This window comes from Rhodococcus sp. NPDC127593 (assembly GCF_042671975.1).
Lineage (GTDB): Bacteria > Actinomycetota > Actinomycetes > Mycobacteriales > Mycobacteriaceae > Rhodococcus_F.
In genome coordinates this window covers 1-102859 of the sequence record NZ_JBHXWI010000040.1, presented here as the reverse complement: position 1 = coordinate 102859, position 102859 = coordinate 1, and the positions used below count along the sequence as shown (strand labels likewise).

Sequence of the window (102859 nt, the reverse complement as noted above, 5' to 3'; positions counted from 1 at the left end):
GCGGAGGGGCCCAGCAGCACACGTTCCGCTGGGCCCCTCCGCGCCTCGACCTGACCGACAAATCCAATTCCGACACTCGACTTGACTAATGAACACTGCGCTCGGTGGGGATCCAGGGCAGCTTCGTCAACCGGGGCACCAACCCACGCTGATGCCCGCCACCGCATCGGCCGGGCGTGAAACGCCCCGGCCACCGGGATTGGACTCGCGCAACCCCTCCTCCATGAGGTGGTCGTAAAACAGCCGCACCGGCACCAACCGCTGCGCAATCGTGGCATTCGCGAGATCGGAGCCGGAATCGAGCGCCACCACGTTCGCGCCACGGCGGCTGGGCCGTTCGGTCAACTCCCGCACATAGACGCCGACATGCGCCCGGCTCGCCGTGAGCGGGTCGACACCCTCCCGCTCGCACATCTGAAAGGTACTCGGCAAGCCCCCGGGAGTAGGCGTCGACCGTCCGAGGCGCCCTCCCCAGATCGGTCCACACCCGCAGCCACCCGGCCGCCTGCACATGCCGGCCCAGCACCGGCCACTTCTCCTCCAACACCACCGTGCCGCTCAAGCCATCTCCTCAGTTCGTGGTCAACACCGAGGAGACATGATCATCCCCACGGCCAGATTCCACGTAACTTATAAAATGCTCAAACGACAAATGTATGGACGAGCCAACCTCGACCTTCTCCGCAAGCGGGTGATTAACGCCGTATAACCAAGCCCCACAACAGAATCACGGAGAGTTCGCCAGATCCAGAAACCAATGTCCCTTGACAGACTCCGCGCGGACCTCCAGAACAAGACGCCGGTCAGAGCACTTCTGGGCCCTGGCAACCGAACTACCTACCCTTTGGACGACGGCAGCATTGTTCGGACACCCCGACGCAGCCCTACTGCTTGTGGAGTCGGCGTGGGGAGGGGCGGGGCAAGCATGTGGTGACGGTGGAGTTCGAGCGATACCAGCGGGCCGGAGCTGACACCGCAACCTGCACGATGGCGGCGCCGTCGGATCCACGATCGCCGGAGCTAGGCGGGATCTCGGCGACTCGCCTGTCGCCCTACGGGGCCACGGCCAGGGCTCTGTCGGTGCGACTAGAGCAGCTCTAGCAGGATCGAAGCACTACGCCGCCACCGCACCAAACAGTTCGGTTTGACTAAGGGGGCGGCCCCGCGTATGGTCAAAACCCATCGGTTCGGTGGGGGCGCCGCTCGGGCTGAGTACCAATACCGCAGAGGCCTTCGGCGTCGCTGCGCCCCTACTGACCGACCGTCGACGCGGAGCCTCCGCGGGCAGCGTTTCATCGCTGCGCCGACCGAGAACAACACTGCAAGGAGAAATCGATGAGCGATACCGTCGTGTACGCCCTGTTCCATTACCGCGTAAAGCCCGGCATGGAAGACCGCTTCCAGAACTACCTGGCCAAGGTCCTCCCGGTCACCGAGGCCCAGGAGCCGTACGTCCTGGGCTACGAGATCTTCCAGGCGCCCGATGGGTCGTACTTCCAGCACGAGCACTACGAGAACGAGGAAGCCGTCTGGAAGCACATGGAGCTCACCGCCGACGGCCAGAAGGACTGGGCCGAGGCCACCGAGATGATCCAGCTCACGATGGTCGGCAATCTCACCCAGAAGTTCCGCGACACGTTCCTCGGCGGCGGGGGCACCGACTTCAAGGCCTTCCGCAGCGTCAGCCGCTGATACCCGGGCCGCCGCCCATCGCCACGAACCCGCCGCAGAACCGGTCCGAAAGGGCCGTCCGCGCCGGGTTCGTGGCCGTTCTGCGTTCCGGATCGCCCGCCCCCCCGGAGAGAAGATCTGACGGCAGGTACGGCGAACCGAACGGTTTGGCCCAGTATCCTGTCTCTATGCCTCGCTCCACCGTCGCCCGCCAGACCTCGAACTCCGCTACAGCCGACACCCGAGAGCGGATCCTCGCAGCGGCGAGGGATGAGTTTGCCCGGTACGGCATCGCCGGCGCCCGAGTGGACCGCCTCGCCAGGCAGGCCCGGACCAGTAAGGAACGCGTCTACGCCTACTTCAGCAGCAAAGAGGCCCTCTATCAGCACATCGCCGAGCACGAAACGGCCGCGCTCGTCGAGGCCACCAGCTTGGACCCGGCGGACCTGCCCGGTTACGCCGGCATCCTCTTCGACCACTTCACGGCCCACCCGGAGCACTATCGACTCATCACCTGGGGCCGTCTCGAGCTCGGCGACGGCGAAGCCGACAGTGACACAGTTGACCCCGCGCTGAACACTATCAACAGCAAGGTTGAACAGCTCCGCGACGCACAATGCGCTGGCTTGATCGATCCCGCCTGGGATCCGGTCGATGTGCTCGCCCTGATCAACCAGATCGCCACGACCTGGGCAAGTCAGCCGGAAATCGGTGCCGCCGCGGCCACGCTGGCCGCAGACACCTCTGTCGGCGCACGGCGCGCGGCCCTGATCACCGCCGTTGAGCGTCTGTTCCCCCACGCAGGCTGAGATCGCTGCGCGGCCCGGCAGCGCGCGTCGCAGCGACCGGAGCCGGCGGCGTTGTCAGGTCGCGTGTGTCTCGATCAACCGCTGACCGCGGGTGTCGCCTGCGCTGCTCTCGATCTTGCGGTGCTTGACGCGTTCGGTGAGGTGGTCACCGACAGGACGCTGTTGTCGTAGGCCGCAGCGATGCGTTCGGTGTCGACACCGTCCCCAAGCGAAACTTGTCGGCGATAGGTGCCGGCGCAGTCGATGCAGACCGGCTCGGCTTTGGCATTGAGTCCGGGAAGGAGTCTGTTTCGGCAAGGCGCAGTCGGGGCAGGTGCCGCGGCAGCGGGTGGCGTGTTGGTAGCAGCGGTGACAGACGAAGCCCTCGGGCCCCGAACTTCACGTGTCAGCGGTCACGTTATTCCCCAGCTCTGAGGGGTTGTCCGTCACGTAATTCCTCACCCGCCGTCACGTTATTCCCCACCCCTTGGGGCGTGTCCGAGCGGGGTTCGAGTGCTGCTGAGGTTCGCTCCATTCAGGTGCCCCACGCGGGGTCCGTGGAAGGGGCCCAAGGTGGCGAGGAGAACGTTCACAGTGACCGACTTCGTGGAAATGTTCCGGCACTGGTGTGCCGGCCGATCTCAAGTGCAGATCTACGACGCACTGAACATCGATCGAAAAACGATCCGCAAATATCTCATCCCAGCGTTGGCGGAGGGACTCGAACCCACTCCCGGTGAGGTGTTCGACGAGGAACTCTGGCGGGAACGGCTGCGCCGGTGGTTCCCCGAGCTCGGCGACCCCGCGGCGCGAGCACTGACATGGGAGCACATCGCTGTGCACCATGCGTGGATCGCTCAGCAGTTGGCGGTGCCGGTGACGGTGGCGACCATTGCGCAGCGCCTGCGCGACGACCACAACGTCGAGGTCTCCGAATCGACCGTACGACGGTATATCGCAGCAACATTCACCGAGCAACGCACCGAGGGCCAGGTCACGATTCCGCGTGGTCTCGTCGAACCCGGCAGTGAAGCGCAGATCGACTACGGCAAACTCGGCATGTGGCTCGATCCCACCTCGGGGCGCCGAGTCGCGGTGTGGGTGTTCGCGATGATCCTCACCTGCTCACGACGCCTGTTCGTCCAGCCGGTGTTCAAGATGGATCAAGCATCGTGGAATGCCTCGCACGTCGCGGCGTTCGAGTTTTTCGGCGGGGTCCCCGAACGGCTGGTGTGCGACAACCTCAAAACCGGGGTCGACCGCCCCGACCTCTACGACCCGCAGATCAACCGTGCCTACGCCGAACTTGCCTCGTATTATGGCACTCTCGTCGACCCCGCTCGGGCCCGGAAACCGAAAGATAAACCTAGGATCGAACGCCCGATGCCGTATATCCGGGATTCGTACTGGGCGGGCCGCGAATTCACATCCCTCGAGCACATGCAAACAGAGGCATTGCGTTGGGTCACAGAAGTATACGATCTGCACACACACCGCGGACTCGACGGAGCCACCCCGATCTCGGTGTTCGAGGCGATCGAGGACGGAACGTTGAACGCGTTGCCGCCGCGCCCGTTCGAGTCGGTCCTCTACACCGTCGGCAAGGTCGGCTCGGACTGCCACGTCAAATCCGGGAAGGCGTTCTACTCGGTGCCGTGGCGACTGCTCGGCCGGCAGGTCGGTGTCCGCACCGCCGGTGACATGGTGCAAGTCTTCCACGACGACACCGCCGTCGCGACCCACGTACTGCATCTGTCGGGACGCTCGACGAACCTCGAACATTATCCGCCGCACAAGATCGCGCACACTCTGCGCAGCGTCACCTGGTGCCGCACCCAGGCCGAGCAGATCGGGCCGGGTGCGGTCGCGATCGTCGCGGAGTTGTCCGAGGTCAACGCACTTCACCGATTGCGTGCGATCCAGGGGATCATCCGACTGCGCGAGAAGTACGGTGACACCCGCCTCGACGCGGCATGCGCCCGCGCCCTCACCGTCGGTGATCCGCGCTACCGGACCGTCAAAGGGATCCTCGTCGCCGGCACCGAACACGGCGACACCCCGACCGGGACGGATACCGCCCCGACCCCGCCCGCGTTGCTGCGCGGACCGGACGCATTCGACACCGAACGCTCGGCCTGACACAAGTGATCCTGTTCTGCTCCCAACCACATCACATGTCAAAGGAGACACTGTCATGACCATTCACGACCCCAGTTTGAGGATCGCACTCAAGACCCTCAAACTCACCGGCATGCTCGATACCCTCGACGCGCGACTCGCCCAGACCCGCGACGGAAGACTCGGACACCTCGAGTTCCTCCAGGTGCTCTGCGAAGACGAAATCGCCCGCCGCGAGTCCGCTGCCCTCGCACGCCGAGTGCGGCGTGCCCGTTTCGAGCAACAGAGCACCTTCGAGGACTTCGACTTCACCGTCAGCCCGAAACTTCCCGCCGCGATGCTCCGCGATCTCTCCGCTCTGCGCTGGCTCGACCCCGGCGAATCGGTGATCCTCTACGGACCCGTCGGGGTAGGGAAAACCCATGTGGCACAAGCACTCGGCCATCAAGTTGCTCGGCGGGGCGGGGACGTCAGATTCGTCAAATGCTCACGCATGCTCGCCGACCTCGCCGGCGGTCACGCAGACCGCACCATCGGTCAACGGATGCGTGAATACACCCGCCCGCTGGTATTGATCGTCGATGACTTCGCGATGCGTGAGCACACCACGACGCAGAGCGATGATCTCTACGATCTGGTGTCCGATCGGGCCATCGCCGGCAAGCCGCTGATTCTGACGAGTAACCGAGCGCCGAAAGACTGGTATCCGCTGTTTCCGAACCCGGTCGTCGCCGAATCTCTGCTGGATCGATTGATCAACACCAGCTACCAAGTGCTGATGGACGGCCCGTCCTACCGGCCACGGAAACGACCCGGAACCGCGACCACCTGACAGCGACCCACACCCGCAGCTACCCTCATCTGAGCAGCTCCGAACGTGAGGAATTACGTGACGGCTACCCCTGGGGAATAACGCGACGGTCGACACTTCACGGTGCTGGCCTGTTCCGCCGCACCGGGCGCAAAGATAGTGCGGTGCAGCGGAGTTGGTCGTGGTGTTCATGGTGCGGTCCCTTCCGCGTGGGTGCGATTTTTACTGATGTGGTCCGGGTCGGTGGATGCGGGCGCGTTTGGGACGCACCGCCTGATCGGGGACCGCGGCCATTGCCGGATCTCGTGCGCCGCTGGCTGTGCGGCGCGACGGGGTGGCGTCGACGCGGAAGTCGCAGAGGTTCGGTGGTGCAGTCGAGGACGTGACACAGTGCACCGAGCAGCGCCAATGGCAGCCTGTCCGGGGTGTTTGCCCAGGAGACGGTAGAGCTCTCAACCACAACCTGCGCTTCGCGGCCATCCGATGGACTGGGCCGGCCGGGCCTCTGGATCACGAGGAACGCTGGCACCAGGCCAAACGACTGCGGCGCCCGATCATCGCGCTGGGTGGTGATCGTGTGGTGTTTGCCGCGGACGGCTCCGGTGATGCCGGTGATTGCCATCAGGCGGGCCATTTGATCGCGCCCAACGTCGTGACCAGCGCGTTTTATCGCCCGCCAGAGTTTGCGGGCGCCGTAGACACGCTTGTTTGCGACGAATAGCCGTGTGGACGGCGTTTGCGGCGTATGCGTCGGCCAGCCAGTTCGGTGGATAAGATGCGTCCGCGCTGCTTGGCCTTGTAGGTGGACGGGGCGATGCTGATGCCGTGCTCGGTGAGCACGGCACAGATCGGGTCGACCCCGAAACGGGAGCGGTGAGCGTCGATGTAGTCGACGATCACCGCAGTCGGCGTGGGGGCACCTCCCGCTTGCGGGGGACGACCTCCGCCGCCGCGAAAAACGCACTCGCGGTCTTCAATATTTCGTTGGCCCTGCGTAATTCGGCGACTTCTCGGCGAAGCCGGGCGACCTCGTCCGGCACGTCAGGTGTTGCAGCCGGTGTTCCGGGGGCCAGGCGGGTCTCCTCCCGTTCGATCCAGTTCCGCAGCGTCGCCGGCGCGATATCGAGCAGCTCCCCGACATGGCGGCGGGCTACGACCTTCGAGGCGCCGTGCTGGATCTGGTCCCGATACATCCGTACGGCACGATCCTGGGTCTCGGCGTCGTACTACTTCGGTGCAGGCATGATCAACATTCTCCTAGATCAGGAGCCTCCACCTCGCCCAGGACGGTTCAAAGATCCAACTCAACGAACTCATATTTGATCCTTGTCTTGATGTTGCTGGCGAGCGGTTCGGCCTTGCCATAGGAGGCAGGAAGCTGACCAGAGGGTGCGGGCGGTGTGCTCCTCCTGGCGGTGCGCCGACCCGGGAAGGTCGAATTGCAGGGTGCTCTTGCCGGGGTGCGGCGAGAATGATCCGACCCCTAGCAAGCGTTACACGTCAGCTGACCGAGCTGGTCCGGTACTGGCTGGCAGGATGCCGATCGTTGATTCTGGGCCCACTCGCGCTGGGGGTTCCAGCGAAGAACTTTTCACGGAGGTTCCAGGCGCGTATTCCTTCTGCATAAGTCCACGATCTTGCAGAACTGGCGTCACCTGCTCGAGGAACAGGTACACGTCGTCGGTGCCGGTCATGTGCGTGACGTTGATCCCGTTCACGCCGACATCGCGCCACTTCTCCAACTCATCGGCCACCTGGTCAGGAGTGCCGACGAATCGCTTGTTCGCGAAGAGCATCACGACATCGCGGAATGTCCACGTCTTATCCGGTGCCGCATCCGCAAGAGCCCGGAACTGTCCCTGAAGCGCTTCGGTCTTGAAGTCGCCGACGGGGGCATCGAGCTCGATGGTTCCCAGGTCGGTACCCATCGTCGAACTGAAGAATGCCAGCGCCGTTTCCGAGCTGAGGCGTTCCTGCATTTCGGCGTCTTTACGCCGGGCTTCTTCCTCTGGACCCGATCACAAATGCCATGTGCTCGAAGAACAACACGTCGGACGGCTTGCGCCCGTTCGCGGTGAGCCGCTGGGTCATGTCGTCGACCAGTGCTCGCGCCCCGCGCATGTTGTGGTTGGACATAAAGATCGCTTCGGCGTTGCGGGCGGCGAACGCACGGCCGTCGCCGGATGACACGCGTTGCCGCGTACCTTCGCGAGGGTGGCATCACGCGCGGCGATCGCGTGGCCACAGTGATGGGAAAGAGTGCGGACCTGTTCAGCGTGATTCTGTGAGGACGCCCTGCTCTGCCTGCGTGGGCTGACTCAGGCAGGCCGCTTGAGGTCAGGCGGCTCAGGGCCGTGTGGACGGTGTGGCGGGCCACCTGATAGCCGCGGTCGAGCGCGGGCTCTCGAATGCGGTCTCCTGGTGTGAGCTCGGCCGACAACACCCTTTCCGAAAGTTTCGAGGCGAGGGCTCCACTGCCGAGACGGTCTCGAGCTGGGCCGGAATCCCGGACGCCGAGGCGCCGTCTCTGCCCGTGGTCTCAACTCCGTGATCGGTGCCGCGCGGAATAGCAACCAGATAGCTTGGAGGAACTGTTCCACAATTTTCGTTGACAACGCTGAAGGATCGTGTAATTGTGGAACAATCGCGGCGGTGAATATTCCGCCGCGCCGCTCGATGGCGAGGAGTTGCACATTATGAGACAGACCATGGCGGCAAAGATCTTGGCGAGGGCCTCTGGCCACGGTAGTGCTCGCGCCGGTGACATCTTGGTCCCCAAGATCGACTTGATGACGTGTCTCGACGGGACGACGTTCATCGATGAGTTCAACCGGAACGATCTGCGGGTGTGGGACCCGTCCCGTGTCATCTTTTGCTTCGACCATGGCTTCCAGCCCGACTGGATGCCGGTGGCCGCGTTGACCGAACATCCCAAGATCAGGAACTTCGCCCGCAGCCAGGGCATTCCGGCGGAGAACGTCTACGACTACGGCCGGAACGGTCTGTCGCACCACATCCCGGTTGAGCAGGGCTGGGCGCTCCCCGGGACGGTGTGCATCGGCACCGACACCCAGAGTTCGACCATGGGTGCGGTGAACTGCTTCGCCATGCCGTGCATGTACGGTGCCGATCCAATCTTGCTCACCGGGGACGTCTGGATGCAGGTCCCTGAGTGCATTCAGGTCAACCTCACCGGCGCGCTCCCGCATAGTGTGAACGGCAAGGACGTCGCATACCGCCTCATCCGGGATCTTGGCGACGTGGTCAACGGCCGGGTCATCGAGTTCTCGGGACCGGGCGTGAGCTCTCTTAGCGTCGACATGCGGATGGCGATCGCCAACGGAGCGGTGCAGGTCGGCTCACTGACGATGATCTTCCCCGCGGACGACGTGCTCCACGAGTACCTGGAGGGGCGCGCTCGACACGAGTACGAAGAGGCTGTCGCCGACCCGGACGCCGAGTACGTCGCCCGCTTCGACTACGACCTGTCCACCTTCGAGAACCTGGTGGCCGGGCCGCACGACATCACGTTGGTCCGACCGCTGACGGAGGTCACCGGACTAGAGGTCAACGCCGCCAACATCGGGTCCTGCGCGAGCGGGCGGTTCTCCGACCTCGCCCTCGCCGCCGAGGTGCTCAACGGTCGCAAGGTGCACCCCGGGGTCCGACTATTCGTGACACCGATCTCGGCGGACACCGCCCGCCATGCCGAAGAGGCCGGCCTGCTGAAGATCCTCCTCAACGCCGGCGCAACGATCACCCAGCCGGGCTGCGGGGGCTGCTACAGCGCCAACCTCTCCCCGCTCAAGCTCGGCGACGGTGAACGATGCATCTCGACCTCGGTCGAGACGTTGCGTGGCCGGATGGGCAGCCGAGAGGCGGAAATCCTGCTCGCCAACGCGGCGGTCACCGCGGCGTCCGCGATCGAGGGTCGCGTCGCCGATCCGAATCAGTACCTCGGTCGTCCCGTGGAGGCAGCACGATGATCCTCAGCGGCAGGGTGTGGAAGTACGGCGACGGCATCGGCGCCACGGATCTAGTCTCGGCCCGCTACGACAAGGAGGGCATGAGAAGGCAGTGGGACGAGTGCGCCAAGCATGTCTTGGAGGACATCGACCCGGCGTTCGCCACGAAGGTCCAGGAGGGTGATCTCCTCGTTGCAGGCTCCGACCTCGGTGCGGGCCATGCCCACTACTACGAGGCGGCAATCATGGGGTCTGCCGCGACCGGGCTCCGTGCCCTCCTCGCCGAGAGCGTCAACGCGCTGTTCTTCCGCGCGGCGATCGACGCAGGTGTCACCACCTGGGCGTATCCAGGGCTCTCGGAGCTGGTCGAGACCGGACACCTGCTCGAGATCGACATGACGAGCGGGGCCGCGAAGAACCTCACGACGGGAGCAACGGCCCAGCTGGAGCCGGTCAGCCCGATCGTATTGGACATCCTCGACGCGGGCGGCTCCAAAAACTGGGCCCTGCGCCGTGTGGGCGCCGGGCAACCGGTCACTGACGATCCTTCGTTCCACCCGAGTACACAGGGAGGTCCCCGATAATGCGCATGAGCACCAGGCTTCGCGAGCTCCTCGCCCAGGGCCTCGTCGTCGCTCCGGGTTGCTTCGACCCGTTCTCCGCGCGGCTCGCTGAGCTCGCAGGCTTCGACGCCATCCACCTCACCGGCCTCGGAGTCGAGGCCACCCAGCTGGGGGCGCCCGATCTCGGGCTGATGACCGTCAACGAGCTCGCGACTCATGCGGCGCGGGTCGCCTCGGCCGTCGACATTCCGATCCTCGCAGACATCGACACAGGGTTCGGTGGAGTTCTCAACATCCGCCGCACGATCCGGGAGATGGAGCGGGCAGGAGTCGCGGGGGTGCACCTGGAGGACCAGCGAATGCCAAAGCACTGCCCGTTACTCGCCGGGCGAACGGTGGTCGACCGGGCCGAGGCGGTGACTCGCATCCGGGCTGCTGTCGAGGCACGCACCGACCCGGACTTCGTCATCGTTGCTCGCACGGACGCCGACACCGTCTCGGTGCAGGAGGTGATCGAGCGAGCCAACCTCTACTTGGAGGCAGGCGCAGACATGATCATGCCGATCGTGCTCGACGTGGACGGACGACCCTACGGCAGCCTCACTCCCGACGAGCAGATGGACCTGCTTCGGCGGATAACGAGGGAGATCGACGGCCCGGTCATGGGGATGGGCGACGCACCGCCCGCCGGATACACCACCGATGACCTGGCCAAGGCGGGCTACTCGTTCATGATGTTTGCCGCCGCGGCGCTCTCCGCGGGCGCCAATGCCATGGCCGAGGTGTTCCACGAGATCAGAACGACAGGTACCGATGCGAACTATCTGGCCGCCCACCCAGGCCGCTACAACGACCCGCTCGAGCTGATGCGGGCTGCGCACCTCGACGACTACACCTCCTTCGAGCAGAAGGTGACAACCGACCCGGCCCTTTGATGGGATCCCCGTCCACGTTCTTCCAATCAGCGACGACCTCAAGGACGCACGATGTCGACCTTTCCCCCGCCCCTCCTCCAGCTCGGCGAGCTCCGTATCGATCGGGTAGAGGAGTTCTGCGCGCCCGTTCTGCCAGCACACGATTTTCTGACCGACTTGCCCGCCGACGCTATCGACAGGCAGCGTGAGTGGCTCACTCCGCGGTTCTTCGACGACGACACGGGCCTCCTGGTCATATCGGACCACACCTGGGTCGTCCGGACCCCACGCGCGACCATCCTCATCGACACATGTTGGGGCAATGACAAGCCTCGCCCCGGATTCGGCGGCAACCTCGACACCCCGTGGCTCGGGCTGCTTGCGGAGCTCGGAGTGGCACCGGAGGATGTTGACGTCGTCGTGTGTACCCATCTTCACTCCGATCATGTCGGTTGGAACACGCGCCTGGTCGACGGTCAGTGGGTCCCGACCTTTCCTCGGGCACGCTACGTCCTCCCTCGCGCCGAGTTCGAGTACTGGCAGGGAGCCGAGAACAGCGACTTCGGCCACGACGCAGCCTTTGCGGACAGCGTCCTGCCCTGCGTCGAGGCAGGACTCGTCGAACTGGTCGAGCCCGGACACACGATCGACGGTTGCCTGACCCTCGAAGCTGCACCAGGACACACCACAGGGCAGGTGATCGTGCGCGCGGAGAGCCAAGGCGAGCGTGCCGTCTTTGCCGCAGACGTACTCCATGTCCCCCTTCAGCTCGCCTACCCGGACTCCAACTCGATAGCCTGCGACGACCCGGAACTTGCTCGCCAGACCCGCAGACGCCTGCTTGAAAAGTGCGCACAAAGCGGTGATCTTTTGATCTCCAACCATTTCCCCGCCCCTTTCTTCGGGTTCATCGAGCGCGCAGGCGACGCCTTCGCGCTGACTGACACGGCGCAGAAGCCGCTCCGATGAGCATCCGAGTGGGCGCCGCCGTGGTGGACGTCGTCTCGGAGATGTCTTTCCCGGAAGGGCCGCCACACGAGCTGCTCGCAGGTCTGCCGGAAGGCGCAGTCACCCGCAACCTCGAATGGCTCGCTCCCGACTACTACGAGCGCGCGTCCGGGTTCATGATCTCGAGCATCCACACCTGGGTGATCCGGTTGTCGGGGAAGGTCATCTTGGTCGACACCTGCGTGGGCAACGACAAGCAGCGGCCTGCGTTCGAGTTCGTCCACGAGCTCTCGCTGCCCTACCTGGAGCGACTGGCCGCGGTCGGAGTGACACCGGAGGACGTCGACTACGTGCTGTGCACGCATCTTCATCTCGACCACGTCGGCTGGAACACCCGGCTGGTGGACAACCGCTGGGTGCCCACCTTTCCGCAGGCCGAATACATCTTCAGCCGCGATGATTACGCCCACTGGGAGCCGGCGAGCGGTGCCGGTCGCGACGACCCGATCAACCAGAACGTCTTCACCGACAGTATTGCCCCGGTCACCGCATCCGGCCAAATGCGGCTGGTTGACAGCGGATACTCGCCTGTGGAGGGACTGACACTGGTCTCCGCGCCCGGCCATACACCCGGCCACGCCGTTGTGCGACTTACCAGCAAGGAAAAGTCAGCCGTGTTCTTCGGCGACCTGATGCACTCCCCGCTCCAGGTCGCCTACCCGGATGTCAACAGCATCTTCTGCCTCGATCAGCCCCGCGCCGCTGCAACCCGCCGCAAGATCCTGGAGCGGGCGGCCCACGAGGACGACATCCTCTTCTCGGCGCATTTCCCGGCCCCGCACCTCGGTCGAGTCTCGGTGGACGGCGACGGCTTTGTCTTCCACCCGGGCACCTGAGATGGGCGAACACCTTCGCGTCGCCGTCCTCGACGACTATCAGTCGGCCGCGGCGGCGGCCGCCGACTGGTCGCTACTCGGGCACGACACGGACATCGACTTCCTCCACGAGCGGTTCTCGGACCCCGATGCGCTGGTGAGCCGACTCCGGGGCCACCAGGTCGTGGTCGTCAACCGTGAGCGGACCCCTTTTCCCGCGTCGGTCCTCGAGCGCCTACCGGATCTGCGTCTGCTGGTCACCACCGGACCCTCGAACCCAGCCGTGGATCTCCACCGGGCAGCCGAGCTCGGGATCACCGTCTCGGGCACCGGCGGGATGTCGGCCCTGTACGGCACTGTCGAGCACACCTGGGCACTGATCCTGGCGGCGGCCCGCCACATCACCGCCGAGGACCGCGCGACCCGGGCCGGCAGCTGGCAGACCACCGTCGGGCTGGATCTGCACGGCCGCAGACTGGGACTACTCGGGCTCGGCAACGTGGGATCCCGGGTCGCCCGCCTCGGCGCAGCCTTCGGGATGGACGTCATGGCGTGGAGTCCGAATATGACGGCCGAGCGCGCGGCACGACACGGCGCGCGGGCACTGCCGCTGGACGAGCTCCTTGCGAGTGCCGACGTTGTGTCGGTACACCTGAAGTTGGGGCAGCGCTCGCACGGGGTGATCGGAGCGCACGAACTGGCCCTGATGAGACCGACGAGCATCCTCGTGAACACCGCACGTGGCCTTATCGTCGACGAGACCGCACTGGCGGATGCGCTCCACGCTGGCACCATCGGCGCGGCGGCGGTCGACGTCTACTCCACCGAGCCGGCGCCCAGCGACAATCCGCTGCGTACCGCTCCGCGGTGCACGTTGTCCCCCCACCTGGCATTCGTCACCCAAACCACCTACCGTGAGTTCTTCGGCAACGCGGTCGAGGACATCCTGGCGTGGCGACGGGGCGAGCCGATTCGAGTGCTCCACGCCTGAGGGCATGAACTGGCAGCCCGAGCGAACGAACCAAGGAATGAAGAGGTTCGGCGAGCAAACCGACCACCCGGGCGAATTGGAGGTGTCCGGTCGTTGCGAATCGGGGCAGTGGTAGCGCTAGCGCTACCACGGGGGTTAGCGGTGATCCGGCGGCCTTCGCGGCGCGGATGCCAGCCTCGATGCGTTCCGGGTCGTCGCCGCAGGCCGGGCTGGCTAGGTTGCGGCGGAGCGGGCTGGCTAGGTTGCGGCGGAGCGGGCTGGCTAGGTTGCGGCGGAGCGGGCTGGCTAGGTCGCGGCCGGAGCGGGGTGGATTCGGAGCGCGGGGAAGTCGGTGACGTAGAGCGTGCGGCCGTTGTCGGTGATGTCGATGGCGAGCGGGGACGCGGGCGTGGGAATTCTGCCGGTCAATGTGGCGGTGGCGAGGTCGACGACGGCGATTGCGTTGCCGGCGCTGTCGGTGACGTATGCGGTGCGTCCGTCGGGGGGAGACCGAGGAACATGGTCGTTCTCCCAGCGTGAGCGTGGTGCTCACGGTGTTGGTGGCTGCGTCGATGATGGTGAGGTGGCCGTCGCATTGGCTTTCGATAACTCACATCTTTGCCATTCACTCCACCTCGTAGTGCCGTGAGCACCACACGAATACTCTCCGGCACCTGCATCCAAACCTAGCCGGTGACTAGCAACCGAGTTCGCGCCATACATCGCGGGCATCCAAAACAGTTGACGGCGCCCATCGTGGAGGACTGCGTGTTGGTTCCCATGCACACCGTTCCCGGCAGTGCCCAGCCGTCCTCCACCCGGGATTTGATGCGATATTCCATTGCGGCCGAAATTGTAGATGTTCGCTGAAGTTTCCCCTGAGTCTGCGCAAACCTGCGGATCTTCGGTCAGAGCCGCCACCTGCATCCAGTCAGGCTGAAAGCTGTGGTCGAAGCAAAATCTACACCGTGAGATCCTGCTAATTGAACGCGTCGATGAACATCGTTCCGTCGAGACAGATAAATATCTCGATCTGAGGCAAAACGACGTCGCCCACACCAGCCTCATCCACCCCCGCCGCTGGCCAGGATCTTAGCTGCCATTGTCTGTGCCAATGTGTTGCACCTTTCCACAGACCGCCTTTCGGCTTTAGTGTGGAACACTTCCATGCTTCCACAGCGCCGTCAATAGCAATATGCTCGAACGGCACCCGACCATTGAGAGGACCGAACCCGTGACAGAGCTGGCAGGGCAATCCTGGGGAGAAATTTCGCCGGTTTCGACCGTTGAGGCTCTTGCGAAGGAGCTGACTCTTCAGATTTTGTCTCCGAAGGGAACGGGCGAGTTGAAGCTGCGCGAGTCAGTCGTAGCTCAGCATTACGGCGTCGCGCGGCACACCGTGCGGGCCGCTATGGGCCAACTCACGGCGCGCGGCATCCTGACGCATACGGCGAACAAGGGCTGGAGAGTGCCGCAGTTCACAGACCAGGACTTTCAGGACATCATGTTTCTTCGCACAGCGCTTGAGGTTCAGGCGCTCCGTGAGGTGGCAAGGCGGAACGCCGGCATAGGCGCCACCGCGAGTCGCGCACTGGAACGCATCCGCTTGTGCACCACAAAGACGACCTGGGCAGAACGGATGGAAAACGACATGACGTTTCACCGCGGACTTGTCGACGAAGCCGACAGTCCACGCCTCAGCCGGGCCTACCGCGATTTGCAAGATGTTTTACACCTGGCGCTCATCCAGAGGGAGAGCTGGCTTGAACCCGAAACTTTAGAGACATGGCAGGAATTACACGTTCGGATGGCAACCACGATCGAGCACGGCGATCCCTGCGAGGTGGAGGCTATGCTCCGGCAGACGTTCGACTACCCACTTCACCCCGGAGCATCGGCGGACGCTCTAGACGTGCTCTAGACGAGCTCTAGACGAGGAAGTCACCGAGGCGTCTGCCTTGCCATTGGCATCGCATCGGTTTCCATCTTCACGTTAGCCGCTGGGCCACGTCATATTGCCTTGAAGTGAAGGACCCGACGCATACACGCTCCGCCGTGACCGTCCGAAGTCGGCGGGCCGAAACGGTTCGCAGCGTGCAAATCCCCAGCTAGAGGTGAGCGGCGATGTTACAACGGCATCATCAACAACCCTCTCAACCTGGTCTGAGACACAATCGGTGTCCGTAATCAGTGAGGTTCGAGGGCGAGTTCGGAGTAGGAAGCATTGAGTAGCGAAGAGGCCGCGGACCGGGTGGATCCGGTCGGCGTGCGGCCCAGTGAGGTACCAGATCCGCAGGTTGCCGAGAAGGCAGTGCGGCGGACGTTCACCGCGAAGTACAAGCTCGCCGTCGTCGAGGAATACGAGCGTGCCGAGCACGGCGAGCGGGGGCGATCCTGCGGCGGGAGAACCTGCACTCATCGTTGCTCACCGAGTGGCGTCGTCAACGCGACCGGGGTGCGCTCGCCGGTTTGTCGGTGCCGCGCGGACCCAAGCCGACGCCCGCTGCGTCGGACCGCGGTTTGACCGCGGAGAACGCCCGGCTGACCGCGGAACTCGAGCATGCCCGGGAAGTGATCCGCATCCAGGGGGAACTGTCCGCGCTCTTGGAGAAGCTCTCATCGAGCAGCGTGGAGACGCCCGGGAGCAGGCGTTGACGATGATCGATCACGCGATCGCCGAGTTGACACCGCTGATCGGGGTGCGCCACGCGTGCGCCGCGACGGGTCGTGCGCCCGCCAGCTACGAACCAGACCGGGGACCGCCGCCGCCAGGCCTACCGGCCGGACCTTCCCGGGCGGTTCGACAGCATCGAGGCCGCCCGGCTGCACGGCAAGGAATGCTTCGATTGGTACAACTTCGAGCATCGCCATTCCGGGATTGGCCTACATACCGCTGCCGACGTGCACTACGGGCGAGCGACGGAGGTGCGACGCCGGCGTGGCATCGTCCTCGATACCGCCTACGCGGCGCACCCGGAACGATTCGTCCGCAACCCACCGGAGCCGCCCGCATTGCCCATCACCAGCTGGATCAACAAACCACCCGCAGAGGAGGAGAACTCGACAACTGTCGAAACACTGTCTCAGAAAGGTTGACAGCTTCCGTAATGCCGATCGTCACATCCACGTCATCGAACGAGACCGGCGCCAGGCCAGGCCCGAGACCCCTCCCGCCGCTTTCCGATCATCGCCCTCTCTCAAGGGTCAAGGTTATTGAACAGCGCGTTCCCTCCGTCTCGTTTTGTCGCCTACCCGCACCTGCCGCGTGAGCAGTGTCGAACATGAGGGATGGCTCTGTCGGTAACTAACCGAGCATCAGGGTGTTCCCCTATCGAGGTAATTGAGCTACTGTTCCACACATCACGAATACTCAAGTGAGGACGGTCACATGCGGGCAGTTGGTGTTTCCCGCCTCGGTACGGGCGTGGGCGCGGGTGCTGCAATGAGCACCACCAAGGTCGTCCGGCCCGCCAATTCGATGGCGGGCTAATGTCGCAGGTGGAGTCCCAGCTGCCGCAATCCACGAAGCTCGTGTCGCAAATTCGACGGTGACAACCATTGCCGACGCGCTCGGATCGAAAAGTAACGTCGCCCGGCCGCCCGAGTCCACCTACGCAGCCAGCGAGAGCGGCCCGGAATGCAGCAAACACCTTTGAGGAAACAATCCACCTAGCGCTATTGGCTTCGACGGCATCGATACAGCTTCACCGACAGCTCAAGCGGGTGGGAACAACCGCTATGTCATCACGAGTATGGATCGCTAGCTACTCGGACTGGATCCGCACTGACCGGAGCCGCCAAACCGTTTCGAAGCTCCAGACAATAATTGAAAATGGCAATTTTCAAAAATATCGAGGACTACAGTCGGAATGCGGCAAGAGTTACGACTCATTATCGGTCAGTGGACTAGCTCGGACTCACTCTAGTCGGTAGTGCTTCCCAAACATCCAGTTAAAAATCTGGTAGGGCACCAAACGTTACCTATAGACGGCATTCCTTTCCCGCAAAGAAAGTCTCAGACAACAGGCTGGGACGCCGGAGAGCTGATCTCGCTAATCTTGATCCTGCCAGCGGTGATTTCGATGCATCGCAACCGCCGCGAAAAGGGATTCGTCAGTGGCCTAGGAGCAGGTTCACCTCCTCCGACCGAACTAATACGAAAATAATCTGATATCAGAGGAAAATCCTTAACTTCCATCGACACCGCTACGGATTCAATTTATCCAAAACGGTTCGCCACGATGGGCTCTTTCAAGCCCGACGTCATGCCTCGAGAGGAATTTAAATGAACAACGGTCCTGCTTCGGAAAAGCAGTTCACAAAGATAGTATCTCAAGCCCATAGACGCATTGCCTGGCGACTGCTTCCGTTCTTAATGCTGCTATATTTCGTAGCATACTTCGATCGGGTCAGCCTTTCGTATGCTGGCCCAGGCGGGATGAATGCGGAACTTGCTTTAACGGCAAACGGTTTCGGATTCGCAGCTGGACTGTTCTTTATCGGGTATACGTTTCTTGAGCTGCCGAGCAATATTGCCCTCCACCGATTCGGTGCCCGCGCTTGGCTGGCGCGAATTATTGTCACATGGGGTATTATTCAGACCGCTATCGCGTTCGTACCGAATGCTGAGACGCTTTATGTCTTGCGATTCACCCTTGGGGTTGCCGAAGCTGGATTTGTACCCGGGGTACTTTACTACTTCACATTGTGGTTCAACCACAGCCAGCGGGCGCGGGCAACAGCCTGGTTCTTATTCGCGTCGGTACTCGCAACCACAGTTGGAGCGCCTCTGGCCGCGACTCTAATCGACCTCGGTGATCGCCTCGACTTATTCGGAATGTCCGGGTGGCGCTTCTTGATTTTCGCCAGCGGTCTCCCTGCCGTGGTTCTAGGAGTCACCGCCTACTTCTACCTCAGCGACAGTCCAAGCCAAGCTAAGTGGCTAAGCGCCGAAGAGAGAACAGCTGTTATCGAAAGCATCGCCTCGGACGCCCGAGCCGTCAATGTGCCGCGGACCTCGGTTCGACAGACGCTCGCAAGTCCATGGGTTTGGGTTGTCGGACTCTCGTATATGAGCATTGTGTATGGCTCATACGCCCTTACATTTTTTCTACCGACATTTATCGAGGGTTTACAGCAGCAGTACGGTTTGATCCTTACACCCCTTCAGCGGTCCCTGATCGTCGCGGTGCCGTTCGCAGTGGGAGGCGCCTCGCAGCTCACCATAGGCCGTCTAGGCGACAAATATGGCCACGCGGGCTACCTCTCAGCGATGTGTACGACAATTGGTGCCGTCGGTGCTCTGGTGGCGGCATTTGCGGACTCGCCGCTGGGCATGCTGTTCGGTCTCTGTCTGTTCGCGATCGGAGCTTTCGGTGGACCGGTCCTCCTGTTCCCATTGGCTACAAAGCTATATGTGGGGATCGGGGCGGCGACGGCGTTGGCCGTGGTGACCATGCACGGCGGCGTAGGGGGCTTTGTTGGCCCATACGTCACAGGCGCTCTGATTGATGTAAGTGGCAGCGTCGAGATTGCGATGTTGGTTATCGCCGCACTCCTCCTGCTGGGCGGCTTCCTGGCAATTACTGCGGATCGTGCTGTCTCGCGTCGAGTGCTCAAGTACCGTTCGTCGATACCAGCCGCTGATCCGACTTCGGGGCCGATCGCAGAAGGTGCCGACAAGAACAAAGTTACTGCACAAGATCTCAACAAAGTACAAACCAGAGGTCGTCCCTAAGCCTGGAAGCACCGATTGGGATGAGCGCCTGAGAGTGTCATAAAGGCGAAATGTCCTGTCGTAGTGGAAGAATAAGACTTCTCTAGGGTCAGATTCAGCCACGCAGAAGGACATCTCGCGGATGCAACTATCTCACACCCGGCCCGTCGCTGCGGCGAGGTTCGACGACCCGAATCTCGTGTCGACCGCGGGACTGATCCCGGTGATGGCATTGGCCCAGGCCAGCGGCCTGCGCACCCTCGCCGATCAGCACCTGAGCGTGCCGACGGACAAGGGTGCCAATGCCGGCCGCAAGCTCGGATCCCTCGTCGGTGGGATGGTCGGCGGCGCCGACAGCATCGCCGACCTGGCGATGTTGCGGCACGGGGCGATGGGGACCGTCTTCGACCGCCCCTATGCCCCGTCGACGCTGGGATCGTTTCTCCGCGAATTCACCTTCGGGCACGTCCTGCAGCTCGACGCTGTCGCCTCCCGCTTCCTGCTCGGGCTCGCCGCTCGCACCCCGGTGGTGGCGGGAATCGGCGGACGGGTACTGGTCGATATCGACTTTTGCGCGCAACTCCATCAGGGCCCGGAACGGAGAGCTAACGATGTACACAAGACTTGCTGATCAAGTGTGCTGGGTCTCCGGCGGCGGCAATGGAACCGAAAGGGCGATCGCGGCGGCTTTGGTCGCAAACTACGCGAAAAAGGTGATTGCCGACCTCCATGAGACCGCCGGAAAGCAGACCGTCACCGACATGGCCGCCGCGGGCGGTGAAGTCGATTACGTGCAGACAAACGTTCTGGACACCGGCTCGGTCACCGCGTCGATCGCGACGACGGAAGCGCGATTTGGACGTTTGGATGTGGTGGTGAACTCCGCCGGTGCCACCTCGAGCGGACGGCCAGATGACTTTGAACGCAATGTGGACATGTTCCTGCTCGGCGTCTGGCGCGGGATGAACGCTGGAATAGACGCGTTGTTGCGTCATGGTGGTGGCAGTGTCATAAACATCGCGTCAATCGCCGGAATCACGGGCTCCATCGGCCCCACCGGCTACGGGCCGCCAAACACGGCGTGATCGGCGCGACCAAAGACGCTGCGCTGAAGTACGCCAAAGATGGCATCCGGTCCAACGTCGTCTGCCCGGGTTATGTGCGTACCCAGATGACCGCTGCACACTGGGCAACGGACGACGACAGCGATGCCGATATCAAGGGCAAGCTGCGGGTACCGATGGGGCGGTGGGGGAACATCGGAAGAGATCGCAGCTGTGGTGGCCTCGAGATATTGTCAATTCCTGTGGATGGGCGAGGTTTCAGGCGACCTCGGATCCAGCGTTGGCGGGTTCGACAGCGTCGGTGCCCGGCGTGATGTCGGTGGGGCGTTCGAGCAGTCTGCCCTTGTGGAACACCGCTCCGGCTCGGACGAGCGCGACCAGATGTGGTGCGTCGACCGCACGCCAGCGCGCTTGTGCGGCGTCGATCAGCTTGTAGGCCATGGCAAGTCCAGCTGCGCGGGATCCGGGACCCTTGGTGACCTTCGTCCGGAGCCGCACCGTCGCGAAGGTAGATTCGATGGGATTCGTGGTGCGTAGATGCACCCAATGCTCGGCCGGGTACTTGTAGAACTCGAGCAGCACATCCATGTCGTCGGTGATCTTCGCGACCGCTTTCGGGTATTTCGCTTGGTCGTCGAGTTCGAAGGCTTTGATCGCCAGTTGCGTTTTGTCGATGTCCTCGGCGTTGTAGATTTCCTTCATCGCCGCGAGCGCACCTTGCTGCGCCGACTTCGGCAGCGCAGCAGGCACATTGGCCTGCTTGTGGAACCAGCATCGCTGCTCCCGGGTTTCCGGGAACACCTCCCGCAGCGCCCGCCAGAACCCCAGGGCGCCGTCACCGACCGCGAGGACGGGGGCGGTCATGCCGCGGCGTCGGCAGCCGCGCAGCAGGTCCGCCCACGATTCGGTGGACTCGCGGTACCCGTCGGTGAGGGTGACGAGTTCCTTCCGGCCGTCCGCGCGGACGCCGATCATCACCAGCAGGCACAGTTTTTCCTGCTCGAGCCTCACCTTGAGGTGGATACCGTCGACCCAGAGATAGACGAAGTCGTGCCGGAGAGGTCCCGATCCTGGAAGGTCTTGGCCTCGTCCTGCCACTGCCTGGTCAACCGGGTGATCGAGGCCGCCGACAGCCCGGCACCCGATCCGAGGAACTGCTCGAGCGCAGGCCCGAAGTCGCTGGTGGAGAGCCCGTGCAGATACAACAGCGGCAGCACCTCGTTCATCTGCGGGGACTTGCGCACTAACGCCGGCAGGATCGCGGACGAAAACCGCTGCCGCTCCCCGGTGTCCGGGTCGACGCGCTTGTCGTTCACTCTGGGAGCCTTCACGTTGACCGCACCCGCGGCGGTCAGCACGTCGCGTTCGTGGTGGTAGCCGTTACGCACCACCAGGCGGCGACCGTTCTCGTCGACCTGATCAGCGAACTGCTCGATATAGGCGGCGACCTCCGCCTGCAGCGCGGCCGCGAGCATCTGCCGGGCACCGTCACGGACGATCTCGTCGAGCAACGACCGGCCACAGGTCGGGTTGTCGTCGTTGGACTGGTCGTCATCGTGTACTACCGTGAGCACAGGCGTACCTTCCCAACCAGCGTTGGCGCGCTGGTCTTGATCGAATACCGGATTCTTTGCAGATCATCATCCGGGAAGGTATGCCCTCCCCGATCCACAGGTATCGATCATTGCTCTGGTGGCCTTCCTGGCCTCCGACCAAGCGTCGTTCATCACCGGTCAGACAATTGTCGTCGATGGGGGACTGACAGCTCGCTAGTAGTACTTTGTTGCGCGACCAGGGAATGGAGGTGACCTTGTGTAGGTGACCTGTGTTCGTAAGCTCGTCGTCGCTTGCCGGTGTGAGTCCGGTCCGGGTAACTGTCAGGGGGCCCGGTAGCAGACTGGCGGCTTCGTGGGGAAACCTGCGGGGTCGAAGCCCAGTGTCGAGAGCCCTTCAAGGGGGAGCAACCGATCGGTCCGTAGCATGAAGCGAAGCCTGCGGCGTCGTTAACTACCCGCCTTCGGGTGGGCAAAGGGAGTGCCGAGCCGCCAGCATCACGGTGAAGGCCATGGAAGACGCTGAAGACCTGAATGTGCAGGCGTCGAAGAACTCCCCGGCGTATGGGGTGCGGAACGTTCGGATAGTGACGGCGGGAACTGGTGAGGCCCTCCCCGGCCCGGCGACCTGCGGAAATATGTCGCTGGAGGGTGGTGCCCTATAACCGATGACCTCGGGAAATGGGTGGCCTGTCGGGAGGGAGTCGGAGGCGGTCGTAGTACCGATCGAGCCGAGCGGACAACAGAACCGTCGGTGAGGGAAGGGCCGCTGCTTCGTCGATGTGTCGTGTTCGTTGAGAGGGGCCTGGTGAGTGCCGGTGATGGCTAGTTCCGCCACGGTGGGGTCCGGGTTGGACCCGGTTCGAGATCTTCAGCATGCGCTTTACCGGGCGGCCAAGGCCGATCCCCGGCGACGGTTCCATTCGTTACGGGACAAGGTCTTCCGCAGAGACGTTCTGTGGCGGGCGTGGGTCGCGGTGCGTGCCAACAACGGCGCACCGGGTGTCGACAAGACCACTCTGGCCGAGGTCGAGCAGTACGGGCTCGAGCGGCTGCTCGACGAGTTGGCCGCGCAGTTGCGGGAAGGAGCGTATCGGCCGTTGCCGTTGCGTCGGGTGTGGATTCCCAAGCCCGGCTCGAAGGAACAGCGTCCGTTGTCGATTCCCGCTGTGCGGGATCGGATTGTGCAGGCGGCGTGCAAGATCGTGCTTGAGCCGATCTTCGAAGCCGATTTCCTGCCGTGTTCGTTCGGGTTCCGTCCGAAACGCGGTCAGCACGACGCGCTGCAAGTCCTCGTCGATGAGGCGTGGCGCGGTCGCAGGTGGGTGGTCGAAACGGATATCGCCAACTGTTTTTCGGCGATTCCGCAGGAGAAGTTGATACGAGCGGTCGAGGAACGCGTCAGTGACCAGGCTGTGCTCAAGCTGCTGCGTGCGATGTTGCGCGCGGGGGTGATGAGCGACGGTGTGGTGCGGCGTGAGGTGACCGGAACTCCACAGGGTGGTGTGATTTCACCGCTGATGTGTAACGTGTTCCTGCATCGGATCGATCGGGTGTGGGATGTGCGTGAGCATGGGGTGCTGGTCCGTTTCGCCGACGACGCCGTCGTGATGTGTCGGACTCGTGAGCAGGCCGAAGCCGCGTTGATGCGGTTGCGGGAACTGCTGGCCGAACTCGGGCTGGAACCGAAGGAGGCCAAGACGAGGATCGTGCGCCTGAAACTGGGTGGTGAGGGCCTGGATTTCCTGGGGTTCCATCATCGGTGGGTGCGCGCGCAAGGACGCACCGGCGGCAAGGGTGTGGAATTCCTCGCTCGTTGGCCCTCGGACAAGGCGATGCAGCACGCACGGGACCGTATCCGTGGTCTCACGGGAAGTAACCGGACGTTGCTGTCGGTGGACGTGATCGTGGGGGAGCTCAACAGCTTCCTGCGCGGGTGGGCTGGGTATTTCCGATACGGGAGCTCCTCGGCTCGGTTCACCAAGATCCGGCACTACGCGCTGACGCGGGTGGTGGGCATGCTCGCCAAGAAGCACAGGCGTAGCCGCAGGTTCGGGATGTGGGTGGTCTCCCAGTCCTCGGATAACCAGCTCGGATTGATCAGTCTTGATGGGATCGTGGTCGCACCCAGGCCCTTTCGGGCTTGGCGGGTGACGCCGAATGCCGGCGGTGAACGGCGTCGGTAAGCCGTGTGCGGGAGAACCGCATGCACGGATTGACGGGCGGGAGCTGGAAACGGAACCAGATCGGCCACGGTCGAGGAGAAGAACGACCAACGGGAAACCGTATGGGTCACAAGCGGCTTCGCGACCTACCGCCGATCACGGTCTCCGCGCCAGCTCTCGACCCTCCAGGTCGGGAAGGTGTGGTGGCACAGTGGGCAGGTACCGATCCAACGAGCAAGTGCGCGTTGGAGTTCGCGCACGATGCCGTAGAGGGTCAGTCCTGCCCAGTCGCTTTTGGGTCGGCCAGCCGGAGGGTGGTGAGGAACAGGTGCGCGGCGGAGACCAGGGTGGCGTGGTGGTGCCAGCCCAGCCAGGAACGGCCCTCGAAATGGTCCAGTCCGAGACCGGTTTTCAGCTCCCGGTAGTCGTGCTCGATGCGCCAGCGGAGCTTGGCGAGGCGGACGAGTTCTTTCAGGGGCGTGTCCGCCGGGAGGGTGGAGAGCCAGTAGTCGGTGGGCTCGTCGGCGCCGGCGGGCCACTCGGCGAGCAACCACACCTCCGGCAGAGTGTCGTCGTCGGCGCGGGGGATGTCCCGGTTCGCCGGCCGGATCCGCATGGCGGCGAAACGCGAGCTCATCGCCGCGGTGGGGTTGTCGGGGTCGGCCTTGGTCCCGCGCCGCCAGGTCACGGTCTGAAGGGCCTTACGCCCGGCGGCGAGAACGAGGTCCTTGCAGGTCGAATGCGGCCCGTAGCGGGGTGTCGGCGGGCGCCCGCGGCCGCTGTAGGCCGCGGTCTGCGGGATGGCGTCGCCGGGATGGGCGCTGGTGACGCCCTTGACGGCGACGACGTAGTCGATGCCGCGCTCGGTCAACGCGAGCCGGAAGGCGGTGGCGTCGCCGTACCCGGCCTCCGCGACCGCCGCCGGCGGGATGCGCCCCCACTCGATCAGCTCGTCGATCATCTCGATCGCCATCTGCCACTTGGGGCGGTGATGCTCGGTGTCGGGGATCGCGGACCGCTGCCGGCGGGCGGTGATCGCCGCGACCGCGTCGGGGTCGGTGGTGGAGCGATCGTCCCAGCTCTCGGGCAGGAACAGCCGCCAATCCAACGGTGCCGACGCGGCATCGGAGGCGGCGTGCACACTGACCGCGATCTGGCAGTTGCCGACCTTGCCGAGGGTGCCCGAATACTGCCGGGCCACGCCCGGCGAGGCGGGTCCGTCCTTGACGAAACCGGTGTCATCGATGACCCACGCATCCGGAGCGATCAGATCGCACGCTCTGCGCGACAGCGTTTTCCGCACCGGCACCACATCCCACGGTGAGGTGGTCACGAACTGCTGCAACCGTTGGTGATCGACCTGCAACCGCTGCGCCATCGGCTGCATCGACTTCCGCCGGCCGTCGAGCATCAACCCCCGCGCATACAGTCCCGCCTTCTCCCGTTGATCCTTACGCGCCAGCGACGAGAACACCTCACCGACAAACGTATCCAACTGTTCCCCGACACGGGCGAGAGCGGCTGTATCCATGCCCGCATACTCTCGAGAAAGCCACGAGAACTCGAGCCGACACGCCGAGGTAACAAAGTACTACTAGTGGTGTGTCTCTGATTTAGCTGATCTTTTCCAGTGCGACGCGGCCGCGCGCAACCTTGGCGAGGATGGATTCGGCGGTCGCGGTCCATTCGTACGGTCGGGGGCTTTCATTGTGGGCATCGAGGTATTCCTCAATGGAGGCGATGAGGTGCGGTACGGAGTGAAAGACCCCGCGCCGCAGAGCTTTATCAGTCAGCTCTCGGAACCAACGTTCGACGAGATTAAGCCACGAGGAGGAGGTGGGAGTGAAGTGCAGGTGGAACCGTGGATGCTTATCGAGCCAAGCCCGGACCTTCTCGTGCTTGTGGGTGGCGTAGTTGTCCAGGATCAGATGGATCTCCAAGTCCTTGGGCACCTCACGGTCGATGGTGCGCAGAAATCTCAAGAACTCCTGGTGACGGTGGCGCGGCAGGCACTGGCCGATCACCTTGCCGGTAAGGACGTCGAGCGCGGCAAACAAGGTGGTGGTGCCGTGACGCTTGTAGTCGTGGGTCATCGTCTCGCCGCGGCCCTTGATCATCGGGAGCGAGGCCTGGGTCCGGTCGAGGGCTTGCACCGACGACTTCTCGTCCGCGCACAACACGATCGCCCGCTCGGGCGGGTTCAGGTACAGACCGACGACGTCGACGAGCTTGTCCTCGAATCGCGGATCGTTCGACAGTTTGAACGTCTCGACCCGGTGCGGCTTGAGTCCGCGAGCGGACCACACGCGCTGGACGGTGTCCTTGGAGACCCCGACATACTCTGCCATCGTCCGGCAACTCCAATGAGTCTCGCCTTTCGGGCGGTAGTTCTGCGTCAGATCCACAATCTTCTCGATCTTCTCCTGCGGGATCGAGGGCTTGCGACCACGACCCTTGCGCACCTCACCCAACCGCGCCATCCCGTACTCGGCGAACCGTGCCCTCCAGTTCGCCACCGATCCCGGCGATACCGACAACGCCTGCGCGATAGCAGTGTTAGCCATGCCCTCGGCCGCCATCAACAACGCCTTGGCCCGCACCACCTCCCGATGCGCACCCGACTGCGAGCGCGCCAACGACTCGAGCACAACGCGCTGCCCATCGGAAATCTCCAAAGCGGGTACCGGGTTCCTCATGTACGGATTCTATCGAATCGATCAAGAATTATTTGCGAGACACACCACTAGCGCCACAGATGGCGCGTTCGCGATACCTGAACGTCTCTAGATGTTGTTCTGCAGGGTGATTAGCGTCACGGCCGGAGGCAGGCAATCCACATCAGCAGTTACCACTTCGAAGAACGGATAATCAGACGTGACTGGTCGTGTTCAGGGCAAGGTTGCTCTCGTCACCGGAGCTGCAAGTGGCATGGGAGTGGCGGATATTCGACTTCTCGCCGAAGAGGGCGCATCCGTCATCGCCGGCGATATCAACAAGCAGGTCCTTGATGAGGTGGTCGCTGAACTGATCAACGAGGGACTGGCCGTAACTGCGGTCGAATTGGACGTCGCTGACGCTGAAGCCTGGGATTCTGCAGTGCGGACCGCGGAAGAGGTGTATGGAGCGATCTCCATCTTGGTCAACAATGCAGGCATCTACGTCGACAAAGGGCTCGAGGATACCGACCAGCAGGTGTGGGATCGTGTCATCGGAATCAATCAAACGGGCGTGTTCTACGGTATGCGCGCGGTCATCCCGTCGATGAGGCGTGCCGACGGCGGGTCAATCGTAAATATTGCCTCGATTCACGGGATCGTCGGCACCGAGGTCGGCACGGCCTATCACGCGAGCAAGGGTGCGGTCCGGTCGCTGACCAAGCAAGCGGCATGCCAGTATGGGCCCGAGAACATCCGGGTCAACTCCATCGACCCCGGCATCATCGAGACGGCCATAGTCGCCAAGCTCCGCGAGGAGTTCGATTTCGACGCACTGGCACAGTTCATCCCGTTGAAGCGTTTCGGCTCTACACGGGAAATCGCCAAAGGTGTCCTGTACTTGGCCTCCGAGGATTCGTCGTTTGTCACCGGTACGGATCTGGTGATCGACGGTGGCATGATTTCTATCCAGTAACGCCGACTCATCGAACGATTGGTATCTCGTTTCGAGCTCAATGAAACACCGGAGTGGCGATGACCGTCCGGAGTTGTAATTCATCTCGATAGTCATACCGTGAGACAAGACGAACGACTCATGAGAACGCCTTGATCATTGTTTTTCTGAAAGGAATTCACACGCATGACTCAGGAATGGGACATCACTACCGACTTGCTCGTCGCCGGCACCGGGGCTGCGGCCCTGGCGGCAGCGATCGCCGCCGCCGACGACGGCAAACAGGTGCTCGTCGTCGAGAGCACCGACAAATGGGGCGGCACCACGTTCATCTCGGGTGGCGGCGTCTGGTTGCCCGACAATCCGGTCATGCAGCGGGAAGGAGTGCGTGACTCGAAGGAGGAGGCCCTCAAATACCTGGAATCCGTAGTGCACGACGTCGGTCCCGCTTCGTCCCGCGTTCGGAAAGTGGCCTTCCTAAACGGCGTGGCTGACTCGGTCTCCACGCTGGAGAAGCACGGCGTCGAATTCATCCGCAGCAAGGTTTATCCCGACTACTTTTCGCACAAGCCGGGCGGCAGCAGAGGTCGCTCACTGGACGTCAAGGCGTTCGACATCAAGAAACTTGGTGATTATTACGCCAGTACCCGTCACGACGAGGTCATTCCGCTGCCGCTCCAGCTCGACGATTTCGCCGAACTGGCGCTCGGCGTCACCAGTCCGAGGTGCATCAAGCGCGCGCTACGAGTCGGCGGGCGCATCGCGCACGGCGTGCTGACCCGCCGCAAACTGCGCGGCATGGGCGTCGCATTGTCTTGCGCGCTGATGCACGTGGTGCGCCAACAGGGCACGCCGGTGTGGCTCAATGCGCCGATCACCAGGCTGATCATCGAGGATGGCGCCGCAGTCGGCGCTATCGTCAACCGTGATGGCAATGAGATCAGGGTCCGAGCCACCAGTGGCGTTTTCCTCGGCACCGGCGGTTTCGGCCGCAATGCGGAGTGGCGCAAGAAGTACCACGGCCATCCCGGCTGGTCCACAGCTGCCGAGGGCGATGTGGGTACCGGAATCCAGGTTGGCATCGAGGCTGGGGCGGACACCGCCCTGATGGAGTTGGCCTGGGGCACGCCAGCGATTCCGTTCCCCGGCGACAATTCGCGTGGCGTGCTGTTGATCTGGGAACGCTCAATGCCGCACAGCATCACCATCGACCAGCATGGCAAGCGCTACATCAACGAGGCACTGCCCTACGCTGAGTTCGTCCAGGGTGTTCTCGACCACAATGCCGAAGTGCCCTGCGTCCCCTCGTGGATCGTGACCGATCGCCGTCACACGAAGAAGTACGTCAACCTCGCCTCGACGGTCGGCATCGGCAAGCTCAAGCAGGCTGGCACCATCGTCGATGCGCCGACCCTGCGCGAACTCGCGCAAAGCATCGGCGTACCCCCCGACGATCTCGAGGCCACGGTCGCACGCTTCAACGAACTCGTGCGGAAAGGCGTCGACGAAGATTTTCATCGCGGCGAAAACGAATACGAGAACTACTACGGGGATCCCACCTATCCGAACCCCAATCTCGGCGAGCTCAGTGTGGGCCCGTTCCGTGCACTCAAGATGATGCCCGGCGATCTCGGCACCAAGGGGGGTCTGCTCACCGACGAGCACGCGCGCGTGCTCGACACGAGCGGCCAGCCAATCGCTGGTCTGTATGCCAGTGGCAACGCCACGGCGTCGGTGATGGGGCAGTCCTACCCCGGTGCCGGGGGAACCCTCGGACCGGCCCTGGTGTTCGGCTTCATCGGTGGCCGCCATGCCTCTAGGCGTGCGGCGTGACGTCCGAGGAGTAGCAATGTCTGAGGAGCACGAACTCGATCTCGTGGTGACAAGCCATCGGGAAATCGCTGACCAAGTGGCGCAACTGGTCTTGCAGCGACCGGACGGCAGTGAGCTGCCGGAGTGGACGCCCGGGGCACACCTCGATCTGATCATTGAGCCGGGACTGGTGCGACAGTATTCACTTTGTGGCGAACCAACCGATCTGACGCGGTACAAGATCGCCGTGCTCCGCGAGCCGAACAGCCGCGGTGGCTCCCGATACGTCCATGACCACCTAAGCGATGGGGCGGTCGTGCATATGCGAGGACCACGCAACCACTTCGAGTTGGATCCGTCCCCCCGATACCTGTTCATCGGCGGCGGCATCGGGATCACCCCTCTCGTACCGATGGTTGCTCGGGCGGTGGCCGACGGCGCTGACGTGCGTATCGAATATGGCGGACGCAGCCGGGGATCGATGGCCTACCTGCACGAGCTCGAGTCCGAATATCCCGACCGCCTGACAGTTCATCCGCAGGATGAGGTCGGAATGATCGACCTGGACTCGGTGCTGAAGGTTCCGCAGCCGGACACGCTCATTTACTGCTGTGGGCCGGAAGCACTTCTGCAGGCGGTCGAAGAGCGCTCCTCGGCGTGGCCGGAAGGAGCCTTGCACCTCGAGCGCTTCTCTCCCAAAGAGTTCGGCGATCCGGTCCGCACCGAATCTTTCGACGTCGTACTCGAACGGACGGGGAAGACGGTGACCGTCCCACCGGACAAGTCAGTGCTCGAGATGCTCGATGAGGCCGGCGTGTTCACGGTGTCCTCATGCCAGGAGGGCACGTGCGGCACTTGTGAGGCGGTTGTCCTCGAAGGCGAGGTCGACCACCGCGACAGTCTGCTCAGTCCTGCCGAACAGGCAGCAAATGACGTCATGTACCCATGTGTCTCACGCGCAAAGAGCGCCAGATTGGTCCTCGATCTCTAGCGTTTTGCCTCGTGTACCGGGTCGAATCGGGATGAGCTTAGAAGGCGAGGCGGATATGGAGCACGATCCGCTTCTGCCATCCCGGCTGCGATCGCAGATCTTCGAGACACGGTCTCATCGATCGCGACAACTTCAGCTGCGCTTGAGCATGCTAAAAGCGTGTCTCATGTGGGGAGCTTCTTGAAGCAGGTGAGTGCGGCGGCGAGGTGAAGGAAGCCGGCGAAGTGTTCGCCGTGGCGCTCGTAGCGGATGGTCATGCGCCGGTAACCAGTGAGCCAGGCAATGGTGCGTTCGATCTTCCACCGGTGCCGGCCGAGGCGATCGTTTCGCTCGATGCCCCGGCGGGCGATCCGCGGGACGATGCCTCGTTCGCGCAACCACCGTCGGTGAATGTCATAGTCGTAGCGCTTTGTCAGCGCTGACCTTTCGCGGTTTGCGTCGGCGTGGTCCGCGCCTGGACTTCGTTGCCGGAATCGCTGCCACCAATGGTTGCAGCATCGTGCTGTCGTGGGTGTTCGCCCCGGTCACGCCCACGACCAGTGGGATTCCATTTGTTTCGGACAGGACGTGGATCTTCGATCCCTTCTTGCCGCGGTCGACCGGGCTGGGACCGGTCAGTGAGCCCCCCTTTTTTGCCCGGACGCTTGCCGCGTCCAGGATTGCTGCCGTCCAGTCGAGTTCGCCCGCGCTACCGAGCCGGTCGAGCACCTCGCAATGGAGTTTCTCGAACACCCCATCCCGCACCCAGGCACTGAACCGTCGATGCGCGGTCGGCACGGTTACCCCGAAGGAGGGCGGCAGGTGCCGCCACGCACATCCGCTGGTGAGCACGTACACGATCGCGGTGAACACCGCCCGGTCATCGGCCGGCGCACTTCCACCACCCTGCGGCCGGGCGGCAAAGCGCGGAATCAACGGTTCGACGATCTCCCACAACGCATCCGGAACCAACCTCAGTGACAACCCATCTACCACACGTCACATTATGTCCCACACGTCACTTCATCCACATGAGACACGCTCTAAGTCACCTCCGGCAACTTCGTCAGGGGGTTTTCTTGCAACGGCCGCACTCGATCGTCGTGCAAAAGTCACTGTGGCGCAGGTGCCGATCGTCAACGGTCGGGAATGGATGTCGTGGCTGCGGACCCCTGAGCAGGGGGAAGCCTTGCAGGACGCACTGGATGAGGACCGCCGTCGCCGTTTCACGGGCCAACCCAGCGCCCGGGTACCGGTCGCCGGGCTGTTCTCCTCCAACGAAGTCTGCGGCGTGCCGACCGACGCAGAGGTGCGGGGGTTCATGGCGAGTCTGGATGAGTTGTCCCGAACCTGGTGTCAGGACATCGCACTTGAATCGGTTGATCGGGTCTTGGCGTTCAATCCTTCGGCAACGATCGACCAGATCGCGCCTCGGCCCCTGCTCGTCATCGCGCTGTCGGGCTACGAGGTACTGCACCCGCTGCAGCTCGATCCTAACGGCCTACGCTCACGCCGGTGAGCCGAAGAAGTTGGCGCTCCTACCTTACGACCAGCTCGGACTCTATGGCGGGGAAGGTACGATCCACGGCTTGACGGCGGCAGGTGAGTTCTTCGCCGAACATCTGCCGGTGGTCGCTGGTGGGGTCAGCGTCGGATACGACAGGCCGATACCTGAGCTCCTCGAGTTCGTCGCACAGGTGCGCGCCCACAGATGCGGGTCCTCGGACAGCCGGCAGGTCACGTAGTCGACGAACGGGGCGAATGGATCCGGTTCGCGGCGTTTACGCACTCCGGGGGTGCGTTCGCCGTTCAGGTAGGCCCGGACGGTTTTGCGGTCCCGGCCGGTGTGCCGGGCGATCGCCGAGATCGACCAACCTCGTTTGCGTAGGGCATGTACTTCTACATCGTCCTCCCATGTCAGCATGAGATGCGAAGGTCCGCGTTGACTCATCCAAAATGCCCGCGTAATCCCTTCGTTGCCTCACGTGAGAATGCCCGTGTAGCGGCGGCGTGTCGATCACATCGGTGCGGTGGTCGAGGGTAGGGCCGGATGATGGGACTGACCATGGCTGAACGCAGAGCCCGGACCGGCTCACCGACGACGAACGCGCTCAGCTTGACGCGCTCCTGGGACGCAGTCCTGCCCTGACCACCACCCGAGAGCTGGTGCATGACTTCGCCGAGATCATGACCGACCGCCGCGGCGTCGACCTCGCCGCCTGGATGACCGCTGTCGACGCTGACGGGGAACCGGCGCTGCGGTCCTTCGTCCGGGGTCTGCGCCGAGACCTCGACGCCGTCACCGCGGGACTGACCCTGTCGCACAGCTCCGGTCCCGTCGAAGGCCACGTCAACCGCATCAAGATGCTCAAACGCCAAATGTACGGACGCGCCAACCTCGACCTTCTCCGCAAACGCGTGATCCACGCCGTATAGCCCAGCCCCGCAACAGAATCACGGAGAGTGCGCCAGATCCAATTTCAGCGAGCGCCATCACTTCGTTCAACATACCCGAACGATCCTCGGTAGGTGCATCGGCGCGGCCTAACATGAAGCCCAACGCACTTGGCGATCTACGCGACTCAGCCCGCAACAAGAGATTGGACTATCGATGACATCGACCTCCACTAATGGTGCTTATGTCAACCGGAAAGCTTTCTTCTCACCTGAGGTCTTCGCTGAGGAGCGCGAGCGAATCTTCCGGCACACATGGCAGTTCGTTGCCCATGAGACCGAGATCCCGAGTCCCGGGGACTATGTGCAGAGGAAGCTCGGCACTGACACCGTTATCGTGACTCGGTCCGAGAAGGGCGAGTTTAAAGTCATGCTGAACAGCTGCAGCCATCGCGGCGCCCAGCTGTGTACTGCAGACATGGGCAACACGTCGCACTTTCGGTGCAGCTACCACGGATGGACCTATAACAATTCCGGCGACCTCCGTGGCGTTCCGCAGATGCCCGCACTGTACGGGAAGATGGACCGCAGCTCCCGCGGCTTGGTGCAGGCCCGGGTCGCGACGTTCTACGGTCTGATCTTCGCCAATTGGGATCACTCGGGGCCATCACTCGACGACTATCTCGGTGACATGAAGTGGCACATGAAGTTGATGTTCGATCGCGACTTCGAAGTGCTTGGTCCGCCGACGCGCTTACTGGGGCACCACAATTGGAAGTCCGGTGCCGAGAATTGGCTCGCCGACGGCTACCACGGCGAAATGACACACAAAGTCATCATCGACATGGGAGTCGTTCTTCAACCCGGTGTCCTCATGCCGTACCTGGCAAGTCAGGGAGCGGGGATGCCGACGCCAGACGAGTCTATGGGCGATCTCAACGACTTTTACGTCACCACAGACCAGGGACATTCGAGCATGGCATACCGGCTGCCATTGAAGTTCGAACGCTCGCCGGTAATCGGCTACGAGACTCACCTCTGGGATGATTTCGCTTCTCGGATGGACTCGGAAGAACTGGAATGCGCACGTAATCGGGTCGCCACGGTCGCCACCATTTTCCCCAACTTCTCCTATGCCGACCTCACCATGGGCACATTGGGCGACGACACACCACCGATCAGCCTGTTCATTGCGCGTGTCTGGATTCCTGTGGCCGCCGACCGGACCGAGCTGTTCAATCTGGTTCTGGTCCCCAAGGGGGCGTCCGAGGAATGGAAGCGTCAGGCGGAGATCGCGTTCGCTCGGAACCTCGGCTCGGGCGGCGTCTTTGAGGTCGACGACTTGCAGAATTGGACCGGGATGGCCGACGCGAACGCCGGCGCGGTCGCGCAGTCGATCTCCCATGATTACACTGCGCTGCCAGATGTCACCCCAGTAGACAAGCCAGAGTGGCCGGGCAACATCTACGCAGGCCCCGTTCACGACGTACAGTTCCGCAACTACTACAACGCGTGGTCGCGATGGATGACGGACTCTTCCGATGTGGTGACCGGCATCGACGAGGAAGCTATTGCCGTCCCGGACAGTCAGACCACAGTCTGATGGCGGGGCTGGAAGCCGCAGCTGGCTCGCTCTCTGCTCCGGAAGCGTTCACCGTCATGAATGAGTTCGGAGCCGTGCGCATTCGCAAAATCCGCACGCGTAACGGGGAACGTCTCGAGATCAGCAGTCCTCGCTTGGGCTATTCAGTTCAACTGGACGCCCTCAAACTAGAGGCCTTGTCATGGCAAACCGAGGAGTTCTTCTCGGCATTACTGGAGACCCCACTCGGTCCCGAAAGTGAGATAAATCATGAGTTCTGAGCAAGGTACGAGGCCCGGCCGCCTGACCGGCAAGGTTGTGCTTGTCACTGGCGCCGGCAATGGGATTGGTAGAGCGGTAGCTGAGCTTGCCTACTCCGAGGGCGCGCAGGTAGCTCTGCTCGATTACGACGGCGAGGCCGCGTTGGCCGCTGTTGAGGCGATTGGGGGCGACCACGATCTCATGTCGATCCAAGCCGATATCAGCAACCCGCCGGACATCGACTCGGCAGTCACTGCCGTACTCGAAACGTTCGGGCGCGTTGACGTTCTGTTCAATGTCGCGGGCGTCTTCGACATGATGACGCCGACCGAGGAGTTGACCGTCGAGCGCTGGAACAAAGTTTTCGACGTCAACGTGCGCGGAACGATGCTTCTCACTCAACGAGTACTTCGGGAGATGCTGCCGCGCGGGTCGGGAGCCATCGTCAACACTGCTTCGACAGCGAGCCTGATCGCTGGTGGGGGCGGCACAGCCTACATTGCGTCCAAGGGTGCCATCGCCAGCATGACGCGGCAGGTTGCGTGGGAAGTGGCGGAGCGAGGTGTACGGGTGAACGCCGTGGCTCCCGGCGCGACGGAAACGAACTTTCCGAACCGCGCGGCTGCGATACTCGGCTCGGATGAGCAGGGTCCGGCGGCGGCGAGAATGCTGGCTAGAGCAATGGAAAGCGCCACCCACGGCGCGATCCCGATGGGACGGCTCGGCAGCCCTATGGAGATGGCCAAGGCCGCAGTGTTCCTCGGTTCTGATGATGCCAGTTACATCACCGGTGCTCTGCTGGTCGTCGACGGCGGTTTGACGATCCAATGACACACGCCCTGCACCCTGTGCCCCGCGGTGGAACACGTTCGAAGAAGGGACAATCAAGATGACCACGCTTGAAACCACGGTTGATCCGGCCACGCGGCAACGCATCGCCGACTTCCATCTGTTCGAGACCGCTCTGCTCGATGACCGGCGGCTCAACGACTGGATCGAGCTACTCACCGAAGACTTCAGCTACGAGATTCCTACGCCGTACACACCGGACAACCCCAACTTGCCCCCGTGGTCGGACGGGACATACATCATCCACGAGAACAAGCCATCACTCAAGGTGCTGTGGGCCGATCGGTTCTCACCTCATAACTTTGAGTTCGCCTGGGGCGAGAACCCCGTTCAGCGCGTCCGTCGGTTCGTCACCAACATTCAGGTTCATGCCGGTGAGAAGTCAGGCGAGTACGTCGTGCGCTCCAACATCATGCTCAGCTTTGCCCGCCAGTCGGACCCAGTCGCGCTCGTTCCGGCAGGGCGGGTGGATCTTGTTCGTGAGGTCGACGGTGAACTGAAGTTGGCTCAGCGCATTGTGCACCTAGATCAGACGCTGATGACGATCACACACATGAGGCTGATCTTCTGACCACCCCGCCCAGTGACGTAGGGCGCATGAGCGCGTGGATTGACGCGAAATAACGGAGTAGAGATGAAGATTGAAGTACGGCGCGATGTGTGTGTGGGTTACGCGTCATGCATGGTAATTGCGTCCGATGTTTTCGACGTTGACGACGACAACTTGGTCGTGGTGCTCGACGATGACCCTGATCGGGAGCGGCTCGTGGTAGTTCAGCAGGCAGCGCGAAGCTGTCCGAAATCAGCGATAACCGTCACCGATGACTGACGCACCGATCGTCATCGTCGGAGCGTCTATTGCAGGAATCACCGCGGCGGAGACGTTGCGCTCACTGGGTGACATTCCGGTAGTAGTTTTAGACGGAGATCACGGGGCCCCCTACGATCGCACCGCATTGTCGAAAGCCGTTCTAACAGAGAATAAATCGCCAGATATAGCGCTTCGTACTCGCGCTGAGTTGCTGGCCATGGGCATACAGTTGCGAACCGGCGCCTATGCTGTCGGCCTGAACCTTGCCGACAAGATTGTATCGTTGAGCGACGGTTCGCAGGTCGGCTACAGCAAGCTACTCATCGCGACCGGCACTAAGCCAACAGTGCCATTCACCGTAGCGGATGATGCGAACATCCACGTCCTGCGGACACACGCAGATGCTGAAGGTCTGAGGTCCAGGCTGCGGTCGACGAAGCATCTGACCGTGATCGGTGGCGGGCTGATCGGTGGCGAAGTCGCCAGCGCAGGTCGAGAACTCGGCGTTACCACCACGTTGATCAGCGTCGAGCCGGGCCCCTTCGCATCTGTGCTGGGTGCAGATATGTCTGCCTATCTGGCTGATTTGCAACAGAATTCAGGAGTTGCCACGCGTTTCAACGCAATGGTGCGGTCGGTGACAGCATCGGACGCTGGCCTGGTCGTGGAACTTGCCAGCGGCGTTGTTGTCGAAGCCGACACCGTTGTGGCGGGTACAGGTGTGCAGCCAGCGGTCGACTGGCTAGCTGGATCGGGGCTCGAACTGTCGGGCGGCATTCTGTGCAGCGCAGCATTTCAATCGAGCGATTCCGATGTCTATGCCGCAGGGGATGTCGCTCGGTGGCCCGGTGGTCCTGCAGGTGAGATGGTGCGTCTTGAACAGTGGACTTGCGCGGCTGACCAGGGGGCGGCTGCTGCGCGTGCCTTGTGGTTTGGCTCAGCTGCGTACTTACCCGAAGCGCTGCCCCCGCCGTACTTCATGACTCAGTTGCACGGGCGCCGGTTCCAAGGGGTTGGCCATCTGGCGCTGTCCGAGGAATCACGATTGCTATCGTCGGCTGGCAGCGCGAAACCCGTTGCCTTGTATAGGTCTGGTGATCGACTGGTGGGTTCGGTGGCGGTAGACAATCCGAGGATAGTAGCGAAGTGCGGTGCATTCTTACGCACCGGCATGTCCTGGGATGAGGCCGTCGACCGCACACTCACTTTAGTGTGATGCATAGAAACTTGACTTGATAGCTGTGCAAACCCGAAATCATGGATAGGAGTAGATATGTCGCGAGCAAGCAAAGGGGATCTGCTGCGAACATTGTTTCGCAACGAGCAAACTGAGCTTGTCCCGTTCGGTGTCCTGCCGATCCACGCGCAGATGGCTCAACGCGCTGGATTCAAGGCATTCCACATCTCTGGGGCGATGGCATCATGGTGGCTCACCGGTTCGCCCGATGTCGGCATGATGACACGCACCGAAGTGATTGATAACGCGAGACGGGTCGCGCGATGCGTGGATATCCCCGTCTACTGCGACGCCGACACGGGTTTCGGTGGCGTGCAGAACGTTCGCCGGACAGTCGAAGAGTTCATCGAGGCCGGGATCGCGGGGATCCATATCGAGGATCAACTCGACCCCAAAAAGGCTGGGGGACAAGCTGGCATCGAGTTGGTGTCGGACGGCGAAGCGGTCGGACGGTTGAACGCAGCGATTGAGGTACGTGACGCTCTCGACAAAGAGTTTGTGATTACCGCCCGCACCGACGGATACGGGACCAGTGGTGGTGGTCTGGACGAGGCTATCCGGCGTGGCCGACTGTACCGCGAACATACCTCGGCTGACGTGATTTTCTTCGAGGGCATACGTACGTGGGACGAGATCGGTACCGCGCTTGCGTCGGTCGACGGGCCGACGTATGCGATTGCCAGCAGACACGCCGGCCCCGCGCCGTCGCTCCCAGAGATGACCCGGATGGGCCAGAGCATCGCGATCGTGCCGTTCATCATTCCCGGAGTTCAAGAAGCGTGGAAGCTGTTACTGCGGGTAAGAGATGCTGGCGACGTAGGCCCGTTTGACAAGTATCTGTCCGAAGCCTTCGCGCTGGAGGGCTGCGAGGAATTCGTAGGCTACGGTGACGCATTCGTCGATCCCACCTACAAAGAGGTCCGAGAGTTCGAAGAGCGATTTCTGCCCCCGGAGCGGCAGCGTGATTACGACACGATTCATGACTGACACCCATCGCACCTGCCGATCGTGGCGGCGAAACCAGAGGAGAAAATAAATGGTGGAACATAAGAGTCGCGTCGGTACTGCACTTATGGTCATGCACGTGCAGCCGCCGCTCACAGACATGGTCGAGGACGACTCGTGGATTGAGCGGATTGCTGACGCCATCGGCGCCGCCCGCGCCGCGGATGTGCTGGTGATCTACGTGGTGGTTGGGTACCGCGCCGGTTATCCGGAATTCCCGGCCAATGACGTTCGGTTACAACAGTTGGAACCCGGACAGCTATTCATCCGGGGATCTTCCGACGCTGTCCACGAGAAGGTCGCGACGAGAGTCGGAGACATTGTCGTTACCACTGTGCGAGTCAGCGCGTTCAGCGGTACGGATCTCGAGCATATTCTGAAGTCTCAGAATATCGATGAGCTCGTCCTCACTGGCATCTCGACGGGCGGGGTTGTGCTCGGAACGTTGGTCGGAGCGTTGGATCGCGACTTCAGAGTCACCGTGTTGAGTGACGCGTGTGCTGACGCCAACCCCAGCACACATCAGGCGCTACTCGATCACTTCGCCGCAGGAGCGCCCTGGTCAGCATCAGTGATACCGACCCAGTCATGGATTCAGCAGCTCGCTTAACGCCGTGAACAGCACGGCGCCGATAGGCACGCGCGTACGTGCCGCCGTCCGCCGCGTGCTCCTTCGCTGCGATCACCGCACGGAGCTCGTCCATACTCACGTCGGAAACATAGCGGCGGGTGACCTGCCACTCGTCGTGCTGCTCGATGACCACCGCGGTCGCCAGACGCAGGAACGCCGCCGGGTTCGGGAAGATCTCGACGACATCGGGGCGACGCTTGATTTCTCTATTCAACCGCACAATTGGATTATTGGACCACACCTTCTGGCAATGAGCCTTCGGGAACGCAGTGAACGCGAACACATCATGCTTGGCCGACTCCATCAACGCCGCGGCCTTCGGGAACGAGCCGGCGAAGGTGTCGGTGACCTGGTTCTACTGCGCGGCCACCTCGACCGGATCGGTATGCGCAAAACGTCTTGACCGCTGCCATCACCGGCGGCACATGCTTGGTCCCCACCGTCGCCCGGATGTTACGCATGAATGTGACTGTGAAATAATAAAGTGTTGGTTTGTGATCGGGGTCTGGTCGGTGCGGTAGGGCGATCGTGTGCGAGGCCGACCGGCGGTTACGGGAGCGGTTCGAGGTCTTGTTGCCGCATCTGAACGAGCGGCAGCGGCGGTTGGCGTTGGCGGCGGAGGCCCGGTCGCTTGGGCATGGCGGGGTGCGGGCGGTCGGTGTCAGTGAGACCACTGTTCGCAGGGGCGTATTCGAGTTGGAGGCCGGCGAGCAGCCGGCGCCGACGGGTCGGGTCTGCCGTCGGGGTGGGGGCCGCAAGGGTGCGGACGCGCTGAATCCGCAGCTGGTGCCTGCGTTGTTGGCGCTGGTCGAGCCGGATGAGCGTGGGGATCCGGAGTCTCCGTTGCGGTGGACGACCAAGTCGCTGCGACACCTGGCCGAGGAGCTGACCCGGCAGGGCCATCCGGTGTCCGCACCAACGGTGGGACGATTGTTGCGGGACAACGGATTCAGTTTGCAGGCCAACGCCAAGACGTTGGAAGGCGAGCAGCACCCGGACCGGGACGTGCAGTTCCGTTACATCAACGAGCAGGTCAAGGCGCACCAGGACGCGGGCGAGCCGGTGATCAGCGTCGATTCGAAGAATAACTCGGCCAGCTGCCCACCCCGGGACGCGAGTGGCGCCCGCACGGCGATCGGGTGCGGGTGGTCGATCACAGCTTCTTCACCGGACCGAATGCGGACCGGGCCATCCCGTACGGCGTCTACGACTTGACCACCGACGCAGGTTGGGTCAATGTCGGCGTCGACCACGACACCGCCGCGTTCGCGGTCGCCTCCATCCGCCGCTGGTGGCAGGCCCGCGGCGCCGCCGACTACCCGCACGCACGCCGGCTGTTGATCACCGCCGACACCGGCGGCTCCAACAGCTACCGGTACCGGTTGTGGAAGGCGGAATTGGCGCACAATGCACCCGGCGCCATGCCATGCTGAACCAGTGAACTGCTGTGCCACAGCCGCGTTCAGCCCGCTGTGCGCGTCGGAGATCACCAGATGCACCCCGGACAGACCCCGACTGCGCAGCCCGATCAGGAACTCCCGCCAGAACTCATACGATTCACTGTCCCCGACCGCGGTGCCCAGCACCTCGTGGGTGCCATCGATCGACACCCCGGTCGCCACCACAAGCGCCTGGGACACCACGTGCGCACCGACACGGACCTTGCAGTAGGTCGGGTCGAGGAACACGTACGGGAAGCTCGTGTGCGTCAAGGTGCGTTCACGGAACCGGGCGATCTCGGCATCGAGGCCCGCGCAGATCCGCGACACCTCCGATCGAGATGCCGGCCTCGACACCGAGCGCACCAACCAGGTCGTCGACGCTGCGGGTGGACACGCCGTGCACGTACGCCTCCATGACTACCGCGTACAGGGCCTTGTCGATCCGGCGGCGGCGCTCCAGCAGGGACGGGAAGAACGAACCGGACCGCAGCTTGGGGAAGGTATGGGCGTCGGCCGTGGGAGAGAATGACTGTCGCCGGAAGCTGAGGGAGCTCGCACGGGGCGCAATCCTGGAAGGGCTTTTGCGACTAGTCTAGAGCGTGTCTGCTTAATGTTTCGGGGATTGATGCGTGATGCTGGGTGAGTGTTGCGCGCCGATGAGATCTCCGATGACCTGTGGGCTGTGATCGAGCCCGTCCTCCCTGTACTGGCTGGCCGGAGGGGACGTCCGTGGAATGACCATCGGTTGACGCTCGACGGGATCGCTTGGCGGTTCCGAACCGGGTCACCGTGGCGCGATCTGCCCGAATACTTCGGCCCGTGGCAGTCGATCTGGGAGCGTCATCGTCGCTGGTCGGACGACGGCACCTATGTGCGGATGTTCGCCGCTGTGCGGGCGGCAGCCCCGGAGCGAGACGGACAGCTCGAACGTCTGCTGTCGATCGATTCGACCATTGTCCGCGCCCATCAGCATTCGGCCGGTGCCCTGACCGATGCGCACACAGGGGGCCCGGTCGAATGACAAGAATCTGATCAACGAACCTGCCGACCACGCACTCGGCCGCTCCCGCGGCGGTTTGAGCACGAAGATCCACGCTCTCACCGACACGTTCTGCTGCCCGTTGACGCTGCTGCTCTCGCCGGGACAGGCAGGCGACAACCCCTACCTGGGCGCCGCTGCTCGACGCGCATCGCGCTCACGACACCGAAGCGTTCCGGCTGCTGGCCGACAAGGCGTACTCGCATCCGAGCACTCGAAAGCACCTGCGGGAACGCCGAATCTCGCACACCATCCCCGAACGCAGTGACCAGATTCGACGTCGCAAGGCGAAAGGATCGGACGGGGGTCGGCCGCCGGCGTTCGACAAGGACCGCTACCGCGAACGCAACACCGTCGGGCGTGGTTTCGGGCGTCTCAAGCAGTGGCGTGGAATCGCCACGCGCTACGACAAGTACGCCACCACCTTTCTCGGTGGCGTACTCTTCGCTGCGCTCGTCATCCATCACCGCGTCCGCAAATAGCAGACACGCTCTAGTGGGCACGCACGGATGGAATGCAATCGAGATGAGCTATTCCACTCGAGCTCACCTACGTGGTTTCGTGAGTGTGGACGAGGGTGTTTCCGGTTCCGATGGATAGTGCCTCTTGTGGTGAGGATGTTGTGAGCGCAACAGCTTCGGTGGCCGTCTTTCTTTCTCGGTAGCGAGTCGCTTCCCACAGAGTTGGTGCAGGTCCGCGGCGAGGGCAGGGTCCAACCCAGTCTGACCGTGCAGAATTCGGAGCACGCGGGTGAAGAACTCCTTCGAAGTGATGCCGAACATTACAAAGATGTCCTCGCTCGTACCACCGCCAAAGTGCCGCCACCGCAACGCAAAATCGAGCATCCTCGTGCTGTCGCTGACTGCTTGAATCCTTTTGGCTTCAACCATTTCTATTCCTCGTGTGAGCGGTTCCGCAGCCACGGTTCATGTGGGCGCGGCGGCGGTACTCGACGACGATCCGAAGTCGTCGCCGAGTACCGCTTCAGTGATTTGTCGCCGCGCCTCTTCGTCAGGACGAACGTTTCGCGACGGCCGTACATCAATGGTTGTGATGATGCCGAACGGGATACTTGCGTGACTGTCGGATCATGCAACCAGCGGAGCTCCGGTAGCCGAAACAGGTCGGAGCAGTGGGGTGTCGTTCGGTGCCGAGTCGCCTCAGGCGTTGGCGGCGACGGGGGCGTGGGCATCGAGCGGCAGGTGCTCGAGCACGGTCATACCGCTGAAGAGCTCCTTACTGCAGGTCAGTTTGTAGCTGAACTCCCCGGACACACCGAGGACCGGCATCTCGTTCAGGGGGTCGAGTTCGTCGTTGCCGAAAGTGATACTTCCCTTGTCCGCCGTCCATGCCTGGGTGATGGTGTTGTTGTTATCGGTGCTCGCGATGCAGACGGATCGTTCGACGAACCCGGAGAAGTCGACATCGGGGATTTCGCGGACAGTGAGCGTCCTCGGCCACTGGGAACTTGCGGCGTTGATTAGTTCGACCTCGTTTTCAGGCACCTCGGCGCCCGTGCGGATGGTCATGGTCACCAGTCGGACACCGCGCCGGGTAACGGAAATTTCGAACTCGTTGCCCCCGATCGGTGTGAAGTGGATGTCGGCCATCTTTTTCAGCATTCCGAAGTACACGCCCCACGGTCCCATGATGTCCATCTGGGTCTTGTCCCCGTGGACACCGTCCACGTACTCCCAGCCGGCGCGTCCGGTGGTGTCTCCGTGGCGGACATGGGCCATGAACATGAAACCCTGGTACGGGGTGATACGCCCGTCGTATGCCCGGCATTCGGGATTGACGAAGTATTGGACCTCGACTTCGGGGGGAAGATCGCGATTGACCTTCAGACCCGGGGGCACGATTAGCTTTTCGATGGCATCGTGGGTGCTGGTGTATGTCAGCGCGAACCAGATTCCGTTCGGCATGGCCGGGCCGTCGTACTTGTAGGCGTTTCCCGGGCGGGTGCCGACCAGGTTGAGATTTCCGCCTGTATATCCGGGACTTACGCTGTTGCCCGTCATCAGATCTCCTTACGGTGTCGATAAGGGTTGATATTGTGATGCTTGCCTGTGGGCGATGTACTCGCCTGTCACTCTATGAGGCGTGAACCACTGCCACGTATCGCCGTTCGGACTATCCGAACGGACTTGTAGGGACTCGGCCGGGTACGGGTACGATGAGGTCAATGGGCGCGAAGCGATCTAGCCTTGCAAGTGGTGCGACCGACCCGAGAGAGAGCGTCGCGGATTAGCCGATGGCTGCTTTCTCGGCCCTATTGTTGCTCGGCAACCCATACAGCGATTTGGCTACGCGAGGTAAAACCGAGCTTGATGAGGATATTTTCGACATGCCCCTGTGCCGTGCGGGGGGCGATTACCAGATCCTCGGCGATAGCTCTATTCGTGAATCCTTCGGCGACCAGCGCGGCAACTTCTTGTTCCCGCTTCGTCAACTTGGTCAGTTCACTGACCGAGGCGGGCTTAGCCGAAGGATGCTCCTCGAGGGCGAAAGCAATAGCTTCCTCGCGACGCATACCGGCCCCACGTTCGCGCGCCGACTCGAACTTCCTGGTTCCCAGTGCGCGGCGTGCCCGCTGCTCACATCGATCCTGGAAGGTTCGCATGTCGGGGAAGGCGACGGTATTCCCGCCCAATTGGTGCGACAACGTTGCGGCAGCGCCAATCAACGTGGCGGCCCGTCGCTCGAGATTGTTGTCCGCGGCGATCCAGGCGAGGATTTCCAGGCACCAGGCGAGGGCAAGCGGATCGTCGACGCGCCGAATCCGCTCCAGTCCGCGGCGCAGCGCATCCGCTGCCTGTTCGGAATCACCCTGCAACCAGAGTGAGATGCCCAGGGCCCATAGTGGATACACTTGGAGCGCCGGCAACTCGCCGATCGCGGTAAGTGCAAGGGCCTGATCGAGGCTGTTGATCGCTCCTTCCACGTTTCCTGCAGCGAGTCTCGCCAAGCCGAGGCCCAGAAGCGACCCGAACTGCAGAAAAGTATTCGAGTCTGCTTCGAACATCTCAGTGGCGGTCTGCAGATGAACGGAAGCTCGATCGGGTTCACCTCGATACAACGCCAGGAGTCCAGTGGCGTGCTGCGCGAGGGCGCCGGTCGATGCGTTCGCGTGGACGTCGGTGATCGCCCTCGCATGGTCGATCAGTGCGCCTGCCGTTTGCGTGTCACCCTGCAGACCTGCCAAGACACTGTCGAGAAGTATCGCGTCCGCCCGGCTACGAGGTTCAGCGGAGAGTGCGTCGGCGGCCCGGTCGAGCCATCGACGTCCCTCACTGAAGTGCCCGCTGATGAGCCAGAAGGGATACAGAGTCGTCGCGAGCGATACTCCTGCTTGTTCGTCGCGGGCCTCTTCGAAGCAGTACTCCATCGCTTCACGGAGGTTGGCCTGTTCTCGTCCGAGCCGTGCGGCCCAAGCGCTGTGGCGTGCGCTGACCCACTCATTCGCGGCGCGGCTCGCCAACTGGCCATACCAGTCGCGATGCCGTCGACGAATTCCGTCGTACTCCCCGTTCGCAACCAATTGCTTCCGGCCGTACTCGCGCAACGTGTCCAGCATGCGGTACCGGACATTCGAGCCGGGTTCGTCCCTGATCAAGATCGACTTGTCGACGAGGGAACCGACGAGGTCGAGCATGTCGGTGGTCTGTCCTTCCGCGCAAATACCCTCGATCGCGTCCAGCTCGGCACCACCGGCGAACAGAGACAGGCGTGCCCAAAGTCGTTGTTCGTCCGGACCGCACAGGTTGTAGCTCCAATCGACCGAAGACCGCAGGGTTTGTTGCCGCGAGGGCGCGCCTCGGCGGCCGGCGGTCAGCAGTTGGTAACGATCGGTGAGGTGTTCCAGGATTTGGGAGGTGGACAGGGTGTGTAGCCGGGCGGCTGCGAGTTCGATCGGCAACGGCAGTCCGTCAAGGCGTTGGCAGATGCGAATGACGTCATTCCTGTTCGCCGCGGTGAGCCGAAACCCCGGCACATGTGATCTCGCCCGCTCGGCGAACAAGATGACTGCGTCGGACACGGTCGAGCTATCGGCGGGGGGCTCGGAGGTCGCGGCGGGGATAGTCAGCGGTGGGACGCCGACTACCGACTCGCCGTCGATATTGAGTCGTTCCCGGCTGGTGGCGAGTATCCGGAGTTCTGGCCCCGCTTTGAGTAGAGACTGGGCGAACTCGGCGGTCGCGTCGAGTAGGTGTTCGCAGTTGTCGAGGATCAGCAGTAACTGTCGAGTCGCGAGATACTCGAACAGTGCCTGCCGGATCGGGCGGTTGGTGCGGTGAACTAGACCCAGGCTGCTTGCCACCGTGTCGGCCAGCAGCGAAGGGTCGCGCAACTCGCCGACTTCGATCAACCAAACGGAATCCTTGAAGGCCCGGTGGACAGCAGCGGCGGCTTTGAGCGCAAGACGTGTCTTCCCGACCCCGCCAGTCCCGGTCAACGTTACGAGCCGGGACATCTGCAACTGCTGCTTGACCTCGGCTAGTTCACGTCTGCGTCCGACAAAGCTGGTCAACTCCGACGGCAGACGCCCGACCTTGCTGTGTTCCATCTCACTCACGCCACCGATGTTGCCACTTCGCACGACTCGAAATCGACCCAATGCGTATTCGAACAGTTGTTCTAACTCAAACGGCGATCCCCGCCTTCTCACGGCGTCGAACGCACGGGTGCGACCTCGGGCCGCTGGAACTAGGTACAAATACCCGCACTATGACCGGTATGGGGTTTCGGCACGCACAGCATGCTCGGGTCACTACAACTTGCAGTGTCCGTTCTGTTCGACAAAACAGCGGCGGGTGGAGGATGGAGGAGCAATGCTCGGAACCGTAGCCAAGGCCGGACGGGTGCTTGACCTTTTCACCAGCACAAATCCGGAGTGGGGTGTGTGTGAGGTGGCCGATCGGCTCGAGATTCCCAAGTCCAGCGCCCACGCGCTGCTCTCTACTCTGTGTGAGATAGGTTTGACGCGCAGGTCCGTCGGGGGTCGATACCGACTCGGGTGGCGAATCGCCGAGCTGAACCGGACGCTGGTTGGCACCACAGGATTGCTCGCCAGCGCGCGCCCTGTGCTACATCAGCTGGCTGATCAACTGCATGCGACGGTCGAGCTGGCCGCACTTCGGCACCTCAAGGTTTCTATTCTGGACTCCGTGGACGGCGCCGCGGCCAGGAACTCTCGCACTGTCGGCCCGGCCCGACCCAGCAGCCCTCATGGCACTGCGTTGGGCAAGGTTCTGCTCGCCCATTCTGAGGTAAGAGTGATCGACGCCTTCATCGGGGACGATCGACTCATGCAACATACGCCCCATACGATCACGTGCCCGACGAGATTCCGTGCCGAGCTGAAGGCCATCCGTCTACGGGGAGTCGGGTGTGACGTAGAGGAAGCCCACATCGGTCTGTGTTCGGTCGCAGCGCCGATCCGTGATGCTGGGGGCGCGGTCCATGCGGCAATCAGCCTCACGGTGCCGGCTCTGTCGTTTCGACGAGATCGGGAAGTGCTGTGTCGGTCCGTGCAGCGTGTGGCCGGACGGATCTCTACTCATGCGCTGTCGGTCGACCGGGAGATCGGCGTCGGCGCCCGATGAGGCTCCATCCTAAGCGCCATGGTTCCGATGAGTGCGTGGGCTCTCGCCGCCGGTAGGCTTACCCGCTGAGGTCCGCCTATTCCCGTAAGTCGACATTATCGTCACGAAACAGACTGCGGACTCACCCTTACGTGGTGACGGGCATCCCCCCGCGCGACCGAAGCTGGAGCGCGATATCGATGATCATGTCCTCCTGCCCGCCGACAAGCTGAAGCTCGCCACATCGCTGGAGGATTTCGTGGGCCGGAACACCGTACCTTTCGGCGGCGCGTTCGGCGTGGCGTAGGAAGCTGGAATAGACGCCGGCCCATCCCTGCACGATCGCATTACGGTCCATCTTCGGCCAGCGAGGAAGGTAGGGATGGACAACATCCTCGGCTGCGTCGAGTACCGCAAGCACATCGAGACCGGTCTTGATACCAAGCCGGTCGAAGACAGCCGCCAGTACCTCGGTCGGAGAGTTTCCGGCTCCGGCGCCGAGCGCACAGAGAGACCCGTCGATGTACCTGACGCCCGCTTGATACGCGAGGATGGAGTTGGCGACTCCCAGTGAGATGTTCTGGTGGCCGTGGTATCCGACCCAGGCCTGGTCACCGACCTCGCTGATCAATGCTTCGAACCGTGCTGTTGCGTCATCCATCAGCAGTGCGCCTGCGGAGTCGGTCACGTACACCGTCTGGCAACCTGCGTCGACCATGATCCGTGCCTGCCTCGCCAGAGCCCCCGGCGAGGTGCGATGTGCCATCATGAGGAAACCGGCTGTTTCCATACCGAGGTCGACGGCTACCCCGAAGTGCTGTGGTGAGACGTCGGCTTCGGTGCAGTGAGTGGCGACTCGCACCATGCTCGCGCCCGCGTCATGAGCGCGGCGTACATCGTCTGCAGTGCCGATCCCCGGCACCAACAGAACAGCGATCTTCGCGTTGGTCACCTCTTCGCGCGCCGCCGCAATGAGGTCGAGTTCATCGGTGCGGGAGAACCCGTAGTTGAACGACGATCCGCCGAGACCGTCGCCATGTGTTACTTCGATAATCTCGACCCCAGCGGATTCGAGAGCTCGAACCGTGTCCCGCACCTGCTGTTCGGTGAACTGGTGTGCCATCGCGTGGCTGCCGTCGCGCAATGTGGTATCGACGATGCGGATGTCGTGAGTCAGGGGTGGTCGAGTCATGCTGGCGCTCCTGTCATTGCCTGTGCCATCAGGTCGCCCACTCGTGCAGCGGCGGCTGTCATGATGTCAAGGTTTCCGGCGTACTCGGGGAGGTAGTCGCCGTTGCCTTTGACTTCGAGGAAGATTGCGACGCGAGCGTTTCCGCCCCAATCGTCCCGGGGGTCGTCGAACTGCGGTTCGGCTTTGAGGGTATAACCCGGAACGTACTGCTGGACTTCGGTCGCCATCGACTGGACTGACCGGATGATCGCGTCGTGGTCGGCGTCGGGGGAGATCGCGCAGAACACTGTGTCGCGCATGATCATCGGTGGTTCAACCGGATTCAAGATGATGATCGCCTTGCCCCGTTCGGCGCCGCCCACTTCGGCGACGGCGCGTGAGGTGGTATCGGTGAACTCGTCGATGTTCGCCCGGGTTCCGGGGCCGGCGCCGCGCGATGCGACCGAGGCGACGATTTCCGCGTACGGCACCCGGGTGACGCGGGACACCGCGTGCACCATCGGAATAGTGGCCTGGCCGCCGCACGTGATCATGCTGACATTCGGCGCATCGATATGTTGACGGAGGTTGACCGGGGGACACACCATGGGTCCGACGTGTGCTGGAGTCAGATCGACCGCCTGGATGCCGGCCTCGGCGTACTTCGGTGCATGGGCTTTGTGTGCTCCTGCTGAGGTCGCATCGAAGACGATCTGGGGAAGCGGATCCTGACGCAATAGCCAGTCCACACCCTCGGCGGAGGCCGTGATGCCATGAGAGCGCGCACGAGCAAGGCCGTCGGATTCGACGACGCCCACCATGTATGCGACCTGGATCGAATCGAGACGTGACAACTTCGCCAGGAGATCGGTGCCGATGTTTCCCGGGCCGACGATCGCGGCGGTTACGGATTTTGTTGTACTGCTCATTTTTTCACTTTCGCAACTAAGGTGATCCACGCGTGGTCGAGACCGGATCAGCGGAGGCTATCGAGCATCGTCAGTCGGTCACCGTGACCTCGATCGCGCCGAGATGATCGAATTCGGCGCGGAAGGTGTCTCCGGCTTGCAGCGGCACCGCCGCGTGGAGTGCCCCCGTGAGTATCAGGTGGCCGGGCTCGAGGGCGACACCGTTGCTACCCAATACATTCGCGAGCCAGATGAGAACGGTGATCGGATCGCCGAGGGCATCGGCGCCGATGCCCGCCGCCACGACTTTCCCGTTCTTCGTGAGGGACATCCTGATTGCTCGTGGTTCGCTCGTGTCCAGCGGTACGGCAGCGTCGGAGACGACGAGTGCGCCATTGGAGGCGAGATCGGCGACGGTGTCGGCGAGTTTGATACGCCAATCCTCGATGCGTGAGTCGACGATTTCCATCGACGCCGACATCCCTGCAATCGACTGGCGCGCTTGTTCGTATGTCACGCCGGGGCCTACCAGTCGATCGCCTAGGACGAAGGCGATCTCGGCCTCGATCTTGGGAGCAATGAAATCGCCGAGCGAGATCGAATCGCCATGTCGATACATTGTTGATTCCAGGACCGGTCCGTAGTCGGGCGAGTCGATGCCGATCAGCTGCTGCATTGCCGCTGAGGTGGCACCGACCTTGTGTCCAATTACCCGATCACCCCGCGCTATAAGGAGTTTAACGAGTTCTTGCTGAATCTCGTAGCCGTCGTCCATCCCGAGGGAGGCGTCTGAATCCGTGAACGGTGAGATCGGCATCCTATCTCGGCGCGCAAGGTACAAGTCGTGGGCTCTCGATGCGGCGCTCACGATCGTCATCCGGGTGCACTCCTTACGGGGATCCTTGTGCCAGGCGTGGGGCACGCGATAAGTCATGGTCCCGCAGACCTGCGAGGATTCTGACCGAGTCTGATGCCGCTGACGTTAGCCATGCGTAAGGGCAGTCCGAAACCGTCGTTCGGGATAGCTGAACATGACTCCGCGATTCGGGGTGAAGTGATTAGCGTCATATGCGTCGGCGGTACGACCTGCGCGAGGCCACCGACGACCGATACGGTGCCACCCCTCGTCTGACGCGAAGCGGATGGCCAGTGCTCAATCACTCGAAGGTGGGACTTCATGACCAGTCAAATTTCTAACGAATACGATCCGAGTGCATACGACCCGTGCTCGCCGGACGCGAAGCCCGCGGTAGAGGAACATTTCGCGGAGCTCCGTCAGAAATGCCCGGTGCACCACCACCGATTCTCTGAGGACCAGCTGAAGCAACTCAACGACAACCCGTTCGTATCCGGACAGGTCGACGAGATGTACTCCCTCACGCGCTACACAGACATCGAAAAGTGTCTGATGAATCCCGATCTGTTCCTCAGTGCGGAGGGTTCCGGACCCGAACGGATCCGACCACCAGAAGGTGGCGGAACCCTGGCATGGTCCGACGGTGACGCGCACAAGAGATCTCGTCGCATCGCGCAGCCGTCCGTCTCGCCGAAGGTGATCGCGCCGCTCGTTCCCATGCTCCAGGATCGGATCGACGACCTCATCGACGGTTTGGCCGCCGCCGGACGCGCCGACATCATGAAGGACTTCGCACTCCCGCTGACCAGCGGAATGCTCACCTACCTGCTGGGGATGCCCCTCGAGAAGGCCGAAGACGTACAGGAGTGGGCAATGGCCATCCTGTCCATCTGGGGCGGCGACGACGAAGCTGCGAAGCGCGGCGGCAACGCGATGGAGGCGATCAGCGAGTGCGTCGCGACGTGGGGTCAGGAGCAGGTGGCCGCCGTCGAGCGTGGAGAAACGGAACCCAACGCCCTCACGATGCTCATCACCACCCCAGACGATAAGGGTGCCCACTTCAGTCATGGCGAGGTGGTGCAGGCGTTCGCCCAGATGATCGCCGGTGGATTCGAGTCGAGCGCTACCGCGATCGCCAACGGTGTCTACCTCTTCTGCACAAATCCCGACGAGCGAGGCAAATTGCAGGAGCGCCCCGAGCTGATCAACACCGCAGTCGAAGAAGTACTGCGGTACATGGCCCCCATCGAGGGACTGGTGCGAACTACCTCCAGCGAGGTGTCCGTCGGCGGTGTGACGATGGAGGAAGGGACGAAGGTACGCGCTGTCTTCGCGTCGGCGAACATGGATGAGGACGTCTTCACCGAGCCCCGCCGGTTCAAGATCGACCGCGACCGTTCCGAGCTGCAGAAGCACATGTCCTTCGGCAAAGGTGTCCACACCTGCATCGGGAACACCCTGGCGCGTCAGGAGATGAAGCTCGCTTTCACCGCATTGTTCAACCGTATCCCTACTCTCGACCTCGACCCCGACCATCAACCGACTCGCAACAAGGTCATGGTCATCCACGGCTTCGATTACCTGCCTGTGAAGTGGGATCCAGCGACCGTGCTGCCCCGGGAAAGCGCATCCGCACCGGCCGGCGCCGAGAGGGGCTGACCATGCCGAAGATCCATTTCGTCGATCCAAGTGGGACGGAGTTCATAGCTGACGCAGCCGTTGGTCAATCGCTGATGGAGGTCGCAGTCAATAGCGACGTCCCCGGAATCGACGCCGAATGCGGCGGCGAAATGTCATGCGGGACCTGCCACGTCTATGTCAACGAGGAATGGCGCAGTCAAATTTCGGGTCAGAGCGCAGACGAGGAAGAGGCAATCACTTGCCTCGTTGTAGGAGAGGTACGCGAAAACAGCAGGTTGGCGTGCCAGATCGACCTGGAAACGGGGGTGGACGGACTATCCGTGACCATCCCACCAGCATAGGGAACCGAATGAACCACCAATACGATGTCGTCATCGTCGGCGCCGGCCACGCAGGGGTCAACCTGGCCGCGAACCTGACGAAGGGCAACTTCGGCGGGTCTGTTGCACTGCTGAGCGGTGAGACCTCTCTGCCATACAAGCGGCCTCCCTTGTCGAAGGGATACCTGCTCGGAACCGAGAGCGTCGACAATCTTCCGCTCCGATCTGCCTGCTACTGGGCCGACTCCGCGGTCGAGCTGATGTATGACGGCAAGGTCTGCCACGTGGATCCCAATCGCCGGGTCGTCCGCACCGAGGCCGGCAGGGAAATCACCTATGACCAACTGGTGTGGGCCACAGGCGGCAGCGCACGATCGCTCCCCACACCGGGTGCAGACCGTCAGGGAGTCCACCAGATTCGCACGAAGCAGGATGCCGATCGGCTCAAGGCCGAGGTATCTCAGGCCCGTCGGTCGGTCATTGTCGGCGGTGGCTATATCGGCTTGGAGACTGCCGCGGCCTTTCGTGGGCTCGGTCTGGACGTCACCGTGGTCGAGGCCGGAGCGCGCGTTCTCGAGAGGGTCACCTCGAGCGTCGTGTCCGACTACTTCCTCAGGGTGCACCGCGACGCCGGTGTGGATCTCAGGCTGGGCACCACGGTGGCGGAGTTTCGTGGCCGCGGCACACGACTGGAATCGGTTGTTCTGAGTGACGGGACAGAGATTGCCGCGGAACTTGCTGTCATCGGGGTCGGTATGCAGCCGAACATCGAGGTGTTGGCCGCTGCCGGCGCCGCGTGTAGCAACGGTGTCGACATCGACCAGTGGTGTCGGACCAGTATCGACGGTGTATCCGCGATCGGTGACTGCACAAGTCAGTTGCACCCGTACAGCAGGGGACGGAGAGTCCGGTTGGAGTCGGTGCACAATGCGAGCGAACAGGCAAAGGTCGTTGCCTCCGACCTGACCGGTAAACCCGCGCCGAACGTAGAAGTGCCCTGGTTCTGGTCGGATCAATACAGTGTGAAGTTGAAGTCGGCGGGAATCAGCACTGGTTACGACACGCTGATCACACGCGGCGATTCCGACGGAGATTCGTTCACCGTTCTGTACTTGGCGGACGGTGAGCTCATCGCGATCGACTGCGTCAACAGGCCGACCGACTTCGCTCACGGAAGAGCCCTGATCAAGAACAACGCGCGAATCCATCACCGGGATTCCGCAGATCCGGAATGTCCGCTGCAGCTTGCGGTGTGCTGAACCGCTCCGCAACACCTGCCGCGCAATAAGTATTCACAACACCAAGAAGGTTGCGTTCGTGAGTTCAGATATTGATCGATTCGATACAACCGTCGATGTCGTGGTTGTCGGCTCCGGGGCGGGCGGGATGACTGCTGCGCTGACGGCAAAGGCGGCCGGCTTGGACGTGCTGCTGGTGGAGAAGGCGGACGTTTTCGGTGGCACTACCGCGCTGTCCGGGGGCGGAATCTGGGCTCCAGGCGCGCAGGCGCTGATACGTGACGGCTACCGCGGAACTCAGGAGGAGGTTCGCACCTATCTGTCCGAGATCACCCAGGGGCTTGTCTCCGACGAGCGCATCGCCGCGTACGCCGAACACACTCCTGGCATGCTCGACTTCCTTGAGGACCTCAGCGATGAGCTGGAGTTCGTTTGGAAACCCGGGTATCCGGACTATTATCCGGGACTTCCCGGCGGTTCGCCGCTCGGGCGGACAGTCAACGTACCCCCGATCGACCTGCGCCGCCTCGGCGCCTACATGGACAAGCTGATCAAACCGCTGGCGTTGGCGCCGAAGGGTATCTGGTTAGGTCCCAAGGAACTGCACGACTTCTATCAGATCCGCCAGTCATGGAAGGGTAAGGCAGTTCTCCTGCGCCTGGCATGGCGAATGCTCCGGGCCCGCCTTACCGGTGAGAACATCGTCGCGATTGGTCAATCGCTCTCGGCGAGGCTGTTTCTTGCGCTCCGCGAAAACGATACGGATCTGTGGTTGAGCTCACCGATGACGGCTCTGATCGCCGATGACGACGGCATCGTTTCGGGCATCGAGATCGAACGACAGGGTCGAACCGAGCGCGTTCGCGCGCGCGGCGGAGTGATCCTCGCCACTGGGGGCTTCGACCACGACCTGCCGATGCGCATGCTGTACGAGCCGGTCATCGACCGAGACTGGAGTCTGGGCAATCCGGCAGCGACCGGTGACGGAATCAAGGTCGGACAGAAGATCGGCGCTGCTGTCGATCTGATGGACGAAGCGTGGTGGTTCCCGGCTATCGAGTGGCCCGACGGTCGTATTCAGTTCATGCTCAACGAGCGCATGATTCCCGGGCAGTTCGTGGTAAATGGTGAAGGTAAGCGGTTCGTGAACGAAGCCGCCCCCTATACGGACTTTGGGCACGCCGTGATCGCTGGGCAACGCAGCGGTGTGACGCACATTCCCTCATGGTTGATCATCGACTCGCGGTCCTGGCGGCGATACGTGTTCGCAGGGCACCTGCCGTTGCCGAAGATTCCGGGCGCTCCGGTACCGACCGGACGGAAAGTCCCCACGGCATGGCTTGAATCGGGCGTGGTCAAGGCCGCCGCCAACTGGTCCGACCTCGCCCGGCAGATCGATGTTCCCGCGGACGAACTAGAGCGCACCGCGAAACGTTTCAACTCGTTCGCACGCAACCACCGTGATCTCGATTTCCATCGCGGGGAAAGCGAATACGACAACTACTATGGCGATCCGACCTTCCACAACCCCAATCTTGCCGTGGTGGACAAACCGCCCTTCTACGCGTTCCGGATCGTCCCCAGCGATCTCGGTACGAACGGTGGGCTAGTCACCGACGAACGTGCCCGGGTACTCCGCGAAGACGGCACCGTCATTGACGGCTTGTACGCCACCGGCAACACCGTCGCCAGTGTGATGGGCCGCAGCTACGCGGGTGCCGGCGCCACCATCGGTCCGTCGATGACCTTCGGATATATCGCTGCCCGGCATATCGCCGCCGCGACCCGCGATCGCAGCGTTGCTACCGCCCTGCGCGCAGGCGATGGCGGCGACCGCGGTGAGTAGGACCACGGCAGACCTGGACGGCATGCGGCGCACGATCGACATCGATGGAATCGAAACGCAATACGTCGAAGTCGGCCGGGGTGAACCACTGGTACTCCTGCACGGCGGGGAGTTCGGTGCCTGCGCCGAACTGTGCTGGGAGAACAACGTCACCGAGCTGTCACAGCACTTTCGTGTGATCGCTCCGGACTGGCTAGGGTTCGGTGGAACCGCGAAGGTTCACGACTTCGTGGATGGGAAGGCGCGCCGGCTCCGGCACATGTCCCGCTTCTGCAACGAGGTCGGGATCGATCAGGGCGTGTTCGTGGGAAACTCGATGGGCGGCGCGATGCTACTCCACGACGCTGCCTCCGAATCGCCGCTTTTACCGGTTCGGAAACTAGTCAGCGTTTGCGGTGGCGGCCCGCTCGAGACGAACGACTCCGTCGATGCCCTCTTCGAGTACGACGGCTCCGTACACGGAATGCGTCTCCTGCTCGAGGCCTTGTTCCACGGCGAATATTGGCGAACCGACATGGACTACCTCCACCGCCGCTATGCCTCAAGCATCGCACCCGGCGCATGGGAGGCGGTCGCGGCCGCACGGTTCAAACGTCCCACCGCAACCTCGGAACCCAAGCCGAAGGGGAACCCGAGCTACGACTCGATTGCCGTTCCGGTCCTCATCGTCGAGGGCGGGGAGGACAAGCTCAAACCGAAAGGCTGGGCAGAGGAATTGGCCGAGGAGATACCCGGAGCCGCCTCGGCAGTCATCGAGGGCGTGGGGCACTGTCCGCAGATCGAGGAACCTGACGGTTTCCACCAACTGCTACTGAGCTTCACGAAGAACTAACCATTGCGGGGGACGCCCACCCGAGAAGGTCGGGCGAACCCGCACTACAGAGGAAAGAGGACAAAGCATGACCAAGGAAATTCGGCTCGGCGCCGAGCGCTGGCTCCTCGACTTCGAGACTGCCCTGGCGACACAGGATCGAGAAAAGCTCGCGGAACTTTTCCGCGAGGAGTCGTATTTGCGGGACAACGGCGCGTTGACCTGGGATTACCACCAGTACCACGGACGTGAGGCGGTCGAAGAACTCCTCTTCTCCATCACCGGTGAGGTTAGGCCGACCAATCTGCGGCTTGCCGAGGAGTGGCCGGACCCCCACGTGATGGGTGAAGGCGACTCGGCCGTCGTCGAAGTCTTCTTCTCCTTCGAGACTGCGTCAGGTCTGGGATTGGGTCTGCTACACGGTATTCCGGACGATTCTTCGCCATACGGTTTCCTCGGCCGGGCGCTGTTCACGCGACTGGAGGGCCTGACCGGCATCGAGAGCGCCGAGGTCCACCCCCGAGGGTACGGGTTCACACCCGAGCAGCCGGGTGAGAACTGGTTGCAGAACCGAGATCGGCAGCGCGCGTTCGTCGATTCCGAGCCCGAGGTCCTCATCGTGGGGGCCGGCCAGGCCGGTCTCATCACGGCCGCGCACCTCAAGCGGCTGGGCGTCACGTCGTTGATCATCGACAAGCACGAGCGCGTCGGCGACAACTGGCGTAAGCGGTACCACTCGCTGAACCTGCACAACCCCGTCGAGATGAACCACTTCCCGTTCCTCCCGTTTCCGGACGACTACCCGGAGTATCTGCCGAAGGACGTGCTGGCGAACTGGCTCGAGATCTACTCCGAGTACCTTGACCTGAACATCTGGTCGTCGTCGGAATTCGTGGGCGCCGACTACGACGAGCAGGACCACCGGTGGTCTGCCACGGTCACCAAGGCGGACGGTTCGACCCGGGTGCTGCGCCCACAGCACATCGTGTTGGCGACCGGCGGTATCGGCGGCAAGCCGAGGATTCCTGATCTCGCTGGCTTGTCATCGTTCGCTGGTATGACGGTGCACTCCTCGGCCTTCACCGGCGGAGGTGAGTACGCGGGCAAGAAGGCGCTCGTGGTCGGTGTCGGCTCGAGCGGACATGACATCGCGCTCGACCTGTACAAGAACGGCTGCGAAGTCACTATGGTGCAGCGTAATCCCGTTGTCGTGAACAATGTAGAAACTGCAAATCTTGCATACGCGAGCTACTTCGACGGCACCCCGGCTCATCTTGTCGATGTCCGCTACGGCGTCGGCCTGATCAACCCACTCCGGACGGCGGGGTCGAAGACCTATCACCAGTTCGCCAAGGATCGCGACGCCGAACTCCTGGCCGGTCTCACGGCCGCGGGCATGCGCCTGGGCGATGGGCACGACGGTGCAGGCTGGCTGGATCTGTTCCTGAGGACGGGAGGTGGGTACTACCTCAACGTCGGAGCGTCGAACGTGATCGCGGACGGCGGAATTTCTATCCTCCAGGCCGATCGGATCGACACGTTCGTAGAGAACGGAGTTGCACTTGCTGACGGCACCGTGATCGAGGCGGACCTCGTCGTGCTCGCGACCGGATACCAGAACCGGAAGGTCGAGGTAGCCGAGCAGTTCGGTGAGGATGTCGCCGAACGAGTCGGTGATATTGCGAGGTTGGACGATGAGGGCGAGTGGGCCAACATGTGGCGGCAGACGGCCCAGCGCGGCCTGTGGTTCAACGGCGGCGGTATCAACCAGGTGCGCCCGGGTTCGCGGACACTGGCCTTGCTCATCAAGGCCGACTTGGAAGATCTCATTCCGGAATCCCTCCGACGGGCCAAGGAATCGAGCCCGGCAGCTTTGTGAGCCGTCGCGGCAGCGCGGGCCGATGACACCGCATCGTCGGCGGGCCGAAGCCTCAGACTTCGACCCGCCGACCGGTCGGGCACCTGGTATCGAGCCCCCTTCCGCGGACGCTGTCCAAACAAACGTCGCATCAGGAGCAAAGAATGCAGATTGGTGATATCCGAATCGATGGGCTCATCGATGGCGAGGCAGTGCTCGACAAAGAGGGACTGTTCATCGGTGACAACGCCCCGACCGAGGACGATTGGGGGCCATACGCGCGGTTCCTCGACCAGTGCACCGGCCAGCAGATCAATACCATCGGGTCGTATCTGATTCGCTATGACGACAAGGTGATCCTGCACGATGCGGGAATGGGTCCGGATCCGGCGTTGCCGCCGTTTACCGGCGGAGGGTTGCGGTCGGCGCTCTGGGCGCTCGACGTCAGCCCTCTCGACATCACCGATGTCATCTACTCCCACCTCCACATCGATCACATCGGGTGGACCTCGATCAACGGGAAACCCTACTTCCCCAACGCGACCATCCGCATCGACAGGCGCGATTGGGACCACTACTCGCGTCCCGATTATCAGCTCGAGGACTGGGAGATTCCAGTCACGCACGTCGAACGTGATCTCGTCTCGGTGCGCTTCGCGCCTGTACTCGACCGCATCGAACTTTTCGAAGGCGACACCGAGCTGTTGCCCGGCATCGTCGCGATGGACGCCAGCGGGCACACACCCGGGAGCACCGTCATCGAACTGCGCTCCGATGGTGAGAAAGGGTTGCTGATCGGTGATCTCGTCCATACCCACGGCGAGCTGGTCGAGGGATGGGAATTTGTCATCAACCACGATCACGCTAAAGCTGGCGAAGCGATCGAACGATTTCGCAAGTACATCTACGACAACAAAGTCCCTTTCGCGGCGGCTCATTTCCCAGGATTGAAGTGGGGACGCCTGACCAAGGGGGCCAACGGGGCGGGACTCGCGTACGAGGTTATCTAGGTTCGCATTCGGTACATCAACCGCAGGTCGCCAGCAGTACCCGAATCGGCGATGTGCGGTCATCGAAGGAGAAGGAAATGTATCCCAGTCTTAACGACCAAGTTTGCTGGATTTCAGGTGGTGCGAATGGGATCGGACGGGCAATCGCACTTGCACTCGCGGACAGCGGTGCCCATGTCATGGTCGCCGACCTCGACGAGATCGCGGGGAAAGAGGTCGTTTCTGCCATCTCCGACAAGGGATGCGACGCCGAATTCGTCCGCGCGAATGTTCTGAGCGCAGACGACATCTCGGCGTCTATCCGTGCCACCGAAGCCCGCTTCGGGCGTATCGATGTTGTCGTCAACTCAGCAGGTATGACATCAGATGGACGGGCGGACGACTTCGAACGCAATGTCGACATGTTTCTGCTGGGGGTGTGGCGCGGTATGAGCGCGGGGATCGAGGCTTTGCAGCGCCACGGTGGTGGGACCGTCATCAACATCGCATCGATCGCTGGCATTACCGGATCCATCGGCCCGACCGGCTACGGTCCGTCAAAACACGGAGTAGTCGGCGCAACGAAGGATGCCGCCCTGCGTTATGCCAAGGAAGGGATCCGCGTCAATGCGGTGTGCCCCGGATACGTGCAGACACAAATGACGGCCGCGAACTGGGCGTCTGACGAAGAGAGTGACTTCGTCGTCAACCAGAAGTTGCGCGTACCCATGGGGCGATGGGGTCGACCCGAGGAGATCGGTGCGGTCGCGGCCTTCCTTGCGTCCGATCAAGCGTCCTTCATCACCGGGCAGGCAATTGTCGTGGATGGCGGGCTCACTGCTCGCTGACACAATCAATCGACGATCAATCGTCCGCGCTCACGCTGCACGAAGGCCGAGGGGCGTCACTCGATCAACGTCGCTCCGAGGCTGCAAAGCGCAGTCTCGATCAGATGCATCACACCCGAGAAGGATGTAGCGACATGACGAAGACGCCGACCGAGGATGTGATGACCGCGGAAGCGGTCGTCCGCGAAATCTATTCAGCATTCCAATCGGCCGATCCAGCCGAAGTACTTCGACGTAGACGTGGTCGTTCGTGAAGCGGAGTCCCTGCCATGGGGCGGCGTATACGAAGGCCGCACGACGGTTGCTGCAATGACCGTGGGAATCGCGTCGCCGGAATCACCGATCCACGCGGCAAAGCTCGAGTTCGAGCAGATCATTGCCAACGACGCGGACGCTACGGGTACGGCCCATGTGGTCGCGGTCGTCTCTTCCCGTGGCGAGGAGCAAAGACCATCCCGATGCGGGCGCTGGAATGGTTTACGGTACGAGCCGGCAAGGTCACCGAGATTCAAGTTTTTCTCCGCTGCGGCAATCACGGCCCTGGGCAACCCGCGCGTTTGATCGGACGGGACTGGGCGACGGACATGCAACCGGCTTCTTCCGAACTGCAGAGTCCGGTGCGCCAGCGAGTGGTGGCCACGCACGACGGGCGGACGGGCAGCGGCCTCGAACAATGTGCTGAATGGTCGCCATGGCGTTGCCGGTGGATCTCCGCGCCGGCGACGTCGGCGTGACTTGATCGTCCGATCCGACTCGGACCGAGTGACGCGCACCTAATGGGCCGAGCTCTCATCCGTCGTTTCTGCCAGTTTCCTTTCGGACGCCATTCGAACGCGGTCCGCAGTCTGTGCAGCTCAGGTGTGCTCACCTCACCCATAATTTCGAACCTCTCCCGATCCGGTGAGGCCGTCGGCGACTATAGGACCGTCCACGCAGCTTCGATCCGAATCGACACGGGCCCACGCGAATGCCCGGCCCGGCCCTCCCCGGTGTGGCGTTAGCGTCAGGTCCGACCACGGGTGTGCAGATCCTCGCCCGATCGCGACGCAGCAGTGCGAAGATCCGGGGCCGCCGTGTCCACCCGCACGATCCAGGGCGCTCGCAGCGTCGAACCCATCTGACACCGTTCTGATGGCGGCGCCACATGGCAACTGAGGATCAACCGGCCACGCCGACACCAATGTGCCTAACCGACCCTGTTGAGGAAGCCTGACGGGAAATGCTGGCCGCGGCGGCCTGGATGTTCCTTAGCAGTAGGTCTCGGCGGGTGCCGAAAAGCTGGCGGGGTATCGAGGCGCTGATGGCGGCCTGCACCGTCCCGGTGTGGTCGCGGATGGGGGCGGCGACACAGCAGACGCGATTGGCGGCTTCCTCGAGGTCATACCCCCATCCCCGCCTCCTCGTCGCCACGAGTTCCTCACGTAAGCGTGTCGAGGAGGTGATCGTGCGCGGGGTGTGCCCGCTCAGACCGTGGCGGTCGATAAGTGCATCTGCAGTCTTGGTGTCGAGGGCAGCAAGCAGCACCTTCCCCAGTGCGGTGCAATGGACGGGAGCCGCAAGTCCGACGCCCGATGATGCGAAGTCGGTGGTACCGCCGCCGATGACCTTGTCGAGGTAGATGATGTCGTGCTCACGCAGCGCCGCGACGTGAATCGTGGCGTGGAGCTGGTCCGCTAGCTGCTGGGTTCGAGCACGTGCTGTTACGAGGAAATCGGTGCTGCCCACCAGCGTGCGATTGAGGTCGGGGATTCGCCAGCCGAGGCGGTAGCGGCCGTCGGGTACACGCCGGAGTAGTCCGATATCGGTGAGCGTGGCGAGTAAAGCATGGGCACTGGACTTGGGGACCCGTATCTCCGCGGCGACCTCGCTGACCCCCCATTCGGGAGTTGTGAAGGTGAAGAGGTCGAGAACTCTGCCAGCCTTGTTGATGGTGCCGAGCATTATTGGTCCTGGGTGCGAGTAGGCTCCGATACCGAGTCGCCCCGCACCACCGAATCAGGCTGTGGGACCGCCGTTGTGATTGCGAATCCGGCGATGAGTTCGGGGGTGGGTCGGTAGTACTGGTATTGCAGCGAGTAGCTCCCAGCCGCAGCGAGTGCAGCATAGGCCGCAACCCAGGTGCGTACTTCGTGCGCGGAACCGCCGGCTTGCTCCTCGATCCAGCTATTGCTCCAGGAGTCGACTGCCGTGAGATCGCCTTTGGTGAGAAGGTCGAGCAATGCGCGGTCCCACGCGGGATTCAATGGCTTCAAATTCTCTGCTCCGGACGCGAAATCGGCGGCGGCTGTGATGACCCGCTCGGTGCGGGCTTGTCGTTGCGCCTGCGTCATCGCTCGCCCGGAGATGATCCGCTCGGCGGTGTGGCTTGTCGCTGTTGCGAGAGTCGGCACCGGCGGGTCATGGGAGAGACCACCGGATCCGATGATGAGGATTCGCTCGCTTCGTGTGGCGAGGTACTCGCCGACGGATCGACCGAGAAGGCGTGCCCGCTTGATCGGTCCCAGGGGAGTTGCTACCGAGTTGATGAAGATCGGAACCACGGGTTTGGTTCGGATCCCACCGAGAAGCTTCTCGAGGGGTTGCACTGCGCCATGGTCGACCTCCATGCTCAGGGAGACGGCGAGATCGATGCCGGCGTCGAGGGCGCTTCGTGCGCACCCTTCAGCGATGTCTCGTGGAACATCGAGGGGTCCGGCGGCGGTACCGTAGTCGCCTACTCCGGAAGCCTCGTATCCGAGGCAGAATGGGGGCATCAGCTTGTAGAAGAAGCCGTTGTAGTGATCCGGGGTGAACAGGACGACGGCATCGGGGTTGTAATCGGTCACGAAGTCCCGGGCGGCTGCGAGCGCCGCGCTTAGGTCTGCGTCGAGTTCAGGGTCGTGAGTGCAGAGGTCGAGCAGAGGGCTGTGCGACATGCAGCAGAGCGCGAGTGGCATGGTCATCTCCGGGGGTCATCGAGAGCGTGTGTGTAAGCGTCCGTGCAATGGGCGAAGCGCTTTGGGCAGTGCAGGCGCCGGCCACGACTCGGTCAGGTCGGATGAACAGCACCGATTCCTGATGTGTGTCGAACCAGGCTTTGAGGTCCCCGTTTCGGTCGCCGACCACCTCGACGTCCGGGTGATCATCGTCAGGCCAATGCATCTGAGTTAGCGGACGAAGCGAGAAGAACTTGGCTCCCAGGCTCTTCCATTCTCTGAAGGACTTCTCGTCGAGCACTGCCGCGGGGCTGTTGTTCCAGCAGACGATGGCGAACCATGATCCCAGTACCTCGTCGAGCATTACGTTCTGCTTAGAGCGTGTGTCGACACGCGGCTGAATGAACAGTCGGCCAACAGGGGAGTTCGCGGGATCGGAGCCGGGATTGTGCAGAACCGCGCCGCGTTTGTATCGAGGCATCGGTTTGAATCGCATCTCGACGATGTAGCGCTTCAGGCTCGGCAAGCGGGAGAGATTGATCAGCAGCACGTCACGAACTGCGGCAAGGCTCCTATTGGTGGGGGAGATGACCTTGCCCACCAGTGTTGAGAGCTGGATCATGGCGGTCGCGTGTTCGCGACGCTCGGCATCGTACGTGTCGAGTAGGGCGTCGGTGGCTGAGCCATTGACCACCGCCGCCAGTTTCCAGCCGAGGTTGACGGCGTCACGGATGCCGCTGTTGTAACCCTGGCCCTGCCACACTGGCATTAGGTGAGCGGCATCTCCTGCGAGGAGGACTCGGCCACGTCGGAATTCTCCCGCGATGCGTGAGTGATGGGTGTAGACCCGCCGGCGGATGATGTCGAGTGAGGCGGGATCGTCAACGAACGGTGCCAGCAGCGAGGCGACGAAGGTCGGATCTTCGGCCTGCGTGTCGGTTTCCTCCGGCTTGATCATGAACTCGAAGCGGCGGATACCGTGCGCGATGGACACCGACACGTAGGGGCGTTGGGGATCTGCACCTACATAGATGTTGGGGGTGCCCAGCGGGTCGTTGTGAATATCCACTACCAACCAACGGGTCGATGCCGTGGTGCCGTCGAAGGAGGTCCCCATCACGCGTCGGGTGGTACTGCGGCCGCCGTCGCTTCCCACGATATAGCGAGTGCTGATGGTGGAGCGCTCACCGTCTGCCTTCTCGATCGTTGCTGTCACGCGGTCGGGCGTCTCTGCGTATGAGACCAGGGTTCTCGACCATAGGACACTGGTGTGGGCGAACCGGTCCAGTCCGGACAACAGTTCCGCGTCCACCAGAGGCTGGACGAAGCCGTTTCGTCGAGGCCAGCCGAATGGGGTTTCGCTGGGCGCGATTTCGGCGAGCAACTGATTGTTGCCATTGACGAAACGCATGATCTGGTTCGGCACCGTATGCGGCAGTACTGCATCGACGAGATCGAGCGTCTGGAATCCACGCAACGATTCGTCGTCGAGCCCGACTCCGCGTGGGTAGTCGATGAGGGTGTCCCGCGAGTCGATGACCAGTGTGCTGATGCCGTACATCCCCAGGAAGTTGGCGGTGGTCAGTCCGACCGGCCCGGCTCCCACGATGAGGACATCGGCGTCGAGGGTTTCCACCGCTGCAGGCCGGGGCTGATCCGTCGTGGTCACTGGTTCACATTTCGCAGGAAGTCGACGTGGATGCGATCGAACGTGTCGGCATCCTCGTACTGGGGCCAGTGGCCGCACCCATCCATCACGACGAAGGCAGCCCCGTGAATCATGGACGCGATGCGCTTGCCTTCCGTGACATCGGCGGTGGGATCGTCGCTGGTCCATAGCACCATGGTGGGGGCGACGATGCGGCCGTAGTCGTCGGCGGTCAGAAGGTTCCGCTCGCGGATCTGCGGATCCTGCAGGGCCATCGTGTCACTCATCGCGTTCGCGTAGTCCGGTTGCGTGTACACCGCTAGGCGGCTCGCGACGATGTCGTCGTAGGTCTTCGACTTGTCCGCCATCAGCCATACGATCCGGTCCTGCACCTTTTCCCAGGTCGGGTCGGTTGCGGCGGCCATCGACAAGGTCTTGATTCGGTTCATTACGACGGGATCGGCCTGTGACCCGCCGGCCGTGTTGAGAACCAGGCGGTCTACCCGGTGCGGGAAGTCGATGGCGGCTCGGGCCACGACCCATCCGCCGAGCGATTCACCGCTCAGATGCGCGCGTTCGACCCCGATGGTGTCGAGAAAGGACATCAAGTGGGCGACGTAGTGCTCGATCTCGAGCGGGTGGCCCGGCTTGTCGGTATAGCCATGCCCGACCATGTCGATCGACCAGGTCGAGAAATGTTCGCCGTGGGCACGAAGGTTGCGAACGTAGGCCTCGGCGTGGCCACCGGATCCGTGCAACAGGATCAGTGTGGGCTTGTCTCGCTCGCCGGCATGCAGGTATCGCGTCCTGACACCGGCGGTGGTTGTCAGGTAGCCCTGTTCGAACGGCACGCCCTGCAGGTCGCTCCAGATGCTTTCGTACACGGATTCGTCTCCATCGATGTGTAAATAACGCACTATGAGGTGCGATATGTAATGCGGTATGGATATGATGTTGCGCGCATCACGTTCTGTCAAGAAGGGGAACCACTCGGTGCCCACGCCGAAGGAACGGGGAAGGCTTGTACTGTGACGGATATGGCTGAGGACGTCGCTGCAGAACGAGGGGTGGTGTCCGCGCCCGGAACGCAGACACTCGCGCGCGGCCTCACGGCCCTCCAGTTGGTTGCCGACTCGGACGGCCTGACGGTTCAGGAGATTGCAGATCGGGTCGGTGTCCACCGCACCGTCGCGTACCGGCTGCTGTCCACGCTCGCCTCGTTCCGATACATCATCCGTGGCGAAGACGGCCGTTACCGACCCGCAGCAGCGCTGGTCGCGCTCGGCAACTCCTTCGACCGCAGTGTTCGGCAGAAGTGCATGCCGATTCTGCAACGACTGGTCGCCGACCAACGGGCCACGGTCGCACTGCTCGTTGCCGAAGGTGATGAGGCCGTATCGGTCGCTGTCATCGTCCCGCGGGATGTCAACTATCACCTGTCTTTCCGGGAAGGAAGTAGGCACCCTCTCGATCGAGGCGCCGCCGGTGTCGCATTACGTGCTGCGCTACCGCCGCGTCCGGACGACGCTCAAGCGGTGATGGACGCCAGAGAAAAGGGATGGGTAATCACCTACGGCGAGATCGAGCCGAGCACCTATGGTCTCGCCGTTCCAGTGCGCCGTCCGACGCCGGGGCCGCCGATATGCATCAATCTGATTACACACCGAGCCGATCTCGCGGAAGCCAGCACGCAGGCAGTCATCCGGGCGGCAAGCGATATCGAGCAGGCGCTCAGGTAGCGAACACGTCCGGCGAGGGAGCAACGACCCCGACTGCTGAAATTGACCACCCGGGCAGCGTGTTTCGAGTGATATCGCCCCGGGGAAGTCTTCAGATCTCCCCGGAAGCTGTCAGTCGACGGTCACTGCGGCGAACCCGGAGGCCGACCGAGCGTTGGCGCCCTCGGACGATCTGCGGACCCGCCTGGTGTCACTCGGTAGCGTGCGCCACGCCGCGTGGCTGAAGGTGCCTCGTGCCAGGCGCTGCGCCTCGACACCACTTGCTCGGCTACCGCCGCTCGTGGGGCCATGCGGCACCCGGACGCTCCACGGCGGGGACGGAGCTGCTCCACGCCCCACCGCTGTGACCGGCAGACGAGCCGGTCGAGGTGGTCACAAAGGCACGATCATCGACTTCTGCCACCCGTCCAAAGTCAATTCCATTGAGTCAGAGGTAGTTACATATGAATTCTCCAGCTGAGCAGCAGCGTCCAGCAGGCCCCGGCCTGACCAGGTTGGCTGCGGCGACCAGTATCGGAACGGCGATCGAATACTACGATTTCATCGCTTACGCGATCGCGACCGGAGTCGTCTTCAACAAGGTGTTCTTTCCCGAGGTGGACGCCCTGGTCGGCACGCTCCTGGCCTTCGTCGTATTCTTCACAGGGTTTCTCGCTCGACCACTCGGTGGAATTATCGCAGGTCACTTCGGTGATCGAGTCGGGCGGAAGAAGATGCTCATCACCACGGTACTGACCATGGGTATTGCCACCGTGCTGATCGGAGCGCTGCCGACATATGAACAGATCGGAGTGGCTGCACCGATAGCTCTCTTGGTGTTGCGGCTGTTCCAAGGCCTCGCTGCAGGTGGCGAATGGGGCGGGTCCGCTCTCGTGGCGGTCGAGCACGCACCCCCTGGTAAACGGGGACTATATGGAAGCTGGTCGATGGTGGGTATCTCCGCCGGAGGCCTGCTGTCCACGACCGCATTCGCGGCGCTGGGTGGCTTGAGCGAGCAGGAATTCCTCAGCTGGGGATGGCGAGTTCCGTTTCTTGCGAGCGCCGTGCTCGTATTTGTCGGGTTCTGGGTCCGATCGAGTATCAGTGAGCCTGAGACTTTTCGCACCGTCCAACACCAGGACTCGGTCGTCCGCCTGCCTGTGGTCACGCTGCTCCGGTCGAGTTGGCGTACCGTTCTGCTCGGCACCGGTATCAGCATCGGATACAACGCATTTGTCTATCTCGTCTTTACATTCGCGCTCGCATTCGGTACCCAGCAGCTCCATCTTCCGCGTCAACTCATTCTCGATGCCACGATAGTCGGTCTACTGCTTCAGCTTCCGGCGATCGTGACAGCCGCAATGTTGTCGGACCGCCTGGGACGCGGACGGGTCATGGTCGCAGGTGGGCTGTTCATGGCGGTTGATTCCTTCCTCTTCGTCGCGCTCTTGGAGACTCGTCATCCTGCGGCCGTGTACGCGACGATTGGAATCGCCTATGTCGGAGCGGCTTTGATGTATGGACCGTTGGCTGCATATTTCGCTGAGGCCTTCGAAGTGCGCGTTCGGTATAGCGGGGTCTCCCTCTGCTACCAACTCGGAGCAAGTCTCGGTGGCGGTCTCACGCCCATGATCCTGACGCTTCTCGTCCTGGGCACCGGTAGCACGACTTGGGTGTCGGTGTATGTAGGTTCGCTGGCAGTGGTGGCGGTGCTGTGTCTGTTCGGAATGTCCAGAGTCAGTGCCGCACGGCATGCAGGAGCTGACAACGCAGTGGAGTCCGCGCAACCCGCGGCGCGTCGCGCGACCGTCGTCTCCGGCGGAGACAGCTGACGCAGAATGTGGGACGGGTTCGCGGGCTCGGCGGAGCCGGTCCGGTCCTCGAGCAGGTTCGCGACGGTCTCGTTCGCGTCGCCCTTGGTGTGGCCGATCAGGCCGACCGGGCCGCGCTTGATCCTCGTCAGGCGGCAGTTCACCGGCCAGCAGCCCGACCGGTTGTGGTTGACCGACATTACCGAGCACTGGACCGATGAGGGCAAGCTCTACCTCTGCGCGATCAAGGACTGTTTCTCCACCCGGATCGTCGGTTACTCGATCGCCGACTGGATGACCGCGGACCTGGCGTGTTCGGCGCTGCGAAACGCTATCGCGCTCCGCGGACCGGACGGCACCGTGGTTCACTCCGATCGCGGCAGCCAAGGCGGATTCAATCGGTCGTCGCAACACCTGGCTGTTGCAGTGAGCATAGCTGCTCGGCGAAGACCTCGGCCGGGGTTCGCCAGTCGTGGATCTTGCGGGGCCGGTTGTTGATCGCCAGGGCGACGGCTTCGAGGTCCTCGGCGGACCACCTGGACAGATCGGTGCCCTTCGGGAAGTACTGGCGCAGTGTGCCGTTCGTGTTCTCGTTCGTCGGTCGTTGCCAGGGCGAGTGCGGGTCGGCGAAGAACACTCTCGTGCCGGTAGCGAGGGCGAACTGGGCATGACCGGAGAGCTCCTTCCCGCGGTCCCAGGTGAGGGTCTTGCGGAGCTGCTCGGGGAGCATGGTCATCGATGTCGTCAGCGCGGCGTTCATCGCGACGGCGCCGTAGCCGCCGAGGGACGGACCGTTCTTCACGGGTGGCTTCTCGCCCCAGCCCTCCAGTCGAGGCAGGTGCACGAGGATCGTGGATCTGCTGCTGCGCTCGACGAGCGTGCCGATCGCGGATCGGCCGGTCCCGATGATCAGATCCCCTCCCTGTGCCCCGGGACGGCGCGATCGGCGGCTTCGGCGGGGCGTTCGCTGAACACGACGTCCTCGGTGACATGCCCTTGCGGCTTGTTCTGCGACCGCGCTCGGGGAACCCGCAGCGCCCGCCCGGTGCGCAGGCACGCGACCAGCTCCCGTTTGAGCGCGCCACGGCCCTCGATGAACAACGATTGGTAGATCGCCTCGTGGCTGATGCGCATGGACTCATCATCGGGGAAGTCGATCCTGAGCCGGTGCGAGATCTGCTCCGGGCTCCACGCCGTCGCCCATGGCCTGTCCTGCCGATGCGGCTTGTTCAGCCCCTTCCACGCAGGCGTCTCAGGCCCACGGACGATCGTGCCGTCGGGTCGGCGGACTCTGCCGGAGAGACGCTCCTGCACGTACTTTCGCAACCTGTCGTTGCCCACCAGCTTCGCCGCCTTCGGGCGTTTGGCGGCCTGTTGCGCTTTCCAATGCGCCACCAAGGCCCGGTAGACCCGCTTGCCGCCCCGGGTCGCTGCGTTGCGGCGCAGTTCGCGTGAGATCGTTCCCGGGTCACGTCCGATCCTGCGAGCGATTTCGCGCACGCCAACATCCTGGGCGCGTAACAGCGCGATCTCCTCACGCTCGGCGAACGACAGGTAGCGGCCCGTGGGCTCGTCCAGGCTGATTGGCGGCATGCCACCAGCGTGGCGGAACCAACGGCACCCGACCGGCCATGACACGCCGACGGCCTCCGCGGCCTCGACCGTCGTCACTCCCGATGCGATCCGCCGCCAGAAGTCCCGCTGCACCGCACGAGAGGGCTCCGGCCGGCCCGGTGAACGCATCGGAGGTCGCAATGCCCCTGTCCGCCGCCCACTGCCGCCTGGCACCCGCCGGCGCCTCACGCATCTGCTTGCTGCTGCATCCCATCGCACACCTCCGTGATCGAGGTGTTGCATCGACCGATTGAGCCCGCCCAATTTCGTTCCGGAATGCTCGTAGAACTGCTGGACTGCAATGGTTTACAAGGTTCTATGGGGAAGGTTGGGGCATGTGTTGACAATGCCGCGATGGAATCGTTCTTCGCGTTGCTGCAGCGCAATGTTCTCGACCGTCGCCGCTGGAGCAGCCGTGAGGAACTACGGTTGGCGATCGTCGAGTGGATCGAGACGACCTACCACCGGCGGCGCCGGCAACGCGGTCTCGGTCGACTGACACCCGTCGAATATGAGACGCTCCATCAGACCGCACCCGCGGCCTGACACTGCACACCCCGAGTGTCAACCGGGGTGGGGGCAGTCCCGGGAGCAACCAGCGGGGTCTCGACACCATCTACCTGAAACCGGGCACAGCCAGACATAGAGAACAAGAGGAGTCGCCGAAATGGCCCAGATCGAGTCGTGTGATGTGTTGGTCATAGGTGCAGGGGCTGGTGGCCTGGCAGCAGCAATTGCGGCCGCACACTCAGGGGCGAATGTGATCGTCGCCGAGGGCGCTGACAAGATTGGTGGTGCTGCAGCCTATTCCGGGGGGCAGGTGTGGGTCGGCCTCAGCGACCCGGCAGCAGAAGCTGGGATCGCGGATTCGCGGGCGGACGTCGAGAGTTACCTTGAGTGGCTGTCTGAGGGTGGTGCGGACCCAGCGTTGCGACAGGTGTACATCGACCGTGGCCCGGAAGCGATCAGATTCCTCCGGGAGCGGGGCGTGCCGCTGACTGTTGCGCGCCATTCGCCCGACTACTATTACCCGGTCGCGCCCGGCTCCAAGCCGGAGGGCCGCATCCACGAGATCGAACCATGGGATCAGCGCCAACTCGGTGCCCTAATCGATCGTGTGGCGACCTCACCCTATGGGGCAGGGTGGCTGAGCACTCAGGATCGCGTGGAGTGTGGTGGGCAAGCGCCGACGCCGGAATTGGAGGTCCGCAGGCTGCGGCATATGAAGAGAGGTGAGCGTTGTGGCGGACCGGGGCTGGCCGCCGCGCTCGCAAAGTCTGCAGCCGATCATGGTGCAACGTTCTTCACCTCGACCCGCGCGGTCCGATTGCTGTCCGGCAGCGGTCGTGTGACAGGAGCGATTGTTCGCGACGCGAGTGGGGAGCGGGAGATTCAAGCGCGATTCGGTGTGATTATCGCGACGGGGGGATACGACTGGAACGCAGAAAAGCAGTGGGAGCTGGACAAGATCTCCGGCCTGAAAAGCATGGCCCCGATTACAACCCGCGGTGACCACTTCAAGCTCACGCGCGAGTTCAGTGCGGCCGTCGCCGTTGTGCGGCAGCCGCACACCAGCGGAGCTGTCTTCGGCACCCACACACCAGGCGAGTATCGCGACGGCGAGCCAGTATTCCGATACTTCACCCCCGGACTACCGCACAGCATCGTCGTGAACGCGGCCGGGCGTCGGTTCGCGGATGACGCGTTCCACATGTCGCTCGTCGAGGGTGTCTCGGGCGGGCGTGCGAACGGCAGACACAATTGGCCGGCGTGGGTAATCGTCGATCAGGCATACCTGGACAAGTACCCGGTGGGCGCCATCGCACCGGGCGGCCCGATCCCCGCCGGGATGGCGATCTTCGGCGACACCATCGAGGAGATGGCACGGGCTGCCGGGATCGACGGCGACGGCCTCGCGGCGGAACTTCGGCGGTTCAACGAGTTCGCTGCCACCGGCGTGGATCGGGACTTCGGGCGGGGCACCTTGCCGTACACACGAGCTCTGCACGGCGATCCGCGAATGCCGAATCCGAATCTGGGTGCGCTCGCTGAGCCGCCGTTCGCTGCCTTTCCACTGACGCGGGTCGGTGTGAATTGTCCTGCGGCAGGCCTCGTCACCGGGATCAACGGCGAGGTCCGAGACGAGGCAGGACGCCTGATCCCTGGCCTGTACGCGGCGGGGAACTGCTCGGCTCAGCTCGATATCGGTGTCGGCTACAACAGCGGCATGGGCAATCAGCGTGGCCTGCTTTACGGATATCTCGCGGCAACCGCGATCTCTAAATCGGCATAATGATCGACCGATACGTCATCTCAAGTCCTAGTTACAAATACAGAAGTGCAGTTCAAGTCGGACTAGCGAGGTCCAAGGAAAGGACCGAACAAAGTTGACGACCCGAGCACGGACCGCCGAGGCATCGGCACCGCTCACGCCAACGAATCTTCATGGCATCGTGATTGGCTCCGCCGCGGCGCCGAGAGCGCCAATACAGTGCACGACCGGGGCAGCGAGGTGCCCGTCCTCGAGGCCAACGCGCACATCGGAAGCGCGACGGCCATCTTCGGCGGACAGCCACCAATGGTCCGAACCCATCCGGTCGGCCGATCGTGCGTGCGCATCGAGGCCGACGCTCTGTATGACGACGGGGGCCTCCCGTCGTGTGCCGCGGAGACCGCGCGCGTGCCTCTCATGGTAGAAGACCGGAAAAGGCACTCCCGCTGGGTAATTCACGAACCGCGGTGATCGCGGTCTCGACCTGAAACCCCTCAGAACAAACGGCCGTTCCGTACCGTTTTGTTCTGAGGGGAAGCAGTGCTAGCGTTGCCTCATTCTGCGCTTGATGAGGCGCCGGCTATTTGTCGAACCTGCTGGCCCACGGCGCCGCCTCCTGCATTGCGGTGGTGTCGGCGTCCGGGTGTGCCTCAAAATGGTCGGCCAGGGTGGTTCGAGTTTCGGTGATCTGTCGGTTCATCTCGGCGCTGAGGCCGACCGCGGCGCGGGTGGTGGCGGCGAACCGCGGCGACCGGCGCCGGTGCGGTCAGCTGCTCGGCGCGCAACCGCCCCGGGTGCCGCGTGCTTGGGTGTCGAGATTGCGTTGCCGTCCAGCCGTTTTGAGGTCGGAGCGGATCGCCGACAGGGTGAGGTGCGTGGCTTCGGCGGGAGTCGGGACGCGTCCGAGTACGGCCAGGGCGTCGCGGTCGTGCAGGTCGTCGAACACCTCGAGCGCGGCCGGATAGTACTCGCGTAGCGCACGCTGAGCGCAGTGCATTGGTCTGCCGGGTGCGAGCTCAGACCCGATTTTGATGTCCGCGGGCGAGGGACTGGCAGCTGCCGCGATGGCAGTCGCCCGCCGTGGCTGTCCATCAGGTGCACGTTGTGATGGCCTTCGGCCCCAATCATTTCCGACGTAGATCATCGATCGCTCCTTCGGCTCTGTCGGTTTGGATGCAACCTGTTCGAGCCCAGTACCCGGGTGTCAACCTACTGGTGCAGCGCTCACGGCACGACACCCCATCAGCGCTATAAGCAAACTGTGTGGGATTCGACGCTGACTCCGGGAGTGAACAGTGCTCATCGGTCGGTCGGCGGCTCAGTGATCAGCTTTCCCCGCATGACCAATTACCTGTCGAAGGCTGGCTGATCGACTCCCATTAGGTGACTGCGACTGGGTTCGGTTTTGCATCCGGGCTCTTCTTCGTTGGATACGTGCTGCTGGAGGTCCCGAGCAATGTGGCCCCACCTGTTCCCGGCTCGCCGCCTGGCTTGCACGAATCATCTTCGCGCGGGGGAGCGACTATACAGCAACGGTATTCGGCTCGAACGAGCAGTGGCTATATGCGCTGCGCCACCTGCTCAACATGGCTGAGGGGGTCGCCCCAGACGTGCTGATCTGCTGTCAACGTGCCCCTGATCGATCTGCGCCGTCTCGGAACCGACATGGACAAACTCATCAAGCAAATGGGGTTGGCGTCAAGAGGAATTTGTCGTCAAATGACGAAGAATCGTCACCGCTAATCCGAAAATGAGGTGACCTTGTCGCTGATGTCGGCACGTGCCATCTCCCGGCGGAACGCAGCGGAGCCGGGAAGGTCGTGAGGTGTTGTGCGGGTCAGGCGGCCGGGGTCAGGGCTTCGAGTTGACGGATGTGATCGCGTTTCTTCGTGTCCGGGTTGAGGTGACGGGTGAAGTGGTCGGCACCGAGATCGTGGAAACGGGTATTCGGGTTCTGGAGCAGGTGCCAGACGATGACCAGGATGGACCGGCCGATGGCGACGATGGCCCGTTTCTTGCCGCGCCGTCTGGCGATCCGCCGGTACCGGGCGCCGAGGAACGTGTCGGTCCTGCCGGCCACGACGGCGGCCTCGCCGAGCGCGCGGGCGAGGTAGCGGTTGCCGTGCCCGGTGGAGCCGTTGCCCTTGGCCTTGCCGGCCGAGGAGTTGATCCCGGGGGAAAATTTCGCCCACGAACACAGGTGCCCGGGGGTGGGGAACCGGGACATGTCCACCCCTACCTCGGCGAGAATGGCGGCGGCGGCGATGGGTCCGATACCGGGGATCTCATCCAGGCGCACCGCCGCCGACGCGAAAGGGGCCAGCTGCGCCTCGATCTGGTCGTCGACCGCGGCGATGTCGGCGTCGATCGCGTCGATCCGGCCCAGCATCCGGGCCAGCAGGAACCGGTGGTGCTCGTCGAAGTGCCCGTTGAAGGCCTCCTCGAGTTGTCCGATCTTCGCCCGCATCCTCGACCGCGCCATCTGCGCGAGCACCTTCGGGTCCCGCTCGCCGGCGATCAACGCGTCCATCATCGCGCGCCCGGAGACCCCGAAGATGTCCGAGGCCACGACCGACAGCTTGATGCAGGCACTCTCGAGGAGTTTTTCGACGCGGTTCTTCTCCGCCGTGCGCGCCCCGACCAGATCGGTGCGGTAGCGGGTCAGGTCCCGCAGCCGGCGGATCGGCCAGGGTGGCACGAAGCTGGGTCGTAGCATCTGCCGTTCGGCGACCTTGCACAACCAGACCGCGTCGAGGACATCGGTTTTGGGCCTACCGGGCAGGTGTTTGACGTCGCGGGCATTGACCAGCCACGGATCGAGCCCGTGCGCCTCCAAAAGATAGAACACCGGTTTCCAGTAATCGGAGGTCGCCTCCATCACCACCCGTGTGACACCGAGGTCGACCAGGTGATTGGCGAGTTCGGTCAGCGACCGGGTCATCGTCGTATGCGTGGACACCTCCTGCAGCCGCTTCTTGCGTCCAGGCTCTGCCGGGATCCGGACACAGCACACCACCTCCGCCTTGCCGATATCGAGGGCGGCGACCCGGGCGATGATCTGTTCCTCGTCGTAAAACTCGACCAGCATCGTGTCCTCCTCACTGACTCACACCGATTGATCAGGGTGGTCGCCCGCGGGGTCGCAGGGGAAAGCAGAATCTGATCCTCGTGCTCGACAACAACGACACTCACGAAGATGGCGTCGAATGTGCGTCGTTCGGGCAAAGGCAGCGACCACTGAGTGTTTCAACATCCATGCCACGTCATGTAGGTGTCGATGTGCGTTCGTGATTCATGAACGCGTATTGGACATCTCGGCGAGAGTGATTAGTTTCACTGTCTGTACTGCGAAAGCAGGATTCGAGTGAACGACAACACCAACGAATGGATAGGCCATGACAGGTCGTGTGCAGGGCAAAGTTGCTCTTGTCAGCGGAGCGGCAAGCGGGATGGGTGCTGCAGACATTCGGCTGCTCGCCGAGGAAGGCGCGTCGGTTATCGCAGGCGACATCGACAAGGCGAAGCTTGATGCATTGGTAACCGAGCTGACCAATGAGGGGCTCGCGGCAACCGCGGTCAATCTGGATGTAGCCAATCCTGAAGATTGGGTCTCTGCGGTTCGCACTGCGGAGGAAACCTACGGTCCGATCTCGATCTTGGTGAACAATGCCGGGATCTATCTTACGCCCGGCGTCGAGGATACGGATCAGCAAGTGTGGGATCGCGTAATCGGGATCAACCAGGGCGGCGTTTTCTACGGAATGAAGGCGGCGATCCCCTCAATCCGGCGCGCCGGTGGCGGATCGATCGTCAACATCGCTTCTATCCACGGCATCGTCGGCACTGAAGTTGCCACCGCGTACCACGCCAGTAAGGGCGCTGTCCGCTCGCTCACAAAGCAAGCGGCATGTCAGTACGGCGTCGAGAACATCCGCGTAAACTCGATCGACCCCGGAATCATCGAAACCCCGATCGTGTCCAGCCTGCGTGGTGATTTCGATATCGACGCGCTGGCACAGTTCATTCCTATGAAGAGGTTTGGTTCTGCCCGCGAGATCGCGAAGGGAGTGTTGTTCCTCGCTTCTGACGATTCATCGTTTGTTACAGGGACCGATCTGGTGATCGACGGTGGCATGATCGCGATTCAGTAGCAGGTTCGCTGGAACCTGACAGTATGTGTTCTTCGGGCCGGGCGACTTCTCGGTAGACGTGGGCGCCAGTCTGGACCAGCGAGGTCACAGAAGGCTAGGCGGCCGTGAAAGCGGCGGCCGCCGCTCACAAGAAGCAGGTCCCGACCACCACGAGGGCCGTGGCCAGGGGCGAGGCGGACGTACTGGTGCACGGAATTGATCTGCTGGTCGTCCATTCCTTCTTCTCCGACGCGCTCAAGTCGGCAGACGACCTTGAGGGCTTACTGACGTGGCCCTGGACTACAACGAGTGAGGAGGGCCAGGTCGGCAGTGCCTGGCTCGGCCACAACCACACAGCCGTCGGGGACATCGACGGAGAGAATAATCCAATGGAGCACTAATGACTGCGATCGTAGAGCGTCCCATCGAATTACGAACACTGACCGACGGCGACATGGTCGCGCGCTACGGGTGTGATCGGTTCACCTCGACCATCCTTTCGACTGAGTGCCTGCGATGACCACTGGGCGGGTACTCGAGACCACTGGGCGGGTACTCGAGGCGGTCGGCGGGTTCTTCGAGATGTGCGCCGAGACGTTTCGTGCCTTCTTTCGACCTCCCTTTCAATGGGGAGAGTTCGTGCTACAGGCATGGTTCATCGTCCGAGTGTCGCTGGCGCCAACCTTGCTCGTTGCTCTCCCGTTCACTGTCCTTGTCGTCTTCACACTGAATATCCTTCTGGTGGAGTTCGGGGCTGCAGATCTGTCGGGTGCCGGTGCAGGCCTGGGCGCCGTGACGCAAATCGGCCCGCTCGTCACCGTTCTGATCGTTGCGGGGGCCGGCGCGACCGCCATCTGCGCCGATCTCGGGTCGCGCACTATTCGCGAGGAGATCGACGCGATGCGGGTTCTCGGAATCGATCCGATGCAAAGGCTCGTCGCACCGCGTGTTCTCGCCTCAACCGTGGTCGCTGTACTCCTGAATGGGCTGGTCATCACGATCGGACTGATCGGGGGATTCATCTTTTCGGTCTTCTTTCAGAACGTGACGCCCGGCGCGTACGTCTCGTCGCTGACCTTCGTCACCGGACTCCCCGAGGTGGTGATCTCCGAGGTCAAGGCGTGTCTCTTCGGACTAATCGCGGGTCTGGTGGCCTGTCATAAGGGACTGACCGTCAAGGGCGGTCCGAAGAGTGTCGGCGATGCCGTGAACGAGACGGTTGTCTATGCATTCATGGCGCTGTTCGCGGTGAACGTTGTCGTCACTGCGATAGGTGTCAAGTTCGGAACGGGGAACTGATGGCCAAGGTAACGAACGCTCGATACCCCGTGTTGACTCGACTACTGACCAAGCCCAGACGGCTGCTCGAGTCAATAGGTGAGCAGGCCCTGTTCTTCTGGAGGGCCTTTCGCTACGTCCCGCACGCAGTCTCTGCTTACAGCAAGGAGACTCTGCGCTTGATCGCCGAGATTGGTATGGGCTCCGGTGCTCTCGCCATCATCGGCGGCACCGTGGTCATTGTCGGGTTCATGACACTGTCCGGCGGGACTCTGCTCGCGATCCAGGGATTCAGCTCGCTCGGGAACATCGGAGTCGCAGCACTAACAGGATTCTTCGCGGCGTTCATCAACGTCCGAATCGTTGCCCCGGTGATATCAGGTATCGCGCTCGCGGCAACGATCGGTGCCGGCGCTACCGCCCAGCTCGGTGCGATGAGAATCAGTGAAGAGATCGACGCGCTCGAGGTCATGGGTATCCGAGCGATGTCCTACCTCGTATCAACCAGGGTCATCGGCGGGATGATCGCGATCATCCCGCTGTACTCGATGGCTGTGATCATGTCCTTTGTTGCCTCGCAATTCACGACCACAGTGGTGTACGGCCAGTCGTCGGGAGTGTATGACCACTACTTCACCACTTTTCTGCGTCCGACTGACCTGTTCTGGTCGTTCCTTCAGGCCATCATCATGGCGGTCATCGTGATGCTCATTCACTGCTTTTATGGATACAACGCATCAGGTGGACCGGCAGGTGTGGGAGAGGCAGTCGGTCGGGGCGTTCGAACGTCGCTGATCGCAGTTGTAATGGTGACACTTGTTGCTTCACTCGCGATCTACGGCGCATCCAGCAACTTCAACCTAGCCGGATAGGTGCCGACAGGTATGAAAACCAAAACCGGGAAGAGCTCGCGTTTCCAGCGACCGCCGAAGAAGGCTGCCGGGGCACTGCTCCTGCTTTCACTCGCGGCCGTTCTCTTCCTCTGTACACAATTCTTCATCGGAGCCTTCAAGGACACGATCCCGATTTCGGTGGTGTCGGATCGATCGGGTCTGGTAATGGAACCCGGGGCGAAGGTGCAGCTCAACGGCGTCGAGATAGGCAGGATCACCAACATAGCGCAGGCCGACGGATCGGCTCGCCTAGAGGCGGAGATTGACGCACAGTGGTTTCACCTTCTGAACGCCGACACGACCGCGGAGATCAAGGCAACGACTGCATTCGGATCGAAGTATGTTGCGCTCGAAGTCCCCTCGGGGACATCGGCTGTGCCGTTGGCGGAGGGAGCCACCGTGAGATCACGCAACGTGACTACAGAAGTGAACACTGTCTTCGAGAATCTGACCTCAGTCATGCAGCACGTCGACGCAGCCAAGCTGAACTCGACGTTGGGTGCCGTTTCGACAGCACTGCGCGGACGAGGCGCTCAGATGGGCGAAACGCTCGTCGATACCAACACGCTGCTCACCAAGCTGGACCCAGTCATGCCCACCCTCCACCAGGACCTTCGCGACGGCGCCACAGTGGCAAATACCTATGCTGACGTCGCACCGGACTTCATGGACTTGCTCGCGGACGCGTCTGCAACGTCGGACACCGTCGTCGAGAAGGAGGGCGACGTCGACAGAACGCTCACCGCAGCGGCCTCCTTCGGAGATTCGGGGGGCGCGCTGGCGAATTCGAGTAAGGACGCTTTCATCGAATCCATGCGGCTGTTGGTTCCGACAACCGACCTGCTTGCCGAGTACAGCCCCGAGTACGCCTGCGTATTGCAGCAGGCCAAGAATGCCTTGGATATCGAGACGGGGTTCGGTGGCCGAAACACGGGTTACTCACTCGATATGGACGTCGGACTGCTCGCCGGCGACAACCCCTACCGCTACCCGGACCATCTGCCGAAAGTGCAAGCTCGAGGCGGGCCCGGAGGCGCCCCCGGTTGCTATCCCGAGATCACCCAGGATATGTATCCCACCCCGCACCTCGTGATGGACACCGGAAGCAGCCTTGCAGACTCGACTAGTCTGCGCGTCGGCTCCCCCTACTTTATGGATTTCCTTTTCGGGAATGTTCTGGGAGGTCCTGCGCCGCGATGAAAATAACCAAGACACTCATCCAGTTGTCAATCTTCGCTGTCGTCATGCTGGTATTCACGGCGTTCGTCGTAATCGTCTTCGGCCAGATGCGATTCGGCAGCTCACATACGTACAAGGCTCACTTCACCGACGTCTCCGGCCTGCAGTCCTCGGAGTTCGTACGTGTCGCGGGCGTCGAGGTGGGCAAAGTCAAGTCGGTCGAGACGGTCGACGACACCTCGGCACTTGTCGAGTTCACCTTGACCAAGAACGTTCCGCTGACAGTCTCGACCAGGGCTGCAGTTCGGTTCGAGAACCTCATCGGGGACCACTACCTGGAGTTGATCGAAGGGTCTGGAGCAACAATCCCTCTCGCCGAGGGCGAAACGATACCGATGGAGAACACGTCCCCGGCGCTCGACTTGGATGCTCTGATCAACGGGTTCCGCCCGTTGTTCAAAGCGCTCGATCCCGATCAGGTGAACAAGTTGTCGACCTCGCTAGTCGATGTCTTTCAGGGGCAGGGCGGTACCATCTCCGGGTTCTTGGAACAGGCAGCGCAGCTCACGAGCGCACTCGCTGACCGCGATCAGCTGATCGGCTCGGTGATCGACAATCTCAACGTCGTCCTGGGAACGGTCGACGAGAAGAACGCCGAGTTCGACCAAGGTATAGATCAACTACAGCAGCTGATCAGCGGCTTATCGGCAAACGCTGATCCCATCGGCGATGCGCTGACACATGTGAACAACGCATCACAGTCCGTCTCGGATCTTCTGACGAACTCCCGTCCAGACATCAAGGCCGACATCACGCAGGCCGGACGAGTCGCCACCTTGGTCAACTCGGACAAGGACTACGTCAACTGGGCCTTGAATGCACTTCCCGAGAGCTACAACAGACTCGCCCGTCTTGGCCTCTACGGGGACTTCTTTACCTTCTACCTCTGCGATGTGACCTTGAAAGTGAACGGACCCGATGGAAATCCGGTGTACGTACCCATCATTGGACAGCGAGCAGGAAGGTGCACCCCCCCGTGAGTAACACCAGCCGATCAAACACAAAACGCACAGGGCTCATCGGCCTGGTACTGACCGCCGCTGTCGTTGTCGCCGCCCAAAACTTTGACAAGCTACCGATCCTTAACTCGTCAACCACGTATTCGGCCTACTTCGCCGACTCCGGTGGACTTGTCGAAGGCGACAAAGTGATGGTTGCCGGCGTTCAGGTGGGAGAGGTTCAAGACATCGATCTGGAGGGCGATCGGGTGAAGATCGAATTCACCGGTGATGGAAATGGGCTCGGGACAGCCACCGAGGCCGCGATCAAGACACGCACCGTACTGGGAAACAAGTTCTTGCAGGTAACTCCGCGTGGTGACGAGAAACTCGCCGACGGGCAGGCCATACCGCTCGAACAAACGACATCTCCCTACCTGCTCACTGATGCGCTCGGAGATCTCACCACAACGATCAGCGGACTCGACACCGACCAAGTGACGAACGCCCTGGGCACGATCAGTGAGACATTGAATGCAACGGCACCGAACCTGAGCGCAGCCCTCGATGGCGTGTCGCGATTCTCCGAATCAATCGGCAGCCGCGACGAACTGCTACAACAACTCTTCCAGAACACGGAATCGCTCTCCGGAGTGCTCGGGCAACGCAGCCAACAGATCAACTCGCTACTGCTGGATGGCAACACATTGTTCACTGCGCTGAATCAACGCCGGCAGGCGATCGACACCCTCCTAGGAAATCTGGAAGCTGTCAGCGCGCAAGTCACAGCACTCGTCGATGACAACGAAGCCCAACTCCGTCCGGTACTGGACGAACTCAACTCCACCACGGCGCTGTTGAATCAGCAGAAGGAAAACATCGGCAGATCAATCCTCCCTTTAGGTCAATACACGACTTCCCTCGGCGAATCCGTCGCATCAGGGCCCTTTTTCAAGGCGTATGTAATGAATCTTCTCCCCGGTCAATTTCTGCAGCCCTTCATCGACGCGGCGTTCAAGGAAGAAGGCATTGATCCGGGAACACTGAACGGGCAACACACCTTCCCCGTTACCTGCGGGGAGAATGGACTTCCTGGAACCATCCCACCGGGTTCGGCAGGACCGCTGCCGAATCCGAGTGACTGTCCGATCGTCCCCGGATCGATTCCGGGGTCGGCCGGTACCCCCGCGGCGACAGTACCTGCGCCCGCGCCTGCTAGTCCGGGACTTCCGGGACTTCCGGGACTTCCGGGACTACCGAGCATTCCGGGGCTTCCACCGCTACCAGGTCTGGGAGGTTGAGAATGTCCGCCACATCAATCGGACGAGTGCTTCCGAGCAGAACACTGGTGGTCGCCGTAGTGGCCGTCACCGTGGCGGTCGTCGTGGTCGTTTTCGGTTGGCGCGCATATGAGAAGTGGTCAACAACTTCCCTGAGCGCCTACTTCGAGAATTCCAACGGCATCTACGTCGGTGACAATGTCAAGCTACTCGGTGTCGACGTGGGCAAGATCGACGCCATCGAGCCAGAAGGTGATCGGACTCGAGTCGATTTCCATGTCGACTCGCAGTACAAGCTCCCGGCCGACGCCCGCGCAGTCATCCTGTCGCCCAGTCTCGTCTCCTCGCGATCGGTGCAACTGACCCCTGCGTACACGGGAGGCGACGCCCTGGAAGATGGTGATTCCATCCCGATCGAACACACCGCAGTACCCGTCGAATGGGACGACTTCAGGAAACAACTGCAGAACCTGTCCGAATCCTTCGGCCCGACGGAGACAAATGCCGACGGTGCAATCGGCGAGTTCATCCACTCCGCCGCACAGACGCTGAACGGCAAGGGCGACCAGATCAATACAACACTGACGAAACTGTCCGATGCGATGACCGCGCTCTCGGACGGCCGTCACGACCTGTTTGCCACCATCCGCAACCTCCAGGAGTTCGTGACAGCACTTTCCGCCAGCGAACAGCAAATTGTGGCCTTGAACACCAATCTTGCGTCGGTCAGCGGAGCACTTACCGACTCCGACCAAGAACTCGGCAACGCCCTCGGACAGGTCGACACCGTGACAGCCAGGATCGGGAAGTTTGTCAACGAGAACCGCGACGGACTCAGCAGAACGGTCGAAGACCTCTCCGCCGTGACCACCACACTGAACGAGAACCGACCGGCGCTCGAACAGCTACTGCACGCCGCTCCGACTGCATTCCAGAACCTCTACAACATCTACCAACCTGCCCAGGGATCATTGACAGGCGCACTTGCGGTCACACAGTTCCAGAACCCGGTGCAATTCATCTGTGGTGCAATCCAGGCCGCAAGTCAGCTCGGAGCCGAGGAATCAGCGAAACTCTGTGTGCAACATCTCGCCCCGGTCTTACAGCTACTCCAGTTCAACTACCCGCCGGTGGGCGTAAATCCCGCGGCAGGCGTACAGGTCCGCCCCGAGCAGATCGACTACAGCGAACCCGGGTTGCGAGGAACGGTCCCCACCCCCGAGAACACCCGAACAGTGAACTCGGCTAACGGCCTGAGCGGTCTCCTCGGACTGCCGACACCAAACGGTCAGGAAGAGAGCGGGCGATGAGGGTTTCAGCGAAGTCGATACCTCTGGCGGCCACGCTATGCCTGACGGGAATGGTCACGGCTGGCTGCGACTGGCAAGGAGCGAACTCCTTACCGCTTCCCGGCACCGAAGGTTCCGGCGAGGGCGCCTACTCGGTCGCCATCGAGATGCCGAACGTGACCTCGATTCAGCGAAACAGCCGTGTACGAGTCAACGATGTCACAGTCGGAAACGTCACCGATATCCGATTGGACGGTTGGCATGCGGTCGTGACCGTGTCCCTCAATCCCGGGGTCTCTCTGCCGCGCAACGCCACTGCGAAGATCGGCCAAACAAGCTTACTCGGATCGTTGCATGTGGAGCTTACACCGCCGCTCAACGAGCAGGCCGAGGGCCGACTGCAGCCGGGCGACACGATCTCACTCGATCACGCAAGTCAGTACCCGACGACCGAACAGACTCTGGCATCTGTCTCCACCGTACTGACCGGCGGGGGGCTCGGGCAGATCCAAGAGATAGACAAGGAACTCAATGCCGCGCTCAACGGGCATGAAGGTGACGTGCGAAGCTTCCTTACTCGGCTCGATACCTTCACCGCGGACCTGAACAACCAGAAGAGCGACATCATCGCAGCCCTCGAAGGCCTGGATCGGCTCGCCGCTACGGTCGGGGAGCAGAACGAGGTCCTGACCACTGCGCTGACGCGGATACCACCCGCAATCGAAGTCCTCAATCAGCAGAAAGAGAAGCTGTCCACGGCATTGGTGTCAATAGGCAATTTCGCCGATGTCACGAATACCGTCACCACCACTAGTGCAGCGGACATCGAGTCCAACCTTCGTGACCTCGAATCAACCATTAGGGCACTAGGCGATGCGGGGCCCTCGTTGACCGGGGCTCTGGGGATTCTCCCGACATTCCCTTGGCCGCTCGAAGGGGTGCATAAATTCGTTCGCGGCGACGCGGTGAATCTCTCGGCCGCCGTCGACCTGACCCTCGGGCGCCTCGACCGCAACTTCCTCCAAGGCACACCGCTGGAGGGTTCGCTCCACAACGCAGAGACAGCCCTCGGTCGAACCCTCGGTCGAATTCCGCCGCCGTCGACGAAGAATCCTCTGACGGCTCCGCTCGACACGGTCGCGATTCGAGGTACTCGATGATTCTCACCAGATTTGTACGCGTTCAACTCACGATCTTTTCGGTACTGACGATGATCGCACTCGTGGTGATGGGCATGCACTACATGCGGCTGCCCGCGCTCGCAGGTGTCGGGCGCTACACGGTGACTGTGCAACTTCCCACCAGCGGCGGCCTGTACGGCACATCCAACGTCTCCTATCGAGGCGCCACGATAGGAATCGTCACGCAAGTTGTTCCGACCACAGAGGGTGCAGAAGCAACTCTCAGCCTCGACAGTGCGGTAAAAGTCCCCCGAAATGCGAAGGCGGACGTCCACAGTCGTTCCGCGATCGGCGAACAGTACGTCGATCTGGTGCCTGAGACGGCCAGCGGCCCGTTCCTCGAGGACGGGGACGTTATCTCTCCGGCGAGCACGTCTGTACCGCAGGACATCGCTCCACTGATGGACACCGTCAACCGCAACCTCGCCTCGATCCCGCAAGAAGACCTGACCACCGTCATCGACGAGCTGTATGCGGCATTCAACGGCACCGGACCCGAAATTCAGCGGCTGCTCGATTCGTCGAACGCATTGCTGACCGACGGACTGGACAATTCCGACGCGATCACCACCCTGATCAATGACGCCTCGCCTTTCCTGAACTCTCAGCTTCACAGTAGTGAGTCGCTGAAGGTATGGGTCGGCCATCTTCACGACTTGACCGAGCAGGCAGCGGGACGTGACCTCGAGGTTCGGAACATCCTGGACAACGCGCCAACCGCGACCGGCGAATTGACCGCACTCTTCAACGAGTTGCAGCCGACCCTGCCAATTCTGATGGCAAACCTCACCAGCCTCGGACAAGTCGGGGTGACGTACAACAGATCCTTGGAGCAGCTCCTCGTGCTGCTTCCGCCATCGGTCAGTATGGTGAAGACGGTCCTGGTCCCGGACGCTGACACGACGAAGCAAGCCATGCTCGACTTCAACCTCAACCTCAATGCGCCGGCGCCCTGCACGACAGGGTTCCTGCCCGCATCGGAGCGGCGCGATGGCGCAGCGCTCGACTCACCTACCAGAACAGCAGATGCGATCTACTGCGCACTCCCACAGGATTCGCCGGAAGTCGTCCGTGGAGCGCGAAATCTGCCATGTATGGACAAGCCGGGTAAACGCGCTCCCACCGTCGAAATTTGCAAAAGCGATGAGGAATACGTGCCAAAGGGAACGAATCCGTGGATCGGTAATCCCACACCGACGACGGACAATCCTCTCGCCGCCGAAGGCAACGCGGTGGCACAAGTGCCGCCCGCACCCGCGGCCAGACCGGGCGTTGGGGTCGTGCGCTACAACCCCAACAGCGGCGAGTACACGGCCTCCGATGGAACGACCTATAAGCAGAGCGATCTGGACATACCTGCCGGTGAGGACCGGGCGGTCACAGTGGAGTCGCTCTTGACGGAGGGACGATGATGTCCAAGATCGACAAGAGGGCTGATTCCGAGGTTGGCATTGCGGAAGCGGTCGCGGCTGCCAGACGTGCCGCACGTGAAGCTGAGGGCATTGCGCGTGCAGCCGAGCTGGCGGTGCAGGAGGCGGAGGAAGCGACCACCGTCTCCAGCAGCGGAATGGAACGTCGTCGACGGACCCGCGACGCGTTCGACCGGTTGCGTCTCGGTGGGACTGCCCTGGTGGTGGTGTTCGGCATTATTGGCGCCGCAGTTCTGGGCTCGACTGGCCTTGCGCTTGCAGTCCATCATCACAGCGTGGTGGCAGCGGAGCAGCGTGACTTCGAGCTGCTGCAGGGAGCACGCCAGGCGGTCATCAATCTCATCTCACCGAGCGCCGACGATGCCGCTGGCAGCGCGCAACGGGTGATCGACACCGCAACCGGCGACTGGTTGAACGAGTTCGGCACGATGAGAGCAGATTTCACCGCCGCTATCACCGAATCATCGACAAAGTCCACCGGCGAAATCCTCGGGGCCGGCATCGAAGGAACGAATGACGACGGAACGACAACCGTTCTGGTCGCGGCAGTGTCCAAGGTGACGAACTCCGCGGGGGCCGTGGACGAGCCGAGAACCTGGCGCCTGCGCGTGCGTGTCACGGAGGACGCCGGAATGTACAAGCTGTCGAAGGTAGAGGTAGTCCCGTGACCGTCGACGAACTGACCCGAAGCGAACCCTCCGACGACAAGGTCGAAAGCAGACCTACACAATGTCGCGCTGCACGCATCAAGGCCGTTGCCCGCATCGGAGTCGCAGTACTAGCGGCCGGTGTCACCAGTGTGACGGGGTGGTGGTCGGGAGCTCCCCTGTGGGCAGCGCTATCAATCGCCATTGGGTGTCTCGCCGCAATCGGAGGTTACGTGGCATTCGAAGTACGGCACTCGAGCCATTCAGGGAGAATCGGTCGAGGACGCACAGTCGCTGTGCTCGCGGCATTGACGACGTCGCTGCTCCTGTACTCCGCGGTTACGTATTTCGTCCGGTACTCCGACGAACGTGATAGTGCTGCCATCGCCGAGGATGCCGCCGCTACTGCCGGCGACCTCAGCGCGGCGGCGCTGAGCTACACCGCGGACTCTGTCGAAGCCGACGTCAACGCCGCGAAATCGCACCTCACCGGCGAGTTTCTCGCAAGCTACAGCGAACTCGCGGCAAATAGCATCATCCCTCAGGCGACGCGGGACGGGATCATAACGAAATGGGAAGTCAGCGGAACTTCTCTGATATCGGCACACCTCGGATCGGCAGAGGCGCTCGTCTTTCTGCGGGGAACCGTATCCAGCCAGGTCAACCCCGAACCTCAATTCATGACGAGCAGCGTCCGTGTCCGGCTCGAACACGGCAATGATCAGTGGCTCATCGCGCAACTGGAGCCGATCTGACCGGCCGTATACCAGCCGAGTCCAAGGAGAGTGAAATGACCACGAAATCCGATGCGCCACACAATTCGCTAGCCGCTGCTGCGTCGCGCAGAGTCGATGTCCTGCGCGCGGCGGCAGTACAGGCGAGGCGTGCAGCTGACGAAGCCGCTGTGGCGGCTGCGCGTGCGTCCGACCTTGCGGCAGATTGTGCTGCTGCCGATGAGGCGTCGAGCAGTGCCGACGCCGAAGCGTCTCGACTGGCCGCGCCAATTCACGAGGCAGAACGTAGCACGCGCACACGAATGAGTCGCTTCGGGATGGTGTGCACATTCCTCCTCGTAGTAGCAGTGATTGCCACGGGAGTTGGATCGTGGATGACATCTGAGTATCTCGCCTCGCAGAGGGACCGCCAGGCCGACGCGCAGGTTCTGCAGTTCGCAGAATCGTCAGTAGTCCAATTGATTTCGACGCGCAAGGACGATGCCGACAGCTACGTTCAGCGCGTGCTGGACTCCTCGACCGGTCAGTGGCATGACGAGTTCGAAGAGAGGAAGGCAGCGGTGGTGGACACAATGAAGCAGGCCGGCGGCGAGATCTCAGGCCAAACGCTCTCATCCGGGATCGAACGACGCAATTCCGACGGCTCAATCACGGTCCTGGTTTCGGCACTCGGCCAGGGCACCGTGCTCTTGAATCAGCCACCGGCGGAGGGTGCGGCACCACCTGCGCCCAACGCTGAGAGTCAGACAGCTCCGGAATCGGAGCGAATTCTCGCGACGATGGAACCGCAGCAGTATCAGATCCGGCTCGATGTCGTATCGGTCGACGATCAACTGAAGGTAGCGAAAGTGGGGTTCGTCCAATGAACGCACCAGAGTCAGTAATTGACAGCGAGATTCCTTCGCTTCAGCGCTCAGGATCGGACTCGGATACCGGGAGCGATAGCGTGAAGAGTACTGTGTGGCAACTGTATTCCCGCCGTGCCGCAGCTGCCGCACTGGACTACCTCCCACCCATCATCGTGGTCGGATCCGTGTTCGTTACGGTCCCCGCCCTGGGCTCGCCATCCTGGGCTACCACGGTAGCGGTGATCACGGCGACAGTAACTACGCTTGCCTTCATCTGGAATGCAGTCCTGCTACAGGGGACCCAGTCGACCACGATCGGAAAGTCAGCGTTCGGTCTACGCACCCAATCCTCCACCGCACTCGGACCAATCGGCGTTTTGCGGGCGTCGATCAAATTGGTGGCGCATCTCATAGACGTAGCGACATTGCTGCTGGGATTTCTATGGCCGCTGTGGGATTCGAAGAGACAGACATTCTCCGACAAGCTCGCTTCGGCAGTTGTGGTTTCCACCAATCGATCGTCCTGCTCGACCCGTCTGACCCGCAGGGTGTACGTGTCGTGGTGCGCGGCACCGATCGTGTTTCTCGCACTCATGGTCTCGGCACAGTTCGTCGTTCAGCGCTCGGCGGATGACCAGAGAAATCACGCGATGGGTAGCGTCGCTCAGGTGGCATCGGGCGGAGCCACCGCAGTTCTGTCCTACAGACCCGAAACTGTCGACCAAGATCTCGCCGCGGCAGCAGAACTGTTGACCGGTGATTTCCGGGATTCCTACCAGAAGCTCGCGGCCGAAGTCGTCGGCCCGACCTCTCGGCAGAAGAACATCACCATGCAGGCGACAGTTGTGGGCACGGCTGTCGAATCCGTGGCAGACCACAGCGCTTCTGTCCTCGTATACGTCAACCAAGTGACCACCGGGGGAGACGGCGCCGAGCCGACGCAGTCACAGAACGCCATTCGCGTTGGGCTCGTCAACGAGGACGGCCGATGGCTCATCGACAAGTTCGACCCGCAGTTCTGATCGCAAGAATTCTTTGGAGGTAGTCATGGGTGTTGAGGTATCCGTCGAGGGACTGACCAAGTCGTTCGGCCCGCAGACGATCTGGCAGGACGTCACCTTGACCCTCCCTGCCGGTGAGGTCAGTGCGTTGCTCGGGCCGTCGGGTACGGGTAAGTCGGTGTTCCTGAAGTCGCTGATCGGTCTGCTCCGCCCGGAGCAGGGTTCGATCGTGATCGACGGCACCAACATTCTCGAGTGCTCCAGCAAGGAGCTCTACGAGATCCGCAAGCTGTTCGGTGTGCTGTTCCAGGACGGTGCCCTGTTCGGGTCGATGAACCTGTTCGACAACGTGGCGTTCCCGCTGCGCGAGCACACCAAGAAGTCCGAGTCCGAAGTCCGCAAGATCGTGATGGAGAAGATGGAACTCGTCGGCCTGCTCGGGGCCGAGGACAAGCTGCCGGGCGAGATCTCCGGTGGTATGCGCAAGCGTGCGGGCCTGGCCCGGGCCCTGGTGCTGGACCCGCAGATCATCCTCGTCGACGAGCCGGACTCGGGTCTGGATCCGGTGCGTACCACCTACATCTCGCAGACGTTAATCGACATCAACGCCGAGATCGATGCGACGATCCTGATCGTCTCGCACAACATCAACCTCGCGCGGACGGTGCCGGACAACATCGGCATGCTGTTCCGCCGGCAGCTGGTGATGTTCGGACCCCGCGAGGTGCTGCTCACCAGCGACCAGCCGGTGGTCAAGCAGTTCCTGAACGGCACCATGATCGGTCCGATCGGGATGTCGGAGGAGAAGGACGAGGCCACCATGGCCGCCGAGCAGGCCATGGTCGACGCCGGTCACCACGCCGGTGGTGTCGACGACGTCGAGGGCATCGTCCCGCAGATGAAGGCGACGCCGGGGATGCCGTTCCGCCAGGCCGTGGCACGCCGGCAGGAACGCGTCCGGCACATCATGCACACCCTGCCGGAGAATGCCCAGATCGCCATCCAGGAAAGCCTCGACGCGACTATCGGCTACGACGTCTCCGACTACGAGTTCTACGATGAGGTCACCGCCCAAATGGAAGGCGCGGTCGATGTCCGGTGACCCGTCCACAATCATCATCGGAGTCGTCACCGCCGCTGGGGCGCTCCTACAGGGCATGAATGCGCCCCCCCAGGTGAACGACCAGGTAACGCAGGCAATCGAGTCGTTTGACGCGACACCAATAGACCAGCAGGTGTCCGACCTGATCGCGGTGCTGCCCGAGCCGGTGCGCGCACCCGCGCAGCAGGCGGTGGACGACGTCACCGCCGCGGCAGAGTCCGCGCTCGCACCACACCTGCCGCCTGGCGCGCGCACACCGCCTGCACCCGATCCTGAGCCGGCGCGGCCCGCACAGCAGCTCGCACCGCAGGCGGTTCCGGAATCCGATCCACTCGCCCCGGTGTTACTGCCGAGCCCGCCCGCCTACGAAGACGATTCGAGGACCGGCGGCAGCGCTGTGCTGCAGCCTGTTCCGGCGGCCTTTCCTCGCGCGTCGCTGGCTCCGGTCGGTGCGATCGCGCTGTTCGCGCCGTGGCTGCGCAAAGCTGGATCGATCTGCGAGGGAATCAAGCCGGCGACAGTAGCGGCGCTGTATGCGGCGGAGAACGGGTTTCGCTACGGCCCCACCGCGCCCGTCTCGCCTGCCGGTGCTCGCGGGCCGGGGCAGTTCATGCCGGGGACGTGGGCGATCTACGGCAAGGATGCCGATGACGACGGCAAGGCGGACGTGCTCGGGATCGCCGACTCGGTAGTGGCCTCGGGAAATCTGCTGTGCGATACATATGAACAGATCGTCAACTGGAAACGTCAGGGCAGGGTCACGGGGAACACGCTCGACCTCACCCTCGCGGCGTACAACGCCGGTGCCGGCGCCGTGCTCCGATCCGGTGGAATGCCCTCCGGCAGCCCGGACTACGAGAACCAGACCAAACCCTACGTCGCGAAGATCCGGGCAAACGAACCGTCCTTCGCGGAATTACTCGCGCCGCTCATCGGACTGTCCCTGGCCGACGGCGCCGGCGGGCAGGTGGTCGAATCGGCCGTCCGATACCTCGGCCTGCCTTACGTCTGGGGCGGCGGCAACGTCAACGGCCCCTCGGGGGGTGGCTTCGACTGCTCGGGCCTGACCTCGTTCGCGGTCCACGCCGCCACCGGCATCACCCTGCCCCGCACGTCCGAGACCCAGTGGAACATCGGGCAGGAAGTTCCGATGGACCAGGCCCGGCCCGGTGACCTGCTGTTCGGAAATTGGCAGGTAGGCGGCCCCGGGCACGTCGCCATCTACATCGGGAACGGTCAGATGATCCACGCCCCCACCACGGGTGACGTCGTACGCATCGCCGACGTCTTCCCCGAGATGAAGGCTCGCCATCTTTTCTGAAGTCCTTGCAAACCAACAGTGTGCCCCACTCCGAAGGAAGTCCTCATGGTTATCGACCTCGTAGACCCCATCCAGAACTTGGTGGCCGCCATCGCATGGCTCCTGATCCGCGGCCACCTACCGCCACTATGAATCGACAACGAGGTGCAGACGTGATCAAACCGTTGGCCCTGGAGCGGGAATGTGGTGAAGGTGAATGCGGAGGACAGGCACCAGGCGGTGGACAGGGTTCGACACCGCGAAAGTGGTCATGAAGGGACTTCTGACGTTGGCCCTCTCCGTGACGGTCGCCGTTGTCGTTTGTGGGACTGCGCCGGCGAGGAAGCCTTCGGAGCCCTAGAAGGTCCGCCTCAGAGCAACTGGACTGTTGCAATGGCCTATTCGTTTCGGCATCCTAATGCGTTGCCTCCCGGTATGAATGACGACTCTTTCCTGTTGAATCCCAACCGACCGAATCCCGTGGTTCTACTGAACGGCACGTTCGAGAACAGTTACGCCAACTGGGCGATGTTCTCACCGGCATTGAAGGCCGATGGGTACTGTGTCTTCGGCTTTCGACTACGGCAACGTGACTGGCAGTTCCCTTCACCAGATCGGCAACATGCGGGAGTCGGCGGCTGAGTTGGGACGCTTCGTCGAAACCGTGTTGACGTCGACTGGCGCAGATCGAGTTGACCTTGTTGGCCATTCCAAAGGGGATTAGTACTGCAACGGCACTTATGGGACGTGTCCTCGGGTTCGGTAGTGGCAGGTGCGGCCCTGGTGCTGTCGGCGTCGTCACCAGTGTGACCAGGACCAGACGTGCTCGTCGGGGTGGGCGTGTCGCAGGCTCAGATGCACGAGCCGCCGCCGGATCTCGGGTACCGTGTGCGCGATCATGCCTTGATCTTCGATCCCGATTCCCTCTTTACTGCTTCGGTTTTCGTGCCCGCGACCCAGGCGAGGGCGAGCATCGACAAGGTGATGTGGGCGTACCAGGCCCGGTAGGTGCGCACCTGGTACTGGTCCAGGCCGGCCTCGTTCTTGGCCTGCTGGAAGCATTCCTCGACCCGCCACCGCGATCCGGCGACGGCGGCGAGTTCGGTGAGCGTGGTACGGCGGGGTCCGGCGCAGATGTAGTACGCGATCTCGGTCGGATCCGACAGGGATCGGCGGGCGAGGAGCCAGTGCCCACGCCCGGGCGCCCAGACGATCCGGATCGGCACCCGCACCCAGGAGTACTCGCGCGGGCCGTGGGCGCCGTCGCCGGCGGAGATGCGGCGCCACTGCTTCGGCGGGGTCCGGCGCAGATGTAGTACGCGATCTCGGTCGGATCCGACAGGGATCGGCGGGCGAGGAGCCAGTGCCCACGCCCGGGCGCCCAGACGATCCGGATCGGCACCCGCACCCAGGAGTACTCGCGCCGGCCGTGCGCGCCGTCGCCGACGGAGATCCGGCGCCACTGCTTCGCCGGGACCGCGGCGATCATCTCGTCGGCGCGGCCGGAGCGGCCGTGCGGGGTGAACACATCGTCATTGCAACGGGTAGCCAACACATACGAAACATCGCGCTCCTCGAGCCAGACCCGCAGGTACTTCACTGACCGTAGGCCTCGTCGGCGGTGGCCCAGGAGAACGGAACCTGTGCGTCGAGCGCGCGTTCGATCATGTGCTGCGCCAGCACGGGTTTGGTCGCGAACTCCACGTCGTCACCGATGCCGGCGGCACGGCACCGGTCCCGGTCGGAGGTCCACGATTCGGGCAGGTACAACTCCCGGTCGATCAACGCGTGCCCCGCCGCGCTCGCGTAGGCGAGGAACACCCCGATCTGACAGTTTTCCACCCGCCCGGCGGTGCCCGAGTACTGGCGCTGCACGCCGGCCGAGCGGGTGCCCTTCTTGAGGAATCCGGTGTCATCGACTATCAACACCCCGGCCGGATCGCCGAGACGTTCGACCACGTAGTCACGCACATCGTCGCGGACCCCGTCGACGTCCCAGTCCGCCCGTCGCAGGAGACGTTGCATCCCGTCCGGACTCATTCACCGGCCCGCTCGGCGAGGGTCCACCCGTTCTTGCGTTCCGGACCCGCAACCAAACCCGCCACATACTCCCGCACCCGGGTCCGCGGCTCCGACCGGACGAACCGGCCAGAGATCCGCTCAAGCAACGCTTCCAACTCGGCAGCAACCAGATCGACAACCACCCAACCATTATCGACTACTGTCAAGCAAGTGCCGTTGCAGTACTACCGGGGCTGCGCCCCAGCCCGACAAGGCATGTCGTCGTCGGTTCCGGTTTGAGCGCAGGCTCACGCAAGGACCCGCGGTCAGAGTAGCCGACCGCCACCACTCGCCGCGCCGAAGAATGTTGACCATGACGCGAAGTGCGTATCGCCAGGTCAGATACGCTGTATTTGCGCTGTGGAGCGAGCACGTCCCACGTTACGCGTTCGAAGCCGGCCCGAGAAACCGCGAACTTGACTCAAAATATCGGCTTCGCCGGTCCTAGAAATCTAGAAATCTAGTAGGCGGCTACTGCATTGGAGTTCTTTGCGGGCTTTCGGTACGAGTCCGGGATCAACCCGTCCAGGTCCGCCTTGACGAGCAGGGCGAGTCGCGCGGATCCGGCACGGATCTGGTTGATGCCACCGCCATTGATCCACAGGCCGCGCTGCCCGGTCTGGCCCCACATGTTTGCCCATTCGCCCTCGTCGTCGAGTCGGGCGATGTCGCCGACACGTTCGGCCACCTCGGGGCCGAACTGCTCGGCGACCTCCACCTTCCGATTCTGGTAGCCGGTCGCGAGGATCACGATGTCCGCTTCAAGAATCGTGCCGTCGTTCAGCAATGCACCGCCCTCAACGAACTCCACGATTCGGTCGGCCTGCTGGATCTTGATTCCACCTGCGACGATCGCTTCGGAGGCACCCTTGTTCAGGTAGTAGCCACCACCGGTGCGGAGGAACAGGTCGAGCCACCCCATGCCGTTCACGCCGTCGCCGAGCCGAAGCCCGGCCGCCTCGAGCCCTTCCAACAGGTCCGCATCCATCGCCTTTGCCATCTGGTGGTACTGCTGAGAGGCAGCCTCGCGGAGCGGGTTGATCAGTCCGATGCCGTAGCGGATATCGACCAACTCGGTGGGGATGCTCGGATCGATGTATCCGGCGTAGGCGAGGTTGGCGGTGTCGACATGATTGACCACGATGGGGCTGCGCTGCACCATGGTCACCTCGACGCCGTTGTTGTGCAGGTCGAAGGCGATGTCGTGGGCGCTCGTCGAAGCACCGACGACGATGGCCTTCTTGATCCCGTATTCGGATGCCTTGGTGTAGGCCGAAGAGTGCATCACCTTGCCGGCGAAGGACGACAGTCCGGGCAATTCGGGGATGGCGGGCTTGCCGCCGATGCCGCCCGTGGCATGAACGATGTGACGTGGATGCAGGACGCGATGAGTGCCATCGCTCTGCCGAAGGGTCGCAGTCCACTGCCCGGTGTCGCCGTTGAAGTCCGCCCCGAGGAAGTCGGTTCCGGACCACACGTTGAGATCGAGATAGCGGGCGTAGATGTCGAGCCAGTCACCGACAATCTCCTTCGGGAGATATTCGGGATAGTGCCGCGGGAACGGCAGGTACGGGAATCCGTTCATCTCCACCGGGTTATGGAGTAGGAGTGAGTCGTAGCGAGTGCGCCAGTTGTCCCCTACCTTGTCGTTCTTGTCGACGACAAGGGTGTCGACGCCGAGCTGATCGAGGTTCGCTGCGGCGACCAGGCCGGCCTGGCCGGCGCCGATGACGAGTACCTCGGGTTCGCGATCGAGGTACGCGCGCTTGTGGGCGTGGTGCTCAGCCCATGTCTGACCCGGGTACGCGGGTGTGAAGCCGCCGCCTCGCGGGTGCAACGGAGGGGCTTCGGCTCCCGTGATTCCTTCAAGGCGCGTGTAGATGGCACTGGCGACGAATCCATGTGGAGAGCGCCTGTCGGGGACGCCGTTGATCAGAGCGACGCCGGACCCCGTCGCCGTGTCGAAGTCGAAGAAGGCCTCCACCACGGCCGACTCTCCTTCGCCCAGCACGTGCGGTGTGGGCCATGCCTTGGAGGTCCTGAAGTTGCTCGGCCGAATGTCGCCGGCGACGGCCAGCAATGTTGAGACGACGGCCTCGCGACCATGAAACTGCCGGAAATCCCAAGTGAGAGCACCATTGTCGCGCAAATAGGACTGCTCGGCGAAGAGCCGCTCAAGCTTGCCGGAATCGCCGTTAGTCAAGGCGCTCTCAAAGTCGGCGGCCCACTGTTCGGCGCCGCTTTGAACGGTGTCTGCAGTCATGGTGTTCCTTATGTTCGTAGGTGCGATTGCTTTGTGCGTTGTAGCGCTGCCCGGCCCTGGTGTGATTGCTGTCTGTGCCGGTGGCTCGGCCAGCCGGAGATTTACTGGGCTGCTGGCAGAGATCCGATGCTGTCTCTGTTTTAGGGCGGCGCCGACAGAATGAAGTTGGTAGACAGGGTAAATGGTGGCCGATGTACGCAGGAAACGAGCGCTCCGTTCACAGCGCTCGGGTGCCGCAACGTGACGATGCGGTGCGACCGAACCCCCGGGGCGATCACACAGGCGTTCACGAAGGATTGAACCTCATTGGTCTGTTCCTGCGGTGCTGTGGGCGTCGCCGTGGGACCTGAACCGTCAATACTCGCGATAGACGTCGAACCGCCATCGGAGGGGGCGCCGCCCACGGCATGGAATGCCTTCGCCGCCGCGACGTGCTTGGCTCCAAGTCGGGGTCTTGGACCGCGGTCGCAGAGACATGCGCGCATCAAGGGGAGGCCCTTCGCTTCGCTGGCTTGGGGCGCCGCCGGTGAAGCAGGGCCGCGGGTGAGCGCGAATGCTGTAAGCGTGCGGTCAAAGCCGAAAGCTGTCTGCGTAACCACACTGTCTCCTCTGTTGCCGCATCCGCGGCCTTACGACGCTGTTCACACGCGTGTTGTGTAGAGATGGAGGTCACACGCTGCGCCTGTCGCCAATTTAGAGAAGATCCGCATGGCTGTCAAGCATATGATGCGACAAAAACATGCATATAACGAACAGATTGGCGGATCGTGAAAAGTCGGGTTACGGCGAATCGGCCGTCGTCCATTGCCAGCTCGACCGTGTTTGGTGCAACGTAGGCGGAGCTCATACTGGACAAGCTGCAATGAGTCGGCGGACGATCCCCTTGCCTCGCTGTCCGCTGCGGGCGCCGGTAGATGGGCGGCCTTCGGGAGCCACTCGGATTGATGAGCGAGGTTGCGGCTTTTCGTGGATCAGCTGAAGGTTCGGGAAGGGCTGTAGTCGGATCACGCGTAGTCGTAGGTTCAGAACACAACCCGCGGGTGCCGACGATGGGCGACCCCGTGTTCTCCGCCGCCCCGACTGTCGCCGACCGTCTTCGGGACGGCCTCGCCCCAGCGGGCCGGAAAGACCCGACCGGAGGAGTGCATTATATGATAATGAGAAGTGCATCATATGATCAACAAGGGGAGTGGTGCCGGACTTTTCGGGAACGCGGACCCGGTCGACCAGCACGACTCCGGAAGGATCGGTCCCAACCTGGCAACGTTCGCTCAGGCAACATTTCGTCGATAGCCGCGGGTCCGCGGACAAGTGCATAACCGCTGAGAAGTGGATCTACGCGTCGATGCTGTCTCACAGTTGAAGAACTGAAATGTACTGCGCAAGAGTGAGATCAGCGCAGCAAAGGAGTAGTAACCATGTCATCATCACCGTGGACGCAGCAGATCGTCACCATCAACGGTCTCCGTACCAACTACCTGGAAGCCGGGAAGGGTGAACCCCTCGTCTTGCTGCACGGCGGCGAGTTCGGCGGCAGCGCTGAGCTCGCCTGGGAACGTGTGATCGGTCCGCTTGCGGAGCACAGGCGAGTGATCGCCCCGGACATCCTCGGATTCGGACAGTCCGCGAAGACCGTTGACTTCGTCGACGGCCGAGGCTGGCGCCTACGCCATCTTGCGAATCTCTGTGACTTTCTCGGCATCGGTCATGCCGACTTCATCGGCAATTCGATGGGCGGCGCCATGCTGCTCGCCGACGCTGCTTCGGCGAATCCAGTTCTCCCGGTGCGCCGACTTATTTCTGTCTGCGGCGGCGGAGAAAGCGAGGACAACGAGCATATGGCAGCGCTGATGGATTACGACGCCACCCTTGAAGGGATGAGGAGAATCGTTGAGGCGCTGTTCGCGGACCCCGCCCATCCCGCGGACGCTGAGTATGTGCAGCGCCGATACGAGTCGAGCGTCCTACCCGGTGCATGGGAGGCGGTGGCTTCGGCTCGCTTCCGTCGGCCCGGGCACCGCACATTAGGCTCGAGTGACCTGAGCTACGAGGCGATCACCGTTCCGGTCCTCCTGGTCGAAGGCGAGAAGGACAAACTCAAACCGGCTGGGTGGGCTCAGCGGCTAACAGCCCGCATCCCCACGGTGAATACGGCAATCGTGCCCGACGCAGGGCACTGCCCACAGATCGAACAACCAGAACAGTTCATCAAGTTTGTACACGACTACCTCGACACGAAGGGCATGGAGCAATGACACAGACCAAATTCGATGATGAGGTCGACGTCCTCATCATTGGTGCCGGATCGGGTGGCTTCACGGCTGCCCTTGCCGCACATGCTCGCGGTCTCCGCACGCTCATCGTGGAGAAGGCGCCGTGGTACGGGGGGTCCACCTCGCTTTCGGGTGGTGGGATCTGGGTGCCCGGCGCACCCGCGCAGACCCGGATGGGGCATAACCCGGACCCCGACGGCACGTTCCGCTACCTCAAAGAGATCACCGAGGGTCTCGTTTCCGACGAACGTCTGCAGGCGTACGTCGACGAGGCACCGAGAATGCTCGAGTTCCTCGAGAACCTCGACCCCGATCTGCAGTTCGTATGGAAGCCCGGCTACCCCGACTACTACCCGAATCTTCCCGACGGGTCGGAACTCGGCAGCACGATCAATGTCCCCCCTGTCGATCTGCGATCGCTGGGTGATGACGTCGACCAGTTGCACCCCCCGCTGGCGGTCACCCCCCGTGGCATGTGGATCGGCCCCACCGAGTTGCCGGACTTCTATCGGCTGCGGCAGACCTGGGCGGGCAAGCGACTATTCGTGAAGCTAATTTGGCGTATGGTTCGTGCCCGGTTGACAGGCGAACGAGTCACCACGATCGGCCAGGCGCTGATGGCGCGACTGATGCTTGCTCTCCGCAAACGCGACATCCAACTCTGGCTGGAATCCCCGATGACCTCACTGATCACGGAGGACGGACAGGTCATCGGCGCTCTCGTGGAACGCGGGGGCCGAGCGGTACGGGTGCGGGCGCGCGGCGGTGTCGTCATCGCAGCAGGAGGATTCGATCACAACGCGGTCATGCGCAAGATCTGGCAGCCCACTGCTCGTGCCGATCTCAGCCTCGGGACGAAAACGAACACCGGCGACGGCATCACGGCCGCGGTCGAAGCGGGCGCGGCACTGGATCTGATGGACAGCGCGTGGTGGTTCCCCGCCGTTGAATGGGGCCCAGGCAAGATTCAGTTCAGCCTCAATGAACGCATGCTGCCGTCCCAGCTCATCGTCAACGGCGTCGGCGAACGTTGGATCAACGAAGCAGCCCCATACGAGGACTTCGGATTCGAGATGATCGCCAAACATGAGGCCGGTGTGCCTCACATCCCTTCTTGGTACATCACTGACGACTGGTCCTGGCGCCGCTACGTCATCTTTGGGCATCTCCCCATCCTCAGGATCCCGTTCGCGCCGGCACCGACGGGCCGCCGCCTGCCGAAGGCGTGGCGGCAGTCCGACGCAATGCATTCCGCACAGTCGCTCCCGGAACTTGCCGCGAAGATCGGCGTCCCACAGGACAATCTTGAGCAGACTGTCGAGCGGTACAACAGAGACGCAGCCACCGGCGTGGATACCCAGTTCCACCGAGGGGAGAGTTCCTACGACCACTATTACGGCGACATCACCCTCTCGAATCCGAGCTTGGCGCCGCTGCACGGCGGTCCGTACTACGCGTTCCGGATCAGTCTCTCCGATCTGGGCACCAACGGCGGTGTCGTCACCGACGAGTTCGGGCGCGCCCTGGGTGAAGACAGGAAACCGATCGACGGTCTTTACGCGACGGGTAATGCTGCCGCCTCCGTGATGGGTCGCAGCTACGCGGGCGCAGGCTCGACTATCGGACCCTCCATGACGTTCGGATACATCGCTGCACAGCACATCGCGGACCGGACGTCGGGGCGCGCAACCACTGAAGCACCCGCTGTGAGGTCCGGCCGAGACGACTGATGTTAGGCCAGGAGGGCGATGTGGCGCGGGTGAACAGAAAAGGTGTTTGCCCGAGCTGCCTGCACAGATTGCTACCGCTCGACTGAACACACCTGCGGACACGGGAGCATCTGTCCGCAGGCCCCGCGAGCGGAAAGGGCAGTGCTGCGCAGCGAGAGTGGCCGCTAGGCCAGCTGGAGCGTCGTCTACGGGCTTCGAGACACCGACCGATCGAGTTGGGCAGCGCACGACAGTCCTGCGCACTCGACCTCGGCTCGGATGCCCTTGGTGCCGGGTCAGGACTGTTCGCTCGTGTCGGCGAGGGTGCGCGATGAATTTTGACGCTACTGGGAGACCCGTGCAGGTCGACGTCGGCCCTCAGCTGCGGGTGGTCACCGGTTCGCAGCTGAGGACCGTTTCAGGCGCGGCTGAAGGCCCGGAGCTTCGAGAGCGGGCTCGACCGGGCATTGAGGGGCGCCGCGGTGGGTCAGTTCTCCTCTGCAAGCGCGTGAGCGAGCTCATTCGCAGCTTTGCGGACCGCCGGTCCGACGGAGTCGGCGATATCGACACGATGTGTGATGACGTTGAGACAGGCGCGCGGCATATGTGGTGGTAGCGGGATCCAGGCCGCGATTCCGAACTCGCCGGTCTCTACTTCACCGCGACTACGTGCGAAACCCGCCTCCCGTGCGATCTGCACGGCTTCCTGTTCCCCGTCGACGGGGTCACTGCCGGCCAGGATCGCATAGGCCGCCGCGCCGCGGTCCATAGGTGTCCACATGCCCGACTGGAACGCGATGTGATGTCTCGATGTGGTGGGCTCCATCATGGCGACCGCGAGTGCATCGGAACCCTGTTCCACGAACAATGCCACGGTCGACTCGAGCTGGTCGGCGAGCCTGCGCATGTACGGTATGGCGACCTCGCGCAAGGAGGGCAGATAGCTGTCTGCCAAGGTGGCCATACGGGCCCCAGGCAGGTACACGCCCTGCTGCCCTCGCGACACCAGCCCGAAGTCGTTCAATGTCTGCAACAGGCGGTAGGCGATTGACCGGTGCACGCCCAGCATCTCCTCCACCTGCCGCACCGTCATCCCGTGATCTGCGTCGGCTATGGCCAGTAAGACTCGCAGGCCACGAGCAAACGTCTGATTTCCGTCGCGCGTAGCGCCCTCCGGATGTCTCGATAGTTGCACGCATTCAGCTTAGTGTGCCGTCCCGTCGAATCGGGCTTGACGTGTTACGTCAGTCACTCTTATCCTAGGATATACCAAATAACGAGCAGTAATGTTGCAAATAATGAACATACAAGGGATGATGATGTCACTTTCGGAGGAACTTCCGAGCCACGAATCGATGCCGACGTGGTGGTGGTGGGGGCAGGGCCTTCGGGGTTGATGGTCGCGAACCTATTGGGCGCCTATGGGATACGTGTCGTAGTCGTCGAAGCTGGAGCGGAGATCATCGACTACCCGCGCGGCGTAGGCATGGACGATGAGTCATTGCGGACGTTTCAATCGGTACAGCTGGCCGAGCATGTTCTGCCCCATACCGTTCCTCATCAACTGTTGGTCTTCGTGGATCGGAAGCGTCGGGATCTCGCCCGCATGGCCCCGCCTATGGCGGACTTCGGCTGGCCGCGGCGCAGTGGGTTCGTACAACCCCTAGCTGACCGTGTTCTGCTGGAAGGGCTGACGCGGTTCGATCACGTCGAAGTGCAGTGGTCGAGCACGGTGATCGCCCTTGGGCAAGATGGCTCTGGCGTGACGGTGACCGTCGACGGCCTGGATGGCATCCGCAAGGTTCGAGCCCAGTACGTCGTCGGTGCGGACGGAGGGCGCAGCGCGACGCGCAAAGCGCTCGGAATCAACTTCCCGGGAAAGACAGCCTCATCTGACTGGCTCGTGGTCGATATCCGCAACGACCCGCTCGGGCAGCCAGGAGCCTATGTCGGTGCCGACCCGAGGCGTCCGTACGCCTCGATCAGCATCCCCCATGGGATTCGGCGGTTCGAGTTCATGCTCAAGCCCGGCGAGACCGCCGAAGACGCCAACCGTGACGACTTCATCGCCGCTCTCATGGAGCCCTTCATCCCATCGACGTCCTCCCCGGACACCATTCGACGTCGTGTCTACACACATCAGTCACGCATTGCCGACCGATTCCGTTTGGGCAGGGTGTTTCTCGTGGGAGATGCTGCGCATTTGATGCCTGTGTGGCAGGGGCAGGGCTACAACAGCGGTATCCGGGACGCCCTCAACTTGTCGTGGAAGCTCGCCATGGTGGTGCGTGCGCAAGCGGGAGATCGCCTGCTCGACACATACGATGTCGAGCGGCGTGACCATGTGCAGGCAATGATTCAGCTGTCGACCACGGTCGGGCGGGTGATCTCGGTGACCAACCCCGTCATCGCATCGGCACGGGATCTCTTCTTCCGTACCATTTCTTTAGTGCCGCGACTGAAGTCGTACATCGTACAGATGCGGTTCAAGCCGATGCCGACGATGCGCACCGGCGCAATCACTCATGTCGGGTCTCAGGGTGCAGCATCGCCGGTCGGCAGGCTGTTCCCGCAGCCGATGGTGACGACCCGGAGCGAGGGAACCGTCCGGATGGATGATGCGATCGGAAACTGGTTCACGTTGCTCATGTGGAACAACGATCCGTTCGCAATCCTCGATGAGGACGCCATCCGCGCTGCTGAAAGTGCGGGCATTCGACTGGTTGCGGCTCGTCCGGCTGTGCAGTTGAACTGGAACGAGAACGGGCAAGGTTCGGCGCCCGGCCGGATGGTGATTGGCGACGACGGCGTGCTGAAGAAGTGGTTCGATGCGCGCCCCGAGTCGGTCGTGCTCCTGCGTCCGGACCGGATCGTTGGTGGCGCTGCCCCGGCATATGCGGCTTCCGATCTGGTGCGGGCGTTTCTCCGAGAAGTCGGGGTCGTGCAATCCGCACCCGAGCGTCCGATCGCGGTCGAGCAAGTTTTGCGCGGCGCGGATCTTCTCGTGGCCGAGACGTCGCAACCGCACACCAACCATCACGAAAAGGAGAGGTCATGACACTGTGGGCCGAACTCGAGGGTTTGGATTATTCCATCCGTCATGTCCAGGTGGGGCAGTGGTCGACTCGAGTACTCGAGCATGGCGCCGGAGCGCCGTTGATCATCATGCACGGCACCGGCGGGCATTTGGAGGCGTTCGTCAAGAACCTCCGGGCACTGGGGAAGCACTACCGGGTGTTCCTCTACGACTACCCCGGGCACGGTTGGACGACGACCGCGACCAGTGATCTCGAAATCGGCGACTACATCGAGCATCTTGTCAGGTTGATGGAGGTGCTCGGCATCGACCGGGCACACCTTAGGGCCTGTGACAAAATAATGTCGCTTTAGCTGGTTTCGGGCGTTACCGTTGAGCTATGACGGATGTGGCGGACTCGGTGGCGCGGCGGTA

78 protein-coding genes and 20 pseudogenes are annotated in these 102859 nt (G+C 62.5%); 68 read left to right on the top strand and 30 right to left on the bottom strand.

The window, feature by feature from the left end; genetic code table 11:
• Nucleotides 1-126: 126 nt before the first annotated feature.
• Nucleotides 127-414: a hypothetical protein gene (locus ACFVJ3_RS32405; RefSeq protein ID WP_378455948.1), complete on the bottom strand. Its 288-nt coding sequence runs from the start codon at nt 412-414 to the stop codon at nt 127-129.
• A 921-nt stretch (nt 415-1335) separates the two neighbouring features.
• Here ACFVJ3_RS32405 and ACFVJ3_RS32400 point away from each other — a divergent pair.
• Nucleotides 1336-1692, top strand: coding sequence for a putative quinol monooxygenase (locus tag ACFVJ3_RS32400; RefSeq protein ID WP_378455947.1), 357 nt, complete (start codon nt 1336-1338; stop codon nt 1690-1692).
• Nucleotides 1693-1859: 167 nt separating this feature from the next.
• Nucleotides 1860-2480 carry a TetR family transcriptional regulator gene (locus tag ACFVJ3_RS32395; protein ID WP_378455946.1) on the top strand — a complete coding sequence of 207 codons (621 nt, stop codon included), beginning with the start codon at nt 1860-1862 and terminating at the stop codon, nt 2478-2480.
• Nucleotides 2481-2554: 74 nt separating this feature from the next.
• On the opposite strand, the gene ACFVJ3_RS32390 is transcribed toward ACFVJ3_RS32395, so the two are convergent.
• Entirely contained in the window at nt 2555-2662 is a 108-nt protein-coding gene (locus ACFVJ3_RS32390; protein WP_378455955.1) for a hypothetical protein, read from the bottom strand.
• A 391-nt stretch (nt 2663-3053) separates the two neighbouring features.
• Between ACFVJ3_RS32390 and istA the strand changes: the two genes are divergently transcribed.
• Both istA and istB read left to right on the top strand, forming a co-directional pair.
• Nucleotides 3054-4598: an IS21 family transposase gene (gene istA, locus ACFVJ3_RS32385; RefSeq protein WP_378455945.1), complete on the top strand. Its 1545-nt coding sequence runs from the start codon at nt 3054-3056 to the stop codon at nt 4596-4598.
• A gap of 55 nt (nt 4599-4653) precedes the next feature.
• The gene (gene istB, locus ACFVJ3_RS32380; RefSeq protein ID WP_378455944.1) at nt 4654-5409 is read left to right on the top strand and encodes an IS21-like element helper ATPase IstB; all 756 of its coding nucleotides are present in this window, start codon (nt 4654-4656) and stop codon (nt 5407-5409) included.
• Nucleotides 5410-5914: 505 nt separating this feature from the next.
• On the opposite strand, the pseudogene ACFVJ3_RS32375 reads toward istB, so the two are convergent.
• From ACFVJ3_RS32375 to ACFVJ3_RS32360, 4 genes and pseudogenes are all read right to left on the bottom strand, one after another.
• Nucleotides 5915-6581 (bottom strand): annotated as a pseudogene (locus ACFVJ3_RS32375) (IS3 family transposase); the annotation flags it as partial.
• A 300-nt stretch (nt 6582-6881) separates the two neighbouring features.
• Complete coding sequence (locus tag ACFVJ3_RS32370) at nt 6882-7367, bottom strand: hypothetical protein (protein ID WP_378455943.1); 486 nt, start codon at nt 7365-7367, stop codon at nt 6882-6884.
• Nucleotides 7368-7377: 10 nt separating this feature from the next.
• Nucleotides 7378-7578: a hypothetical protein gene (locus tag ACFVJ3_RS32365; RefSeq protein WP_378455942.1), complete on the bottom strand. Its 201-nt coding sequence runs from the start codon at nt 7576-7578 to the stop codon at nt 7378-7380.
• Nucleotides 7579-7723: 145 nt separating this feature from the next.
• Nucleotides 7724-7843, bottom strand: a pseudogene (locus ACFVJ3_RS32360) (GntR family transcriptional regulator); the annotation flags it as partial.
• A gap of 334 nt (nt 7844-8177) precedes the next feature.
• Here ACFVJ3_RS32360 and ACFVJ3_RS32355 point away from each other — a divergent pair.
• The 6 genes from ACFVJ3_RS32355 to ACFVJ3_RS32330 are packed head-to-tail and all read left to right on the top strand — an operon-like array spanning nt 8178 to nt 13644.
• Nucleotides 8178-9374 (top strand): aconitase family protein, encoded by a 1197-nt coding sequence (locus tag ACFVJ3_RS32355; protein ID WP_378455941.1) that lies wholly within the window; start codon nt 8178-8180, stop codon nt 9372-9374.
• A complete protein-coding gene (locus ACFVJ3_RS32350) occupies nt 9371-9937 on the top strand; it encodes a hypothetical protein (RefSeq protein WP_378455940.1) in 567 nt (188 codons plus the stop codon). The genes ACFVJ3_RS32355 and ACFVJ3_RS32350 overlap by 4 nt, the downstream gene beginning before the upstream one ends.
• Before the next feature lie 5 nt (nt 9938-9942).
• Complete coding sequence (locus tag ACFVJ3_RS32345; protein WP_378455939.1) at nt 9943-10851, top strand: oxaloacetate decarboxylase; 909 nt, start codon at nt 9943-9945, stop codon at nt 10849-10851.
• A 51-nt stretch (nt 10852-10902) separates the two neighbouring features.
• Nucleotides 10903-11799 carry an MBL fold metallo-hydrolase gene (locus ACFVJ3_RS32340; protein ID WP_378455938.1) on the top strand — a complete coding sequence of 299 codons (897 nt, stop codon included), beginning with the start codon at nt 10903-10905 and terminating at the stop codon, nt 11797-11799.
• The gene (locus ACFVJ3_RS32335; RefSeq protein ID WP_378455937.1) at nt 11796-12674 is read left to right on the top strand and encodes an MBL fold metallo-hydrolase; all 879 of its coding nucleotides are present in this window, start codon (nt 11796-11798) and stop codon (nt 12672-12674) included. Before ACFVJ3_RS32340 ends, ACFVJ3_RS32335 begins: the two co-directional genes overlap by 4 nt.
• A 1-nt stretch (nt 12675) precedes the next feature.
• Nucleotides 12676-13644 (top strand): D-2-hydroxyacid dehydrogenase family protein, encoded by a 969-nt coding sequence (locus ACFVJ3_RS32330; protein ID WP_378455936.1) that lies wholly within the window; start codon nt 12676-12678, stop codon nt 13642-13644.
• A 285-nt stretch (nt 13645-13929) separates the two neighbouring features.
• Here ACFVJ3_RS32330 and ACFVJ3_RS32325 read toward each other — a convergent pair whose 3' ends face one another.
• The gene (locus ACFVJ3_RS32325; RefSeq protein WP_378455935.1) at nt 13930-14052 is read right to left on the bottom strand and encodes a hypothetical protein; all 123 of its coding nucleotides are present in this window, start codon (nt 14050-14052) and stop codon (nt 13930-13932) included.
• Between the two features lie 805 nt (nt 14053-14857).
• Here ACFVJ3_RS32325 and ACFVJ3_RS32320 point away from each other — a divergent pair.
• The 6 genes and pseudogenes from ACFVJ3_RS32320 to ACFVJ3_RS32295 form a co-directional block, all read left to right on the top strand.
• The gene (locus tag ACFVJ3_RS32320; protein ID WP_378455934.1) at nt 14858-15544 is read left to right on the top strand and encodes a GntR family transcriptional regulator; all 687 of its coding nucleotides are present in this window, start codon (nt 14858-14860) and stop codon (nt 15542-15544) included.
• 500 nt (nt 15545-16044) lie between these two features.
• A complete protein-coding gene (locus ACFVJ3_RS32315) occupies nt 16045-16278 on the top strand; it encodes a hypothetical protein (protein ID WP_378455933.1) in 234 nt (77 codons plus the stop codon).
• Between the two features lie 120 nt (nt 16279-16398).
• A pseudogene (locus ACFVJ3_RS32310) lies at nt 16399-16719 on the top strand (hypothetical protein); the annotation flags it as partial.
• A 1189-nt stretch (nt 16720-17908) separates the two neighbouring features.
• Complete coding sequence (locus ACFVJ3_RS32305; RefSeq protein WP_378455932.1) at nt 17909-19360, top strand: MFS transporter; 1452 nt, start codon at nt 17909-17911, stop codon at nt 19358-19360.
• A gap of 121 nt (nt 19361-19481) precedes the next feature.
• Nucleotides 19482-19907: pseudogene (locus ACFVJ3_RS32300) on the top strand (IS1380 family transposase); the annotation flags it as partial.
• A gap of 43 nt (nt 19908-19950) precedes the next feature.
• Nucleotides 19951-20537 (top strand): annotated as a pseudogene (locus tag ACFVJ3_RS32295) (SDR family oxidoreductase); the annotation flags it as partial.
• A gap of 124 nt (nt 20538-20661) precedes the next feature.
• Here the strand turns inward: ACFVJ3_RS32295 and ACFVJ3_RS32290 are convergent.
• A pseudogene (locus tag ACFVJ3_RS32290) lies at nt 20662-21977 on the bottom strand (IS256 family transposase).
• Between the two features lie 115 nt (nt 21978-22092).
• Here ACFVJ3_RS32290 and ACFVJ3_RS32285 point away from each other — a divergent pair.
• Together ACFVJ3_RS32285 and ltrA are read left to right on the top strand one after the other, a co-directional pair.
• Nucleotides 22093-22176 (top strand): annotated as a pseudogene (locus ACFVJ3_RS32285) (SDR family oxidoreductase); the annotation flags it as partial.
• 601 nt (nt 22177-22777) lie between these two features.
• Nucleotides 22778-24142, top strand: coding sequence for a group II intron reverse transcriptase/maturase (gene ltrA, locus ACFVJ3_RS32280; RefSeq protein ID WP_378455931.1), 1365 nt, complete (start codon nt 22778-22780; stop codon nt 24140-24142).
• Between the two features lie 135 nt (nt 24143-24277).
• Here the strand turns inward: ltrA and ACFVJ3_RS32275 are convergent.
• Nucleotides 24278-25652, bottom strand: a pseudogene (locus tag ACFVJ3_RS32275) (IS701 family transposase).
• 82 nt (nt 25653-25734) lie between these two features.
• Nucleotides 25735-26817 carry an IS630 family transposase gene (locus ACFVJ3_RS32270; protein ID WP_378455930.1) on the bottom strand — a complete coding sequence of 361 codons (1083 nt, stop codon included), beginning with the start codon at nt 26815-26817 and terminating at the stop codon, nt 25735-25737.
• A 178-nt stretch (nt 26818-26995) separates the two neighbouring features.
• On the opposite strand from ACFVJ3_RS32270, the gene ACFVJ3_RS32265 reads away from it, so the two are divergent.
• The 3 genes from ACFVJ3_RS32265 (at nt 26996) to ACFVJ3_RS32255 (ending at nt 30533) form a co-directional block, all read left to right on the top strand.
• Nucleotides 26996-27751 (top strand): SDR family NAD(P)-dependent oxidoreductase, encoded by a 756-nt coding sequence (locus ACFVJ3_RS32265; RefSeq protein WP_378455929.1) that lies wholly within the window; start codon nt 26996-26998, stop codon nt 27749-27751.
• 165 nt (nt 27752-27916) lie between these two features.
• Nucleotides 27917-29563 carry an FAD-binding protein gene (locus ACFVJ3_RS32260; protein WP_378455928.1) on the top strand — a complete coding sequence of 549 codons (1647 nt, stop codon included), beginning with the start codon at nt 27917-27919 and terminating at the stop codon, nt 29561-29563.
• Nucleotides 29541-30533, top strand: coding sequence for a PDR/VanB family oxidoreductase (locus ACFVJ3_RS32255; RefSeq protein WP_378455954.1), 993 nt, complete (start codon nt 29541-29543; stop codon nt 30531-30533). Before ACFVJ3_RS32260 ends, ACFVJ3_RS32255 begins: the two co-directional genes overlap by 23 nt.
• 164 nt (nt 30534-30697) lie before the next feature.
• On the opposite strand, the gene ACFVJ3_RS32250 is transcribed toward ACFVJ3_RS32255, so the two are convergent.
• Nucleotides 30698-31508, bottom strand: a protein-coding gene (locus ACFVJ3_RS32250; RefSeq protein WP_378455927.1) for an IS5 family transposase whose coding sequence is annotated in 2 segments (ribosomal slippage) — nt 30698-30937 and nt 30939-31508 — 810 coding nt in all. Because the reading frame shifts where the segments join, the coding sequence is not laid out codon by codon here.
• 130 nt (nt 31509-31638) lie between these two features.
• On the opposite strand from ACFVJ3_RS32250, the gene ACFVJ3_RS32245 reads away from it, so the two are divergent.
• A complete protein-coding gene (locus ACFVJ3_RS32245; protein WP_378455926.1) occupies nt 31639-32031 on the top strand; it encodes a hypothetical protein in 393 nt (130 codons plus the stop codon).
• A gap of 123 nt (nt 32032-32154) precedes the next feature.
• Here the strand turns inward: ACFVJ3_RS32245 and ACFVJ3_RS32240 are convergent.
• Nucleotides 32155-32436, bottom strand: a pseudogene (locus ACFVJ3_RS32240) (IS21 family transposase); the annotation flags it as partial.
• Between the two features lie 149 nt (nt 32437-32585).
• Between ACFVJ3_RS32240 and ACFVJ3_RS32235 the strand changes: the two are divergent.
• The 9 genes and pseudogenes from ACFVJ3_RS32235 to ACFVJ3_RS32195 form a co-directional block, all read left to right on the top strand.
• Nucleotides 32586-32948, top strand: a pseudogene (locus ACFVJ3_RS32235) (transposase); the annotation flags it as partial.
• A gap of 175 nt (nt 32949-33123) precedes the next feature.
• Nucleotides 33124-34509 carry a Rieske 2Fe-2S domain-containing protein gene (locus ACFVJ3_RS32230; RefSeq protein WP_378455925.1) on the top strand — a complete coding sequence of 462 codons (1386 nt, stop codon included), beginning with the start codon at nt 33124-33126 and terminating at the stop codon, nt 34507-34509.
• Nucleotides 34509-34769, top strand: coding sequence for a dihydrodiol dehydrogenase (locus tag ACFVJ3_RS32225; protein WP_378455924.1), 261 nt, complete (start codon nt 34509-34511; stop codon nt 34767-34769). The genes ACFVJ3_RS32230 and ACFVJ3_RS32225 overlap by 1 nt, the downstream gene beginning before the upstream one ends.
• The gene (locus ACFVJ3_RS32220) at nt 34759-35580 is read left to right on the top strand and encodes an SDR family NAD(P)-dependent oxidoreductase (RefSeq protein ID WP_378455923.1); all 822 of its coding nucleotides are present in this window, start codon (nt 34759-34761) and stop codon (nt 35578-35580) included. Before ACFVJ3_RS32225 ends, ACFVJ3_RS32220 begins: the two co-directional genes overlap by 11 nt.
• Before the next feature lie 58 nt (nt 35581-35638).
• Entirely contained in the window at nt 35639-36169 is a 531-nt protein-coding gene (locus ACFVJ3_RS32215) for an aromatic-ring-hydroxylating dioxygenase subunit beta (RefSeq protein WP_378455922.1), read from the top strand.
• 63 nt (nt 36170-36232) lie between these two features.
• On the top strand, nt 36233-36427 hold the full coding sequence (locus ACFVJ3_RS32210; RefSeq protein ID WP_378455921.1) for a ferredoxin: 195 nt from the start codon (nt 36233-36235) through the stop codon (nt 36425-36427).
• Nucleotides 36420-37625: an NAD(P)/FAD-dependent oxidoreductase gene (locus ACFVJ3_RS32205; protein ID WP_378455920.1), complete on the top strand. Its 1206-nt coding sequence runs from the start codon at nt 36420-36422 to the stop codon at nt 37623-37625. Before ACFVJ3_RS32210 ends, ACFVJ3_RS32205 begins: the two co-directional genes overlap by 8 nt.
• A 57-nt stretch (nt 37626-37682) precedes the next feature.
• Nucleotides 37683-38633 carry an oxaloacetate decarboxylase gene (locus ACFVJ3_RS32200; RefSeq protein WP_378455919.1) on the top strand — a complete coding sequence of 317 codons (951 nt, stop codon included), beginning with the start codon at nt 37683-37685 and terminating at the stop codon, nt 38631-38633.
• A 49-nt stretch (nt 38634-38682) separates the two neighbouring features.
• Nucleotides 38683-39261 carry a cysteine hydrolase family protein gene (locus ACFVJ3_RS32195; protein WP_378455918.1) on the top strand — a complete coding sequence of 193 codons (579 nt, stop codon included), beginning with the start codon at nt 38683-38685 and terminating at the stop codon, nt 39259-39261.
• Nucleotides 39262-39310: 49 nt separating this feature from the next.
• On the opposite strand, the pseudogene ACFVJ3_RS32190 reads toward ACFVJ3_RS32195, so the two are convergent.
• A pseudogene (locus ACFVJ3_RS32190) lies at nt 39311-39752 on the bottom strand (transposase); the annotation flags it as partial.
• Nucleotides 39753-39810: 58 nt separating this feature from the next.
• Between ACFVJ3_RS32190 and ACFVJ3_RS32185 the strand changes: the two are divergent.
• Nucleotides 39811-40685 (top strand): annotated as a pseudogene (locus ACFVJ3_RS32185) (ISAzo13 family transposase); the annotation flags it as partial.
• A gap of 21 nt (nt 40686-40706) precedes the next feature.
• On the opposite strand, the pseudogene ACFVJ3_RS32180 reads toward ACFVJ3_RS32185, so the two are convergent.
• A pseudogene (locus ACFVJ3_RS32180) lies at nt 40707-41220 on the bottom strand (transposase); the annotation flags it as partial.
• 147 nt (nt 41221-41367) lie between these two features.
• Here ACFVJ3_RS32180 and ACFVJ3_RS32175 point away from each other — a divergent pair.
• Nucleotides 41368-42245, top strand: a pseudogene (locus ACFVJ3_RS32175) (IS5 family transposase).
• 678 nt (nt 42246-42923) lie between these two features.
• On the opposite strand, the gene ACFVJ3_RS32170 reads toward ACFVJ3_RS32175, so the two are convergent.
• A complete protein-coding gene (locus tag ACFVJ3_RS32170) occupies nt 42924-43784 on the bottom strand; it encodes an acetoacetate decarboxylase family protein (RefSeq protein WP_378455917.1) in 861 nt (286 codons plus the stop codon).
• Between the two features lie 251 nt (nt 43785-44035).
• Nucleotides 44036-46330 (bottom strand): ATP-binding protein, encoded by a 2295-nt coding sequence (locus ACFVJ3_RS32165; protein ID WP_378455953.1) that lies wholly within the window; start codon nt 46328-46330, stop codon nt 44036-44038.
• A gap of 16 nt (nt 46331-46346) precedes the next feature.
• Between ACFVJ3_RS32165 and ACFVJ3_RS32160 the strand changes: the two genes are divergently transcribed.
• On the top strand, nt 46347-47369 hold the full coding sequence (locus ACFVJ3_RS32160; protein ID WP_378455916.1) for an IclR family transcriptional regulator: 1023 nt from the start codon (nt 46347-46349) through the stop codon (nt 47367-47369).
• A gap of 127 nt (nt 47370-47496) precedes the next feature.
• Here ACFVJ3_RS32160 and dmpG read toward each other — a convergent pair whose 3' ends face one another.
• The 3 genes from dmpG to ACFVJ3_RS32145 all read right to left on the bottom strand — a co-directional run bounded on the left by dmpG (nt 47497) and on the right by ACFVJ3_RS32145 (nt 50202).
• On the bottom strand, nt 47497-48540 hold the full coding sequence (gene dmpG, locus ACFVJ3_RS32155) for a 4-hydroxy-2-oxovalerate aldolase (RefSeq protein WP_378455915.1): 1044 nt from the start codon (nt 48538-48540) through the stop codon (nt 47497-47499).
• Nucleotides 48537-49448, bottom strand: a complete 912-nt coding sequence (locus ACFVJ3_RS32150) for an acetaldehyde dehydrogenase (acetylating) (protein ID WP_378455914.1) — start codon at nt 49446-49448, stop codon at nt 48537-48539. Before ACFVJ3_RS32150 ends, dmpG begins: the two co-directional genes overlap by 4 nt.
• Before the next feature lie 70 nt (nt 49449-49518).
• A complete protein-coding gene (locus tag ACFVJ3_RS32145) occupies nt 49519-50202 on the bottom strand; it encodes a 2-keto-4-pentenoate hydratase (protein WP_378455913.1) in 684 nt (227 codons plus the stop codon).
• A 402-nt stretch (nt 50203-50604) separates the two neighbouring features.
• Between ACFVJ3_RS32145 and ACFVJ3_RS32140 the strand changes: the two genes are divergently transcribed.
• The 9 genes from ACFVJ3_RS32140 (at nt 50605) to ACFVJ3_RS32100 (ending at nt 60395) form a co-directional block, all read left to right on the top strand.
• Nucleotides 50605-51942 carry a cytochrome P450 gene (locus ACFVJ3_RS32140; protein ID WP_378455912.1) on the top strand — a complete coding sequence of 446 codons (1338 nt, stop codon included), beginning with the start codon at nt 50605-50607 and terminating at the stop codon, nt 51940-51942.
• A 2-nt stretch (nt 51943-51944) separates the two neighbouring features.
• Nucleotides 51945-52265, top strand: coding sequence for a 2Fe-2S iron-sulfur cluster-binding protein (locus ACFVJ3_RS32135; RefSeq protein WP_378455911.1), 321 nt, complete (start codon nt 51945-51947; stop codon nt 52263-52265).
• 8 nt (nt 52266-52273) lie between these two features.
• Nucleotides 52274-53503, top strand: coding sequence for an NAD(P)/FAD-dependent oxidoreductase (locus tag ACFVJ3_RS32130; RefSeq protein WP_378455910.1), 1230 nt, complete (start codon nt 52274-52276; stop codon nt 53501-53503).
• Nucleotides 53504-53573: 70 nt separating this feature from the next.
• Complete coding sequence (locus tag ACFVJ3_RS32125; RefSeq protein ID WP_378455952.1) at nt 53574-55328, top strand: FAD-binding protein; 1755 nt, start codon at nt 53574-53576, stop codon at nt 55326-55328.
• Nucleotides 55329-55341: 13 nt separating this feature from the next.
• Entirely contained in the window at nt 55342-56160 is an 819-nt protein-coding gene (locus ACFVJ3_RS32120) for an alpha/beta fold hydrolase (RefSeq protein WP_378455951.1), read from the top strand.
• A 67-nt stretch (nt 56161-56227) separates the two neighbouring features.
• Entirely contained in the window at nt 56228-58018 is a 1791-nt protein-coding gene (locus ACFVJ3_RS32115; protein ID WP_378455909.1) for a flavin-containing monooxygenase, read from the top strand.
• Nucleotides 58019-58161: 143 nt separating this feature from the next.
• A complete protein-coding gene (locus ACFVJ3_RS32110) occupies nt 58162-59007 on the top strand; it encodes an MBL fold metallo-hydrolase (protein ID WP_378455908.1) in 846 nt (281 codons plus the stop codon).
• Nucleotides 59008-59084: 77 nt separating this feature from the next.
• Nucleotides 59085-59834: an SDR family NAD(P)-dependent oxidoreductase gene (locus ACFVJ3_RS32105; RefSeq protein WP_378455907.1), complete on the top strand. Its 750-nt coding sequence runs from the start codon at nt 59085-59087 to the stop codon at nt 59832-59834.
• A 309-nt stretch (nt 59835-60143) separates the two neighbouring features.
• Nucleotides 60144-60395, top strand: coding sequence for a hypothetical protein (locus ACFVJ3_RS32100; RefSeq protein ID WP_378455906.1), 252 nt, complete (start codon nt 60144-60146; stop codon nt 60393-60395).
• 597 nt (nt 60396-60992) lie between these two features.
• On the opposite strand, the gene ACFVJ3_RS32095 is transcribed toward ACFVJ3_RS32100, so the two are convergent.
• The 4 genes from ACFVJ3_RS32095 to ACFVJ3_RS32080 are packed head-to-tail and all read right to left on the bottom strand — an operon-like array spanning nt 60993 to nt 65299.
• A complete protein-coding gene (locus ACFVJ3_RS32095; protein ID WP_378455905.1) occupies nt 60993-61775 on the bottom strand; it encodes an IclR family transcriptional regulator in 783 nt (260 codons plus the stop codon).
• The gene (locus ACFVJ3_RS32090; RefSeq protein ID WP_378455904.1) at nt 61775-62749 is read right to left on the bottom strand and encodes a 3-carboxyethylcatechol 2,3-dioxygenase; all 975 of its coding nucleotides are present in this window, start codon (nt 62747-62749) and stop codon (nt 61775-61777) included. Before ACFVJ3_RS32090 ends, ACFVJ3_RS32095 begins: the two co-directional genes overlap by 1 nt.
• Entirely contained in the window at nt 62706-64418 is a 1713-nt protein-coding gene (locus ACFVJ3_RS32085; RefSeq protein ID WP_378455903.1) for a bifunctional 3-(3-hydroxy-phenyl)propionate/3-hydroxycinnamic acid hydroxylase, read from the bottom strand. Before ACFVJ3_RS32085 ends, ACFVJ3_RS32090 begins: the two co-directional genes overlap by 44 nt.
• A complete protein-coding gene (locus ACFVJ3_RS32080; protein ID WP_378455950.1) occupies nt 64415-65299 on the bottom strand; it encodes an alpha/beta fold hydrolase in 885 nt (294 codons plus the stop codon). The genes ACFVJ3_RS32085 and ACFVJ3_RS32080 overlap by 4 nt, the downstream gene beginning before the upstream one ends.
• 135 nt (nt 65300-65434) lie before the next feature.
• On the opposite strand from ACFVJ3_RS32080, the gene ACFVJ3_RS32075 reads away from it, so the two are divergent.
• The 3 genes and pseudogenes from ACFVJ3_RS32075 to ACFVJ3_RS32065 form a co-directional block, all read left to right on the top strand.
• Nucleotides 65435-66136 carry an IclR family transcriptional regulator gene (locus ACFVJ3_RS32075; protein WP_378455902.1) on the top strand — a complete coding sequence of 234 codons (702 nt, stop codon included), beginning with the start codon at nt 65435-65437 and terminating at the stop codon, nt 66134-66136.
• A 443-nt stretch (nt 66137-66579) separates the two neighbouring features.
• On the top strand, nt 66580-67947 hold the full coding sequence (locus ACFVJ3_RS32070; RefSeq protein WP_378455901.1) for an MFS transporter: 1368 nt from the start codon (nt 66580-66582) through the stop codon (nt 67945-67947).
• A 123-nt stretch (nt 67948-68070) separates the two neighbouring features.
• Nucleotides 68071-68343: pseudogene (locus ACFVJ3_RS32065) on the top strand (DDE-type integrase/transposase/recombinase); the annotation flags it as partial.
• On the opposite strand, the pseudogene ACFVJ3_RS32060 reads toward ACFVJ3_RS32065, so the two are convergent.
• Nucleotides 68321-69519: pseudogene (locus tag ACFVJ3_RS32060) on the bottom strand (IS30 family transposase). The pseudogenes ACFVJ3_RS32065 and ACFVJ3_RS32060 sit on opposite strands and share 23 nt — an antisense overlap.
• A gap of 279 nt (nt 69520-69798) precedes the next feature.
• Here ACFVJ3_RS32060 and ACFVJ3_RS32055 point away from each other — a divergent pair.
• Together ACFVJ3_RS32055 and ACFVJ3_RS32050 are read left to right on the top strand one after the other, a co-directional pair.
• Nucleotides 69799-70086, top strand: a pseudogene (locus tag ACFVJ3_RS32055) (integrase core domain-containing protein); the annotation flags it as partial.
• Between the two features lie 121 nt (nt 70087-70207).
• Entirely contained in the window at nt 70208-71833 is a 1626-nt protein-coding gene (locus ACFVJ3_RS32050; protein WP_378455900.1) for an FAD-dependent oxidoreductase, read from the top strand.
• Nucleotides 71834-72443: 610 nt separating this feature from the next.
• On the opposite strand, the pseudogene ACFVJ3_RS32045 reads toward ACFVJ3_RS32050, so the two are convergent.
• Both ACFVJ3_RS32045 and ACFVJ3_RS32040 read right to left on the bottom strand, forming a co-directional pair.
• Nucleotides 72444-72858: pseudogene (locus tag ACFVJ3_RS32045) on the bottom strand (IS110 family transposase); the annotation flags it as partial.
• 791 nt (nt 72859-73649) lie between these two features.
• Nucleotides 73650-74900, bottom strand: a complete 1251-nt coding sequence (locus tag ACFVJ3_RS32040; protein WP_378455899.1) for an IS110 family transposase — start codon at nt 74898-74900, stop codon at nt 73650-73652.
• 307 nt (nt 74901-75207) lie between these two features.
• Between ACFVJ3_RS32040 and ACFVJ3_RS32035 the strand changes: the two genes are divergently transcribed.
• The 16 genes from ACFVJ3_RS32035 to ACFVJ3_RS31960 all read left to right on the top strand — a co-directional run bounded on the left by ACFVJ3_RS32035 (nt 75208) and on the right by ACFVJ3_RS31960 (nt 91123).
• Nucleotides 75208-75963 (top strand): SDR family NAD(P)-dependent oxidoreductase, encoded by a 756-nt coding sequence (locus ACFVJ3_RS32035; protein WP_378455898.1) that lies wholly within the window; start codon nt 75208-75210, stop codon nt 75961-75963.
• Between the two features lie 104 nt (nt 75964-76067).
• Nucleotides 76068-76343 (top strand): hypothetical protein, encoded by a 276-nt coding sequence (locus ACFVJ3_RS32030; RefSeq protein ID WP_378455897.1) that lies wholly within the window; start codon nt 76068-76070, stop codon nt 76341-76343.
• A 115-nt stretch (nt 76344-76458) separates the two neighbouring features.
• Complete coding sequence (locus ACFVJ3_RS32025) at nt 76459-77241, top strand: MlaE family ABC transporter permease (protein ID WP_378455896.1); 783 nt, start codon at nt 76459-76461, stop codon at nt 77239-77241.
• Nucleotides 77241-78092, top strand: coding sequence for an MlaE family ABC transporter permease (locus ACFVJ3_RS32020; RefSeq protein ID WP_378455895.1), 852 nt, complete (start codon nt 77241-77243; stop codon nt 78090-78092). Before ACFVJ3_RS32025 ends, ACFVJ3_RS32020 begins: the two co-directional genes overlap by 1 nt.
• Entirely contained in the window at nt 78093-79313 is a 1221-nt protein-coding gene (locus ACFVJ3_RS32015; protein ID WP_378455894.1) for an MCE family protein, read from the top strand.
• The gene (locus tag ACFVJ3_RS32010; RefSeq protein WP_378455893.1) at nt 79310-80332 is read left to right on the top strand and encodes an MCE family protein; all 1023 of its coding nucleotides are present in this window, start codon (nt 79310-79312) and stop codon (nt 80330-80332) included. The genes ACFVJ3_RS32015 and ACFVJ3_RS32010 overlap by 4 nt, the downstream gene beginning before the upstream one ends.
• Nucleotides 80329-81591 (top strand): MCE family protein, encoded by a 1263-nt coding sequence (locus ACFVJ3_RS32005; RefSeq protein WP_378455892.1) that lies wholly within the window; start codon nt 80329-80331, stop codon nt 81589-81591. The genes ACFVJ3_RS32010 and ACFVJ3_RS32005 overlap by 4 nt, the downstream gene beginning before the upstream one ends.
• A gap of 2 nt (nt 81592-81593) precedes the next feature.
• Nucleotides 81594-82880 (top strand): MCE family protein, encoded by a 1287-nt coding sequence (locus ACFVJ3_RS32000; RefSeq protein WP_378455891.1) that lies wholly within the window; start codon nt 81594-81596, stop codon nt 82878-82880.
• Nucleotides 82877-84019 carry an MCE family protein gene (locus tag ACFVJ3_RS31995; RefSeq protein WP_378455890.1) on the top strand — a complete coding sequence of 381 codons (1143 nt, stop codon included), beginning with the start codon at nt 82877-82879 and terminating at the stop codon, nt 84017-84019. The genes ACFVJ3_RS32000 and ACFVJ3_RS31995 overlap by 4 nt, the downstream gene beginning before the upstream one ends.
• Nucleotides 84016-85452, top strand: coding sequence for an MCE family protein (locus tag ACFVJ3_RS31990; protein ID WP_378455889.1), 1437 nt, complete (start codon nt 84016-84018; stop codon nt 85450-85452). Before ACFVJ3_RS31995 ends, ACFVJ3_RS31990 begins: the two co-directional genes overlap by 4 nt.
• Nucleotides 85449-86138 carry a hypothetical protein gene (locus tag ACFVJ3_RS31985; protein WP_378455888.1) on the top strand — a complete coding sequence of 230 codons (690 nt, stop codon included), beginning with the start codon at nt 85449-85451 and terminating at the stop codon, nt 86136-86138. The genes ACFVJ3_RS31990 and ACFVJ3_RS31985 overlap by 4 nt, the downstream gene beginning before the upstream one ends.
• A gap of 275 nt (nt 86139-86413) precedes the next feature.
• Nucleotides 86414-86872 (top strand): hypothetical protein, encoded by a 459-nt coding sequence (locus tag ACFVJ3_RS31980; protein ID WP_378455887.1) that lies wholly within the window; start codon nt 86414-86416, stop codon nt 86870-86872.
• Nucleotides 86873-86907: 35 nt separating this feature from the next.
• Nucleotides 86908-87717, top strand: coding sequence for a hypothetical protein (locus ACFVJ3_RS31975; protein WP_378455886.1), 810 nt, complete (start codon nt 86908-86910; stop codon nt 87715-87717).
• A complete protein-coding gene (locus ACFVJ3_RS31970; RefSeq protein WP_378455885.1) occupies nt 87714-88721 on the top strand; it encodes an RDD family protein in 1008 nt (335 codons plus the stop codon). Before ACFVJ3_RS31975 ends, ACFVJ3_RS31970 begins: the two co-directional genes overlap by 4 nt.
• A 25-nt stretch (nt 88722-88746) precedes the next feature.
• Nucleotides 88747-89802 (top strand): ABC transporter ATP-binding protein, encoded by a 1056-nt coding sequence (locus ACFVJ3_RS31965; RefSeq protein ID WP_378455884.1) that lies wholly within the window; start codon nt 88747-88749, stop codon nt 89800-89802.
• Nucleotides 89792-91123 carry an NlpC/P60 family protein gene (locus tag ACFVJ3_RS31960; protein WP_378455883.1) on the top strand — a complete coding sequence of 444 codons (1332 nt, stop codon included), beginning with the start codon at nt 89792-89794 and terminating at the stop codon, nt 91121-91123. Before ACFVJ3_RS31965 ends, ACFVJ3_RS31960 begins: the two co-directional genes overlap by 11 nt.
• An 875-nt stretch (nt 91124-91998) precedes the next feature.
• Here the strand turns inward: ACFVJ3_RS31960 and ACFVJ3_RS31955 are convergent.
• From ACFVJ3_RS31955 to ACFVJ3_RS31945, 3 genes and pseudogenes are all read right to left on the bottom strand, one after another.
• A pseudogene (locus ACFVJ3_RS31955) lies at nt 91999-92394 on the bottom strand (IS701 family transposase); the annotation flags it as partial.
• A gap of 5 nt (nt 92395-92399) precedes the next feature.
• Nucleotides 92400-93306, bottom strand: a pseudogene (locus ACFVJ3_RS31950) (IS701 family transposase); the annotation flags it as partial.
• Nucleotides 93307-93623: 317 nt separating this feature from the next.
• Nucleotides 93624-95426: a flavin-containing monooxygenase gene (locus ACFVJ3_RS31945; RefSeq protein WP_378455882.1), complete on the bottom strand. Its 1803-nt coding sequence runs from the start codon at nt 95424-95426 to the stop codon at nt 93624-93626.
• Nucleotides 95427-96844: 1418 nt separating this feature from the next.
• Between ACFVJ3_RS31945 and ACFVJ3_RS31940 the strand changes: the two genes are divergently transcribed.
• Both ACFVJ3_RS31940 and ACFVJ3_RS31935 read left to right on the top strand, forming a co-directional pair.
• Nucleotides 96845-97681: an alpha/beta fold hydrolase gene (locus ACFVJ3_RS31940; RefSeq protein WP_378455881.1), complete on the top strand. Its 837-nt coding sequence runs from the start codon at nt 96845-96847 to the stop codon at nt 97679-97681.
• Entirely contained in the window at nt 97678-99429 is a 1752-nt protein-coding gene (locus tag ACFVJ3_RS31935) for an FAD-binding protein (protein ID WP_378455880.1), read from the top strand. Before ACFVJ3_RS31940 ends, ACFVJ3_RS31935 begins: the two co-directional genes overlap by 4 nt.
• Nucleotides 99430-99895: 466 nt before the next feature.
• On the opposite strand, the gene ACFVJ3_RS31930 is transcribed toward ACFVJ3_RS31935, so the two are convergent.
• Nucleotides 99896-100603, bottom strand: coding sequence for an IclR family transcriptional regulator (locus ACFVJ3_RS31930; protein WP_378455879.1), 708 nt, complete (start codon nt 100601-100603; stop codon nt 99896-99898).
• A 12-nt stretch (nt 100604-100615) separates the two neighbouring features.
• On the opposite strand from ACFVJ3_RS31930, the gene ACFVJ3_RS31925 reads away from it, so the two are divergent.
• On the top strand, nt 100616-102466 hold the full coding sequence (locus tag ACFVJ3_RS31925) for a bifunctional 3-(3-hydroxy-phenyl)propionate/3-hydroxycinnamic acid hydroxylase (RefSeq protein WP_378455949.1): 1851 nt from the start codon (nt 100616-100618) through the stop codon (nt 102464-102466).
• Nucleotides 102463-102798 (top strand): alpha/beta fold hydrolase, encoded by a 336-nt coding sequence (locus ACFVJ3_RS31920; RefSeq protein WP_378455878.1) that lies wholly within the window; start codon nt 102463-102465, stop codon nt 102796-102798. Before ACFVJ3_RS31925 ends, ACFVJ3_RS31920 begins: the two co-directional genes overlap by 4 nt.
• The last annotated feature ends 61 nt before the right edge of the window (nt 102799-102859 follow it).

Bases quoted from the DNA above. Each gene is read 5' to 3' on its own strand.
- ACFVJ3_RS32010 (WP_378455893.1), top strand. From the start codon at position 79,310: ATGAAAATAACCAAGACACTCATCCAGTTGTCAATCTTCGCTGTCGTC.
- ACFVJ3_RS32405 (WP_378455948.1), bottom strand. From the start codon at position 414: ATGTGCGAGCGGGAGGGTGTCGACCCGCTCACGGCGAGCCGGGCGCAT.
- ACFVJ3_RS32195 (WP_378455918.1), top strand. From the start codon at position 38,683: ATGGTGGAACATAAGAGTCGCGTCGGTACTGCACTTATGGTCATGCAC.
- ACFVJ3_RS31920 (WP_378455878.1), top strand. From the start codon at position 102,463: ATGACACTGTGGGCCGAACTCGAGGGTTTGGATTATTCCATCCGTCAT.
- ltrA (WP_378455931.1), top strand. From the start codon at position 22,778: ATGGCTAGTTCCGCCACGGTGGGGTCCGGGTTGGACCCGGTTCGAGAT.
- ACFVJ3_RS32170 (WP_378455917.1), bottom strand. From the start codon at position 43,784: ATGACGGGCAACAGCGTAAGTCCCGGATATACAGGCGGAAATCTCAAC.
- ACFVJ3_RS32400 (WP_378455947.1), top strand. From the start codon at position 1,336: ATGAGCGATACCGTCGTGTACGCCCTGTTCCATTACCGCGTAAAGCCC.
- ACFVJ3_RS32340 (WP_378455938.1), top strand. From the start codon at position 10,903: ATGTCGACCTTTCCCCCGCCCCTCCTCCAGCTCGGCGAGCTCCGTATC.
- ACFVJ3_RS32040 (WP_378455899.1), bottom strand. From the start codon at position 74,900: ATGCTGGTCGAGTTTTACGACGAGGAACAGATCATCGCCCGGGTCGCC.
- ACFVJ3_RS32370 (WP_378455943.1), bottom strand. From the start codon at position 7,367: ATGCAGGAACGCCTCAGCTCGGAAACGGCGCTGGCATTCTTCAGTTCG.
- ACFVJ3_RS32200 (WP_378455919.1), top strand. From the start codon at position 37,683: ATGTCGCGAGCAAGCAAAGGGGATCTGCTGCGAACATTGTTTCGCAAC.
- dmpG (WP_378455915.1), bottom strand. From the start codon at position 48,540: ATGACTCGACCACCCCTGACTCACGACATCCGCATCGTCGATACCACA.
- ACFVJ3_RS32000 (WP_378455891.1), top strand. From the start codon at position 81,594: ATGTCCGCCACATCAATCGGACGAGTGCTTCCGAGCAGAACACTGGTG.
- ACFVJ3_RS32335 (WP_378455937.1), top strand. From the start codon at position 11,796: ATGAGCATCCGAGTGGGCGCCGCCGTGGTGGACGTCGTCTCGGAGATG.
- ACFVJ3_RS32110 (WP_378455908.1), top strand. From the start codon at position 58,162: ATGCAGATTGGTGATATCCGAATCGATGGGCTCATCGATGGCGAGGCA.
- ACFVJ3_RS32025 (WP_378455896.1), top strand. From the start codon at position 76,459: ATGACCACTGGGCGGGTACTCGAGACCACTGGGCGGGTACTCGAGGCG.
- ACFVJ3_RS32205 (WP_378455920.1), top strand. From the start codon at position 36,420: ATGACTGACGCACCGATCGTCATCGTCGGAGCGTCTATTGCAGGAATC.
- ACFVJ3_RS32095 (WP_378455905.1), bottom strand. From the start codon at position 61,775: ATGCTCGGCACCATCAACAAGGCTGGCAGAGTTCTCGACCTCTTCACC.
- ACFVJ3_RS32305 (WP_378455932.1), top strand. From the start codon at position 17,909: ATGAACAACGGTCCTGCTTCGGAAAAGCAGTTCACAAAGATAGTATCT.
- ACFVJ3_RS32330 (WP_378455936.1), top strand. From the start codon at position 12,676: ATGGGCGAACACCTTCGCGTCGCCGTCCTCGACGACTATCAGTCGGCC.
- ACFVJ3_RS32350 (WP_378455940.1), top strand. From the start codon at position 9,371: ATGATCCTCAGCGGCAGGGTGTGGAAGTACGGCGACGGCATCGGCGCC.
- ACFVJ3_RS32225 (WP_378455924.1), top strand. From the start codon at position 34,509: ATGGCGGGGCTGGAAGCCGCAGCTGGCTCGCTCTCTGCTCCGGAAGCG.
- ACFVJ3_RS32210 (WP_378455921.1), top strand. From the start codon at position 36,233: ATGAAGATTGAAGTACGGCGCGATGTGTGTGTGGGTTACGCGTCATGC.
- ACFVJ3_RS32105 (WP_378455907.1), top strand. From the start codon at position 59,085: ATGTATCCCAGTCTTAACGACCAAGTTTGCTGGATTTCAGGTGGTGCG.
- ACFVJ3_RS32070 (WP_378455901.1), top strand. From the start codon at position 66,580: ATGAATTCTCCAGCTGAGCAGCAGCGTCCAGCAGGCCCCGGCCTGACC.
- ACFVJ3_RS31985 (WP_378455888.1), top strand. From the start codon at position 85,449: ATGATGTCCAAGATCGACAAGAGGGCTGATTCCGAGGTTGGCATTGCG.
- ACFVJ3_RS31965 (WP_378455884.1), top strand. From the start codon at position 88,747: ATGGGTGTTGAGGTATCCGTCGAGGGACTGACCAAGTCGTTCGGCCCG.
- ACFVJ3_RS32230 (WP_378455925.1), top strand. From the start codon at position 33,124: ATGACATCGACCTCCACTAATGGTGCTTATGTCAACCGGAAAGCTTTC.
- ACFVJ3_RS31990 (WP_378455889.1), top strand. From the start codon at position 84,016: ATGATTCTCACCAGATTTGTACGCGTTCAACTCACGATCTTTTCGGTA.
- ACFVJ3_RS32165 (WP_378455953.1), bottom strand. From the start codon at position 46,330: ATGGAACACAGCAAGGTCGGGCGTCTGCCGTCGGAGTTGACCAGCTTT.
- ACFVJ3_RS31995 (WP_378455890.1), top strand. From the start codon at position 82,877: ATGAGGGTTTCAGCGAAGTCGATACCTCTGGCGGCCACGCTATGCCTG.
- ACFVJ3_RS32075 (WP_378455902.1), top strand. From the start codon at position 65,435: ATGGCTGAGGACGTCGCTGCAGAACGAGGGGTGGTGTCCGCGCCCGGA.
- ACFVJ3_RS32130 (WP_378455910.1), top strand. From the start codon at position 52,274: ATGAACCACCAATACGATGTCGTCATCGTCGGCGCCGGCCACGCAGGG.
- ACFVJ3_RS31975 (WP_378455886.1), top strand. From the start codon at position 86,908: ATGACCACGAAATCCGATGCGCCACACAATTCGCTAGCCGCTGCTGCG.
- istB (WP_378455944.1), top strand. From the start codon at position 4,654: ATGACCATTCACGACCCCAGTTTGAGGATCGCACTCAAGACCCTCAAA.
- ACFVJ3_RS32270 (WP_378455930.1), bottom strand. From the start codon at position 26,817: ATGAGGAACCCGGTACCCGCTTTGGAGATTTCCGATGGGCAGCGCGTT.
- ACFVJ3_RS32220 (WP_378455923.1), top strand. From the start codon at position 34,759: ATGAGTTCTGAGCAAGGTACGAGGCCCGGCCGCCTGACCGGCAAGGTT.
- ACFVJ3_RS32145 (WP_378455913.1), bottom strand. From the start codon at position 50,202: ATGGACGACGGCTACGAGATTCAGCAAGAACTCGTTAAACTCCTTATA.
- ACFVJ3_RS32160 (WP_378455916.1), top strand. From the start codon at position 46,347: ATGTTGCCACTTCGCACGACTCGAAATCGACCCAATGCGTATTCGAAC.
- ACFVJ3_RS32150 (WP_378455914.1), bottom strand. From the start codon at position 49,448: ATGAGCAGTACAACAAAATCCGTAACCGCCGCGATCGTCGGCCCGGGA.
- ACFVJ3_RS32115 (WP_378455909.1), top strand. From the start codon at position 56,228: ATGACCAAGGAAATTCGGCTCGGCGCCGAGCGCTGGCTCCTCGACTTC.
- ACFVJ3_RS32050 (WP_378455900.1), top strand. From the start codon at position 70,208: ATGGCCCAGATCGAGTCGTGTGATGTGTTGGTCATAGGTGCAGGGGCT.
- ACFVJ3_RS32355 (WP_378455941.1), top strand. From the start codon at position 8,178: ATGACGTGTCTCGACGGGACGACGTTCATCGATGAGTTCAACCGGAAC.
- ACFVJ3_RS32215 (WP_378455922.1), top strand. From the start codon at position 35,639: ATGACCACGCTTGAAACCACGGTTGATCCGGCCACGCGGCAACGCATC.
- ACFVJ3_RS32260 (WP_378455928.1), top strand. From the start codon at position 27,917: ATGACTCAGGAATGGGACATCACTACCGACTTGCTCGTCGCCGGCACC.
- ACFVJ3_RS32395 (WP_378455946.1), top strand. From the start codon at position 1,860: ATGCCTCGCTCCACCGTCGCCCGCCAGACCTCGAACTCCGCTACAGCC.
- ACFVJ3_RS32345 (WP_378455939.1), top strand. From the start codon at position 9,943: ATGAGCACCAGGCTTCGCGAGCTCCTCGCCCAGGGCCTCGTCGTCGCT.
- ACFVJ3_RS32140 (WP_378455912.1), top strand. From the start codon at position 50,605: ATGACCAGTCAAATTTCTAACGAATACGATCCGAGTGCATACGACCCG.
- ACFVJ3_RS32090 (WP_378455904.1), bottom strand. From the start codon at position 62,749: ATGTCGCACAGCCCTCTGCTCGACCTCTGCACTCACGACCCTGAACTC.
- ACFVJ3_RS32135 (WP_378455911.1), top strand. From the start codon at position 51,945: ATGCCGAAGATCCATTTCGTCGATCCAAGTGGGACGGAGTTCATAGCT.
- ACFVJ3_RS32255 (WP_378455954.1), top strand. From the start codon at position 29,541: ATGCCTCTAGGCGTGCGGCGTGACGTCCGAGGAGTAGCAATGTCTGAG.
- ACFVJ3_RS32035 (WP_378455898.1), top strand. From the start codon at position 75,208: ATGACAGGTCGTGTGCAGGGCAAAGTTGCTCTTGTCAGCGGAGCGGCA.
- ACFVJ3_RS32100 (WP_378455906.1), top strand. From the start codon at position 60,144: ATGACCGTGGGAATCGCGTCGCCGGAATCACCGATCCACGCGGCAAAG.
- ACFVJ3_RS32020 (WP_378455895.1), top strand. From the start codon at position 77,241: ATGGCCAAGGTAACGAACGCTCGATACCCCGTGTTGACTCGACTACTG.
- ACFVJ3_RS31945 (WP_378455882.1), bottom strand. From the start codon at position 95,426: ATGACTGCAGACACCGTTCAAAGCGGCGCCGAACAGTGGGCCGCCGAC.
- ACFVJ3_RS31960 (WP_378455883.1), top strand. From the start codon at position 89,792: ATGTCCGGTGACCCGTCCACAATCATCATCGGAGTCGTCACCGCCGCT.
- ACFVJ3_RS31970 (WP_378455885.1), top strand. From the start codon at position 87,714: ATGAACGCACCAGAGTCAGTAATTGACAGCGAGATTCCTTCGCTTCAG.
- ACFVJ3_RS31935 (WP_378455880.1), top strand. From the start codon at position 97,678: ATGACACAGACCAAATTCGATGATGAGGTCGACGTCCTCATCATTGGT.
- ACFVJ3_RS31940 (WP_378455881.1), top strand. From the start codon at position 96,845: ATGTCATCATCACCGTGGACGCAGCAGATCGTCACCATCAACGGTCTC.